This window comes from Pseudonocardia sp. ICBG1142 (assembly GCF_020496255.1).
In the GTDB taxonomy this organism is placed as follows: Bacteria; Actinomycetota; Actinomycetes; order Mycobacteriales; family Pseudonocardiaceae; genus Pseudonocardia.
In genome coordinates this window covers 281,573-393,190 of record NZ_JAHLJC010000030.1, presented here as the reverse complement: position 1 = coordinate 393,190, position 111,618 = coordinate 281,573, and the positions used below count along the sequence as shown (strand labels likewise).

The following is a 111,618-nucleotide window of genomic DNA, read 5'->3' as shown; positions in this document are numbered from 1 at the left end:
CGGACGGCGCCCGCGAGGACCGGGTCGGAGACGTGGTCGGCGGTGACCGGCCGCAGCGGGGCTCCGTCGATCGCGGCGGAGGAGCGGGCGGCGCGCAGGGCGGCCTCGGCGGCCGTCGCGGGCCAGCCGCGCCGGTTGACCGGCTGGTTGTGCACCTCGGTGGCCGCGTCGCGGGCGCGGGCGACCGCCTCGGCGACGCCGGGGAGTGCGGCGAGCGGGGCGAGCGGATCGGCTGCTGCGGGGCGGGCCATGGACGTCATCGTCCCAACCGGTGGGCTACCGCCGGGTAAGTACCCCTGCGGTGTGGACCGCTCGGCGACCGGTCGTGGTGATCCGTCGACCGCCGGACATCCGCCCGCCCGCCGTCGGGGCCCCGCGGACACCCTGTCGCACCCGGGAACGGCCCCCCACCTGCGCGGACGGTCAGGTGTGGCGTCCGTGTCCCGTCGGTACCTGTCCCGACAGACGGTGCACGGGCGAGGACGGTTCACTAGCGTCGGACCGCACACGTGTGCGCACACCGAGTGCGCCCGAGGCCGCCACGTCGGCCCGAAGTGACCCGCCGCGTCGAGGAGGACACCAGGACATGGCCGAGTCCGAGAAGAGTTCCGCGCTCAGCGCGCTCTCCAGCGAGAGCAGGTCGTTCCCGCCGTCGGAGGAGTTCGCGTCGCAGGCGAACGCCACCGCAGACTGGTACGACCGTGCCGATGACGACCGCGAGGGGTTCTGGGCCGAGCAGGCCGACCGTCTGCACTGGACGAAGAAGTGGGACACCGTCCTGGACTGGCAGCCCCCGTTCGCGAAGTGGTTCGTCGGCGGCGAGCTGAACGTCGCCTACAACTGCGCCGACCGGCACGTCGAGGCCGGCAACGGCGACCGCGTCGCCATCCACTGGGAGGGCGAGCCCGGCGACTCCCGCACCATCACCTACGCCGACCTGCAGCGCGAGGTCTCCAAGACCGCGAACGCGCTGACCGAGCTGGGCGTCGGCAAGGGCGACCGCGTCGCCATCCAGCTGCCGATGATCCCCGAGGCCGTGTTCTCGATGCTGGCCTGCGCCCGCCTGGGCGCGCTGCACAGCGTCGTGTTCGGCGGGTTCTCCCCGGGCGCGCTCAAGGCGCGCATCGAGGACGCCGAGGCCAAGGTGCTGATCACCAGCGACGGTCAGTACCGGCGCGGCAAGCCGGCTCCGATGAAGGAGAACACCGACGAGGCCGTCGCGGGCACCTCGATCGAGAAGGTCCTCGTCGTCAAGCGGACCGAGACCGACGTGCCGTGGACCGACGGCCGCGACGTGTGGTGGCACGACGTCGTCGACGGTGCGTCCGACCAGCACACCCCGGAGTCCTTCGACTCCGAGCACCCGCTGTTCATCCTCTACACCTCGGGCACCACCGGGAAGCCGAAGGGCATCCTGCACACCTCCGGCGGCTACCTCACGCAGTCCGCGTACACCCACAACGTGGTGTTCGACCACAAGCCGGGCGAGAGCGTCTACTGGTGCACCGCCGACATCGGCTGGGTCACCGGGCACACCTACATCGTCTACGGGCCGCTCGCGAACGGCGCCACGCAGGTGATCTACGAGGGCACGCCGAACACCCCGCACGAGGGCCGGCACTGGGAGATCGTCGACAAGTACAAGGTCTCGATCTACTACACCGCCCCGACGCTGATCCGCACGTTCATGAAGTGGGGCGAGGACATCCCCGCGAAGTACGACCTGTCCTCGCTCAGGGTGCTCGGCACGGTCGGCGAGCCGATCAACCCCGAGGCCTGGATGTGGTTCCGGGAGAAGATCGGCAAGGAGCGCTGCCCGATCGTCGACACCTGGTGGCAGACCGAGACCGGCTCGCAGATGATCGCCCCGCTGCCGGGCGTCACCGCGACCAAGCCGGGCTCGGCCATGCGTGCGCTGCCGGGCATCTCGGCCACCGTCGTCGACGACACCGGCACCCCCGTCGGCAACGGCGAGGGCGGCTACCTCGTCCTCGACAAGCCCTGGCCCTCGATGCTGCGCGGCATCTGGGGCGACACCGAGCGCTACAAGGAGACCTACTGGTCCCGCTTCGCCGAGCAGGGCTACTACTTCGCCGGCGACGGCGCCAAGTACGACGACGACGGCGCCATCTGGCTGCTCGGCCGCGTCGACGACGTCATGAACATCTCCGGGCACCGCATCTCGACCACGGAGGTGGAGTCGGCGCTGGTCAGCCACCCGACCGTCGCCGAGGCCGCGGTCGTGGGCGCCTCCGACGAGACCACCGGCCAGGGGATCGTCGCGTTCGTGATCCTGCGCGGGAGCGCGTCGAAGGACGAGGCGAAGGGCGAGGCGGCCATCAAGGCGCTCCGCGACCACGTCTCCAAGGAGATCGGCCCGATCGCCAAGCCGCGCCAGATCCTGGTCGTGGAGGAGCTGCCGAAGACCCGCTCCGGAAAGATCATGCGCCGCCTGCTGCGCGACGTCGCCGAGAACCGGGACGTCGGCGACGTCTCGACCCTCGCCGACTCGTCGGTGATGGACCTGATCTCGTCCGGCATGAGCGAGTCGAAGGAGGACTGACCGGGTCCCCGGGCCCCGCGCGTGCCGCGGGGCCCGGGACCGATGGGCGACACTGGGGTGGTGGACGACCCGATCGAGGTGCGGCGCGGCTTCGTCGTGCCCGCCCGCGAGCTGAGCTGGCGGTTCTCCCGCGCCTCGGGGCCCGGGGGGCAGGGCGTCAACACCACCGACTCCCGGGTGGAACTGTCCTTCGACCTCGCGGGCTCGCCGAGCGTCCCCGAGGACCTGCGCGACCGGGCCCTGTCGCGGCTGGCGAACCGGCTCGTCGACGGCGTGCTGACCGTCGTCGCGTCCGAGCACCGCAGCCAGCTCCGCAACCGCGAGGCCGCCCGTGGGCGGCTCGCGACCCTGCTCGGCGAGGCGACCGCGGCGGGCCCGCGTACCCGTCGCCCCACCCGTCCGACTCGCGGGTCGCAGCGCCGCAGGCTCGACGCCAAGAACCGGCGCGGACAGATCAAGAAGCTGCGCGGCCGCCCGGACGAGTGAGGCCCCGTCCCCGGCGTGGCGCAGCCGAGCAGCCCGGCTGACCCCGTGGCACGATGGCGGCTCACCGAACGACGGCCGTCCGGGGGACCCCAGCACCCCGGGCAGGCGAGTGCACCAGCAGGAGGGAAGACGGTGGCCAGCAACAGCCAGTCGGGCAACGCGGAGGTTCCGCCGGTCCTGCCCTCGATCCCGCTCACGAACGAGCCGGGGCCGCGCGACGCGTCCCTCGGCGCCCTCGCGAAGGACGTCACCACCCACCTCTCGACCTTGGTCCGGTCGGAGGTGGAGCTCGCCAAGGCCGAGGTCACGGCCGAGGTGAAGAAGGGCGTGCAGGGCAGCGTCTTCTTCGTGATCGCCGCGGTGATCGGGCTGTTCAGCCTGTTCTACCTGTTCTTCACCCTCGCCGAGTTCCTCTCGATCTGGCTCAACCGCGCCGCGGGCTTCGGGATCACGTTCCTGTTCATGCTGCTCGTGGCCGGCCTGTTCGGCTTCCTCGGCTACCTGCGGGTCCGCAAGATCCGCAAGCCGGAGCGCACCATCGACTCGCTCAAGGACTCCGCGCAGGTGCTCGCCCAGCGCGGCCAGCGCGGTGACCGCGACAACGTCCGCGAGATCGCCGACGGCACCTCCGGGCGGCACGCAGCCGCGGGCTGATCCGGCGTGTCCGCGACGGCCGGCACCCCGCCCGACCCCTCGGTCGTCCGGATCCCCGGTCCGTGGACGCACCGTGCGGTGTCGGCCAACGGCATCCGCATGCACCTCGCGGAGTACGGCCCACCGACCGGCCCGCTGGTCGTGCTGCTGCACGGCTTCCCGGAGTTCTGGTGGACCTGGCGCCACCAGCTCCTCGCCCTCGGCGACGCCGGCTACCGGGCCGTCGCGCCCGACCTCCGCGGCTACGGCGACACCGACAAGCCTCCCCGGGGCTACGACCTGTGGACCCTCGCCGGGGACTGCGCCGGGCTGATCCGGGCGCTCGGGGAGTCGCGCGCCCACGTCGTCGGGCACGACTGGGGCGCCACGATCGGCTGGACGGTCGCCACGCTGCACCCGCGCCTGGTCGTCTCGCTCACCGGGCTCGGGGCGCCGCACCCGATCGTGATGCGGGACGCGCTGCTGCGCGACCCCCTCGGGCAGGGGGCGGCCAGCCGCTACATGGCCGGGTTCCAGCTGCCGCGGCTGCCGGAGCGCTCGCTGCGCGCCGACGGCGGCGCCCGGGTCGGCCGGATCATGCGGGCCTGGGCGGGGCCGGAGTGGGCCGCGACCGCCGACTTCGCCGACGTCGTGGCCCGCAACGCCGAGGCGATGCGGATCTCCACCGTGGCCCACTGCAGCCTCGAGTACTACCGCTGGTCGATGCGCTCCCAGCTGCGCCCCGACGGTCACCGGTTCGCCCGCGAGGTCTCCCGGCCGGTGGGTGTGCCGGTGCTGCAGGTGCACGGGGCCGACGACCCGTGCGTGCTCGACACCACCATGCGCGGCGACGAGCGGTTCGCCGGCGCCGGGCTGACCCACCACACGCTCCCGGCCACCGGTCACTTCCCGCAGCAGGAGCACCCCACACACGTCACCGCCCTGATCGGTGCCCACCTGCAGCGCTGCGACGGTTGATCCGAGACCGGTTCCCCGTCGTCCGACGTGCACGGATACGCTCGGCCACCGTGCGGATCCTGATCGTGGGAAGCGGTGCGCGTGAGCACGCCATCGCCGTGGCTCTGGCGCAGGACCCGGAGGTGTCGGCGCTCGCCGTCGCCCCCGGCAACGCGGGGACGGCCGCGGTGTCCGAGCAGCTCGGGCTCGACGTCACCGACAACGGTGCCGTCGTCGAGCTGGCGCGGACCTGGAAGGCCGACCTCGTGGTCATCGGGCCGGAGGGTCCGCTGGTCAACGGCGCGGCCGACGCGGTCCGGGAGGCCGGGATCCCCTGCTTCGGCCCGAGCGCCGAGGCGGCCCGGATCGAGGGGTCCAAGGCGTTCGCGAAGGCCGTGATGAGCGCGGCGGGGGTGCCGACGGCCTCGTCGGTCGTCGTCGACAACCCGGCGCACCTCGACACCGCGCTGTCGGTGTTCACCCCGCCCTACGTCGTCAAGGACGACGGATTGGCCGCGGGCAAGGGCGTCGTCGTGTCCGACGACATCGAGGTGGCCCGCGCGCACGCCCTCGGGCTGCTCGACGCCGGCCACCCGGCGCTGCTGGAGTCGTTCCTCGACGGGCCCGAGGCGTCGCTGTTCTGCCTCGTCGACGGTGCCACCGTCGTGCCGCTGCTGCCCGCGCAGGACTTCAAGCGCGTCGGCGACGACGACTCCGGCCCCAACACCGGCGGCATGGGCGCCTACTGCCCGCTGCCCTGGGCGGGCGAGGACCTCGCCGAGGAGCTCGTCGCCCGGATCGTCGCGCCGGTCGCCGAGGAGATGGTGCGCCGCGGGACCCCGTTCACCGGGCTGCTCTACGCCGGTCTCGCGCTGACCTCGGAGGGCCCCGCGGTCATCGAGTTCAACTGCCGCTTCGGGGACCCGGAGACCCAGGCCGTGCTGGCGCTGCTGCGCACCCCGCTGTCGCAGCTGCTGTTCGCCACCGCGACCGGCACGCTCGCCGAGCAGCCCGCGATCGAGTGGGCCGAGGGGGCTGCGGTGACCGTCGTCGTCGCCGCCGAGGGGTACCCGGCCACCCCGCGGCTCGGTGACGTCATCACCGGCGCCGAGGGCGACGGTGTGCTGCACGCCGGCACCCGTCGCCGCGACGACGGCGCGGTCGTCTCCTCCGGCGGGCGCGTGCTGTCGGTCGTGGGCACCGGCTCCGACCTCGCCGCCGCCCGGGCCGAGGCCTATGCGCGGCTGGCGCCGGTCCGCCTCGCGGGCTCGCACCACCGCACCGACATCGGTCTCAAGGCCGAGCGGGGCGAGGTCAGCGTTCCGGTTGCGCAGGGTTGATGTTACCGCCGCGTAACGCCCGTATGGCCTAGCGAGATTAGTCCGAATGGGCCCACCTGGGCGTTCGAAGGCCGGTTGTTCGATGATCATGAAGAGCCGGTTAAAACGGACACCAGGGTTTGATCTCCACCGGTGCGGCGGGGAATCGTCCTGTGGCACAGGGGCACAGCCGGTGCCCCTGAACCTCAGGAGGATCATCATGGCCCACGCTCCCCAGCAGGCCCGTCGTCGTCGCGCCCTCGCCCTCGTGGGTGGCGTCGTCGCCGCGCCGCTCGCCGCCCTGGCGTTCACCGGTACCGCGCAGGCGGCCGAGCTGACCCCGGTCGCCGAGTACCTCGACGAGACCGTCGCCGCCACCGACGCGCAGGTCGGCGCGGTCGTCGACGCCCTGGGCTTCGAGGCCGAGTGACACCGGGCGGGCCCTGTGCCCGCCCCGGTTCGTGACTGACCGCGCGCCCGGGAGGGGCTCCCGCCCGGGCGCGCGGTCCGGTCCCCAGGGGGCCGCCGCCTAGGCTCGGCGGCGTGACCCGCCTGACCGTCGCCGCCCGCGCCGCCGTCGCCCCGTTCCATGTCATGGACGTCTGGGCCGCCGCCGCCGAGCGGGCCCGCACCCACGGCGACCTGATCAACCTCTCGGCCGGGCAGCCCTCGACCCCGGCGCCGGAACCGGTCCGCGCGGCCGCCGTCGCCGCCCTGGGGTCCCAGGTGCTCGGCTACACCGTCGCCCCTGGCATCGCCGAGCTGCGCGAGGCCGTCGCCGGGCACTACCGGCGGCCCCGGGACCTGGACGTCGACCCGGGTGACGTCGTCCTCACCACGGGGTCCTCCGGCGGGTTCCTGCTGGCCTTCCTCGCCGCGTTCGACGCGGGCGACCGCGTGGCCATGGCCCGTCCCGGCTACCCCTGCTACCGCAACATCCTCGCCGCGCTGGGCTGCGAGGTCGTCGAGCTGCCGTGCGGTCCGGCCACCCGGTTCCAGCCCACGGTCGAGATGCTCGAGGCGCTCGACGAGCCGGTGAAGGGTCTGATCGTGGCCAGCCCGGCGAACCCCACCGGCACCGTCCTCGACCCCACCGAGCTCGCCGCGCTCGCGTCCTACTGCGAGGACCGCGGCATCCAGCTCGTCAGCGACGAGATCTACCACGGCATCACCTTCCCGGGCAGCCCCGCGACGAGCTGCGCCTGGGAGACCTCCCGCGAGGCCGTGCTGGTCAACTCGTTCTCGAAGTACTTCTCGATGACCGGCTGGCGGCTCGGCTGGCTGGTCTGCCCACCGCGGCTGCGGCGCACCGTCGAGGGCCTCGCCGGCAACTTCACCGTCTGCCCTCCGGCGCTGCCCCAGCACGCCGCGCTCGCCGCGTTCGACGAGGCGAGCTACGCCGAGGCCGACGCCCACGTCGTGCGTTACGGCCGCAACCGCGACCTCCTCCTCGACGGACTGCGCGCACTCGGGATCACCCGGCTCGCCCCCGCCGACGGCGCGTTCTACGTCTACGCCGACATCGCGCACCTGCTGCGCGACGACGAGGACTCGATGGGCCTGACCTACCGGCTGCTCGACGAGACCGGCATCGCCGTCGCACCGGGGCAGGACTTCGACCCGGTCGACGGCGGTGGCTACGTCCGCTTCTCCGGCGCCGGGACGCCGGAGGCCATCACCGAGGCGCTGGAGCGGCTGCGGGCCTGGGTCTGAACGGTTCTCAGAGCACCAGCTCGGGCTTCACCGCCGTCGCCGTCCACACCCGCTTGCGGTACGCCGCGAACGTCGCCAGTGCGAGCGCGCCGACGAACCAGGCCAGCAGCACCGGCACCGCCGTGCCCACGACACCGGCCAGCTCGCCGCCGTACATGAGGTGCCGCAGTGCGTCGACGGCGTAGCCCATCGGCATCACGTGGTGCACCGGGTACAGCGGCGCGGGGATGGTCTGCCACGGGAACGTGCCGCCCGCCGAGACGAGCTGCAGCACCATCAGCACCAGCCCGAGGAACTGCCCGACCGCGCCGAGCAGCGCGTTGAGGGCGTGCACGATCGCGGTGAACGTCATCGAGGTCAGCCACAGCAGGGCCAGCGTCGCGACCGGGTGCACCGGTGTGATCCCCAGCAGCAGCGACGCCACCGCGTACATGCCGGTGACCTGCACGATCCCCAGCAGGCCTGCCGGGATCCAGCCGCCCAGCGCGATCCGAAGCGGGCTCTGCCCGGCCGCGATCGCCCGTCGGGACAGGGGCTGGACCAGCAGGAACAGCACGTAGCCGCCGATCCAGGTGGCCAGCGCCATGAAGAACGGGGCCAGTCCGGCGCCGTAGGTGTCGGCCTGGGAGTAGGCGACGTCGCGGGTGGCGACCGGGTCGCCGATGTTCGCGGCGGTGGCCTCCCGGACCCCCGGCGCCGGGTTCGGGATGTCGCCCAGCCCCGAGGCCAGGCCGTCGTGCAGCTGCGTCGCACCGCCGGCGAGCTCGCCGGTGCCCGCGTCGAGCCGGCGCGCCCCGTCGGCGAGCCGGTCGGTGCCGTCGACGGCGGTGCGCTCCCCGGTGACGAGCTGGTCCGCCCCGGTCCGCAGCGCGGTGGCGCCGGTGGACAGCTGTGTGGCGCCGTCGGCGAGCTTCCGCACGCCGCCGGACAGCTCGCTCGCGCCGTCGCGCAGGGACCCGGCCCCGTCGGCGGCGCTCGCGATGCCCTGGCTGAGCTGCGGCGCGGACGCGGCCAGCTGCTCGGCGCCGTCGGCGACCTGCCCGGCGCCGGACCCGAGCCGGTCGAGCTGCCCGGACACCTGCTGGACGCGGGCGTTGCCGTCGACGAGCGGCTGCTTGGCCGTCGCCAGCGCGGCGAGAGCCTGCTGGACCTGCTCGTCGGTGAAACCGCGTTCGCGCAGCGACGCGGCGATGGTGCCGTCCGCGGCGTCGAGCTGGTCGGCGAGGCGGGCGCTCTCCTGCGCGACCCGGTCCCCGGCCGCGGCCAGCTGCGCGTTGCCGTCGGCGACCTGGCGGGCGCCGTCGGCGAGCCTGCGCGACTGCGCGGGCAGGTCCGCGGTGGCGCTGCGGAGGGTGCCGAGCCCGGTCGCGAGCTCACCCGCGCCCGAGGACAGCCGGTCCGCCCCGGTCGCCGCGGTCCCGGCACCGGAGGCGAGGGTCCCCGCCCCGGTCGCGAGCCGGTCGGCGCCGCCGGAGAGCTGCGTCGCGCCGTCGAGGAGCCGGCGCTGCCCGGACGCGAGCTCGCCCGCCCCGGAGGCCAGCTGGCCCGCCCCGTCGTGGGCGGTCGCCGCGCCGTCGGCGAGCTTCCCGGCGCCGTCCGCGGCCTCCTGGGTCTTGGTGTGGATGGTGGAGAAGCCGGTGAGGAACCGGTCCGCGGCCTGCGTCCCGACCTCCTTGGCGACCGAGTCGCGGACCCGGGTGGTGAGGGTGTCGGCGATCGTGCGGGCCAGGTAGTTGTTGGCGTCGTTCGTGGTGAGCACGAGGATCCCCTGGCGCGGGGTGAACTCACCGGAGGACTGCAGGGCCGCGGTGAAGTCGCGCGGGATCGTCAGGGCGAAGGTGTAGACGTTGTCGCGCACACCGCGGTCGGCCTCGGCGGCGGAGACCCGGTGGAAGTCGAACGAGCCGGACTCGGTCAGCTCCGTCGCGACGTCCTGGCCGACGTTCTGCGCCTTCCCGTCGGCGTCGGTGCCACCCGTGTCCTCGACGACGAGCGCGGCGGGCACCTGGTCCAGGCGGGAGTAGGGGTCGCCGTTGGCGTAGAGGTAGAAGCCCGCGTAGAGCATCGGGATCAGCAGCAGGGCGAGCACGGCCAGGACCGGCAGCCGCCCGGCGGTGATCCGCCTCAGCTCGCTGATCGCCATCCTGACCGCGCTCATGAGGTCCTCTCCGTGGTGTCGTTCCCGCTGGTCTCGTTCCCGCTGGTCCCGCTGTCGGCCGTGGACCTGGTGGCGTCGGGTGGCTCCGGGGCGGGCTCCGCGCCGGGCAGGATCGCCGTGCCGGCGTCCTCGGTGCCGGTGCCGGTGGCTGTGCCCGGTTCGGGGGCCGGCGCGGCCCCGGACGGGCGGCGCAGCAGCCGCCGGGTCCAGCCCTGGGGCAGGTCGTCGGCCCCCTGCGGCGCGACGACGGTCAGCGGCCCCGTCGGGTCCTCGGGCCTGCTGTGCCGCCCGGGCGGCTCCGGGAACGCGCCGGCGTCGCCGCCGCCGAGCCGGACCGCCGGCACCCCCAGCAGCGCCGCAGACCCCTCGATGCAGGTCACGACCACGGTGAACCCGGCACGGGCGTGCTCGGAGGCCACCTGCCACCAGGTCACCGGGGTGCCGCCGTGCCGGTCCGGCGCGGTGAGGACGAGCACCCGCACCCCGGGCCGGGACGCGGCGAGTGCGGTCATCAGCCCGATCCGCACGGGTGCGGGCACGTCCTCGAACCGCGAGCGCACCCAGCTCTCGGCGCCCCGCGCACCCAGCCACTCGGTCACCGCCCGCGGGGTGGTGCCGCGCCCGGCCATCGCCAGCTCCTCGCCGACGACGGTCCGCAGCGGCAGCACCGGCTCCGGCTCGCTGACCCCCGGCGTGTCGACGACGGCGACGGCCCGGCGCAGCCGGCGGGGGTCGTCGTCGCCGTCGAGGGTGACGGTGCCCTGGTCGGGCCGCATCCGCCCGGCGAGCGCCAGCGCGAGCGCGGTGTGCCCGGACCCGGGGGTGCCCGCGACCAGCAGGACCGAGCCGGGGACGGCGCGCAGCGAGGTCGGCGCGAGCAGCACCCCGTGGGCGCCGTCGACGGCGACGCCCTCGGCGACGAGGGCCGCCTCCGGATCGGATGCGGAGGAGGGGGCGGGCGAGGGGGCGGAGCTGGTCATGACGGTCCTGCTGTCCTGGGTACCACGGGCCGCGCGACTCCCGGCGATCGCGGGTCCGCGCAGCTCACCGGCACCGGTCGGGGGTCGGGGCCACCGGCGCGCAGCGGTGCGTACGCACGGGCGCGACGGCGGCGGAAGCCTAGGCCGATGCCTGCTCCGGCGTCCGGCCGTCGCCCAGTGTGGACCCGATCGTGCGGGGCGACTTGACTTCGGACGACAGTGAGTTGACTCTGCGCGACACTGTGACGGCGGCGACGACGGGCGTCCGACGCGCCCCGTCGCCGATGTCGTGGGACGGGCCCCGACCGGACCGGACGGTGCAGCGGGGCGGCGGCCTCAGCTGCCGAGGGCGGTGCGGGGCAGCATCCCGGGACCGCCGGGGGAGCCGGTGCTGGCCGGGCCGACCTCGCCGATCCGGTCCAGTGCCGCCTTGATGTGCTTGTCGCCGACGTCGCGGTGGGTCATCAGCCGCAGCTTGCCCGCGATGGCACCTGCGCGGACCCCGGCCTCGGCGAACGTGGCGATCGTGCCGCGCACGTCGGCCACGTCCACCAGCACGATGTTGGTCTGCGGCTCGCGGACCCGTCAGCCGCGCTCGCGCAGCCCGGCGGCGAGTCGGGTCGCGAGGTCGTGGTCCTCGGCGAGCCGGTCGATCTCCTCCAGCGCGACGAGTCCGGCCGCGGCCAGCACCCCACCCTGCCGGACGCCGCCGCCGAGCATCTTGCGCAGCCGCCGGGCGTGCTCGACGAACTCCGTCGACCCCGCGACGACCGATCCGACCGGCGCGCCCAGCCCTTTGGACAGGCACACCGCGACCGTGTCGGCGCCGACGGTCAGCGCGCCCGGCGGGACCCCGAGCGCGACCGCGGCGTTCCACAACCGGGCGCCGTCGAGGTGCACCGACAGCCGGGCGGCCCGTGCCGCCGCGGCGACGGCGGCGTGCTCCTCCGGAGCGATCACGGTGCCGCCCGCGGAGTTGTGCGTGTTCTCCAGGCACAGCAGCACCGGGCGCAGCGCGGCGTAGGAGCCGTCGTCGACGGCGGCCCGGCGCACCGCCGCGGCGGTGACCTTGCCGGGGCCTGCGTCGTGCGGCAGCGGCCGCGGCATCCCGCCGGCCAGCCAGGCGGCCGTGCCCAGCTCGAAGTCGAGCACGTGGGCGCCCTGCGGGGCGAGGAACGCCTCGCCCCGGCCGAGCCTGCTCATCAGCGCGATCAGGTTGGCCATCGACCCGGTGGGGGTCCACAGCGCGTCGGCGGCGCCGAGCAGGCCGGCGACCCGTTCCTCCAGCTCGCGCATGGTGGGGTCGCCGTCGAGCACGTCGTCGCCGACCTCGGCCTCGGCCATCGCCCGGCGCATCGCCTCGGTCGGCAGCGTGACGGTGTCCGACCGCAGGTCGACGGGCTCACCGGGGGCCGGGGCGGCCGCCGCGCCGCGCGTGCCACCACGCGACGACCAGCGGCTTCTGGGTGACGGGCGCACACCCACAGTGTGTTCCATACCGGTCACGGTGAGAACGGCAGGGTCACGAAACGGTCACGGTCCCCTGTCCCACCTGGGCGTCGAGTCCGGTATCTCACTCGTCCGGATGGGGCCGGTCTTGGCACTATGTGGCGATGGCGGCCCCGAAACAGACCGAGAAGGGTGAACGGCGCCGCGCCCTGCTGGTGGCGGCGGCAGCGGACCTGCTGGCCGAGAGCGGGTTCGACGCGATCCGCCACCGCGCCGTCGCCGAGCGTGCCGGGGTGCCGCTGGCCGCCACCACGTACTACTTCTCCTCGCTGGAGGACCTGGTGTCCGCCGCGCTCGACCGGCTGGCCCGCACCGAGCTCGCGGACGCCCACGACTGCCTCGCCCGGCGTGACGACCCGGCCGAGATCGTGCTCGACCTGCTCCTCGGGCCGCGCTCGCGCACCGACGGCCTCGACGCCGTCCTGTGCCGGTTCGAGCGGCTGATCGGTTCCGGCAGGCGCCCGTTTCTGGCCGGGCTGCTGCGGGCCCAGCGCGTCGAGTTCGACGCCCTGCTCGACGAGGCCCTCACCCGCGCGACCGGCCGTCGCCCGGGGCCGGGGGAGGTCCGCAGGCTGACCGCGCTCGTCGACGGTGTCGTCCTCACCGCGCTGATCGAGGCCGACCCCGACCCGCGTGCGGTCGGCCGGGTCGCCCTGCGCGAGGCGTTGGACGCGCTGCCCCGGACGTGAGCCCCCGGGTGTGAGCCTGTGCTCCCGGCCGTGGCGGGGCCGTGAGCAGCCATTACCATCGCGCCACGTGATTCCCAACGTGCTGGCCGCGCGCTACGCGAGCCCCGAGCTGGTCCGCCTCTGGTCTCCGGAGTACAAGATCCAGCTGGAGCGACGGCTGTGGATCGCGGTGCTGCGCGCCCAGCGCGACCTGGGCATCGAGGTGCCGGCGTCGGTGATCGACGACTACGAGGCCGTCGTCGAGCAGGTCGACCTGGATTCGATCGCCGCCCGTGAGCGCGTCACCCGGCACGACGTGAAGGCCCGCATCGAGGAGTTCAACGCCCTCGCCGGCCACGAGCACGTGCACAAGGGCATGACCAGCCGCGACCTCACCGAGAACGTCGAGCAGCTGCAGATCCGGCTGTCGCTGGAGCTCGTCGCCGACCGGACCGTCGCTGTCCTGGCGCGGCTCGGGCGTCGCGCGTCGGAGTACGCCGAGCTGGTCATGGCCGGGCGCAGCCACAACGTCGCCGCGCAGACCACCACCCTGGGCAAGCGGTTCGCCTCCGCGGCCGACGAGCTGCTCGTCGCGCACGCCCGGCTGGAGGACCTGCGCTCGCGCTACCCGCTGCGCGGGATCAAGGGCCCGATGGGCACCAGCCAGGACATGCTCGACCTCCTCGACGGCGACGCGGCCAAGCTCGACGAGCTGGAGCGGCGCGTCGCCACGCACCTCGGGTTCGCCGAGGCGTTCGCGAGCGTCGGGCAGGTCTACCCGCGCTCGCTCGACCACGACGTCGTCACCGCGCTGGTGCAGCTGGCGGCGGCGCCGTCGTCGCTGGCCACGACGATCCGGCTGATGGCGGGCGCCGAGCTCGCCACCGAGGGCTTCGCCCCCGGCCAGGTCGGCTCGAGTGCCATGCCGCACAAGATGAACGCCCGTTCCGCCGAGCGCATCAACGGCCTCATGGTGATCCTGCGCGGCCTGTCGGTCATGACCGCCGACCTCGCAGGAGCCCAGTGGAACGAGGGCGACGTCTCCTGCTCGGTGGTGCGCCGCGTCGCGCTGCCGGACGCGTTCTTCGCCCTCGACGGCCTCTACGAGACCACCCTGACCGTGCTCGACGAGTTCGGCGCCTACCCGGCCGTGATCGCCCGCGAGCTCGACCGCTACCTGCCGTTCCTCACCACCACCGCGGTGCTCATGGCCGCGGTGCGGGCCGGGGTCGGCCGGGAGACCGCGCACGAGGTCATCAAGGAGCACGCGGTCGCCGTCGCGCTGGCGATGCGCGAGCAGGGCCAGGCCGACAACGACCTGCTCCAGCGCCTCGCCGGCGACGACCGGCTCGGCCTGCCCGTCGGCACGCTGGACCGGCTGCTGGAGGACCCGCTGCGTTTCACCGGTGCCGCGTCCGCGCAGGTCACCACGGTGACGGAGAAGATCGCCGCGATCACCGCGAAGCACCCCGAGGCCGCCGCCTACACCCCCGGAGGGATCCTGTGAGGCTCGTCCACTCCGGCAAGGTCCGCGAGCTCTACCTCGACGAGTCGCGCGACCCGGCCCAGCTGCTGCTCGTCGCCTCGGACCGGCTGTCGATCTACGACGTGGTGCTCCCGACGCCGGTCCCGGACAAGGGCGCGATCCTCACCGCGCTGTCGCTGTACTGGTTCGAGCGCACCGGCGACCTCGTGCCCAACCACGTCATCGGCACCGACGACATCCCCGCCGAGTTCGCCGGGCGCGCCGTCCGCTGCCGTCCGCTGGAGATGCTGCCGGTCGAGTGCATCGCCCGCGGCTACCTCACCGGCCTCGGGCTCAAGGAGTACCAGCGCACCGGGGCCGTCTCCGGCGTCACGCTGCCCACCGGCCTGGTCGAGGGCTCGAAGCTGCCCGAGCCGATCTTCACGCCGACCACCAAGGCGCCGGTCGGCGAGCACGACGAGTTCATGACCTTCGACGACGTCGTGGCTCTGCTCGGCGCCGACACCGCGGCCCGGCTGCGGGACCTGACCCTGGAGGTCTACCGCCGCGGCGCCGAGTCCGCCGCGCAGGGCGGGATCCTCGTCGCCGACACCAAGCTGGAGTTCGGCCGGGACGCCTCCGGCGAGATCGTGCTGGGCGACGAGGTGCTCACCCCGGACTCGTCGCGGTTCTGGCCCGCCGACTCCTACGAGCCCGGTCGCGTGCAGTTCTCCTTCGACAAGCAGTACGTCCGCGACTGGTCCGCCGGTCTGGACTGGGACCGTACTGCTCCCGGCCCCGAGGTCCCCGACGACGTCGTGAAGGTCGTCCACGACCGCTACGCCGAGGTCTACCGCCGGATCACCGGCACCCCCTGGACCTCACCCACCGCCTGACCTGCCGCGTCCACTCCCCTTGTCCGCCGTCCACACCCCTCTCAACGGGTGTGGACGGCGGACAAGGGGTGTGGACGTCGCATGCGATCGGTCCGTCGGCGGGTCAGACGGTGCCGAGGGCGTCCAGGAGGGCGCGGGCGGTCGGGGCGTCGGTGACCAGGCGGTTGAACAGGCCCGCCCTTGCCCCGCCGACGATGCTCGGCACCTTCTCCTCCCCGACGGCGACGGCGATCGTCCGCGGCACCCGGCGCAGCTGGTCGGGGGAGATCCGCACCATCCGGTCGCTGCCCGGGAAGGCGATCGGACGTCCGTCGGCGCGGTAGAAGTTCAGGCAGACGTCGCCGACGCCGGCGCGCAGCCCCTCGTCGTCGAGGGGGACCGAGGTCGAGATCGAGTCGCGGCCCGCGGGGGGTGCGCCGACGCCGACCAGGGCGGCCTGCGCCCGCGACCAGAACCCGGTGACCCGGCGGAACTCCGGGTCGTCGGCGAGCGTGCGGCTCATCGCCGGTGACGGCATGGCCTGGGTGAACAGGAAGTGCGGGCGCCCGTGCCCGCGTTCGGCGACCGACCGGACGATCTCGTTGGTCTGGTGCCACGCCTCGGGCTCGGCGACCCCACCGACGGTCGGCACGATCTCGCAGCCGGCCAGCGTGGGCAGCGCGGTGTGGCTCAGCTCCCACACGGTGCGCCCGGAGGACACGAGCAGGACGTCGCCCGCGCGTAGGCCGGCCTCCCGCAGCGCCTCACCGACCGGTTCGGCGAGCGACCGGCCGAGGTCGCCCGTGACGACCGGGGCCAGCCACACCCGGTCCAGCCCGAGCGCGGCGGCGAGCCGGGGCGCGTCGTCGTCGCCGGTGTGCAGCGAGTCCGGGTCGTGCACGGTGATCTGCACGATCCCGACCCGGCGGGCCTCGGCGAGCAGCCGGGAGACGGTCGGGCGCGACACGGTGAGCCGCTCGGCGATCGCGGCCTGGTTGAGCTCGTCGACGTAGTACAGCCGTGCGGCCCGGTGCATCAGCCCCAGGTCGCGTCGGGAGACGTCGTTCGGCGCCATCGCCATCCTCCACTGCGTCGGACCGGTGTCGGGCCAGCCTACTGCACGTTTGTTCAATCAGGAACGGATGTGCTGACGGATGTTCACGGGAGAACGCATGCTCACCGACAGACGTATGCAGCAGCCCGCATGGCACCAATGGAGGTTTCGCCGTGGCAGAGAACATCCCCACCCGGATGCAGGCGGTGGTCGTGCACGGCCCCGAGGACTACCGCCTCGAGGAGGTGGACGTCCCGAAGCCCGGCCCCGGTGAGCTGCTCATGCAGGTCGAGGCCGTGGGCGTGTGTGCGAGCGACCTGAAGTGCTACCACGGCGCCGCGAAGTTCTGGGGCGACGAGAACCGCCCCGCCTGGGCCCAGACCGGCGTGACCCCGGGCCACGAGTTCGTCGGCCGGATCGTGTCCGGCGACGACGAGGGCCTCGCCCTGCACGGCGTGTCCGTCGGCGACCGCGTCGCCTGCGAGCAGATCGTCCCCTGCGAGCAGTGCCGCTACTGCCTGCGTGGCCAGTACTGGATGTGCGGGCCGCACGACATGTTCGGCTTCCGCAACTTCGACGGCGCCATGGCCCAGTACATGCTGGTCCCGACCCGCGCCAGGGTGCACCGGGTCTCCCCGGACCTGGCGCCGCAGCACGCCGCGTTCGCCGAGCCGCTGTCGTGTGCGCTGCACGCCGTCGAGCGCGCCACGATCTCCTTCGACGACGTGGTGGTCGTCGCCGGGTGCGGCCCGATCGGCCTCGGCCTGATCGCCGGAGCCCGCGCGAAGAACCCCCGCCTGCTGATCGCGCTCGACCTCGACGACGAGAAGCTGGAGCTCGGCCGCCGCACCGGCGCCGACCTCACCATCAACATCTCCCGCGAGGACGCGGTCGCCCGGGTCAAGGAGCTCACCGAGGGCTACGGCGCCGACGTCTACCTGGAGGGTTCCGGCGCCGTGCCGGCCGTCGCGCAGGGGCTGAACCTGCTGCGCAAGCTCGGCACCTACGTCGAGTACTCGGTCTTCGGCTCCGAGGTCACCGTCGACTGGTCGATCATCTCCGACGACAAGGAGCTCGACGTCCGCGGCGCCCACCTCGGCCCGCACTGCTGGCCCGCCGCGATCAAGATGCTGGAGGACGGGAAGCTCCCGATCGACGACATCTGCACCCACCAGGTGCCGCTCGCGGAGTTCCAGAAGGCCCTCGACCTGGTCGGCGACACCTCCGGTGCGTCGGTCAAGGTCTCGATCCTCCCGAACGCGTGAGCGCCGCCGTGTCGACGACGACATCGCGCGAGACCTTCCTCGACCGCATCGGCATCCCGCACTCCCTGCGCTGGGGCTTCCTCGGCGTGCTGGTCTTCATGACCGGCAACGGGACCGAGTCCAACTTCATCTCCCCGCACATCGAGGCGGTGCTCGGCTCGCCCGAGGCCACCGTCGCGACGATCATCACCGGCTACAGCCTGGCCGTGCTGATCGGCAGCTACCTGTCCGGCGCGCTCGCCGACCTGTGGGGGCCGCGCCGGGTCATGACCCTCGGCGTCGTCGTCTGGGTCGTGTTCGAGGTGCTGTTCCTGCTGAGCCTGCAGCTCGGCAGCCTCCCGCTGGTCGCCGCCACCTACTTCCTGCGCGGCTTCGGCTACCCGCTCTTCGCGTTCGCGTTCCTGGTGTGGATCAACGTCGTCACGCCGTACTCGCGCAACGGCGTCGCCGTCGGCTGGTTCTACGTCATGTTCACCGGCGGCCTGCCCACCCTGGGCTCGCTGTTCGCGCTCGGCATGATCCCGGCCTTCGGCGGCGGCACCGGTGGCGAGACCGCCGCGATGGTCGGCTCGACCGCGCTCGTCGTCGCCGGGTTCCTGATCGCCCGCTTCGGTGTGCACGAGCCGCACGCCACGCAGCGGCTCGCGCCGGCGGGGGAGACCACCGGCCAGGTGCTGACCGCCGGGCTGCGGCTGACCGCGACCAACCCGAAGATCCTCATGGGCTTCCTGGTCCGGCTGATCAACACCGCGCCGCAGTACGGCATGTTCATCATCCTGCCGACCGTCATCGCGGTGGACCTCGGCTGGGGCCAGAGCCGCTGGCTGACCATGACCGTGTTCGTCTACGCGACGAACATCCTGGTCAACGCCGTGTTCGGGGCCGTGGGCGACCGGTGGGGCTGGCGCCGCACCGTGCAGTGGTTCGGCGTCTTCGGCTCCGCCGTCGGCCTGCTGCTCTGGTGGTACGTGCCGCACGCCGTCCCGGCCGGATCGACCTGGGGCTTCTGGGTCTCGGTCGCCGCGGGCTGCGTGTTCGGCTGCCTGCTCGCCGGGTTCGTCCCGATGGGCGCGATCATGCCCGCGCTCGCACCCGACCACAAGGGCGCCGCGATGGCCATGTACACGACCGCCGCGGGCGGTGCCGCGTTCCTCGGGTCCGGCGTCGTCGCGCTGATGCTGGGGATCGGGGCCGGGAACGTCGGTGTCGTGTGGGCCTTCGTCGCCCTCTACGCGGCGGCGTTCGTGATGGTCTCGTTCCTCAACGTCCCGCAGGACGCCCCCACGCCGCGCGCCGCCGTCGCGACCCCGGTGAAGGAGACCTCGTGACCAGGATCTACGACGACCCCGCCACGTTCGCCGACGACCAGCTCGACGGCTTCCTCGACCTCTACGCCGACCGTGTCCGAGGGGTGCACGGCGGTGTGGTCGCCCACCGTGGCGACGGCGACCCCCAGGTCGCCGTCGTCATCGGGGGCGGGTCGGGGCACTACCCCGCGTTCTGCGGGACCGTCGGGCCGGGGTTCGCGCACGGCGCCGTCGTCGGCAACATCTTCACCTCGCCGTCGGCCGCGCAGGCGTACTCGGTCGCGAAGGCCGCCGACCAGGGCCGCGGTGTGGTGTTCAGCTTCGGCAACTACGCCGGTGACAACATCAACTTCGGGATCGCGGCCGACCGGCTGCGCGAGGAGGGGATCGACACCCGCATCGTGGTCGTCACCGACGACGTCGCCTCCGCCGACGAGGAGTCACGGCGCCGCGGGATCGCCGGCGACTTCACGGTGTTCAAGGCGCTGGGCGCCGCCGCCGCGCGCGGCGCGGACATCGACGAGGTCGAACGGCTCGGCCGGGCCGCCAACGCCGCCACCCGCAGCCTCGGCGTCGCGTTCACCGGCTGCACGATGCCCGGCGAGGACGAGCCGCTGTTCTCGGTGCCCGCCGGACACCTCGGGCTCGGCCTGGGCATCCACGGCGAGCCCGGCATCCGCGACGTCCCGATGCTGCCCGCCCGCGAGCTGGCGGAACTGCTGGTCGACGACGTGCTGAAGCACGCTCCCCCGGGAGCCCCCGCCCGGGTCGGGACGATCCTGAACGGGCTGGGCACCACGAAGTACGAGGAGCTGTTCCTGCTGTGGCGCCACGTCGCGCCGCGGCTGCGTGCCGCCGGGTACGAGCTCGTCGACCCGGAGGTCGGCGAGCTCGTGACCAGCCTCGACATGGGTGGCTGCTCGCTCACCCTGATGTGGCTCGACGACGAGCTGGAGCCGCTGTGGCGGGCGGACGCCTACACCCCCGCCTACCGCAAGACCGCCGCGCCGCTGGCGGCGCTGCGCGAGCCGACCGCCTACGAGCTCGCCGAGGCCGACGCGGTCCTCACCGCGCCCGCGGCGAGCGCCGCGGGCCGGGAGCTGGCGGGAACCGTCCGCGCCGCGCTGGCGGCGACGGAGTCGACGATCCGCTCCCACGAGCACGAGCTGGGCCGGATCGACGCCGTCGCGGGCGACGGCGACCACGGCCGCGGCATGCTCAAGGGCATCACCGCCGCCACCGCCCGGGTCGCCGAGCTCGGCGACGACGTCGGCGGTGGCTGGGTGCTCCAGCAGGCCGGGCAGGCCTGGGCCGAACGTGCCGGCGGCACCTCCGGGGTGCTGTGGGGCGCCGCGCTCGAGGCGTTCGGGCGCCACCTCGGTGACACCGCCGACGGCTACCCGGCCGCGACCGTCGCCGCCGGGGTCCGCACGTTCGCGACGACCATCGAGCAGCTCGGTGGGGCGCGGGCGGGGGACAAGACCCTGCTCGACGCGCTGCTGCCCTTCGTCGACGAGCTGGAGTGCCGGGTCGGCGACGGCGAGGGCCTGGCCAGCGCGTGGACGGCCGCCGCCGCGACCGCGACCGACGCCGCCGCCGCGACCGCCGACCTGCGGCCACGGATCGGACGGGCCCGCCCGCTGGCCGAGAAGAGCGTGGGCACACCCGACGCCGGGGCGACCAGTCTCGGCCTGATCGTCACGGCCGTCGCCGACGTCCTGACGTCGCAGGAGGAGCAGACATGAGCGAGAAGCTGCGCATCGTGGTGGGCGCCGACGACGCCGGCTACGACTACAAGGAGAAGCTGAAGGCCGACCTGGAGGCCGACGACCGCGTCGCCGAGGTGGTCGACATCGGCGTCGCCGCGGACGGGCACACCGCCTACCCGCACATCGGCGTCGCCGCGGCCCGCCGGATCGCCGAGGGGGAGTCCGACCGTGGCCTGCTCATCTGCGGGACCGGGCTGGGCGTGGCGATCTCGGCGAACAAGGTGCCGGGTGTCCGTGCGGTCACCGCCCACGACCCGTTCTCCGTCGAGCGCTCGGTGAAGTCCAACAACGCGCAGGTCCTCTGCATGGGCCAGCGCGTGGTCGGGATCGAGCTCGCGCGCACGCTCGTCGACGGCTGGCTCGACCACCGGTTCGACCCGGCGAGCGCGTCGGCGGAGAAGGTCGCCGTGCTCGACTCCTACGACCGGCGCGACGGCGAGCGCCTCGCCGAGGCGGAGACCGTCGGGACGGACTGCTGATGTTCGACCTCACCGGGTCGGTCGCCCTCGTCACCGGGGCCGCGTCGGGGATCGGCGCCGAGGTGGTCCGGGCGCTCGCCGGGCAGGGCGCGGTGGTCGCCGCCGCGGACCTGCGCACCGACGGCGTCCCGGACGTCCGCGCGTCGACCCACGTCGTCGACGTCGCGGACCCCGACGCCGCAGTGGCCTGCGTCGACGAGGTCGTCGCCCGGCACGGCCGGGTCGACGTGCTGGTCAACTCGGCCGGGATCGCGCGGCTCGCCCCGGCCCTGGAGCTGGGGATCGACGACTGGCGCCGCACTCTGGACGTGAACCTCACCGGGTCCTGGCTGATGGCCCGCGCCGCGGGCCGGGTCATGGTCGGACAGGGGTACGGGCGGATCGTGAACCTCGCCTCGCAGGCGGCGAGCAGCGGGCTGGAGCAGCACGCGGCCTACTGCGCGTCCAAGGCGGGGATCAACGGGCTCACCCGCACCCTCGCCGTCGAGTGGGGGCCGCACGGGGTGACGGTGAACGCCGTCTCGCCGACGGTCGTGCTCACCGACCTGGGCCGCGCGGCGTGGGACAACCCGGCCGGAGACGCGCACCGCGCCGAGATCCCGGCGCGCCGCTTCGCCGAGCCGTCGGAGGTCGCCGCGGCCGTCGTCTACCTGGCCTCGGCCGAGGCCGCCATGGTCAACGGGGCCGAGCTGCGGGTCGACGGCGGGTTCACGGCCCGCTGAGAACGCCCGCCGATCGTCGTCCGCGCGATCCGGCGGCTCCACACGGGGTTCATCTCGGTCGGGTCGGATGGGGGCCATGAGCACGCTGCTGGTCTCGCTGTCCGGCCTGACCGACTCCGACGACGCCGACCGCGCCCGCGCCGCCGCGTTCGCCGCGGAGCTGGACCGGCGCGGCGTGCCGCTGACCCATCTCGTGCAGCCCAAGGGTCCTGACGGACCGCTGCGCCGCGGCGACGACCTGGTCCGCTGGATCGCCGGCCGCGTCCGCGCCGGGGACGACCTGCTCCTGCACGGCTTCGACCACACGAGCGACCCGGTGGGGGCCTGGCAGAACGGCACCGTCCCGCGGATCGGGCGGCGCACCGAGTTCGGCGCGCTGCCCCGGCACGAGGCGGGCCTGCGGCTGACCGGTGCCCGGCGCATCCTGCTCGCGACCGGGCTGTCCACCGACGGCTTCGCCCCGCCCGGCTGGATCGCCTCCGAGGGCACCCTCGACGCGCTCGCCGACCTCGGCTTCGGCCTGTGCGCCGATGAGACGACCGTCCGCGCGACCGGCGGTCCGGTGCTGCGCTCGCGGGTGCTCACCTTCCGCTCGTCCGAGCCCTGGCGGGGCGAGCGCCGTGCGGGGGAACGCCGTCGCGGACGGGCGCTGGAGCAGCAGGCCGTGCGTACCGCCGAGCGCGGAGGGCTCGTCCGGCTCGCGCTGCGGGCCAAGGACCTGCGCCGCGAGCACCGCGTCGAGGCCGCGCTCGCCGCCGTCGACGCGGCGCGCGGTGCGGGCGCCGTCGGCGCCGTGCACCGCACGCTGTTCCCCGCCGCGGCCCCGGCAGCCTAGGAGCTCCCCGGCGATCGGCCCGGTTGTCCACAGTGTGTGTTCCCCTGTGGACAACCGGTGCCACCTGTGGACAGGTGTCAGGTCCGCCGCTCGCCGAGCACGCAGAACTCGTTGCCCTCGGGGTCGGCGAGCACCGTCCAGGACACCTCGTCGGCCGGGACGCGGTGCTGGCCGACGTCGACCCGGGTCGCGCCCAGCATGAGCAGCCGGGCGACCTCGGAGTCCCGCACGCCGTCCGGTCGCAGATCGATGTGCAGCCGGTTCTTGGTCCGTTTGCCCTCCGCGACCGGCACGAAGATCAGCCCGGGGGTGACACCCGCGGCCGGCTGGATCTCGAACTCCGCTGCCGAGGCGTTCGCCACCGTCCAGTCCAGGGCCTCGGCCCACCAGCGGCCGAGCCGGATCGGGTCCCGGGCGTCGACGACGACCTGCTCCCACTGCAGCGCCATCAGACGGTGATCGCCTTCTCCCGGTCGGGGACCAGGAGCGTGGTGGCGTCGGGACCCAGGTTGTCGAAGAACCGGTAGTGCAGCGCCGGGTTCGCGAGGGTGCCCTCGTGGATCGGGACGACCGTGCGCGGCGCGACCGCCCGCAGGTAGTCGACGGCCTCGGACACCTTCAACCACGGCGCGCCGGTCGGGATCAGCAGCGTCGCCAGCTCCTCGACGCCCGGCGGGACGTAGGCGTCGCCGGGGTGCAGGAGCGCGCCGTCGACGAGGTAGCCGTTGTTCGCTACCAGCGGGATGTCCGGGTGGATCTGCGCATGGTCCCCGGACCCGACGACGGTCACCTCGGCGCCACCGAGGGCCAGCACGTCGCCGGGGGCGGCGGTGCGGGCGTCGATGCCGTCCAGCTGCTCGGCGGTCTGGCCGTCGGTGACCAGGGCGGCGTCGGGGTTGGCGCGCAGCAGTGTGCGCAGCGCGTCGGCGTCGACGTGGTCGAAGTGCTGGTGGGTGACCAGGATCGCGTCCAGGCCGTCGAGGGCCTCGAAGCCGGTGGAGAACGTGCCCGGGTCGAACAGGAGCCTGGCCGACCCGGTGTCGACCAGGACGCAGGCGTGGCCGTAGTGCGTCAGGTGCATGGGACCAGCATGCCCGGTCGGGGGGTGGGTGGCACGTCGCTCCGCTCAGCCGAGCGCTCGCAGCACGGCCCGTTCCTCGGCGTCGGTGAGCCCGGCCCGGCGCTCCCGACCGGCGCCGAGCCCACGGTCCCACGCCAGCGCGGCGCGGGCGGTGTCGGCGAGCGGGCGGGGTGTCAGGCCCGCGGCGAGCGTCGCGGTGACGTCCCGGTCGACCATGCCCCAGAGTTCCTCCGGCAGCCGGAGCGGCAACGACCGCGGACCGGCCCAGCTCCCCACCCCCTGCTCCACCAGCGTCGGTTCCGGGACCCGGACGAGCTCCAGGTCGTCGGCGCCCACGGCGGCGGCGGTCGCGGCGAGCACCCGGTCCAGGGTGGACCGCGGGCCGGTGCCGTCGTGGGTGCCGGTGGTGCCGTCGGCCGCGCAGGCCACGATCCAGGCGGCGAGGTCGTCGACGTCGACGAGCTGCATCGGCTGGGCGGGCACGTCCGGGACGACCACCCGGCCCCCACGGGCGAACCGGTCCGCCCAGTAGCCGTAGCGGTCGTACAGGTCGCCGTGCCCGCACATCAGCCCGCCGCGCACCACGTGCGCCCGGTCGCCCGCCCGTTCCCGCACCGCCTGTTCGCTCGCGACCTTCGCGGCGCCGTAGACGTCCGGGTCCCGGTTCGTGAGGTCCTGGTCGGGCTGGTCGTGCAGCGGTGGGAGGGTCGGCTGCGCCACGGTCCCGCCGCGCAGCGACAGGTCGGCGTAGACGTTGATCGAGGAGACGAAGGTCCAGTGCCCGAACCGGCCGTGCAGCGCGTCGAGGGCGTCGCGGACCCACGGCGCCGACATCGTCGCGACGTCCACGACGGCGTCGAACGTGCGCCCGTGCAGCGCCGCGGCCAGTGCCCCGGGCCGGGACCGGTCGGCGATCACCGCCGCCCGCCGCCCGGTGGCGCCCCGGAGACACCTCGGGACACGCAGGTCACCGCGTGCCCCGCGGCGAGCGCCGCCGCGGCGACCGCGCGGGAGAGGAACACCGTGCCACCCAGGACGAGGATCTGCATGGGCCGATGGTGAGGGCACGCACGTCGAGCCGTCGCCCCTGTTCACCGTAGGCTGACCCCGTGGCCAGAGTGGTGGTGGACGTGATGCCCAAGCCCGAGATCCTCGACGTGCAGGGTCAGGCCGTGACCCGGGCGCTCGCTCGGATCGGTGTGTCCGGGGTGAGCGGGGTGCGGCAGGGCAAGCACTTCGAGCTGGAGGTCTCCGACGGCGTCGACGACGAGACCCTGCACCGGCTCGCCGGTTCGCTGCTGGCGAACCCGGTGATCGAGGACTGGACGGTGACTCGGCTGTGAGCACCCGCGTCGGTGTGATCACCTTCCCGGGGACCCTCGACGACGCCGACGCCGCCCGCGCGGTCCGCCGCGCCGGCGCCGAGGCCGTCCCGCTGTGGCACGGCGACCACGACCTGCAGGGTGTGGACGCCGTCGTCGTGCCGGGTGGGTTCTCCTACGGCGACTACCTGCGCGCCGGGGCGATCGCGAGCCTGGCGCCGATCATGACCGAGGTCGTGGCGGGCGCCGGGCGCGGTCTGCCGGTGCTCGGCATCTGCAACGGCTTCCAGATCCTCTGCGAGGCACACCTGCTCCCGGGCGCGCTCGTCGCGAACGCCGGGCTGCACTTCCTGTGCCGCGACCTCGAGCTGACCGTGGAGAACGCGCAGACCGCGTGGACCGGCGACTACACCGCGGGGGACCGGCTGACGATCCCGCTGAAGTCGCAGGAGGGGCGCTACGTCGCCGACGCCGCGACCCTCGACGAGCTGGAGGGCGAGGGCCGTGTGGTGTTCCGCTACACCGAGCCCGCCCCCAACGGCTCGACACGTGACATCGCCGGCATCACCAACGCGGCGGGCAACGTCGTCGGTCTCATGCCGCACCCGGAGCACGCGACCAGCGGGCTGACCGGCCCGTCCGCCGACGGCCTCGGCCTGTTCACCTCGGTGCTGGCCCGGGCCACCGCCTGACCCGGCGCCCGACCCGGCGTCGACGCACGGCGCGGCCGGTGGTCCCCGCGGACCACCGGCCGTCCCCGTCCCCGACCCCTCCCGGGGCCCGCTGTGGGGAACCCCGCCTGTGGGCCCCGGCACCGTGCCGGGACGTGGACCGGGGCGGTCCGTCTACCCTGGCCCCGTGACGCAGTCCCAGGTGCCGGTCGATTCCGTCAAGCACGCCGAGGCCACTCCGGAGCAGCCGCAGCCCTTCCGGGAGCTGGGGCTCAAGGACGACGAGTACGCCCGCATCCGGGAGATCCTCGGCCGCCGGCCCACCGACGCCGAGCTCGCGATGTACTCGGTGATGTGGAGCGAGCACTGCTCCTACAAGTCCTCCAAGGTCCACCTGCGCTACTTCGGTGAGACCACCACCGAACAGATGCGCTCGACGATGCTCGCCGGGATCGGCGAGAACGCGGGTGTCGTGTCCGTCGGCGACGGCTGGGCGGTCACCTTCAAGGTCGAGTCGCACAACCACCCGTCCTACGTCGAGCCCTACCAGGGCGCGGCGACCGGTGTCGGCGGCATCGTCCGCGACATCATGGCGATGGGCGCGCGCCCGATCGCCGTCGGCGACCCGCTGCGCTTCGGCCCGCTCGACGCCGACGACACCGGCCGGGTGCTGCCCGGCATCGTCGCCGGTGTCGGCGGCTACGGGAACTGCCTCGGTCTGCCGAACGTCGCGGGCGAGGTCGTCTTCGACCCGTCCTACGCCGGGAACCCGCTGGTCAACGCCCTGTGCGTGGGCGCGCTGAAGACCGAGGACCTGCACCTCGCGTTCGCCTCCGGCACCGGCAACAAGATCATCCTGTTCGGGGCGACGACCGGGCTGGACGGCATCGGCGGCGTCTCGGTGCTGGCGTCGGAGACCTTCGACGCCGAGAGCGGCGGCACCGGGCGCAAGAAGCTCCCGAGCGTCCAGGTCGGCGACCCGTTCACCGAGAAGGTCCTCATCGAGTGCTGCCTGGAGCTGTTCGCAGCCGGGCTGGTCGTCGGCATCCAGGACCTCGGCGGTGCCGGGCTGTCGTGTGCGACCTCCGAGCTCGCCTCCGCCGGCGACGGCGGCATGCACGTCGACCTCGACGCCGTCCCGCTGCGCGCCACCGGCATGACCGCCGCCGAGATCCTCTCCTCGGAGTCCCAGGAGCGGATGTGCGCGGTCGTGACCCCGGAGAACGTCGAGGCCTTCCTCGCCGTCTGCCGCAAGTGGGACACCATCGCCACCGTGATCGGCGAGGTCACCGACGGCGACCGCCTGGTGATCACCTCCCAGGGGGAGACCGTCGTCGACGTGCCGCCGCGCACCGTCGCCCACGAGGGCCCGGTCTACACCCGCCCGGTCGCCCGGGACGACGCGAAGCAGGACGCGCTGAACGCGGACTCGCCGGAGGCGCTGCCCCGCCCGGAGACCCCGTCCGAGCTGCGCGCGGAGATCCTGCGGATGGCTGCCGCGCCGAACCTCGCGTCGCGGGCCTGGGTCACCGACCAGTACGACCGCTACGTGCGCGGCAACACCGTCGCCGCGCACGGCGCCGACTCCGGGGTCGTGCAGGTCGACGAGTCCACCGGCCGCGGCATCGCCGTCGCGACCGACTGCAACTCCCGCTTCGTCGCGCTCGACCCGTACGTCGGCGCGCAGCTCGCGCTGGCCGAGGCCTACCGCAACGTCGCGACCTCCGGCGCCGTCCCGCTCGCCGTCACCGACTGCCTGAACTTCGGCTCACCGGAGGACCCGCACGTCATGTGGCAGTTCGAGCAGGCCGTGCGCGGCCTCGCCGACGGCTGCGCGGTGCTGGGCACCCCGGTCACCGGCGGCAACGTGAGCTTCTACAACCAGACCGGGACGACGGCGATCCTGCCGACCCCGGTCGTGGGCGTGCTCGGCGTGATCGACGACGTCACCACCGCGGTCCGGTCCGGGTTCGCCGGCGCCGACGGCGACACGGTCGTCCTGCTCGGCACCACCGCCGCCGAGTTCGGCGGGTCGGAGTGGGCGCACGAGGTGCACGGGCACCTCGGCGGACGGCCGCCCGCCGTGGACCTGGAGCACGAGCGGCGCCTCGCGCAGCTCCTCGCGGCCGCGGCCGCGGACCGGGCGCTGACCGGAAGCCACGACCTGTCCGACGGCGGCCTGGCCCAGGGCCTGGTCGAGGCCGCACTCGCCGGGGGCCGGGGCGCCCGCGTCGACCTGGCCGGGGTGCACGAGGACTCCTTCACCGCGCTGTTCGCCGAGTCCGCCGGACGGGTGCTGGTCACCGTTCCCGCCGACGGGGCCGACGCGTTCCTCGTCCGCGCCGCCGAGGCCGGCGTCCCGGCGCTGCGGCTCGGCAAGACCGGCGGCGACGTCCTCGACCTGGGCGACGCCGTCGGCGCGGTGCCGCTCGACGACCTGCGTACCGCCTGGGAGGGCACCCTCCCCGCGCGGTTCGGCGCCGTCTCGGTCTGATGTCCGACCTCCTCGCGGACTGGGTCGACCGGGACGTCGAGCCGGAGCGGGCGGTGCGCAAGGCCGCGGTCAGGGAGTCACTGGACGAGCTGGCCCGGCGTGCCCCCGGCCGCAGCGTCGAGGTGCGGGTCCCGCCGTTCGGTGCGGTGCAGTGCGTCGAGGGGCCGCGGCACACCCGCGGCACCCCGCCGAACGTCGTCGAGGCCGATCCGCGGACCTGGATCGCGCTCGCCATCGGCCGCCTGAGCTGGGACGACGCCGTCGCCACCGGTCGGGTGTCCGCGTCGGGGTCGCGGGCGGGGGAGATCGCCTCGTTCCTGCCGCTGCGCACGCCGTGACCGGACGGGAGCGGTGTGCGACGCCGACGTGACCCCTGTCCCCGTACCTGGGGATGGGTGATCTCGGGGCGTACAGTCGTGCCCTGGTCCCGGTACGCCGCCAGCCGAGGAGCGCCGCGTTGAGTTCCGTCCGGAACGAGCACGTCAGCCCTGAACGAACCCTCTCCCTCACCCCTGTCGCCCCCTCCGCCCCCGAGCCCGACGAGTCAGGACCCCGCGAGGAGTGCGGTGTGTTCGGCGTCTGGGCGCCCGGCGAGGACGTCGCGAAGATGACCTACTACGGCCTCTACGCGCTGCAGCACCGCGGCCAGGAGGCCGCCGGCATCGCCGTGTCCGACGGCCGTCGCACCGTGGTGTTCAAGGATCTCGGCCTGGTCAGCCAGGTGTTCGACGAGCAGACGCTGTCCTCGCTGCGCGGGCACCTCGCCGTCGGGCACTGCCGCTACTCGACGACCGGCGCGACGACCTGGGAGAACGCCCAGCCGACGTTCCGCACCACCGCCGCGGGCTCGGGCCTCGCGCTGGGCCACAACGGCAACCTGGTCAACACCGCCGAGCTGCGCGACGCCGTCGCGAAGCTGGAGAACCGCAAGCGGTCCGGGCTGCGCGCGACCACCGACTCCGACCTGCTCACCGAGCTGCTCGCCGCGGGCGCGGCGGACCTCGGCGTCTACGAGGCCGCGATGCGGCTGCTGCCGCGGCTGCGCGGCGCGTTCTCGCTGACCTTCGCCGACGAGAACACCCTCTACGCCGCCCGCGACTCCCATGGCGTCCGCCCGCTGGTGCTGGGCCGCCTGGAGCGGGGCTGGGTCGTCGCGTCGGAGACGGCGGCGCTGGACATCGTCGGTGCCTCCTTCGTCCGCGAGGTCGAGCCGGGCGAGCTCATCGCGATCGACTCCGACGGCATCCGCAGCCAGCGCTTCGCCGCCCCGGAGCCGAAGGGCTGCGTGTTCGAGTACGTCTACCTGGCGCGCCCGGACACCACCATCGCCGGCCGCTCGGTCTACGACACCCGGGTCGAGATCGGCCGCCGGCTCGCCGAGGAGCACCCGGTCGAGGCCGACCTGGTCATCCCGGTCCCGGAGTCCGGCACCCCGGCCGCGATCGGCTACGCCCAGGGCTCCGGCATCCCCTACGGCCAGGGCCTGGTGAAGAACGCCTACGTCGGGCGGACCTTCATCCAGCCCAGCCAGACCATCCGCCAGCTCGGCATCCGGCTGAAGCTGAACCCGCTGCGCAACGTCATCCGCGGCAAGCGTCTGGTGGTCGTCGACGACTCGATCGTCCGCGGCAACACCCAGCGCGCGCTGGTGCGGATGCTGCGCGAGGCCGGCGCGCTCGAGGTGCACGTGCGGATCGCCTCGCCGCCGGTGCGCTGGCCCTGCTTCTACGGCATCGACTTCGCCAGCCGGGCCGAGCTCATCGCCAACGGCGCCGACACCGAGGGCGTCCGACGCTCGATCGGCTCGGACAGCCTCGGCTACGTCTCGGTCGACCAGATGGTCGCCGCCTCCGAGCAGCCGCGCTCGCGGCTGTGCTGCGCCTGCTTCGACGGGGAGTACCCGATCCCGCTGCCGGAGGAGGCCCAGCTCGGCAAGCACCTGCTGGAGGACGTCCCGGAGCCGACGGCGTCCGGTGCGGCCTCTGGCGATCCGGGGCCGTTGTCCGTCGGATACGGTGCCGGGGAAGCGCTGACCCGCCCGTAGCGGCACCCGATCACGACCCCGCCCCGACCTGGAGAGACCACGCATGCCCTCGACCGAGCCCGGCCCCGCCAGCTACGCCTCCGCGGGGGTGGACATCGACGCGGGGGAGCAGGCGGTCGAGCGTTTTCGTCCGTTCGCCGAGAAGGCGACCCGGCCCGAGGTGCGCGGCGGCATCGGCGGGTTCGCCGGCCTGTTCGCGGCGAAGTTCGGCAAGTACTCCGAGCCGGTGCTGGCGGCCTCGACCGACGGCGTCGGCACCAAGGTCGCGATCGCGCAGGCGATGGACAAGCACGACACCATCGGTCAGGACCTCGTCGCGATGGTCGTCGACGACCTGGTGGTCTGCGGGGCCGAGCCGCTGTTCCTGCAGGACTACATCGCCATCGGCAAGATCGTCCCCGACAAGGTGGCGACACTCGTCCGCGGCATCGCGGAGGGCTGCCAGACCGCGGGCTGCGCGCTGCTCGGCGGCGAGACCGCCGAGCACCCCGGCCTGATGGAGGAGGGCGCCTACGACCTCTCCGCGACCGGTGTCGGTGTCGTCGACGCCGAGAAGATGCTGCGACCCGAGCGGGTCCGCCCCGGCGACGTGCTGGTCGCGCTCGGCTCCTCCGGGCTGCACTCCAACGGGTACTCCCTGGCCCGCCACGTGCTGCTCGACATCGCCCGGCTGCCGCTGGCCGGTGAGCTGGAGGAGTTCGACCACTCCCTCGGCGAGGAGCTGCTCGTCCCGACCCGGATCTACGCCAAGGACTGCCTGGCGATCACCGCCGAGACCGGCGTGCGGACGTTCTCCCACATCACCGGCGGCGGGCTGGCCCGCAACCTGGAGCGGGTGCTGCCCGACGGTCTCGCCGCCACCGTGGAACGCGGCTCCTGGACGCCGGCCCCGATCTTCAAGCTGATCCAGTCCCGCGGCCGCGTCGAGCGTGCGGAGATGGAGAAGACGTTCAACATGGGCGTCGGGATGGTCGCGGTGCTCCCGCCCGAGGACGTCGACCGCGCCCTGGCCGTCCTCACCGCACGGCACGTGCCTGCCTGGATCCTGGGCGAGGTCGGCCGGATCGGCGACGTCGACGGTGCCGGTTCCGGCGAGCTCGGCGCCCGGGTGCAGCTGCGCGGGGAGCACCCCCGCTTCTGAGCGGCCTGTGCCGCCCGGTTCCGCCGGGGCCGGCAGTCCGGTGCGCTCGGTTCCGGTTCGGTGCCCGGCTCCGCGGCGTGTCCCTCCGCCATCCGGCGCGCTCCTCGTACCGTCGGCGTCGCGGCGTCGCGGCGTCGCGGCGTCGTCCCGGCCGCCGGCCGGGGACGGTCTCCGCGTGGGAATCGCTTACCCGGTAAGCGAATTCGGCGCAGGGGGTGTCGCCGGCGCTCGGTCGGGCGAGTGGCGCGGCTCAACCGGGCGGCGACCCGGCCCGGGTCTCCTCGACCGTGCGCTACGCCGGTCCCGGCGGCGACGCCGCGTCCTGCGCGGTCGGTCGGTTCCCGGCGCGGTGCGACTCGCGCAGCATCGGAGGGTGCAGTGCGGTCGCCGGACCCCGGCGGAACAACCGGGGCGGACGCCCGCGGCCACCGGTGACCAGCGTCGTCGTCGGCACGAGGAAGCCGTCGGTGGAGGTCACCTTGCGCTGGAAGTTGCGCGGGTCGAGAGAGGTCTCCCAGACGGCCTCGTAGACCCGGCGCAGGTCGGTCACCGTGAACTCGTCCGGACAGAACGACACGGCGAGCGTCGTGTACTCGAGCTTCGACTTCGCCCGCTCCACACCGTCGGCGAGGATGCGCTGGTGGTCGAACGCCAGCTGCGGCACGTCGTCGACGGCACACCACGCGGACGCGGTGGCCCCGCCGCCCGGCGTCGGCTCCGGCATGTCCGGAAGGAGCGCGAGGTAGCCGACGGACAGGACCCGGCCGCGGGGATCGCGGTCGGGGGCGGCGTAGCTCGCCAGCTGCTCGAGGTGCCCGCAGACGGCGTTGCCGGTGTCGGTCCCGGTCTCCTCGTCCAACCGCCGACTGGCGGTGTGGACCAGATCCTCCTCCGGGCGCACGAAACCGCCGGGCAGCGCCCAGTGCCCGAGGAACGGGGGCTCGCCCCGTTCGATGAGCAGCACGTGCAGGCGGTCCGACCGTACGGTCAGCACGACCAGGTTGACGGCGACCGCGAACAGGTTGCCGCGCATCTGCTGAACACCTCGGACGTGACGGGACCGATGACCACGCCTCCCACGGGAGACAGGTCGTGATCTTGCCCTATCCGAGCGGCCAGGGGAAACCGGCCGGTGCGACCGGTCCGGCGAGCGGGCTCACCGGGTCGGCACGTGCCGCGGCGCCCGGACCGTCGCAACACGACGGGGGCCGGGCGCCGAAGTGGCCGTCAACGCCGAGGGTCGTCGTCCTCGTCGTTGTACTTGGCGGCGAGGTCGTCGTACTCGCCGTAGTCGTCCTCGCGGCTGTCCGTCGTCGTCACCGCCGTCGCACTACCGATCTCCCGCTGCAAGGCGTCGAGATCCATAGAAGGGGAGCTGTACTTGAGCTCACGGGCCACCTTCGTCTGCTTGGCCTTGGCTCGTCCACGCCCCATGGCAGGTCCCCCTTACAACAGGGAAGGGGCGGCCGGTCATTGCGCACGACCCGGCGGCCCCTCTCGTCTCATCAATGTCGTGGGATCAACCGTACCCTGCTCACCCCGGAACATGCGACGCGGCACCGCCGTCGTCACAGGCGGACCCGGGCGCGGACCGGTGCGGGACACCCGGTTGTTCACCCGGTGGCCGCCCCACGGTGGTCCGGCCCGGCCGCGCGTCACCCCCGGCGCGCGGCGCCGCCCGTCCGTTCCCGGGCCGCACGGCCCGGCGGCGGGGTGTCCGGGTCCGGCTCGTAGGAGTCCGGGTCGATCGTGGCCGGGGAGACCCGGTCGTCGACGCCCGCGGTCAGCTCGGCGTCGACCGGGACCGACCGCTTGAGCAGTGCCAACGCCACCGGGCCCAGCTCGTGGTGCTGGACGACCGTGCCCACCCGGCCGACCGTGCGGCCGTCGCGCACCACCGGGTCGCCGGTGCGGGGCAGGTCCTCGTCGCCCGCGTCGAGCATCAGCAGCACCGTGCGCCGCGGGGGGCGGCCCAGGTTCGCCACCCGGGCGACGGTCTCCTGCCCCCGGTAGCAGCCCTTGGTGAGGTGCACGGCGGAGCCGATCCAGCCGACCTCGTGCGGGATGGTGCGGTCGTCGGTGTCGCGGTGCAGGCGCGGTGCGCGCGACTCCACCCGCAGCGCCTCGAACGCGATCGTCCCGGCGGCCCGCGCCCCGGCGGCGGTGAGGTCCGCCCAGCGGGCGTCCTTCGTGCCGCGGGGGACGACGACGTCCGCCGCGTCCCGGCCCGGCCACGGCATCCGTCGCACGAACCCGCCGTCCGGCAGGGCCGTGACGCCGTTCGGCGCATCGGGCACCGGCAGCCCGGCCGCGGCGAGCACGGCGGGGGTCTCGGGGCCGACGACGGACAGCACGGCCAGCTCGGCGGTGACGTCGCGCGGCTCGACCTTCGACCAGAAGACCATCTTGGACAGGTAGTCGAGCAGGGCGGCGCCCTCACCGGGCTCGGTGTCGAGCCAGACCGTGTCCGCCGACGACGCGACGGCCATGTGGTGCAGCACCCGGCCCTGCGCGTCGAGCACCAGGGCCTCGGTGCCGGTGCCGGGCGGCAGCTCGCTGACGTGCTGGGTGAGCAGCAGGTGCAGCCAGGACAGCCGCTCCTCGCCGGTCACCGCCAGCACCTCGCGGTGCCCGCGGTCGACGACGGCCGCCGAGCGGGCCATCGCCCGCTGCTCGGCCGGCGGGTCGCCGTGGTGCGCGGCGACGGCGTCGTCCGGGTCGGGGGTCGAGCCCTCGGCGTCGGTGGTGTCCGGGGTCTGCTCGGATCCGGGAACGGTCACCGGTCTCCCTCCGCGCCCTCGGGGGGCGCCGTGTCGTCCTGCTGGGGGGCTCCTTCTGTGGAGTCCTCTTCTGTGGAGTCCTCGTCGTCGTGCGCACAGTCGACACACGTGCCGGACAGGGCCACGTGCGTCGCGTCCAGGCGGAAGCCCAGGTCGGCGAGCGTGCGACTCGCCACATCGGAGAGCAGCTCTGTCGGCGCCTCGTCCACCCGGCCGCAGTGGTGGCAGACGAGGTGGACGTGGCGGTGCTGGTGCTCGGAGTAGGTCGGCGCCCCGTGCCCGAGATGGGCGTGCCGGACGACGCCGAGCTCCTCGAGCAGGTCCAGCGTCCGGTACACGGTCGTGATGTTCACCGCCGGTGCCGTCGCCTGGACCCGGGTGCACACCTGCTCGGGTGTCGCGTGCCCCAGCTCCCTGACCGCGTCCAGCACGAGCTGGCGTTGAGGGGTCATCCGGAGCCCACGCCGGTGCAACGTGCCCTTCAGTGTGCTGTCCACACCGCCGATGGTATTCGGTGTGGCCCGGTAGGATCGGGTCACGAGGACGGTGACCGAACATCGTGTCACGGAACCGTCCGTCGCGGGGCCCGCCACGCCGACGGACGACCGGTGCACGCTGCGTGGTTCGCCGCGACCCCGTCGTCGTGACTACCCTGACCGGCGAGGTCGCGCCGGACCGTCGGTCCGCCGACCTCGAACGTGCCCGTCGAGGGCACCCATGTCGACGACCTGAGGAGAGGCGATGACGGCAGACGGGGCGGACCGCCCGGGCGGTTCCCCGCGGTTCGACGTCGTTCTCCGCGGCTACGACCGGCGGCAGGTCGACGAGCACATCGTCGGGATGCAGCGGGTGATGGGCCGGATGCGGGCGGACCTCGAGGCGCTGCGGAGCAGGCCGATCCCGCCGCCCATGCCGGTGCCGCCGCCCGGCGGGTTCGCCGTCGGGCCGGCGGGTGGGCCACCCCGCCCGGTGCCGCGTCCCGGTCCACGCCCCGTCCCGGGGCCGTCGGACTCCGACCGGCACGGCGCCGTCGACAGCTTCTCCGACCGCATGCAGGCGATCCTGCAGAAGGCCGAGGAGGAGGCGGAGGAGATCCGCAACAAGGCCCGTGCCGACGCCGAGCGCGTCGTCGCGGAGGCCCGCAAGCAGGTCGACCGCGCCCGCGCCGACGCCGACCGTGCCCGTGAGCAGGGCGACAAGCTCCGCACGGAGGTCAGCGAGCTGACCCGTCGTCGCGACGAGCTGCGCGCCGAGGTCGGCAAGGACCCGGTCGCGGGGGACAAGGCCCGCCACGAGGTCCGAGCGGTCCCCGGTCCGGCGCAGAAGCCCGGCGGACCGGCCGGCGAGGCGGCGTCGTCCGACGACCGTTCCGCCCAGGGGCGCTCCGACCAGGGCCGCTCCGACCAGGCCAAGACCCGTCCCGACTCCGCGGACCAGCGGTCCGGTCGTCCCGGCCCGCGCCCGGGTGCCCCGGAGCCGCAGCGTCCCGGTTCCCGGTCCGGCGCCGAGGAGCGCCCGGGGGCCGAGCAGCGGCCCGGCCAGCAGGAGCGGCCCGGTCAGAAGGAGCAGGGCCCTGCGCGTCCGCAGAGCTCCCCGAACGGCCGCCCGCAGGCACCCGCGGCCGTTGTCAACGGTGCCGGCGTGAACGGCGCCCGACCGGCGGCCGCTCAGGCGTCGCCGTCGGGCGACGCGGCACCGCGTCCCGGTCCGCGTCCGCAGCCGGGCCCCGGCCCGGGCCGCCAGGACTCCGGGTCCCAGCCCCGGCCGGCCTCGGGTCCGGTCTCGCCCGGCTCCGGTGGGTCGGGCGGTGGTCGTCCGGCCGGCGCGCCGCAGCCCGCCCGGGCCGACGGCGCGGGACAGCGGCCGGGTGGTACCGACGGGGACAAGACCGAGGGGGACAAGAGCTCCGGTCCGCGCCCGGGCCCGCGGCCCGCACCGGGCCCGCGCCCGTCGCCGGCCCCCACCGGGCAGCAGGGTGGTGCCGAGCGTGCCACCGCGGCCCGCCCCGGTGACGAGCCCGAGCCCGCCGAGCTGTTCCGGCCCGCGTCGGGCTCCCGGCCTGCCGAGGCGGAGCCGAAGACGTCGGTGGTGCCGGTCCAGGACCCACGTCCGAAGTCCGGCGGCGACGCCGAGCGCACGGTCGCGGTCGGCGCCGTCCGCCGTTCCGGTGACACCCCAACGGATGGTTCGCAGAAGCCGCCGGCAGGGGACAAGGGCACCGCGGCCGAGGGTGCGAAGGCCGACGTGGAGCCGCCGACGACCGCGAACCCGGCTCCCGGGCGCGGCCCGGCACGACCAGGTCCGGAGGGCGCGCGCAACGGCTCCGGCCAGGCCGGCCACGGTCAGAACGGTCGTAACGGTGCGTCGTCGGGGTCCGAGCCGTCGTCGCAGGGCGGCGGGAAGGGCAACGGCGCGACCCGCAACGGTTCCGGCACGGCCACCGGGGACAAGGGCCGGACGGACGCGGCGCAGCCCTCGACGGGGACGCGCAGCAGCTGAGGTTCCCCGCGCGGGGCCCGGGACCCCAATAAGGTCCGGGCCCATGCAGCTCGGCTCGTTCACGGTCCCGGTCCTGCCCCTTGCGGCGGTGCTGGGCGCGGGCGTGCTCGTGGTACTGGTCCTGTGGGGGGTGTGGCGTGCGCGCCGCACCTCCGCGCCCGTGCCGCTGCCGCTCGAGCCCCCTCGCACGGCCGCGGACCCGCAGCCGTCCTATGCGGACTGGACCGGTGAGGCGGCCGGTGGTCCGGCCGACCCGCCGCCCCCGGCGCGTGTACGGACCGTCGCCGACGTGGTCGCCGAGCGCGGCGCGGACACGGGGCCGCTGCCGCGGGTGCCCGCGTACGCCGGCGCGGCCGTCGCGTCCGGTGCGGCGCGGCATGCCGCTCCCGACGACGACGGGGACGACGGGGGCGACGGCTCGCTGGAGGCACTGTTCGCCCCGGCCGACGAGCTGCCCGACGCGGCCACCCTCGCCCGGGGCCGTGCCCCGGAGGCGACGGCCGCCGTGTCGCTCGCCGCGGTTCCGCCGGCGTCGGGTGCCGGGGTGTCCGGTGCCGGTGCGCCGGGTGCCGGTGCGCCGGGTGCCGGAGCGTCGGGTGCCGCGGAGGAGCCGCTGCCCCGGCCACGACCGACCCCGCGTTCCCGGTCGACCGGTCTGCGACCGGCCCGGCACACCGATACCGCCGCCCTGACCGATGCCGCCGCTGACCGGGGCACCGCTGACCGGGCCGCCGCGGACCAGAACGTGCCGGTCCAGGACGCGGCGGCCCGGAACGTGCCGGACCGGAATGCGGCGGACCGGAACGCCGCGGACCAGGACGCCACGGACCAGGACACGGCGAACCAGGGCGCCGCTGACCAGGACACAGCGGACCAGACCACCACGCACCAGGATGCGGCGGGGACCTCGGGCTCCCCGACGACACCGTCGGCCCCGGAGTGGCCGGTCGCGCGGCTGCGCGTCGTCGACGACCTCACCGACGTCGTCGCGCCCGGCCCGGCCGCCGCGCCCGCCGCGGCCGAGCAGACCCCGGCTGCCGAGGACGACACCGTGCCCCCGACGACAGAACGGACCCCGGTCGACCGGCAGGACACCGCGACCGGTCCGCTGCCGCCCTGGTCGGCCGAGCGCACCGAACCGGCGTCCGAGGACCTCCCCGCGACGTCCGCGATGCCGGCGACGCCCACCCCACCCTCCGTACCGACCCCGCCCACCGGGTTCGGGGCGACGTCCCGACCGACCCCCGAGCCGGTCTCCCGGGCCGTGCAGCAGGCCCTCGCGGCCCGGGCCGTGCAGCGGGCGCGTCTGCGCGGCGCCGACGCGGTCGTCGACCCGCAGCCCGATCTCCCCGGCGGGGAGCAGCAGGAGCTGCCGCTCGCCGTCGTCCCGACCGCGGGGGCCCGCACTCCGGCGGCCGGTGATGCGAAGGACCGGCTGCTCGGCGTGCTCCTCGAGGACCCGGCCCGCGCCGTCGACGCGACCGAACGGCTCGACGACACCCGCGACCGCATCGCCGAGCTCGACGAGGTCCTGCGCCGCCGCCGTGACGACCTGGCCGGCGCCGTCCGGCGCCTGCACGAGTGCGGGCTCGACCCGGCGCAGATCGGCCGGCTCTCCGGGATGGCCGTCGACGAGGTCCGCACCATCCTCGACGGCGAGGACGCCGAGCGCTGAACCTCAGCGCAGCACGGTGAACCGCACGCCCGTCCCCGGCGGGGCCTGGGCGAGCAGCGGCAGGTCGGCGGGGTCGACGACGCCGATCACCGGGTAGCCACCGGTCGTCGGGTGGTCGGCGAGGAACACCACCGGCGGCCCGTCCGGCGGGACCTGCAGCGCGCCGGTCACCATCCCCTCGCTCGGGAGCTCCCGGTCGCTCCACTCCGGCCGCCGCCCCGGGGACGGCCCGTCGAGGCGGACCCCGATCCGGTTCCCGTCCGCCGTCACCGTCCACAGCGGACCGGCGAGGGCGTCGTGCGGGTCGGTGAACCAGTCGTCGCGGGGGCCGGGACGCACCCGCAGCCCGACCACGGCACCCGGCACCGACACCGGGACCGGCCCGGACACCGGCACCCGGCCCGACCACGGGCCGACCGGCAGCTCGTCGCCGTCGGCGACGGGGTCGGGGCCCAGCCCCGACAGCAGATCCGTGCTGCGGCTGCCCAGCGCGACCGGAGTGTCCACCCCACCCGCGACGGCGAGGTAGCACCGCAGCCCGCCGACCGGCGTCCCGACGGCGAGCTCGGCGCCGTCGGGCAGGTGCAGTGCCCGGTGGGACCCGGCAGGCCGGCCGTCGACGAGCACCGGCGCGGGTGCCCCGGTGACGGCGACGGTCCGGCCGCCCCTGGCGCGCACCCGCAGCCCGCCGCCGAGCAGCTCCAGGCCGGCGGCGCCGTCGTCGTTGCCGACCAGGCGGTTCCCCAGCTCGTAGGCCGGCCGGTCCAGCGCACCCGACGGCGGGACCCCCAGGTGCGCATGCCCGGGACGCCCGCGGTCGGTCACCAGCGCCTGCGGTCCGGCCCGCACCACCAGCAGCGCGTTCACCGGGGCTCGAACCGGACGCGGTCGCCGGGGGTGAACAGCGCCGGCGGATCGGCGACGGGGTCGAACAGGACGGCGTCGGTGCGCCCGATCAGCCGCCAGCCGCCGGGCGAGCGACGCGGGTAGACGCAGCTGTAGACGTCGGCGATCCCGACCGAGCCGGCGGGCACCGCGGTCCGCGAGCTCTCCAGCCGCGGCTGCTGCAGCGGCTCGGGGAGGCCCGACAGATAGCCGAAGCCCGGCGCGAAGCCGCAGAAGTCCACCCGGTACTCCGCGCCACTGTGCAGCGCGACCACCTCGTCGACCGACAGGCCCGCGGTCCCGGCGACGAGTGCGAGGTCCGCGCCGTCGTAGGTCACGGCCAGCGTGTGGACCGTGCCGGTGCCCGCCTCGCCGGCGTCGGAGTCCGCGGCCCGTGCCACCTGCACGACCCGCTCGGTGGTGGCCCCGGGCGCCACCTCGACGAGCACGGTCCGGGCGGCCGGGACCAGCTCCCGCACCTCGGGCAGCCCGGCGTCCCGCACGGCGGCGACGACGGCCGCCACCCCGGCGGCGTCGTCGACCTCCAGCAGCACCGCGTGTCCGCCGCAGGGGCGGACCCGGACCGCGACCAACTAGCCGACCACCCGGTGCAGGACGGCCGAGATGTGCGGCTGCATCGGCTGCCCGACCATCGCGCGCTCGTCGACGTAGGCGAGGTCGCCCTGGTTGACCAGGCCGTAGAGCCGCTTCGCCGCGGTGACCTCCTTGGCCGAGGGCGTCCGGGCGACGGCGTCGGTCTCGATCTGCCAGGACCGCATGTCGCCCCGGGGGCCGTAGTAGACCTCGACGATGCCGGTGTTGTGCGCGATCAGCACCTCGATCGAGCCGTCCTCCTGGGGACGCCAGAACCCGGTCTCGCGGGCGGCCTGGCGGATGATGCCGCCGTCGTCGTCGAGCAGCCAGGAGCGTGCCTCGTAGGACAGGAACGGGCGGCCGTCGTGCGCCCAGGTGATCTGCTGGCCGAAGTGGAACGGGCCCTCGATCGTCGGGTAGACGACCTCGCCGGTGCCCCGCCAGGTCCCGACGAGCGGGAGCAGGCCGAGGCAGGCCTCGTGCAGGTCGGGGCCCTGCCGCAGGTTGGCGGTGTCGTCGTCGGCGGGCAGGTCGGGCCACTGCGGCCGGTTGCGCTGCGGGGAGTCCGGGGCCGCGTTCTCCGGTCCGGTGATGGTGGTCTGCAGCTCCTCGTCGGCGGCTGCGGCGGGCTCGGGGTCGGTCACGGGATCTGCTCCTCGGTGTGGTGGTCGTCGGGGTCCCGTTCGGGATCGGGACCCGGCCCGGGCGCGGCGGCGGGCTCGACGACGAACAGGCGACGGAGCAACCAGCCGGCCCAGGCGGCGGTTCCCGCGGACAGGGCGATCAACAGCCCGGTGGAGAACCAGTGCACGACCGGCGACTCTACCGCCGCCCCGGGCCGGGCACCGAGTGCCGTGCCGACGCCCCTGTCCACGCACGAACGGGTCCCTCGTACGAAAGGTTCGTACGAGGGACCCGTTCGTGGGGTCGGGGGCGGCGCCCCGCGGACCGGTCAGGCGACGGCGATCTCCGCGCTGTGCAGGCCCGGCCCGTCGGCGACGAGCTCGGACTGGCCGTTGCCCGAGCGCGACAGCGCCCGGACGGTCCAGGTGCCCGGGGCAGCGAAGAACCGGAAGTCACCCGAGGCCGAGGACACGACCTCCGCGGTGAACTCCCCGGTGCCGTCCAGCAGCCGGACGAAGGCCCCGGCCACCGGGTCGCCACCGGCGATGACGCGGCCGGCGAGCACGGTCTCCTTGGAGAGGTCCGTGTTCGGGGGCAGGGTCAGGTTCTGGTCAGGTGCGGCACACATGTCACTTCGCTCCCAGCTCGATCGGCACGCCGATCAGCGAGCCGTACTCGGTCCAGCTGCCGTCGTAGTTCTTGACGTCGGAGTGGCCCAGGAGCTCGTGCAGCACGACCCAGGTGTGGCTGGAGCGCTCGCCGATGCGGCAGTAGGCGATGGTCGCCTTGCCCTCGTCGAAGCCGGCCTCCTTGTAGAGGGAGGCGAGCTCCTCGTTCGACTTGAACGTGCCGTCCTCGTTGGCCGCCTTCGACCACGGGATGTTGATCGCGCTCGGCACGTGGCCCGGACGCTGGCTCTGCTCCTGCGGGAGGTGGGCCGGGGCCAGGATCTTGCCGGAGAACTCGTCGGGCGACCGGACGTCGACCAGGTTCTTGGTGTCGATCGCGTCGACGACCTCGTCGCGGAACGCGCGGATCGAGGTGTCGGCCTCCTTCGCGGTGTAGGAGGTCGCGGGGCGGTCCTTGACGTCGGTGGTCAGGGTCCGGCCGTCGAGCTCCCACTTCTTGCGGCCGCCGTCGAGCAGCACGACCTTCTCGTGGCCGTAGAGCTTGAACTCCCAGTACGCGTACGCGGCGAACCAGTTGTTGTTGCCGCCGTAGAGCACGACCAGGTCGTCGTTGGCGACGCCCTTGGCCGAGAGCAGCTGCTCGAACTGCTCCTTGGTGGGGATGTCACGACGGACCGCGTCCTGCAGCTCGTCGGTCCAGTTGACCTTGACCGCACCGGGGATGTGGCCCCCGTCGTAGGCGGTGGTGTCCTCGTCGACCTCGAGGAACACCACCCCGTCGGTCTCCAGGTTCTGCTCCGCCCAGTCGGCGGTGACGAGGACGTCCTCGCGGCTCATGTTCGTTTCTCTCCCGAGTCGTGTCGAGGGTGGGTCAGGAACGCGCGGCGGCGGTGCCACCGCGCAGGCGGGCGAGGAGCCCGTACATCTCGCAGCCGAGGCAGAAGCCGAAGGCCGCGTTGAGGAAGGCCGCCACGAGCGCCGACGCCGTGGCGGCGACACCCAGCACGGTCAGTCCGGACAGGTAGCCGACCGCCGCGACGGCGGTGAACACCAGCCCGACGGTCTGCGAGAAGCGGACCGGGGCGGCGTCCTCGCGCTCGGCGGGCGGACCCAGCCGGGGCGCGACGAGGTGCCGGTAGACCACGCCGTACGGCGCGAACCGCATGCCGGCGAACGACGCGACGGCGAACACGACGGCCTGTGCGGTGACGAGCACGCCGCTGCCGGACAGCAGCACCAACGCCAGCACGACGGTGGTGATCGCGGCGGAGAAGCGGACCCCGCGCGGGTCGAGCCGGGGCTCGGAGTGCGCGGATCCGTGGTCCGTGGCGGACATGGGACTCCAGTAACCGGGGTGGGAACCTCGGCGTCGCGGGACGCCGGGCTCAGGACACGCGGGTCAGGAGTCCAGACACAGGCAGCCGGCGAGGCGGCACAGATCAACCGTGCGGCGTCGGGTCAGCGGCCAGTTCACGTCACCGAGCCTAGCTCACGTTCGGCGCGGAGCCCAGCGGTCGGCGCCGACCGGACATCACACACACGTTCTCAGCCGGTGGGAAGGGCGGCGACGAGCTCGTCGACGCGCGGGACACCGGAGACCCGCAGGATCTCCGCGCCGCGGGCGTCGAAGACGACCGTCGTCGGGGTCCGCAGCACGCCCAGTGCCCGGGCGACGTCGACGCGCTCGGCCACGTCGACCTCCACGTGCGCCAGACCCGGGTCCGCCGCGGCCAGGTCACCGAGCACGCGCGCGGTCTGCCGGCACGGCGCGCAGACCGGCGAGGACAGCTGCAGCAGCAGGGCCCGGCGCCCGTCCGGACCGGTTTCGGCCAGGTCCCAGCCCGGCCCGGCGCCGTCGGTCGCGCCGCGGTCGTCACCGGTGGGCCGGAGCCGCCCGGACCGGTTGCGCAGCACCAGCCCCGCGAGCGTCGCCACCACCAGGACGACGACCAGCACCACTGCACCCGTGACGTCCACCGACGCCTCCTCTCGGCCCGCTCAGCCCGCGGAGCGGGACGTACCCGGTCCGGCGCCCACACTCAGGTCGCGCATCGAACCGGCGACCTGCAGCACGTTGTACTCCGGAACGCTCGCCGACGTCGCGGTGACGCCCAGCGGCAGCGGACCCGGGTCGATGTCCACGGCGAGCGCGCGCAGCATCGAGGTGCGCACTGCGTCCGGCGCCGGCTCGTCCGAGCCGTCGAGCCGGACGTCGCGCGGGACGACCCGCATGGTGCCGTGGTCGACGACGAGCGAGGCCAGCACGGCCACCCGCGCGTCGGCCCCGTCCACCGGCATCTCCGCGACGAACCGTGCGGCGTTGCGCGGGTCGAGCCCGCGCAGCGTCGGGTCGCCGCCGGCCAGGATCACCGAGTCGATCGCGTTCGCGTCGACGGCCTCGACCGACAGCCGCGTCACCCCGGCGGCGGGCCCCCCGGCGTCGACGACCATCCGGCGGACGTCGTTCGGGCTGATCTGGACGATCCCCTCGGCCGCCGCCGCACGGAACCGGGCCGGCCCGGGACCGGCGAGATCGGAGAGGTCTCCGCGCAGGCCGTACAGCTGCACCTGGAGCTCGGGGGTGCGCAGCGGCCCGACCGGGACCCGCTGCAGCGTCATCTCGACGTGGTCGTAGCGGCCGGTCGCGGCCTGGGCCAGCACCGAGAAGCCGTGCACCTGCACACGGGGGTCCTCGGGGAGGTCGAGCCGGTCCCGCAACGCGCGCGAGATGCCCGACTCGACGGCCGCGCCGGTGGCGAGATCACCCACGACGAGCACGGCGGCCACCGCCAGGACGGCGACGAGCACGCGACGGACGGGGCGTCCCACGACCGGGCCTCCACAGGATCGGAATACGTCCTGACCAGGGTAGAGAGCCCCGCTGCCGGCCCGATGGGCGGCCCCGGGACCCCGGATCGGACCCGATCGGTGGTGAGAACGATCCAGATCGCGGCGTGAAACCCGTCGCTCTGCGGCTGACCGTGGGGTGACGTCCCGGTATCGTCTGCGTATCGCGAGAAGGGGGGAGTCCATGGAACTGCTCCTGCTGACCACGGCTCCGGATGCGGCAGCCGTACTGCCCGCCCTGTCGTTGCTGCCGCACAACGTGCGGACCGCGGCGCCCGAGGTGGCAGCACTGCTCGACGCCGGTCCGCACGACGCCGTCCTGGTGGACGCCCGCTCGGACCTGGTCGCCGCGCGCAGCCTGTGCCGGCTGCTGGGCAGCGCCGGGACCGACGCGCCGGTGATCGCCGTGCTGAACGAGGGCGGTCTGGTCGCCGTGTCCGGCGAGTGGGTGGTCGACGAGATCCTGCTCCCCGACACCGGCCCGGCGGAGGTGGACGCGCGGCTGAGGCTGCTGCGGTCGCGCCCCGGCGCCGAGTCCGCGTCCGGAGGTGGCGCGCTCGTCCTCGGTGAGCTCGTCATCGACGAGGCGACGTACTCGGCGCGGCTCAAGGGCCGGCTGCTGGAACTCACCTACAAGGAGTTCGAGCTGCTCAAGTACCTCGCGCAGCACGCGGGCCGGGTGTTCACCCGGGCCCAGCTGCTGCAGGAGGTCTGGGGCTACGACTTCTTCGGCGGCACCCGCACCGTCGACGTCCACGTCCGGCGGCTGCGCGCCAAGCTCGGCGGCGAGCACGAGCAGATGATCGGCACCGTGCGCAACGTCGGCTACAAGTTCGTCCGGCCGTCGCGCGGCGGGCTGTCGGCGCCGCCCGACCAGGACGACGCGGACCCCGAACCCGTCCCGGACCGTCGGCCGCTGCCCGGCGCCCGGCCCGCGGCCGGCCCGGGACGTGGAGCGTGGGCACCGCGGTGACCTAGGGTCGGCGCTCGTGGACCCGCAGCAGCACACCCGTCTCGACGCCGCCACCGTCTCCGCGGTGCAGGATCTGCTGAGGGCGGCGAACGCTGTCGACGGCGCCGAACCGCTCTCCGAGCAGTACCTGATGCACCTGCGCCCGGACACCCCCGCCGACGGCGTGACGCACCTCGTCGTCGCCGGTGACGACGGCGCGGTGGCCGGCTACGCCCAGGTCGACGGCACCTACGCCGAGCTGGTGGTGCACCCCGACGCGCGACGGCGGGGGATCGGTGGCGCGCTCGTCACCGCGGTGGAGAAGGTCACCGCCGACCCGCACGTGTGGGCGCACGGCGACCTCGACGCCGCGAAGGAGCTCGCCGCGGGCCGCGGCTACCGCCGGGACCGCGTGCTGTGGCAGATGCGCCGCACCACCGAGGCGGGCCCGCTGCCCGCCCTGACCGTCCCCGACGGCGTCACGATCCGCGCCTTCGAGCCCGGCCGCGACGACGACGAGTTCCTCCGCGTCAACAACGCGGCCTTCGACTGGCACCCCGAGCAGGGCGGCTGGACCGGCGCCGAGCTCGCCGCCCGGGAGGCCGAGGACTGGTTCGACCCGGCCGGTTTCCTGCTCGCGGTCGACGACGGCGGCACCCTGCTCGGCTACCACTGGACCAAGGTCCACCCGGCGACCGGCGACGAGCGCGCGATGGGCGAGGTCTACGTCCTCGGCGTGGACCCGGCCAGCCACGGACGCGGGCTCGGGAAGGTCCTGACCCTCGCCGGGCTGCACCACCTGCACGACCGCGGGCTGGACACCGTGCTGCTCTACGTCGAGGCCGACAACGCCCCGGCCGTGCGCGTCTACGAGCGCCTCGGGTTCGCCGTGCACGCCGCGGACGTCAACTACGCCCGGTGAGACCCTGTCACCGTTCGACGACCGGTGACCATGTTCCGTCGAACGTGTGATGCAGGTCCACCCGGTCGCCGACCCTGTTCATCCCACGTTCATCTTCCGTGGGGGTGGCGTCCAACGGCGGCTCCTAGCGTCTGCGGCCGAGTGGTCACCCCAGACCGCCGTCCCGCAACCGGCTCGTTGCCGACTCGGAGGAAACTGCAGTGAAGACCAAGCGGCGTGCGCCCCGGGCGCGCCTGGCTGCCGTCGGTATCGCCACGTCCTGTGCGTTGTTCGTCGCCGGCTGCGGTGCGGCGAACGAGGGCGGCGGCTCGGAGCCCCAGGGCTCCGGCGTCACCGGCCAGATCGCCGGTGCGGGCGCGAGCTCCCAGCAGGCGGCCATGCAGGCCTGGATCGCCGGCTTCGGCGGCGCGAACCCGGGCGCCACCGTCAACTACCAGCCGGTCGGCTCGGGCGGTGGCCGTACCCAGTTCATCCAGGGCGGTGTCCAGTTCGCCGGTACCGACGCCTACCTCAAGGACGACGAGCTGACCAAGGCGCGTGAGCGCTGCGGCGGGTCGGTCATCGAGGTGCCGAGCTACGTCTCGCCGATCGCCGTCGTCTTCAAGCTGAACGGCGTCAACGACCTGACCCTGTCCCCGGCCACCATCGCCGGTCTCTTCAAGGGCCAGATCACCACCTGGAACGACCCGAAGATCGCCGCGGACAACCCGGGCGTCCAGCTCCCGGCCACCCGCGTCACCCCGGTGCACCGCTCCGACGAGTCGGGCACCACCCAGAACTTCACCGACTTCCTGAACAAGGCCGCCCCGGCGGTGTGGACCGACAAGGCCGCGCAGACCTGGCCGGTCCAGGGTGGCGAGGCCGCTCAGGGCACCTCCGGTGTCGTGACCGCCGTCGGCGGCGGCGACGGCACCATCGGCTACGCCGACGCCAGCCAGGCCAAGGACCTCGGCAAGGTCAAGGTCAAGCTGGGCGACCAGGCGGTCGAGCCGACCGCCGAGGCCGCCGCCAAGATCCTCGAGGAGTCCACCCGGGTCGAGGGCCAGGGCGACACCTCGTTCGCCTTCGACCTCAACCGGACCGCCACCGGCGGTGCCTACCCGGTCGTGCTGGTGTCCTACCTGCTGGCCTGCCCGCAGTACCCGGACGCCGCCCAGGCCGACACCACCAAGGCGTTCCTGAACTACGTGGTCAGCCCGGAGGGGCAGCAGACCGCCGCCCAGAACGCCGGCTCGGCGCCGCTGTCGGACACCCTCCGCGGCCAGATCACGCCGGTCATCGACCAGATCAAGGCCCAGGGCTGAGCGTCTGAGTCGGATGTCATCTAGCCAGGAACCCCGGACGGTCGTCATCATGGTGACCGCCCGGGGTTCCCGGCCGCTCGAGTCCCCTGCCCAGCGCGTTCCGCACCCCCAGGGATCACAGTGACCACCACGGAAAACTCGCCCGCGCCCGCTCCCGCGAAGCCGGTGACCCAGCTCGGGGACCGGATCTTCGCCGGGTCGGCCAAGGGTGCAGGCATCCTCATCCTCGTCGTCCTCGCGGGCGTCGCGGCCTTCCTCGTCAGCGAGGCGTTCCCTGCCGTCGTGGCCCCTGCGTCCGAGGTGCACGGAGGACTCGCCCTCTACATCGCGCCGCTCATCTTCGGCACGCTGGTCAGCGCGGTCATCGCGTTGATCGTGGCGACGCCGCTGGCGATCGCGGTCGCCCTGTTCATCAGCCACTACGCCCCGCGCCGGCTCGCACAGACGCTCAGCTACGTCGTCGACCTGCTGGCCGCGGTGCCGTCCATCGTGTACGGCCTGTGGGGCATGGCGACCCTGGCCCCGGCGACCGTCGGGCTGATGGTGTGGCTGAACACCTACCTCGGCTGGCTGCCGTTCTTCGCCGGTCCGCCGTCGGCCACCGGCCGCACGATGCTGGTCGTCGGCCTCGTCCTCGCGGTGATGATCCTGCCGATCATCACCGCCGTCGCCCGTGAGGTCTTCCTCCAGGCGCCGAAGCTGCACGAGGAGGCCGCGCTCGCCCTGGGGGCCACCCGCTGGGAGATGATCCGGCTCGCGGTGCTGCCGTTCGGCCGCTCCGGGATCGTCTCGGGCGCGATGCTCGGCCTCGGCCGCGCGCTCGGCGAGACCATGGCGGTGGCGATCATCCTGTCGGTCTCCGGCGGGATCACGTTCAACCTGATCGGCTCCGGCAACCCGTCGACGATCGCCGCGAACATCGCGCTGCAGTTCCCCGAGGCGTCCGGCATCGACGTCAACGTCCTCATCGCGTCCGGTCTGGTGCTCTTCCTGATCACCCTGCTGGTCAACATGATCGCTCGCTACATCGTCGAGCGCCGCCGCGAGTTCTCGGGAGCGAACTGAGATGTCCACCGGGACCGAACGAATCCGCACCGACACCGAGGCGACCGTGACCGGAAGCACGCTGCAGGCCCCGGCCACGACGACGGCTCTGCCGCGTCGCAAGGGCTCCCTCCCGAAGTGGTCGCCGTGGGCCCTGGTCGCCGGATCGGCCGTGGTGGCGGCCGGTGCGACCGCGCTGGCGGGCGGCTTCGGCATCGGGCTGTGGGTCTTCCTGACCGTGGTCGTGTACCTGGTCGCCACCTACGTGGTGTCCCGCGCGGTGGAGGGCGCCCGCAAGGCCGCCGACCGGTTGGTGACAGCGATCGTCACGGGTGCGTTCCTGCTCGCGATGATCCCGCTGGTGTCGGTGCTGTGGACCGTCGTCTCGAACGGCTGGGCACGGTTCGACCCGACGTTCTTCAACAGCTCGATGCGCGGCGTCGTCGGGGTCGGCGGCGGTGCACTGCACGCCATCCAGGGCACGCTCATCATCACGGCGCTCGCCGCGATCATGTCCATCCCGGTGGGTGTGCTCACCGCGATCTACCTGGTCGAGTACGGCAACCGGTCACGCCTGGCGCGGGCGATCACGTTCTTCGTCGACGTCATGACGGGCATCCCGTCGATCGTCGCCGGTCTGTTCGCGTTCGCATTGTTCGCGCTGTTCGTCGGCCCGGCGGTGCGGTTCGGCTTCGCCGGCGCGGTCGCCCTGACCGTCCTCATGATCCCGATCGTGGTGCGCTCCACCGAGGAGATGCTCAAGATCGTCCCGAACGAGCTGCGCGAGGCCGCGTACGCGCTCGGTGTGCCGAAGTGGCGGACGATCCTCAAGGTCGTCATTCCCACGACGGCCGGCGGTATCGCGACCGGCGTCATGCTCGCCGTCGCCCGCGTCATCGGTGAGACCGCCCCGCTGCTGGTCACCACGGGTCTCGCGCTCGGCGTCAACCTGAACCCGTTCTCGGGGCCGATGGCCACGCTGCCGGTGTTCTCGTACTACTCCTACGCCGTTCCCGGCATCCCGCGTGAGGCGTTCCTCGACCGGGCCTGGACCGCTGCGCTGGTCCTGATGCTCGTCGTCATGGTGCTGAACATCGTCGCCCGCATCATCTCCCGCATTTTCGCCCCGAAGACCCGATAAGGAATCCGCGACATGGGCAAGAGTGTCGAAGCCAAGGACCTGAACATCTACTACGGGTCGTTCCTCGCCGTCGAGGGCGTCAACATGAGCATCAAGCCGAAGACGGTCACCGCGCTGATCGGTCCGTCCGGCTGCGGCAAGTCGACCTTCCTGCGGTCGACCAACCGGATGCACGAGAACATCCCCGGCGCCCGCGTCGAGGGCAAGCTCGAGCTCGACGGCCAGGACCTCTACGGGGCGAACGTCGACCCGGTCGGCGTCCGCCGCCAGATCGGCATGGTCTTCCAGCGGCCCAACCCGTTCCCGACGATGTCGATCTACGACAACGTCATCGCGGGGATGAAGCTGAACAACAAGCGGGCGTCGAAGGCCGAGTTCGACGACACCGTCGAGCGGTCGCTGCGCGGCGCGAACCTCTGGAACGAGGTCAAGGACCGGCTCGAGAAGCCGGGTTCGGGCCTCTCCGGTGGTCAGCAGCAGCGGCTCTGCATCGCCCGCGCGATCGCGGTGCGGCCCGACGTGCTGCTGATGGACGAGCCCTGCTCGGCGCTGGACCCGATCTCCACGCTCGCGATCGAGGACCTGATCAACGAGCTGAAGAACGACTACTCGATCGTCATCGTGACCCACAACATGCAGCAGGCGGCGCGGGTCAGCGACTTCACCGGCTTCTTCAACATCGAGGGCACCGGCAAGCCCGGCAAGCTGGTCGAGCTCGACGAGACCAAGACGATCTTCTCCCAGCCGAAGCAGAAGGCGACCGAGGACTACGTGTCCGGCCGCTTCGGCTGATCCTCGCAGCACGTCCGCACGGCGCCAACGCCCTCGGCCCCTCTCGGGGGGCCGGGGGCGTTCGTCGTCGCGGGCCGGGTCAGAGGACCGGGAGCTCGTCCACGGTGCCGCCGGTGACGGCGTAGACGACGTGGTCGGCCAGGTGCACGCAGTGGTCGGCGTAGCGCTCGTGGAAGCGGGCCAGCAGCGCGGCGTGGACGGCGGCCGGCACGCCCGCCGTCCAGTCCGGGCCGAACATCAGCTCGAAGACCTGGCGGTGCAGCGCGTCGACGACGTCGTCGTCCTCGCGCAGCTCGGCGGCGAGGACGACGTTGTGGGTGCGGAGCACCTCGACGGCCTTGTCGCCCATGGCCGCGACCCGGGCGCCGTAGTCGGCGAACAGCGGGTGGGCCTGCTCGGCGAGCACCACGTGGTCCCCGCTCCGGACGACGGTGGCGGCGATGTGCCGGGCCAGGTCGCCCATCCGCTCCAGCTGCTGGGCGCACCGCAGAGCGGTGATCACCGCTCGCAGTGGAGCGGCCATCGGCTGGTGGATGTTCATGGTCTCGACGGCGAGGAGCTCGATCGCGTCGCGGTAACCGTCGATGACGGGATCGCGGGAGACGACCTGCTCGGCGAGCCGGGTCCGGTCGGACAGCAACGCTTCGGACGCGTCGCGGAACGCCGCTGCGACGAGCGGACCCATCTCGTCGAGCATGGACCGGAGCTGCGCGAGGTTGTCGTCGAGCGTCTCCCTGCGCATGGCGACGACCTTAGATCGGAGTTCGCGTCGGCTTCGGCCCGGGACCGGTGAACGCTCGGTGAACGGCGGGGTCAGGCGGCGCGGGCACGCAGGCCGACCCGCAGGCCGACACGGAAGCGCTCGGTGGAGCCGAGGACGGTCGACTGGACCCCGGTCACCTCGAACCACTCGAGGGCGTGTCCGGCGCGGCTCATGGCGTCCCGGATCGCAGCCTCGACGCTCTCGTCCGAGGTCCCGACGACCTCGGTGACGACGCAGCTCGCGTGTTCCATGCAGCAGACGTGCCCCCGGCGTCTCACCGTCAAACCCGATCGGTCGACCGTTCGCCGAGTGGGGTGTATCGACTGCCCCGAACGGGCCAACGATGCTCTCAGACGGCGAGCGGACCGGGCATCTGACCGGTGACGACGTACACGATCCGGCGAGCGACGGCGACGGCGTGGTCGGCGTACCGCTCGTAGAACCGCGCGAGGAGCGCGACGTCGACCGCGGCGGACACCCCGTGGGTCCAGTTGCGGTCCATCAGCACGGTGAACATGTGCTGGTGGATGTCGTCGACGGCGTCGTCGTCGGCCTCGAGCTCGTTCGCCGCGTCGAGGTCACGGGTGCGGATGACCCGACCGGCCTTCTCCGCGAGCTCGACGCCGACCCGGCCCATCTCGGCGAAGTAGGACTTCACCTCGTCGGGCAGCACGGACTGCGGGTGCCTGCGACGGGCGGCCTGGGCGACGTGCAGGGCGAGGTCATCCATGCGCTCGATGTCACCGGCACCGTGGATCGCGGCGACGACGACCCGCAGGTCGGTCGCGACCGGCGCCTGCAGCGCGAGCAGGCCGAAGGCCCGGTGCTCTGCGGCGGCACGGACGTCGTCGATCTTGACGTCCTCGGAGATGACCTGCTCGGCGAGCTGGAGGTCGGCCTCGAGCAGTGCGGTCGTGGCGCGCGCCATGGCACGTGCGACGTCGTCGCACATGTCTGCCAGGCCGGAGGCCAGCTCGTCCAGCTGCTCCTGATAGGTGTCGCGCATGTCCCGAGCCTAGGCCCCCGAGCGGCGACGTTCAGCCGCGGCGGGTGAACCCGCCGTGAACGCTGGACGACATACCCCGTTCGGGGGATACGGGCGGTTCAGTCGCAGTCGGCGTCGTCGGAGGGGACGGCCTGCACCGGAGCCGCGTCGCCGGCACCGACGACGAGCTCCAGCACCCGGCTCGCGGTCGGGTCCGGGACGGGGCGGGCACCCGGCAGCGCCTCCACGAGGGTGCCCGCGGCGTCGGTGTTGTCGGGGGAGTAGCGGACCTGCGCGCCCGGTGCCGCCGTTCCGGGGGTGACGCTGCCGATCTCGTAGCCGCGGTCGCGCAGGTCCGCGGCGATCCGGTCGACGGCACCGGGGCGGCCGGTCGCGTCGACCAGGTTCACGACGGTGCCCGGCCCCGGAGCACCCGCGGAGCGGGAGGCCGGCGCTGTCGCGCTCTCGGGCAGCGGTCCGTGCTCGCGCAGCGCGGAGAACAGCGCGCGTGCCTCGGAGCGGCGCAGCTCCAGCTGGCCCCGGGTGTTCGGGGCGTCGCTGACCGGGACGGACAGGAACAGCGGGGCTTCCCCGTCGCCCGCGGCACCCGACCGGGCGAGTCCGCGGGCGAGGGTGAGGATCTCGCCGGCGTCGACCCCGTCCGCCGACAGCGCCGACGACACCCCCGCCGCGGAGCGGCCCGGCGCACCGGGGGTCAGCAGCGAGGTGGTCGAGAGCGCATCGCCCAGCGCCGCGGCGAGCACGCGTTGCTGGCGCCGGACCCGGTTGGCCGGGGAGCTGTCCGCGGTACCCGCGGCGGAGGCGAAGCGGACCGCGGTGGCCCCGTCGAGCTCCACGGTGCCCGAGCCCTCCACGACCGGGCCGAGCACCGGGTCCACGACCGGGCGCTCGGTGCAGACCTCGATCCCGCCGACGGCGTCGACGAGCTCCGGGGTCCCGGCCAGGTCGAGTGCGACGAAACCGCTCACCGGCATGCCGGTGAGCTGCTGGACGACGCCGACACTGCAGGCCGGGCCGCCGACGTCGTAGGCGGTGGCGAAGGCGGTCCGGGACTCCGCGGGCACGGTGCCGCCGTAGGTGCCGGTCGCGGCGTCGAAGCGCCGGCACGGCGGCCGGGAGACCTCCAGCGTCGCGGGGATCGACAGGGTGACGGCCGGGCCGCCGCCCGCGGGCCGGTGGACCAGCACCGCCGTGTCGGTGCGCGCGGACTCCGCGGTGCTCGCGCGGTCGGCCTGCAGACCCAGCACCAGGACGTTCTGGTCATCGGCCTGGGTGTCGGCATCGAGGATCGCGTCGGTGTCCGGGGCGAGGGCGACGACGTCGCGGACACCGGCGTGGACCTCGCTGCGCCCGGCGAACCCGAAGGCGGTGGTGACCAGGACGAGCACCGCGGCCGCCGCCGCGCCGATCCGCAGCGCACGGGCGCGGGGGTCGAGCCGGGCCGGTGGCGGGGTGCCTACCGGTTCCGGCTCCGCGGAGCCGGGGACGGCCTCGTCCGGCGCGGCCTCCTCCGCCGTGGAGGTGTCCGCGACGGGCGGGTCGTCCCGGTAGCGACGACGGCGGCGGCGCGGCACCAGCGCGTCGACGACCTCGGTGACGCGCGAGTCCGCGGCGCCGCGGCGTGCGGGGCGCGACGGCGCCGCGCCCGCCCCGGCCCGTCCGGCCTCCGCGGTGGCGGCGACCCCGGTGCTCCCGGTGGCCCCTCCGCTCCTGGAGCCAGGGCGCGCTGCGGCGGCCGGGGTCGCTCGGGTTCCCGGACCGGTTCCGGTGGCCGGGGTGGCGGGACGCGCGGTCTCCGGCGCCTCCGCGGGGGTGCGGGCGGGCCGGGCGCCGGCGCCACCGGGAGCGATGGGCGACGGCGGGCGCGGGGTGCCGCCCGGGGGTGGCGCCGGGGTGGGGCGCGACGGGGCGGGCGCGGCACCGTCACGCGGACGTGGACGCTGCGGCGCGGGCGGTTCACCGGGACGGCGCGGTACGGGCCCGCCGCGCACGCGTCGCACGCCGGTCGGGGCGACCGACCCCGGCGGGGCGTCGGCCGGTCGCGGCTGCGGCTGCGACGGGTGTGCGCCGGTTGCTGGGCGCGGCTGTGGGTTCGATGGGTGTGCGCCGGTCGCCGGGCGCGGCTGTGGCCCGGACGGATGCGGCCCGGAGCCGGGGCGCGGCTGGGCCCCGGAGGGCTGGGCTGAGGACGGCTGGGCCCCGGACGGGTGCGCACCGGGGCGCCGCTGCGGGCCCGACGGGTGCGCGCCGGGTGGCGGGACGGGTGGTCCGGGAGGGCCCTGCGGTGCGGGGGGCGCGGGCGGGCCCGCGTCGTCCGGGCGCCGACGCGTACGCCGGGACCGGCGCACCTCGTCGTCGCCGTCCTGCACCGGGCCTCCTCGTCGCGACCGCCGGAGCGGACGCGCGTGACGGGGCGCGGGGTGGGGGACGCGCCCTTCCGGATCGTGCGGCCGCGGGGACCGCACGGCCGATCTTATTCGGCTCGGACCGACGCGGGTGGCGCGGGGCGCGACGCGCCCTGCTCCGGTTGGGGGATCGACCTGCGTCCGGCTGCCGCCCCGGCCAAGGTCACCCGGCCGTCGGCGTCGCGGTGGGCGACGGCGTTCCGTCCCGCCTGCTTGGCCGTGTAGAGGAGCACGTCGGCCTCGGTGACGAGGGCCTCGACGTCGTCGTCGCCCGGACGGGACCGGGCGACGCCGATGCTGATCGTCATCCGCAGGTCCGGGTGCAGGTCGGTCCAGTCGTGCGCGGCGACGCGCTCGCGGGCGGTCTCGCAGGCCGCGACGCCCTCCTCGGCGGTCAGCCCGGGCAGCACCAGCGCGAACTCCTCGCCGCCGTAGCGGGCGCAGAACGCGCCGGGTGGCAGGGCCCGGCCCAGCTCCAGCACCATCCGCTGCAGGACCCGGTCCCCGAACGGGTGCCCGTGGGTGTCGTTGACCAGTTTGAAGTGGTCGATGTCGGCGAGCGCCAGGCAGACGGGCAGGTCGGTGCCCGCGGCGAGCAGGTCGATCAGCCGCTCGTCGAGGTAACGGCGGTTGTACGACGCCGTCAGGCTGTCGCGGCGGCTCTGCTCCCGGGCCTCGGCGTGCTCGCGGCGGAGCCGGTCGAGCTCGTCGGCCGGGCTCGGCGCGCTGAGGCCGTGCAGGAGCCGGACGGCCTCGCGCAGGTGCAGGTAGGCCTGCTCGTAGCGGTGGTGCTCGGCGAGCCGCTCGGCGGCCGCGGTGTGCAGGGCCGCGCGGGCCGCGGGTGAGGCGGGGGCGAGGTCGTCGTCGTCCGGGGCCTCGGGCCCCTGGGCGGGCGGCGTCGTGCCGACGCGGCGGGCGGACCGCACGAGCCTGCGCACCGTCCATGCGGTGTCGGTCATGATCCACCTCCCCGTCGTCGTGCCGTTCCGGCGCCACTGGGACTGTTCATCGGTGACACCCCTGCGACGCTTGAGGCGTACGGGGTCGTCGGCACCCGTTCGGCGCCGTGGTTCCCCCGGGTCGGGGTAACGCGTTTCGCCCCGGGGTCGCCGCGATCAACCTCCGGAGTGCTCCACGTCCGCCCCGAAGGGGATCGACGGGTCGTCCGGGTCGTCGAGCCAGTGCTCGGGCAGCACGACGCGACCGGGTGAGCCCTGACGCCCCCGCGGCCCGTCGGCCTCGGCCGGGAACGGCTCGTCCGGGTCCAGCCCGGACAGCAGCTCGTCGAGGTGGTCGATCGACTCCACCATGCCGAGGCTGCGCCGCAGCTCCGGGTCGACCGGGAAGCCCTTGAGGTACCACGCGATGTGCTTGCGGACGTCGCGGATGCCCTTGTGGTCGCCCATGTGCTCGCACAGCAGGACGGCGTGCCGGCGCAGCGTCGCCGCGACCTGGCCGAGGTTCGGCGGCGCCGGCAGCTCGCGGCCGGCGAACGCGGCCTCCAGGTCCCCGAACAGCCACGGCCGCCCCAGGCAGCCCCGGCCGACCACGACGCCGTCGCAGCCGGTCCGGGCGACCATGTCCAGCGCGTCCTGCGCGGAGAAGATGTCGCCGTTTCCCAGCACCGGAACGTGCGCAGGGACGGCGTCGCGCAGCCGGGCGATCTCGTCCCAGTCCGCGGTGCCCGAGTAGCGCTGCGCGGCGGTGCGCGCGTGCAGCGCGACGGCGACCGCGCCCTCGTCCACGGCGATCCGCGCGGCCTCGAGGTGGGTCTGGTGCTCGTCGTCGATGCCGATCCGCATCTTGACGGTGACCGGTCGGTCGCCGGCGCCGGTGACCGCGGCCCGCACGATCCGCCGGAACAGCTCCCGCTTGAACGGCAGTGCCGCCCCGCCGCCCTTCCGGGTGACCTTGGGGACCGGGCAGCCGAAGTTCATGTCGATGTGGTCGGCGAGGTCGCGCTCGACGATCATCTCCGCGGCACGCTGCATCGACGCCGGGTCGACGCCGTAGAGCTGCATCGAGCGGGGGTGCTCGTCCGCGTCGAAGGCGATCATGCGGAACGTCAGCGGATTCTTCTCGACCAGCCCGCGAGCGGTGATCATCTCGCAGACGTAGTAGCCGGCGCCCTGCTCGCGGCACAGGCGACGGAACCCGGGGTTGGTGATGCCGGCCATCGGCGCGAGCACCACAGGGGTGTCGACCTCGAACGGGCCGATGCGCAACGGCGGCAGCACGCGGTCACGGCGGGCGGGGGTGTCCGTCCGCGCGTCGCGGACGCTGTCCAACACGGTCACGCCCACCAGTGTCCCAGGCGCGCGGGACGGCGCCGACCTCGGCGTCGCTCAGAAGTCGACGGTGACGCAGGCGGGGCGTCCGCCCGCGGTGCCCGCATGCCCGGCGTGGGAGGCGGTCGGCTTCTCGTGCAGGACGACGGACTCCGCCCGCCGGTCGTCCGGGAAGACCCACGGGACGGTGGCGGTCGACTCGCCCGCGCCGTTCGCGTCGGTGGTGACGTCGAGCCAGATCTCGTTCATCGGGTTGGCGTAGGACGGGTCGACGCTCGGTGTCACCGGGTCCTCGGAGAACTGGAAGTGCGGGCCCGCGTCGGCACCGGAGGCCGCGGTGCAGGGCTGCGTGTGCGCGTGGGCGCCGTAGGTCCGGTTCGGCAGCAGCCCGGTCACCCGGAGGGTGGCGACGGTGGCACCGTCCTGCTCGGTGTGGGTGACCGCGACGGTCGAACCGACCGGGACGAGCGCCGGGTCGTAGGTGAACGCCGGCCCCTCGCCGCCCCGGGCGAAGCTCGCGGACACCTGGGTCTCCGCGGCCGGTGACTGCCCGCCGCAGGCGGTGAGCAGGAACGCGGTCATGAGCAGGAGCACGGGACGCTTCATGATCGTCAGTGTCGGAGATGTGCGGTTTCGGGGCGCGTCGTCGTGGGCCGGTACGCCCGGACGGGTGTCGTGGTCGGGAAGGGGCCTCACGGGTCGCTCGACGGCCGTCGACCGTTCGTCCTCACGATCCTGTGCGACATGGGGTGTGGAGCGCGGGCGGCGATGCTCACGGACTGTAGGATTTCCTCAGGTTCCGCCGGGCGAGCACGGGGCGCGGGGGAGGGCCGGGGCCTCTAGCTCAATCGGCAGAGCAGCGGACTTTTAATCCGCGGGTTCGGGGTTCGATCCCCCGGGGGCCCACACAATCCGCAGGTCAGAGCGATGCGTCCGGCTCGTCGTCAAGATCAGAGTACGGTTTTGGGACAGTTTTCGTGTCCTCGGCGAACATGTCCTCTAGGACGTCGGCGGTCTGACGGTCGGTGAGCCGCCGCCCGAGATAGCGGTCCTGGGTCATGCTGATCTTCGCGTGACCGAGCTGGTCACTGATCTTTCGCGCGGACACGTCGGCGTCGTCGAGGAAGCTCGCCACCGTCTTCCGAAGAGTGTGGCTGACCAGCCCGTCCAGCTCGGCATCGTCGCGGACCTGGCGCCAGACACGGCGGACGTTGGCCGGGTCCCGCCAACCACCCAGGGAGTCCGGGAACACGGCCTCCACCCCCGGGCCGATCGCCAGCCGCCGGCGTTTGAGCATCGTGATGGCCCACGACGGCAGCGGAACCATGCGCTCGCCCTTGCGTCCGGACTTGGTCGAGGGCAGCCGGAGCAGGCCGCCGCCGGTACGACGCACCAGGCGCCAGCGGATGTCGACGGTCCGTTCGTCGAGGTCGACCTCCGACCAGCCAACGGCCAGGGCCTCGCCGATCCGGACGCCGGTCGCGAGCATCATCCGGGTCAGGTCGGGCAGGTCCCAGTCACGGGCCTTCTTGCTCTGGGCCACGGCGTCGAGCCAGGCACTGCGTTCGGCCGCGGTCAGCGAGCGCGGAGGCCGGCGGGGCTCGGAGTCGATCCGGGCGACCTCCCGGACCGGGTTGTAGGCGATCGCTCCGTGCCGGGCAGCCAGCTTCATGACACCGGAGATCACGACCTTGGCCGTGCGTGCCCGCGCCGCCGAGCGCTTCTTGATGACGGCTAGGGCACGGTCGACGACGGGAGTGGTGATCTCCCGGACGCGCATCTCGCCGAGCGCGGGTTCGACGTGGCGGCGGTAGACCGAGGCGTAGATGTCGAGCGTGCCGGGGCTGCGACGGCCGGCGTCCACGGCCTCCCGGACCTCGGTGAGCCACAGCTCGGCGACCTTGGTGAACCGGCTGTCCGGCACCACCTCGGACTCCTTCACCGGGGCCTGCCGGTCGACCATTGCCGAACGCAGAGACCGGATGGCGGCGGACTTGCTCCGGCCCCGGCGCTTGACCTGCCGGGTCCTGCCGTCGAAGTCGCGGTAGTGGGTCCGGGCGATCCAGCTGTCACCGTCCTGCCATGCGGTGATCTTCCCGTAGCTGCCCAGCGGCAGCGGCGGCCGAGGCATCACGCCACCCCGTCGTCGAGGCCGTCGAGCCACGCGGCGACGTCGGTCGGCCGGTAGCGCAGGTGCTTGCCCACCCGGCGGCACGGCGGCCCGTAGCCGGTCTGGCGCCACGAGTAGAGCGTCTGCACCGGCACCCGCAGGTACTCCGAGACGTCCTGCACCGTCCACAGCGGCGCGATGAGCTGCATGTCGTCCATGTCGGGTCTCCTGTCAGGCCGCGTGATCACGAGTTGCCGAACGGTCGGGCGGGGCATCGCTGGTCGCCAGGACGGCGGCGTCGTAGTCCGCGCGCCATCGGGAGCGTTGGTTGATCGCATGGAGCAGCAGCACCGTGCGGGGTGGCACGTCGGAGTCCCCGGGCTTGGTCGTCTCCCAGGTGAACGGGCCGTCGTCGACGGCATAGGCGGGCTGCACCCCGGCCCGGTCGAGCAGTTGCCGAACGAACGCCGTCCGCTCCGCGCGGTGGTCCGAGAGCGACTTGTTGGACCACTTGCGGGAGACCAGTACCCGGCGCCCGGCGATCCCGAGGTGCTCGGCCTTGTGCGCTTTGCCCTTGCAATGCCCTGGTGTCGTTCCGGAGCGGGCGTCCTTGGGTTCGATTCCGTAGAGCAGCCAGATCGGGCAGCGCGGCGAGCACGGCGTGACGGCCAGCTCGGCGGCCAGGCGGCGGGCGTGCTCGCGCTGGCGGGACGTGGCGGTGTCGTCGAGGCCGGCGGCCTGCCCGACGGACTTAGTGAGGTACTTGGTCAGGTAGCCGATGTGCCGTCCGGCCTCCTCCGTCCCGCCGAGGATGCCCTTGACGTGGACCTGCGGCCCGAACACCACCGTGTGTGCCGGGGAGGTCAGCGTGTCCGGGTCGGTGGCCTCGTCCCAGGTCGGCAGCGGCGCCCGGGTGTCGGGGTCGACGAACGCCTTGTGGTGGTTGTCCCAGCGCGGGAGCCGGTCCCCGGAGTAGAGGAGTTCGTCGTGGGCCGGCCACCACACCTGGTGGTAGGTCGCAGCCGTGATCGCACGCAGCTCGGAGCGGGGGATGGTGCCGCGGATGGCGGCGTGGAAGTGCGGTGCCCCGCGTTTCTGTGGTTCGACGGTGCCGAAGTACTGCACGTCCCAGCCCACGCAGCGGCGGGTGTTCTGCCAGAACCGGTCGAGCAGCTTCGGGAAGTGAATCGCGTCGCGGGCGGCCCGGCGGTAGTCGTAGCTGTCCGGGTCGAGCGCGGCCCCGTGCTTGTCCACCCGCCCATACGTGTCCAGCGTGAGCGTGAGGAACGTGGAGGGCCGATACTTGCCGCCGAACACCCGTCCGAGGGTGCGGTCTTCCACCGGGCGGCGGGGCAGGTTCGGTGCGTCCTGGCGACGGCGGGTCGTCCGGCGCACGGTCTGCGGTGTCGGGTCGAGCGGGGCGAGACGGCCACGGACCCCGAGCGCGCGCAGCTCCTGGTCCACTTCGGCGACGGTTTCGCGGATCTCCTCGCACTCCTCCTCGTCGCCCTTGGCGCGGGCGTCGGTGTAGGCGGCGTGCAGGTCCGCCCGGACCGTCATCAGTTCCTTCTGCGCCGCGGTCGGGTCGGCGGGCTTGGCGATGGGTTCGTCCTCGAGGTGCCAGCCCTCCCGGCACTGGACCATGCGCAGTCGTCGGGCCTTCTCCGCGCACGGGCGGCACTGGTCCTCCCGCGTCGACCCGCACGGCACGGGCACGACGTCGACCCGCCCGCTGCTCTGGTCGATCCGCCGCATCGCCAGCGGGCGGACACAGACACCGTGGTCCTCGGCGAGCTGCGTGGCGACCTCGTTCGACAGGGCGAGCATGGCCTTCTGGGCGCGGGTGAGCTTGTCCTGGTCGGTCGGGTCGGGGGCAGTATCGGTGGTGTTCATGCGGCACCTCCGGCGGGCAGGACGGGTGTGCCAGGGCGGAAGGGCAGCACCGACACGGGACGACGGGCCGGGTCGGGCGAAGGAGCGGTGACGAACCGCTCCAGGGCCTTGATCGCGTCATCGGGGACCCACGCGGCGCGCACGCGCAGGGGCTCGCGGACGCCCTCGCCGAACAGGTAGCCGACGCCGGGTTCGGATTCGCCGATGCGGTTCGCCCACGCACCCCGGTCATAGGCGTGGTCGCCCAGCACCATCCCGACATGGGACTTGGAGGCCACACGCAGGCAGATGCGGCGCGGGAACAGCTCCCGCACCGGGACGGTGTCCTTCGACGGCTCCTGCACGTAGCCGCGCACGGTGAACCCCAGCGCCCGGCCCTGCGTGGTCAGCAGCGCGATCCGTTCGGTGATGGCTTCGCGGGTCTTGCGGTCGCCGACGTAGCGCAGCAGGGCGCCGATCTCGTCGAACTCCACGATCTCCAACGGGGTGTCCCGGGTGATCGGCACGAGGCGGGTGGTTCCGGCGTGCTCGCGCTTGCGGGCTTCCATCTGCTCGACCAGGTCGTCGAGCAGCGCCAGAGCATCCTTCGAGGTGACGGCGTAGCGGTGGAACACATCCCGGCCGTAGGCCAGCTCCATGCCCTTCGGATCGATCCCGTTCACCCGCACCAGGCCGTCCCGGATCGCCGGGGCGATCGACAGCAGCGGCGTCCACATCAGCGAGCCCTTCCCCGCCCCTGTGGCGCCGCCGATAAGGGTGTGGCTGCCGCGGATGGACTGCCGCCACGGCGTCCCGTACTCGGTCGCCCCGGACAGCACGCGGTCCAGGTCGACCGCGTCGCCGGGAAGGTCGGCCATGGCGTCGAGGTCGGGTGCGGTGACGACGGTCTGGAGGAGGTTGCGGCGCTGGTAGTCGATCGACACCACGTTCGGGCCGAGTTCGCGGACCTGGCAGCGGTTCACCCCACGAGCCACCGCGAGGGCGCGGGCGGCGGTGTCGAAGTCCTCCGGCGTCTGCCCGGGGACCAGGCGGACCTTGACCTCGTCCCAGGACGGTCCGGAGCGGACCGAGAGGATGCGGGGGAGCTGATCGCGGCGCGGGCGCTCCCGGGGCGCGGTCGCGGTGCGGCGCAGCGGGTTGACCTGGATGACCGTCGCACCCACCCGGTCGGGCACGGTGAGCCCGCAGGACCGCAGCCAGCGGGGCATCCGGGGTGCGTAGACGAGCCAGCGCTGCCACCACGAGCGCAGGTGACGGCCGGCCCAGTGGTCGAAGGAGGGCAGCGACGCGATTCGCCACACCCCGAGCCCAGCAGCGAGAACGGCGAGGGCGAGCAGCAGAGAGAGCCAGCCCCACCACCAGCACCACAGGGACACGACGGTCACGGTCGTGGTGGTGCGCCAGTGCCGGGCCGCCCACACGATCGCGAGGACAAGGGCCTTGGCGGCGAACCACAGCGCGATGAACACGAGGGCGGCGGTCGCGAGGGCTTCCAGGACTCGGGCCAGGTAGTGGCCGAGCTTGTAGAGCAGATACACGGCGACCGCGAGCAGGGCGCCGCCGACGGTGAGGATCTGGTTAACCGAGAGCGGCATGTCAGCCGACGGGGCAGCAGCGGTGATCACGTGCGGCCTCCCTTGCGACGGGCCGGGCGGACGGTGGACAGCGGGACCAGGGCGAGTTGGCCGAGGTGATCGGCGCAGCGACGTCGTCGCGGGTCGGGCCGCTCGTGGAGCGGGGTGCGGCACACCTCGCAGCGAGGCGGGCGCGGGGCGGGCGTGTTGCTCACGCGACATCACCGCCGACGGTCGAGACGGAGAGGGTCAGTCCGGCGCGGTGCAGAACTCGGCGCTCGCCCGGGGTGGTGCCGCCGGTGATGCCGTAGCGGCGTGCCGGGTCCTCGGTGGCCAGGGCGTCGGCCAGGCAGGCGGCGCGGACCGGGCAGCCCCGGCAGACCCGGCGGGGTGTCTCGACCGAGGCGGCACGGTCGTCGACGGGGAAGAACAGCTCGGTGTCCAGCCCAGCGCACGCGGCGTCCTCGCGCCAGCGGGTGTCGGTCGTCGTGGCGGTGGGGTCGGTGATCGGGACCAGCCGCAGCACCGGGCGGCTGATCGGCCGGGTGGTCATCGGGTCACCGCCGAGGTGCCCGGGAGTCCGGAGGCGGTGGGTTCGGTGAGGCCGAGGTCGGCCCAGTTGGACATGGCTCCGGCGACGTCGGAGGTGGGGCGGCGGTCGGCGTGGGCCTGCCAGTCGTCGGCGGTGTCGTTCCAGTAGCGGGCCTGGCGCTCGTTGTCGAGGACGGCGGTGACGACAGCCTCGACGTAGATGGCGGGGACGCCGTTGGTGGCGGTGTCGCGTTCCAGGACGGTCCACCAGCGGGCGCGGCGGGTGTGGAGCTCAGCGAGCCGACGGGCACGGGCGGCGTGGGCGAGCAGGTCGCCGGTCGGGGGTCGTGCGGTGTCGCGGATCGCGCGGCTGGTGCGGTGGAGGCCGGCCTCGACGAGACGGGCCACCGGGATGACGGTCGCGGTGTTGTCCGAGGCGGGGGCCGCAGGTGCGGGATGGGCGTTCATCTAGGGTCGGTGTCCTTCCGAACTCAGATGCCTGGCTAGGGCGTGAGGTGAGGGAGATCCGGAGGGGGAGCCCGTTGCAGCGGGCCCCCCTCCACCTGCACGAGCGCAGGTCAGGCGGCGTCCTGGCTCTTGCCCGGGACGGGGCGCTGGTGGCCGGGGGCGCGCATCCCGGCAGCGCGGAAGCTGTACGCCACCCGCGGCCGGCCACCGGACTCCTGCACGTACGGCGTCACGGTGAGTCCGTCGAACTCCACCGGGCGGAACGGCAACCCCGCGGCCGCCTCGGGCGGGACCGGCTGGTGCGGCGCCGCGATCTTCACCGTCACCGTCTTGTCCGTCCGCCGGGCCGCCGGATCGGCGTCCAGGACCGACACCGACCACACCGGGAGACCGGACTCCTTGTCGAGCTGCTGCACCGGGCGCCCCGGGCTGGACTTGTCGAAGTCGCGCACCGGCTCGACCTCCGAGACGACGAACGCGCCGTGCGGGAACACGTCGCCCATCGCGACCGGAAACTTGTTGGTGATTGCCATGACTGGCCTCCTGGTTGTGTGATCAGCCTTACTGGCTTGAGCCAGTACAGCAGGCTTGAGCCAGTGGGTCAAGTGACTGGCTCAGGCCAGTTCGCTATCGTGAAGACATGACGTCTTCGGCACGGGCGCCGCGAGGCGCCAACAGCGACTACCGAGCCATCGCGCACGAGCTGCGCGAGGCGATCACCTCGGGCGAGTACCAGCCCGGCGACAAGCTCCCCTCAGAGCGCGCACTGGCCGAGCAGCACGGAGCCGCGCGTAACACCGCCCGCGAGGCAATCGCCGCACTGCGCCGCGAGGGCCTGGTCAGCGCCGAGCATGGACGCGGAGTGTTCGTTCGCAGCAAGCCGCGCTGGATGCGGTTTGGCCGGCGTCGCTACAGCGCAGCGATGCGCTCCACCAATGAACTCGGCCCGTTCGGCGCCGAGGCCGTCGCGCAGGGGCGGACACCGCACGTTGACTCGCGGATCACACGGGTCGAGGCGCCCGCCGAGGTCGCCGAACGGCTCGGGATCGAGCCCGGGACCTCTGTTGTACAGCGGGAGAACTGGTACTTCGCCGACGACGAGCCGTTGCAGATCGGCGTCACTTACGCAGCATGGAGTCTGGTCGAGGGAAACCCGCTGGGAGACTCGGCCGACTTGGGCCCGCAGGGCATCTACGGCCAGTTCGCAGCCCTCGGCCACGTGATCGCCCACGTGCGGGAGGAGATCTCGGCGCGGATGCCGACCCGCGAGGAGGCCCAGCGCATGACGATCCCCGACGGGGTCCCGGTGATCGAGCTGTGGCACACCGGCATCGACGCCGACCGGGAACCGTTCGAGGTCACCCGCTTCGTGATGCGCGCCGACTACTCGGCTTTGGACTACGACATGCCGGTGGAGGACCAGTGAGCTGCACCGTCCGACCCCGTCGAAGCGAGGATCTATCAGTCCTAGCTGAGGTCTTGGTGCGAGTCCATGCGGCCGATGGCTACCCCGTCGAGGGAGTGGCGAATCCGGGCGAGTGGTTGGACCAACCCCGCACACTGGGTAGCTGGGTTGCACTTGTAGGCGACTCCCCAGTTGGGCAGGTAATTCTTAAGGCTGCTGAGAAGACAGATGACGCCGCTGCGGCTTGGGCGATACATACCGGAGGGGAAATCACACGCTTGGCGCTTGTGGTCCGACTGTTTGTCGATCCAGATCACCGTAAAGTGGGAGCAGGGCGCAAGTTGCTCGCGGCGGCCTTAGATCGCGCACACATTCTCCACCGAGCCGTGGCGTTAGACGTTATGGAGAAGGATCGAGATGCTATTCGTCTGTATCGCAGGATGGGCGGTGTGCAGCTTTCCCGGATAGTGCACCAGCATAGCGAGGGTCAGGCTGAGGGTGGGCTGGTATTCGGGTTCGGATCTCTTACCTGAGAAGTCCCCGGAGGATCTCTAGGGCATCGCCAGTGGTGAAGTTGACGACGTAGCTAATCACTCCCCCCGCAATGACGCCAACAACAACGCCAATCCATTGTTGCCGAGCGCTCCAGCGTTTTTCCTGGCGTGTAAGCGCAAGGTAGCGAGCTACCGCTTTGGGGTCGCCATCAAGCTCGGACGTCAGAGCTTCGTTCTCTGATCTTTGAGTATTGAGGGAGGCTTATTCAGGCTCCGTCAGGTAAGTGTGTAGAAGATGAGTCCGATGACTGCCGAGATTGTCGTTTTAAATGTGGCGTAGGGCCGCCGGTAGTCTGTGTGGAGAACTTTCCACGTTTTGATATGGGCGATGACTCGTTCGATGGTGGCGCGTGTGTGGTTGAGGCTCTTGTTGAATGTTTTTTGCCAGTCGAGAAGTTCCCGGCCGGGTGGTTTTTTGAACGGGGTGAGCATGCCGCGCCCGATGTATCCTTTATCGCCGATCGGGGGGTATGTGGCGAGGTGGTCGAGGGCGCCGGATTGGTCGAGGCAATATAGGTCGTGTCGGGAGCCTGGGGTCGGGTCGGAGATCCACGACAGCTGCCCTTCCAGGGTGGCTGCGACCTGGACGACGACGCCGGTGGTGCGATGCTTGCCCGACCACAGACCCGGCACCGCGGCCCATGACCAGCAGGGAAGCAAGGTTCCATCGATGATGTACTGCCGATCGGCACGAAGCTCCTCTGCCGTCGGAACGACACTCCGCAGCGCCTGTGCCAGCAACGGTGTCACCCCCGTGATCGCTCGACTAACCGTCGACTGCGACACCCCATAGGTTTCCGCCAACTCCCACTGCACACGATTCCCGCGCAGATACGCCAACGTGATCACCACCGACCAGAACAACCCCAGAACCGGCGGCCAAGACAAACGTGCCTCCGTCGCGTCCCGCTGATCCTGCTCATACACTATAGCGACAAGATCCTGAATTTCATCACGCCGGAAACCAGTGGTATAGTACATACTGCGGCAGCCCGTTCATCTCGGATTGATTCGGCAAACCAATATTCGCGATGGACGGGCTGTCGCCCAACCCGACACGCCGGGCTAGATCGTTATTTCACGGGGCCTGAATAAGCCTCAGGGCCTCGAACTTCCTCGCCACTTCGCGTTCAATTAACTCAATTTCGGACGTCGCGTCCTCAAGAGATTTCCTGGCAACTTCGGCGCCTTTGAAGACTCCGTCGAGTCGAGACTTCAATAATCCAAGTCGCACGCGAGTGGTGATGGGGCGCTTGTTGACAAATTGCTCGATGAGAAATCCAAGCGGTAACGTGACAAGAGCTACCGAAGCCGTAATTCGCACGTTGGGCGGTGCCGCTTCACTGGGCGCAGGCGGGTTAGAGATACATATCAGCATAAGAATGAAGGCGGCGCATCCTCCGACTGACTTCGATGCCCACGCGAGGCCCAGTGCAAATCGAGCGAGTGCTTCCGTGAGTCTCTCGCCGTGTTCGCGCATCCGAACGGTCCTGAGCTCTCGGAAACCGCCGCGGTGCCACGCAACCCTGCAAAGATACAGTCCAATTGCTGCAAGCGCGGCAAAACAAGCGCCGACTAGTCGCTCACCAAGAGTTTGAGATTCCCCCACTACCACGGTAAGACTTGAGAACCCGACGAGCGCTATGAGCGTTCCAGACACCGCCACGACGAGGTAGGGCGGAGGAGGTGGGGCTTCTAGCGGGGCTCGCTCGTTCCAGTGCGAAGGGCCAGCATCCTGCCTGGCGTCTTCTTTTTCCTCATCGCCGCTACGCATCTAGTTCTGCCGCCACTTTCTGCAGATCGATAAAGATGAGCGGCATAGCTCTACTGCAGCCGAGACCCATAAAGAGATCTGGACAACTCTCTAAATTCAGGAAAGTCAACGGTAGAGATTCCTGTCTGCGGTCGATTATGCGGCAACTGCCATTGAATGAGTCCACCTTAGTTGGTCTAGTACCGCGCCGCCGCGTAGGCAGATCGGATGCGCTTAAGCACTAAGAGGACTGTAAGAAAGAAGTGCAGGAAGATCCCCATCACTCCAGATCCCACTACTGGCGGATACGGGTCTGCAGTGCCGAGGATTCCTGCCAGCAAGATTAGTGTCGCCGTAAGAACCAGACTGACTAAGATCGTATATGCCAGATTAGCTTCGAGCTGATCTATGAGTTGCCCGAGGCCGATGTCCTTGCGTAAAGAGGGTGAGTCGGCAACCCGAATTCGCAAAGTGAAAACCTGCACCAAGAGGCCAAACAAGAGTGCGGTGAAGATTGCCATTCCGCCAATAGCTGCCTCAACGCCTTGCATCTTATAGCGTAGCAAAAAGCATACAAGTCCGACGATAATGGGCACGCCATAGAAGAAGAGGAAGTCGAACGGACGATACTCCCTAGTCCGCGCATCTCGTAGAGTGTTGAAGTGGTCAGATACAACCGCCACGGCTGACCATTTAGCTGACATTGCGGCGTGCCGGCATTCTCACTGCGAGCTGCTCAGTTGTCCAGTCTCCAGAGTTCCACGACTCACCGAGAATGACGCCAGGCAGCTCTCGTGCGAAGTCGTCCGAGATCTGCTTCTCCATCTCGGTGTAGATGGAGGCTTATTCAGGCCCCGTGAAATAACGATCTAGCCCGGCGTGTCGGGTTGGGCGACAGCCCGTCCATCGCGAATATTGGTTTGCCGAATCAATCCGAGATGAACGGGCTGCCGCAGTATGTACTATACCACTGGTTTCCGGCGTGATGAAATTCAGGATCTTGTCGCTATAGTGTATGAGCAGGATCAGCGGGACGCGACGGAGGCACGTTTGTCTTGGCCGCCGGTTCTGGGGTTGTTCTGGTCGGTGGTGATCACGTTGGCGTATCTGCGCGGGAATCGTGTGCAGTGGGAGTTGGCGGAAACCTATGGGGTGTCGCAGTCGACGGTTAGTCGAGCGATCACGGGGGTGACACCGTTGCTGGCACAGGCGCTGCGGAGTGTCGTTCCGACGGCAGAGGAGCTTCGTGCCGATCGGCAGTACATCATCGATGGAACCTTGCTGCCCTGCTGGTCATGGGCCGCGGTGCCGGGTCTGTGGTCGGGCAAGCATCGCACCACCACCGGCGTCGTCGTCCAGGTCGCAGCCACCCTGGAAGGGCAGCTGTCGTGGATCTCCGACCCGACCCCAGGCTCCCGACACGACCTATATTGCCTCGACCAATCCGGCGCCCTCGACCACCTCGCCACATACCCCCCGATCGGCGATAAAGGATACATCGGGCGCGGCATGCTCACCCCGTTCAAAAAACCACCCGGCCGGGAACTTCTCGACTGGCAAAAAACATTCAACAAGAGCCTCAACCACACACGCGCCACCATCGAACGAGTCATCGCCCATATCAAAACGTGGAAAGTTCTCCACACAGACTACCGGCGGCCCTACGCCACATTTAAAACGACAATCTCGGCAGTCATCGGACTCATCTTCTACACACTTACCTGACGGAGCCTGAATAAGCCTCATGACATCGTCGTCCGGTCGTTGAGCTGACTGGTCGGCTACGATGTAGAGCAAGTTCGCCGGATCCTCGTTGTGGCCAAGAAGGAGCTGGCGCTTCTGCTCTCCATCGTCTAGGTCGATTCGAATGTCATCCTCGTCGCGGGCAGGGATTCCGACGAGGTCGTAGGGCGAGATAGTGTCCCCAAGGACGCCATCCTTAATAGACTTTGCAAATCGACCTAGGCCGCGCTTCGGCTTGACGCTGCAAGCAACTTTGCCGACCGAGGTGTAGTTCGTGTTATCAGCCGGATCGGGGCTGCGGCCGTAGCGATTGATCGTCAGTCGCTTCATGTCTGCTCTCTCGACGTACTCACGCCAGGCCTCCAGGCTGAGCTGCGCCTCGAATCCAAGCAGAAGATTCTGCGAGTTGAATCGATCACGGAAGGCGTTCCTCGATAGCTCTCTAATTGCAGTCGCGGCCCCTCGCCCGCCGTACCGCTCGGTGAGAAGGAACCCAACCTCGCCTCGCTCGGGGACGACGAACATGTTCCGTGTTGGAGTTACCGGAGATTCGTCCGCAGAGAATTCATGAGGCTTATTCAGGCCCCGTGAAATAACGATCTAGCCCGGCGTGTCGGGTTGGGCGACAGCCCGTCCATCGCGAATATTGGTTTGCCGAATCAATCCGAGATGAACGGGCTGCCGCAGTATGTACTATACCACTGGTTTCCGGCGTGATGAAATTCAGGATCTTGTCGCTATAGTGTATGAGCAGGATCAGCGGGACGCGACGGAGGCACGTTTGTCTTGGCCGCCGGTTCTGGGGTTGTTCTGGTCGGTGGTGATCACGTTGGCGTATCTGCGCGGGAATCGTGTGCAGTGGGAGTTGGCGGAAACCTATGGGGTGTCGCAGTCGACGGTTAGTCGAGCGATCGCGGGGGTGACACCGTTGCTGGCACAGGCGCTGCGGAGTGTCGTTCCGACGGCAGAGGAGCTTCGTGCCGATCGGCAGTACATCATCGATGGAACCTTGCTGCCCTGCTGGTCATGGGCCGCGGTGCCGGGTCTGTGGTCGGGCAAGCATCGCACCACCGGCGTCGTCGTCCAGGTCGCAGCCACCCTGGAAGGGCAGCTGTCGTGGATCTCCGACCCGACCCCAGGCTCCCGACACGACCTATATTGCCTCGACCAATCCGGCGCCCTCGACCACCTCGCCACATACCCCCCGATCGGCGATAAAGGATACATCGGGCGCGGCATGCTCACCCCGTTCAAAAAACCACCCGGCCGGGAACTTCTCGACTGGCAAAAAACATTCAACAAGAGCCTCAACCACACACGCGCCACCATCGAACGAGTCATCGCCCATATCAAAACGTGGAAAGTTCTCCACACAGACTACCGGCGGCCCTACGCCACATTTAAAACGACAATCTCGGCAGTCATCGGACTCATCTTCTACACACTTACCTGACGGAGCCTGAATAAGCCTCCATGCGTCGTCTCGCCGCTGTCAACGTTTACAATCTCACCTTCGGTGCCGAAACGACCTGCCTTTGTTGTGAAACGGATTGTTCGGCCGCGCGGCTCAACGTTCTCTACTATCAGGACGCGCTCTCGGTTCTCGTCGCTGACGTGCATCGCGACCACATCGTTTAGCATTCCATGCAGTAATGCCAACAAATCGTATCCGGAGCCGTGAATATTTGCAAGCTGTGTGCGCTCATTTCGAGTGCGAAATTCGTGAACGTACATAATTGCTGCAGTGAACGCGCTCTTTGCCACGCGGTGTCCTTCGTGCCGGTCGACGGGTCACTCAAGCAGCCGGTTGACGTAGCGGCGCTGTTACGTCGTCCCTCATGTCGAGGTGACGAAGCTCCTGGCTCTGCCGAATCTGCCTCTTGAGTATCAAGGCGCCGCCTCCGGCGGCGCGGGGCCGGCCACGCCGGCCCCGGCGCTCGCTCACTACACCTCCGGCCCGTTCGCAGCGCCGGGGCCGCTACCCGGCCCCGCTGCAGATGGCGGCGGAGATCCGAGGGTGCATAGGTCAGGAGTCGCACTCTGAGCTGTACGCTCGGCGGGCATCCTCGTACTGCGAGTGCGCCTCGAAGTAGGCGCTCTCGTCCCCATCCGCGTAGGCCTTCGCCAAGGGGTCGACGGTCTCGGCGAGCCGGTCCGCAGCCGCGTTGTACGACTCGGAGGAGAAATAGGCCGACTCGCCTGCGCGGGTGCGGAGTGATTCCTTGAGGTCGCTCAGCGCGTCGGAGATCTGGCCGTCGGGGTCGGTCGCTCCAGCCCCATGCCTCAGCTGGAGTCGGAGGAGCTGGTCCGTTGCCGCCAGGCCCTCCGAGCACGGTCGCTGTCCCGGTGGAGACTGTTGTGAGGCGCTGCTGCACGCACCCACCGTCGCGATGGCGACCACGGTCAGGAGCGCGGATGCAAGTCGTGTGCCGATCATGGCGGGACGGGTGTCCTCTCGGTAGGGCGTACCCGTTCTTCGTCGATCAGCAGGTGGTGTTATCCGCCAGCCGTTCTAGTACCAACATCTGATGAGCGCTTGGTTCCACGAGCGGCCGCTGGCGCCCGCAAACGAGAGGATCCTGGGCTCCGCCCAGACCCGACACCGCTCGGAGATCAGGGGGAGTGCGCAGGGCCGGTGATCTCCCCACGGCGCGCCGAGACGGCAGCCAGACCGGGGAGTGGGGTGCAAGGCTGGACCCCGTGCCCTGCGCCCCACTCCCCGGCCTGGCAGGGGTGAACCCGCGCCGCGAGGAGATCACCAGCAGACCGGGCGTGTGGGGGAGAAGCCCCCGCGTGGGACGCTTTTGGGACACGAAACGACGCGACAAGGGCCGGAACCGACCCTGAATGACCAGCAGTCCGCGGGTGGGAATCCCCAGGTCACGCCCGGTTTCGAAGCCCAGCCGTCACGACGGTTCCAAGATCCGCGGGTTCGGGGTTCGATCCCCCGGGGGCCCACACAATCCGCAGGTCTCGGAGTCGCCCGAGCTGGTCACTGATCTTCCTGACAGTGACGTGCGAGTCGTCAAGGCGCCGCCTTCGGCAGCGCGGGGCCGGCCACGCCGGTCCCGCCGTCCGACCCTCTACCTCCGGCCCCGGGCGTGGCCGTCGGTGCCGGTTACCCGGCCGCGAGCCGCTGCGGCTGCCCTTACGCGAGGCTGCGAGCAGGGCGCCGGGCTCGGACGAAGAGGAAGACGGGGGCCGTTTCGAAGTGTCGTTCTCAGTCCCTCGGGCAGTGGAGCATCAGCAACCGGCTGTGGCTCCTCGACAGCGTCGACGATGTAGCCCGCGTCCAGAAGCGGCCCGAAGATCGCTGAAACCGGGCGCCGGTACAGCGTGGCGGTGACCTCCTGGCCGTCTAGGTCCCACGTCTCGTGGACTTGCTCGGTCCGGTGGTAGTCGGCCTTGTCGCACAGCGCCCAGCCGTTGATCGGGTGGTGAACAGAGAAAAGCAGTGCGCCACCGGGAGCCAGGCAGCGGCTGAGTTCGGCCAGTAACGGACGCCAGTCGGGAAGGTAGTCCCGCGTTCCGCAGTTGATGGGCACATGAGCGGGGTCCGCGGGGAGTAAGGCCTGGTCAGCGTGCTGCGCCTGCGTGAGAGTGCTCGAAAACGTGGGCACACGTTTTGGCGGGTTGAGGCTTGTGTGAGCTGCCCGGAGTGTGATCGGCTGCGGTCATGTATCTGCGGACGACCGAGCGGCGGAACAAGGACGGCTCGGTCGTGCGCTACCTGGCCCTGGCCCACAACCAACGCGTCGGTGCCACCACGAAGGCGAACGTGCTGCTCAACCTCGGCCGGGAGGACCGCCTGGACCCCGACGGGCTGCGCCGGCTGGTCCGCTCGATCAACCGCTACCTGGGCGAACCCGGCACCGACGCCGGCACGGACGCCGCTGAGTCCGCGGGCGCCGGTACCGCGGCCGAGGGGCTGCGGTTGATCGCCTCCCGCCCGGCCGGGGCGGCGTGGTTGCTGAACGGGCTGTGGAAGGCCCTGGACGTCGAGGCCGCCCTGCGCAAGGTGCTGGGTGGGCGCCGGTTCACCACCGATGTCGAGCGGGTGCTGTTCGCGCTGGTGGCGAACCGGGCGATCGACCCGTCCTCGAAGCTGGCCGCGGCCGAGTGGGTCGGCCACGACGTGGCGATCCCCGGCCTGGACGCGCTCAGCGAGGATCAGGCGTATCGGGCGATGGACCTGCTGATCGAGGCCGACACCGACGCGAAGGTGCAGGAGGCGGTGTTCTTCGCGGTCGCGGACCTGCTCAACCTCGAGGTCGACCTGCTGTTCTTCGACACGACCAGCACCTACTTCGAGCGCGACACCGAGGACCCCGACCCCGCCGAGGGCACCGACAGCAGCACCGACAGCAGCGTCGACGGATCAGACGCAGTGGCAAGCCCAGGCGGCCCGGGCGGGTTCCGGCGCTACGGGCACTCCAAGGACCACCGCCGGGACCTGCCGCAGATCGTCATCGGGCTGGCCGTCACCCGGGAAGGCATCCCGGTCCGGTGCTGGTGCTGGCCCGGCAACACCAACGACCAGGCGATCCTGCCGCAGGTCAAGGACGACCTACGGGGGTGGCGACTGGGCCGCGTGGTCACCGTGGTCGACCGCGGGTTCTCCTCCCGGGACAACCTGGCCTACCTTCAGCGCGCGGGCGGGCACTACATCGCCGGCGAACGGATGCGCGACGGCAGCCCGCACGCCGCCCAGGCACTGTCCCGCCAGGGCCGCTACCAGCAGGTTCGGGACAACCTGCGCGTCAAGGAAGTCCGGATCGACTCCACCCCCGGCGTCCGGTGGATCATCTGCCACAACCCCGACGAGGCCGAACGCGACCAGGCCGCCCGCGAAGCCGCGATCGCCAGGATCTCCGCCGAGCTCGACCGCATCGCGTCCGCCCGCACCCGAGCCCGCGAGGCCGCCCGCACCCGCCGCGCCGCCACCACAACCAGCAAGGCCGCGTGGCGGCACGCCGCCCGGGCCGCCGAACGTGAGGAGGCCGCGCACGTCAAGGCCGAATGCGCGCTGCGTGAACACCCGGCCCTGGGCCGGTGGCTGCGCCAGACACCGTCCGGGCGGCTGCAACTGGACCGGACCAAGATCGCCGCCGAAGCGAAGCTGGACGGGAAGTACCTGCTGTCCACCTCCGACCCGGACCTCTCGGCCGAGGACGTCGCCCTGGGCTACAAGAACCTGCTGGAGGCCGAGCGCGGGTTCCGCGACTTGAAATCCACCATCGAGCTGCGGCCGGTGTTCCACCGCCTCGAACTCCGCATCCGCGCCCACGTCCTGCTCTGCTGGCTGGCGCTGCTGCTGATCCGGGTCGCCGAACGCCGCACCGGCCGCACCTGGCGCACCATCTCCCGCGAGCTGGGCCGGCTGCACACGATCACCCTCACCGGCCCGGCCGGCACCGTCGTGCAGACCACCGAGCTCACCACCACCCAGGCCGGCATTCTTCGGGCCTGCGGGGTCACCCCACCACCCCGGATCACCACCCTCGACCCCGCCTAACCAGCCCAAACAGCGCCAACAGGCACCGCGGCGGGCATGGACACACGCCCACCCCGCTCCCACACCAGCGGTCCTGCAGGTCAACCCCCGAATTCAGCCCTCACATCTGCCCACGAACTGCGGAATCCGGGGTAGTGGAGCACGAGCGAAGCGATCACGAGGTCGATTGAGCCAGTCCCTACGCTGTCCAACGGCTCTTCGAGGTCCGCCACGGAGACGGTGGCCTGCCCGCTCGTTCGCTGCCGCGCCAGCTCGACAAGGCGTGGCTCTCGGTCCAGGGCAGTCACGGCGGCGCCGCGCTCAACGAGCTGTGTGGTTAGGGCGCCGGCGGCGCATCCGAGTTCGAGTACCCGCTGCCCGGTCAAGTCCCCAGCGAGCCTCAGCATCGCCGGACGCTCGTAGTACGCGTTCGGGCCACTCCGATCGGAATGCTGCGCATAGATGTGAGCGTGGTCCTTGTATAGGGAGGCTTATTCAGGCCCCGTGAAATAACGATCTAGCCCGGCGTGTCGGGTTGGGCGACAGCCCGTCCATCGCGAATATTGGTTTGCCGAATCAATCCGAGATGAACGGGCTGCCGCAGTATGTACTATACCACTGGTTTCCGGCGTGATGAAATTCAGGATCTTGTCGCTATAGTGTATGAGCAGGATCAGCGGGACGCGACGGAGGCACGTTTGTCTTGGCCGCCGGTTCTGGGGTTGTTCTGGTCGGTGGTGATCACGTTGGCGTATCTGCGCGGGAATCGTGTGCAGTGGGAGTTGGCGGAAACCTATGGGGTGTCGCAGTCGACGGTTAGTCGAGCGATCACGGGGGTGACACCGTTGCTGGCACAGGCGCTGCGGAGTGTCGTTCCGACGGCAGAGGAGCTTCGTGCCGATCGGCAGTACATCATCGATGGAACCTTGCTGCCCTGCTGGTCATGGGCCGCGGTGCCGGGTCTGTGGTCGGGCAAGCATCGCACCACCGGCGTCGTCGTCCAGGTCGCAGCCACCCTGGAAGGGCAGCTGTCGTGGATCTCCGACCCGACCCCAGGCTCCCGACACGACCTATATTGCCTCGACCAATCCGGCGCCCTCGACCACCTCGCCACATACCCCCCGATCGGCGATAAAGGATACATCGAGGCTTATTCAGGCCCTGTGAAATAACGATCTAGCCCGGCGTGTCGGGTTGGGCGACAGCCCGTCCATCGCGAATATTGGTTTGCCGAATCAATCCGAGATGAACGGGCTGCCGCAGTATGTACTATACCACTGGTTTCCGGCGTGATGAAATTCAGGATCTTGTCGCTATAGTGTATGAGCAGGATCAGCGGGACGCGACGGAGGCACGTTTGTCTTGGCCGCCGGTTCTGGGGTTGTTCTGGTCGGTGGTGATCACGTTGGCGTATCTGCGCGGGAATCGTGTGCAGTGGGAGTTGGCGGAAACCTATGGGGTGTCGCAGTCGACGGTTAGTCGAGCGATCACGGGGGTGACACCGTTGCTGGCACAGGCGCTGCGGAGTGTCGTTCCGACGGCAGAGGAGCTTCGTGCCGATCGGCAGTACATCATCGATGGAACCTTGCTGCCCTGCTGGTCATGGGCCGCGGTGCCGGGTCTGTGGTCGGGCAAGCATCGCACCACCGGCGTCGTCGTCCAGGTCGCAGCCACCCTGGAAGGGCAGCTGTCGTGGATCTCCGACCCGACCCCAGGCTCCCGACACGACCTATATTGCCTCGACCAATCCGGCGCCCTCGACCACCTCGCCACATACCCCCCGATCGGCGATAAAGGATACATCGGGCGCGGCATGCTCACCCCGTTCAAAAAACCACCCGGCCGGGAACTTCTCGACTGGCAAAAAACATTCAACAAGAGCCTCAACCACACACGCGCCACCATCGAACGAGTCATCGCCCATATCAAAACGTGGAAAGTTCTCCACACAGACTACCGGCGGCCCTACGCCACATTTAAAACGACAATCTCGGCAGTCATCGGACTCATCTTCTACACACTTACCTGACGGAGCCTGAATAAGCCTCAGGGCATGGCTGACCATGGCTCGGACCCTACGAGCAGTTGCGCACCACAAGCTGAGCAATGCGACCCCCGATGACGTCGTGCTGTCTCCCCTCGGCCGAGATCGTGCACGTCTCCACGGCGGCCGCAAGGGCGCCTACGGTGTCGCTTCGCGATGGCGCAAGCCGCCACCCTTGCCCCACCGCTTCGACGAGCAATCCTGCGGCTAGGACGAGGAGGCAGGGGAGAGTGGGCCCGAGCGCGAGACAGCCCCAACCACTGCGCCGGTCTCAATATGGGGGTAGACGCATCCTCATTTCCTCTCCCGATGATGCGCCGAGCCAGGAGCGGGAAACTCTCAGCCAGCAATCTCCCGTGCCGATATCACTGGGTGTCAAGGCGCCGCGGAGCCGGCCACGCCGGCCCTGCCGGCTCGCTCCCTACACCTCCGGCCCGTTCGCGGCCGCTCGGGGCCGGCCCGCTAGCCCCGAGCCACGGAGAAGGTGCCCTGATCTCAGGGGCTGATGGCCCGCATGTCGCACGCCATACTCGCCGGGTGTACGCACGCCTACATCACATGCAGCTGGCCATGCCCCGCGGTCGTGAGGACGACGCGCGGCACTTCTTCGCAGATGTCCTCGGTATGACGGAGATCCCTAAGCCGTCGGTGCTCGCAGCCCGCGGCGGTGCCTGGTTTCGGGGCGGAGGTGTCGAGCTTCATCTCGGCGTCGAGGATGACTTCCGCCCTGCCCGCAAGGGGCACCCGGGCATCCAGGTTGAGGATCTCGACGAAGTAGTCCGCAGGCTTGCGGCGGCTGGCCAGGAGACAACCTGGGACGCGGACTTTCCAGGATTCCGACGGGATCTACGCGGCCGACCCGTTCGGGAACCGGCTGGAGTTCCTAGAGCCTGATGAGAACTGATACCGGGCTCCGCCCAGACCCGGCACCGCTTCGGAGATCAGGTAAGTGCAGCAGGGGTGGTGATCTCCTCACGGCGCGCCGAGATGGCTGTCGGTCCGAGGGGTGAAGCGCAAGGCGGGACTGAATACCTTGCACCCCACCCCTCGGCCCGGCAGGGACGAGCCCGCGCCGTGAGGAGATCACCACCAGAACCCGGCCGTGCGGGAGCATAGAGCGACCGTCACGGACTATGCACGGACGCAGACCACGGGACCGGGGCTCCATCGCAGGCCAGAGCGGATATGGCAGTTCTCTGTAGATCCGTCGCCTCCGGCGGCCGGGCTCCGCCCGAACTCGACACCGCTCGGAGATCAGGGAAGTGCGGCAGGGCTGGTGACCACCTCATGGCGCGCCGAGACGGCAGCCAGACCGAAGGGTGGGGCGCAAGGCTGGAACCCGTACTTTGCCCCCCACCCCTCCTCATCCCACCCCTCGGCCCGGCAGGGGTGAACCCGCGCCGCGAGGACATCACCAGCAGGCCGTGCGCGTGGAGGAAAGCCCCCGCGTGGGACGCTTCTGGGACACGAAATGACCTGACAAGGGCCGGAGCCGACCCTGAACGACCACCAGGCCGGGGGTTGGAATCCCCAGTTCATAGAGGCTTATTCAGGGCCGCCTGGCGGGCTACCTCGCTGCGGTCCCGACCTGGAGAAACACCGCACTTCATGATCGCCCTGAATAAGCCTCATAGAGGCTTATTCAGGCTCCGTCAGGTAAGTGTGTAGAAGATGAGTCCGATGACTGCCGAGATTGTCGTTTTAAATGTGGCGTAGGGCCGCCGGTAGTCTGTGTGGAGAACTTTCCACGTTTTGATATGGGCGATGACTCGTTCGATGGTGGCGCGTGTGTGGTTGAGGCTCTTGTTGAATGTTTTTTGCCAGTCGAGAAGTTCCCGGCCGGGTGGTTTTTTGAACGGGGTGAGCATGCCGCGCCCGATGTATCCTTTATCGCCGATCGGGGGGTATGTGGCGAGGTGGTCGAGGGCGCCGGATTGGTCGAGGCAATATAGGTCGTGTCGGGAGCCTGGGGTCGGGTCGGAGATCCACGACAGCTGCCCTTCCAGGGTGGCTGCGACCTGGACGACGACGCCGGTGGTGGTGCGATGCTTGCCCGACCACAGACCCGGCACCGCGGCCCATGACCAGCAGGGCAGCAAGGTTCCATCGATGATGTACTGCCGATCGGCACGAAGCTCCTCTGCCGTCGGAACGACACTCCGCAGCGCCTGTGCCAGCAACGGTGTCACCCCCGCGATCGCTCGACTAACCGTCGACTGCGACACCCCATAGGTTTCCGCCAACTCCCACTGCACACGATTCCCGCGCAGATACGCCAACGTGATCACCACCGACCAGAACAACCCCAGAACCGGCGGCCAAGACAAACGTGCCTCCGTCGCGTCCCGCTGATCCTGCTCATACACTATAGCGACAAGATCCTGAATTTCATCACGCCGGAAACCAGTGGTATAGTACATACTGCGGCAGCCCGTTCATCTCGGATTGATTCGGCAAACCAATATTCGCGATGGACGGGCTGTCGCCCAACCCGACACGCCGGGCTAGATCGTTATATCACGGGGCCTGAATAAGCCTCATAGCGTCGCCGATCTGTGCCGATCAAGATCGAGGGATTCTTGGGTCACTTTTCGTGCTCGGGTGCTGTCGGTGGGGTCGATGCTGCGGCCGATGTGGCGATGCAGAACGGATGTCCGGCGGGGTCGATGAGGACTCGGAACCGGGTGGCGTCGGGCTGGACGGTCGCGGGGACGGCGCCCAACGCGGAGAGCTGCTGCTCGGCGTGATCGAGATCGTCGACTGTGATGTCCAGGTGCGCGTTGAGGGTCTCGCAGTCAGGCCATTGGCTGGGGCGGTGGTGGGAGACGCGCTGGAAGTCCAGGCGTGTTGTGCCGTCGCAGATGAGCACGACGAAGTCCTCGTTGGATGCGCGGAGCTGTCCGCCGAGGACATGTCGGTAGAACTCGGCCAGTTCGTGCGGATCGGGGCAGTCGAGAGTGACGGCGACCAGCCGGCCCAGAACGTGAGACATCAGCTCTCCTGCTCGCTCTTCGGGTTGCCGAACAATCCTTCCAAGACCCCTGCCGGCCGCCGACCCGTTGAGCGACGTCCGAGGTAGCAGTCCTGGGTCATGCCGATCTTCGAGTGCCCGAGCTGATGACTGATCTTTCAGACAGTGACGTCAGAGCCGTCGAGGTAGCTCGCGACCGTCTTGCGCGGGGTGTGGCTCACGAGCCCGTCCAGCTGCATCAAGGGCTTGTCGGCCCGTCTTACTCGGAGCCGGAGTCGTCGGACAGGGTGATTGTGGAGCTGTGTGGGCTCTCATTGGGATCTCTGCCTGCCAGCCGCACGAGCCCGAGGCCGTCCTGATCGACACGCACGTAGAGAACGTACGGCCGCTGTGCGCCGTCGCCGTCAGCCCAGCTGATCACCGCATGAACGTCGTCAGCGCCCCGGACCTCGTACTCGTCCGACGTCGTGCCCTCGTGGAAGTAGACGCGGTAGGTGGGCGAGTCGCACTCCCACCGCTGATCGCGCGGATCGACTCCCAGGATCTCCATCGGCGCAGCCTGCCCGCAGTGGGAACGCGCGGCAACAAGAGCGCCGACCCGGGCGACCCGGGCGACGCGGGGCCCTGGCCACGTCGGCCTCCCGAGGGCTGATGCGTCGCTGGTTCTCAGGACGTCTTCGACGCGTGCGCTGCGACGGCAGCGAGGACCTGCCCGACTGCGTTCGGACGTTCTCGCCACGGTTGGTGTCCAGCGTTGGCGATCTCATGGAACCCGGCGTTCGGGAGGATCGAGGCGAGCGTTCGGGGTCCGTCGGCTGGTCTCGGGTCGCCCTCGCCATGGATGATCCACACGGGGCACGTGACGGCGCTCCAGCGGCCGATCTCGTCGTCGATGGTCCAGGTTTTGGTCTCTGTGTTGAAGGCTCGGTTGCACGCGAGGTTGAGCGGAAGTGGTGTATTCGCGTCAGCGGCAGCCCATTGTCGGGCCCTTTTGGGGTCGACGAAGTCGGGCAGCCAAGAAAGGGTGCGCCATTCGACCTCCTCGTCCCACGTGCGGGTCTTCGCCGCCAGCTCGTTCAATCGCGCCCGCTCGGCGGTGGTGAGCCTCTGCTCCTGCTGAGCTTTGTAGGCCGCTCGGTGGGTCGACCACCCGATCCCGAGCCCGCTGCAGTAGACGAGGCCGGCCACCCTGTGGCCGTGGGTCGCCGCGTACTCGATGCCGAGGGTGGCGCCGAAGGAGTGGCCGAAGATGTACCAGCGCTCGTAGCCGAAGTGCTCGCGAAGCTCGTCGAGGTCTGCCACATAGCGAGCGATGCTGTAGTCCTCGTCCGGCGAGGATCGACCGCAGCCCCGCTGGTCGTACCGGACTGTTCGGAACGACGCGGCGGCCAGGTCGGCGACAGGCCCCAGGTAGTCCCACATGCCGGCGCCGCCGTGCAGAAGGACCAAACCGGGTAGCCCGTCCTCGGGCTGGCCCTGCGCGTCTACCCACAGCATCGCGCCGTCGCGCAAGGGCAGCATGTGGCCGTCGGACCCGTCAGGCACGGTGTCACTGTACGAAGACCTGTGGGCTGCGGCGCTCATGCTGCCGGAGTGGCGCCGTATCGATCGTGCTCACGTCCGCGCGAGCCCAGCCAGCATCGGGTCGTAGGTGCAGCTCATGTGCGGCGCCACCACCAGGACAGCGACGGATCGACGGTGGGGTCGTTCAGAGTCTTGTCCGAGAACCGGGCGTCGAGTCGGGCGATCTCGCGACGGAGCGATGCGCGATGACGCCGAGGCAGGGCGTGCAGAGCGTGTTCGAGGGCGTCCCGTGAGAACGGGCCGATGAACTGGACCCAGTCGTTGTTCTCTCGCTGGAGTGTGGAACGTGGTCGGAGGGCGACGCGGCGCCATGAGAGAAGATCGGTGCGGACTCTTCCGGAGGAGAGCTGTGGCCGGTCGAGTCGGTCGAGCGCACGGCTGGTCGAGAGCGGAACGCCGCGGATCGCGGTCGGGCGTGGCTGACGCTGGTTGCGGGCCCGTACCTGGGCGGGGCGCCTACGCGGCATGGACCTTTCGGATCGAAGCCATGCAACCAGCTTGCCAGGACGCGGTTCTCATCGTGTCCTCCGGGTCGGCCGAATGCCGTCAGGCTTTCTCGTGGGATGGGGCGATCTACTCGTGGTCCGACGCGTCTCCCAGGTCGACCTCGATGCCTCCGACGGCCAGGTAGAAGGGTGCGGGAACCGGAGGCCGCCGACACCGCAGGAGCTGGCGGAGTATCAACCGCGGCCACCGAGGTGCGGCGCGTGTCCCGGTGACATGAACCGTTGCCCGGGTGCTGGTGGGATCGGCGAAGGACAGCGCAGGTCCGTACGTGCCCCGCGCCATCCATTCCGGGGTTCCCGCCGCGTCGGTGTCGAGCAGTCGCTGCGGGCTGGACCAGTCCCGTCGGTCGGCACTCGGCCGTGACGCGGTGATCCACCACAGCCCCTGCGCGGGCAAACCCGGTGTGGCGTGGAGGTCGGAGCCACGGGCGAGGATCATGGCCCAGCCATCACCGTAGGGGGCGATGGCGTTGTCGAAGAAGCCCTCCGACGAGTCTGCGAACGTCACCGGCGGCGACCAGTCGTGGACGCCGTCAACGCTCTCCGTGCAGCGCAACTCGTAGTCGGGGAGCTCGCCGGGGCCGATCTCGTGAGGATTGGCCTGATACCACATCCGGTACCGGCCTTCGGTGTAGATGACGAATGGTTCGAGCACACTGGACCGGGGCGGCCTGCCCTCCAGGACCGGCATCGGGTGTCGCTGCCAACGGCCGTCTCGGTACTCGAGGAAGCCGATCGCGTACCGGCTTCGCGGACCGTAATGCCGTAGGGAAGCCCGGCCGGTGTAATACAGGCGCGCCCCGTTGCCGCCGGACGGAGGCACATAGCTGGGTGTGTGCATCCCCGCTGCGTCCCAGCTGCCGCGTGGTGGGTCCGGAGCCAGAGCGGCTGCACGTCCACGAGGGTCGGCGTCGATGCGCCACGGCCCACGGGGTGAGCCCCCGGGCGGGGCCGTGGCGCGGTAGAGGCGGTTGCGAAAGCCGGTCGAGAAGCCGCCCAAGAACATCGTCCAACGGCCGTCGATGCAGTGGACATCCGGGTCGCCGACGCCGAGAAGGCCCCGCGGCATGGGCCCGGTCACCATGTCCCACAGAACGTGCGCGGCCGGCGCGCCTTGCGCTCGCCACTGATCGGTGTGCGACGGATCCATGGAGATCGACCTCCTGCTCGGGGCCGCGCAAGAACGCGGTGACTCCCCTGCGGATCAGGTAGGTCGGTGATTCGGAACATACCAGTCATATGCCGGCCGTCCAACCGTCCACGGTGCCGCAGGAGGACCTCTCACCTCTGGTCGTCCACGACGACCTCCAGTAGCCCGCCGAGGCGCGCCACGCCTGCGTGGATGCTGTCCACGTCGGCTCCGCCGAGGTCACGGACCGCCCTGCACGGCGTGAACCGAACCGCGGTGCCCGTGGTGCCGTCTCCGGCAACGTCGACCAAGCCGCCGACAGGCAGTCCGTCGCGATACGTCTGCGACCATGCGCCGTCGTGCCGACGGTTCACGTGATCCAGCCTGGTGCTCAACGCTGCCACGACCGAGATGCCTCGGCGCGCGTGACCGTCACCGAGCAGCGGTGGGGTCTCCGCGTCGAAGAACCGGAGGTCACGCGTAGCCATGATCGGCTTACGGATGACGGCTCCTGTCGGGCTGCGGCGAGTGTCGGTGCCCCGTCCGTCGTCGACGATCAGGATGGACCCGTCCGGCGCCAGCTCGATGAGGCACCGGCCGCGACGGTTGCGTGCCTCGGCCTCGTCAGCCGCGTAGGCCACGACCTCCAACACGAGGTGCAGGGCACCCGTCGGTGCATAGCGCTCCGGCTGCTCCCGGACCTCACGCAGGTGGCCGACATCGAGATCACGACTCCAGTCGTGCGTCGTGTTGACCCAGGGACGGTCCGGCCGCGACACCGCTCGGCACTGACTAGTGCGTAGCCGGCGCCGGCAGGTCCAGGACGCGGGAGTTGCGTAGCCGCCAGACGAGATAAGCCAGCCCGAGGCGGGTTCGTCCCATGCCGTCGTCGAGCGGGTTGTAGCCGAGGTCGGCGGTCAGGCCGTCGATCCTGGCCTGCAGCGTGCTGTGGTGGCCCCCGGCCAGCCGCGCGGCTTGGCGCACCGAACCCGCTCGGACGAGGGCGTCCAGTGTGGTCGGACCCCAGGGGTGGCGCATCACCAGGTCGACGGACTCGACATCGGGCTGGTCGCTGTCGTGGGGCAGATCGGCGAGGAGGCCGATGAGGCCGCCGAAGTCGTCGGCCAGCACGGTGGGTGTCGCCGGAGGGGCGCACAGCCGCAGAGCGACGACTGCGGCTCGGAAGGACCGGTGCAGGCCGTCGATCTCGTCAGCCGTTCCGATGCCGGACGGTGTCGCGTCCACGACTGTCCGATCGCAGGCGACGACGCTGGCGTGGATCGGGCCGTACGAGGTCGCGATGACGTCTTCCGGGCCGGGCGGGTGGCTGCCCCAGACCGCGAAGAGGGGCGCCGCGACGGTCCGGTACCGCACCCCGGGCAGGAGACCGATGCGGGCGGCGGCCACACGGCGTTCCTCGGTGGGGACCGCGCGATCCAGTACCAGGCTCAGGTCACGGCGACCGTCGGCGTCGCTCCGCCCTCGCCCGTGCCGCATCCGCACCGCCAGGGACAGACGTTCCAGGATGATCGCGTCGTTGGCGTGCGGTGCACCGTCGCGTTCGAGCCACACCGTGATCCCCGGAGCCACCTCGGACAGGGTCCGCGGCGGCGGGGCGTCCAGCGGCTGTGGTGCGGCCTCTCCGCGCGGTGTGATGCGGACCGAGCGGGGCGGTGTGTCCTGGCCGTACCCGGCGGTGCAGCCGGCGAGCGAAGCGGCCGCGCTGAGCAGGCCGCGTGTGTTCACGTTGCCGATGACCAGCTCGTCGAAACAGGCGATCACCCGTAGGCCGAGGCTCGCCTGGGGATCGAGCGCAGAGAGCCGGCCGAGCAGTTCCTGCACGTGACCTCCCGACGGGTGACGGTCGGACTGTAGTGGTGGCGGTCACTCTAGTCAGTCGGCGAGTATCTTCTCGACCCACGCGTCCCGGGTCCGGATCATGCCGCGCCCGACGCCGGTGTGCGGGGCGAAGATGTCGAAGGCGTGGAATCCCCGGACCAGACGTGCAGCTCCGCGTCCCCGCCGGCGCTCCAGATCCGGTTCGCGTAGTCGATCGCCTCGTCCCGGAAGATCTCGGCCGCGCCGACGTCGATGAACGCCGGGGGCAGCCGGGAGAGGTCGTCCGCGCGCGCGGGGGCGGCGTACGGGCTGACGTCCGGGCCTCCCCGCGCGTCGCCGAGCAGGGCCGTCCATCCGGTCTCGTTGCTGATGCGGTCCCACACGCCCACCCCGTCGAACTGGGTGGTCGAGCCGGTGCGGCCGCGGTCGTCGAGCATCGGATAGTCGAGGACCTGCCCACACAGGGCGGGGCCGCCACGATCGCGGGCGGCGAGCGCCATGCCGGCGACGAGGCCTCCGCCGGAACTCGCCCCGGCGAGCATCAACCGGTCCGGCCGGATGCCGAGCCGACCGGCCATGCCCGCCGTCCACTCCAGCGCTGCGTAGCAGTCCTCGCGGGGGAACGGGTCGGGGAACTCCGGGGCCAACCGGTACTCGACGGCGACGAGCACCGCCCCCAGCCGGTCCACCCAGTCCAGGACCAGGTCCGCCCCGCTGAAGCGGTCGCCGAACATCAGGCCCCCCGAGTGCACGAACACGACGCCCGGACGAGGCCCGGAAGCGCCGTCGGGGGTCAACACCGAGACCTCGACGGGGTCGCCGCGATGGCCGGCGATCGTGTGCTCGCTCCGGGTGATCGGCCGGCCGGCGAGTGTCCGGTCGATGGGCGGGGAGGCGTAGGAGCGCCGCATGAAGCCGATCAGCTCGGGCGTGATCGTCGGAGGGAACACCCCGCCGACGACGGCCAGCCCGGCCTTGAGCTCAGGGTCGAAATCCGGACGAGCAACCGCGGCCATCCTGGTCCTCCCGACGCACCCGGACACGACCGCGGCGGCGGCCGCCGACCATGCCGGCGGCCGCCGCAGCGGTGGTCACAGGGACGAGTACAGCGCTGCCTCGAAGTCGTTGTACATCTTCCAGGCCTGGTGCTCGGTGATGAACGGCAGCGAGTTGGTGTAGATCGAGGCGCACACCCCGGTCGTGCGGTCGATGAAGAAGTGGGTGTTGAACAGGCCGGCCCACGCGCCGGTCCCGGCACGCCGGGCGCCCGGCACGTCCTGGGTGTTGATCAGGAGTCCGTACCCCCAGGTCCAGCCCGGGCCGAGGTGCAGGGTGTCGGTGATGGGTGCGTCCGCCGAGCGGATCTCGGTCGGCATCGGTGCACCGTCGAGCTGGTCGGAGAACGCCGCGTCGACCGTCTCCTGCGAGAGGATGCGGACTCCGTCGAGCTCGCCGCCGCGTAGCAGGGCCCGCTCGAAGCGGATGTAGTCGCGCGGGGTGGAGTGCAGGCCGTGTCCGCCCGCCCACCACTGCGGGTCGTCGGGCAGGACGTTGCCGGCCGAGACCCACGTGCCGTCCTCGCCCTGGACGTGGACCGGGGACTTGTTCGCCTTCCGGGCCTCGTCGAGAGCGAACATGGTGTCGTCCATGCCCAGCGGGCCGGTGACGTTCTCCTTGATCACGACGTCGAGGGTGGTGCCGGCGACGGCCTCGACGACGCGGCCGAGCCAGTCGGTGTTGATGCCGTACTCGAAGCGGGTGCCCGGGTCGGCCACCATCGGCGCGTCGAACGCGGCCATGTCACCGGGCACCACGTTCGGGGTGCCGGTGACCTCCTCGTACTTCTTCAGGTCGGCGTTCCAGAACCAGTAGCCCAGGCCCGAGGTGTGGGTGATGAGGTGCTTGACGGTGGCCTTCGTCCGCGGGGCGCGGAGGAGGGGCGTGTCACCGTCGAAGCCGTCGAGGACCTGGACCCGGGCGAAGTCGGGGACGTAGTCCTCCACCGGCGCGGACAGGTCCAGGCCGCCGCGCTCGACCTGCTGCAGGGCTGCGACCGTGGCGACCATCTTCGTCATCGACATGATCCGGAAATGGGTACCGGTCGTGACCGGCTGCGGCCCGCCGTCGGTGTGGCGGACGCCGGCCGCGCCCTCGTAGAACACCCCGTCGGCATCGGCGGCGATGGCCGCGACGTGCGGCACCGCCCCGGCGGCGACCGCGTCCTGCAGGATCTTGTCGATCCCTGATCCGTCGATCGTCCTGGACATCGGACCTCCTGTGTCGTCGACGGCGCGCGGAGGCCCTCGCGGCATCACTGGCGCGCATCATTCGAACAGGCACCAGGATGGCGTGGATCACACCCGGGGATAACCGCCGCCGCAACGCAACGCGATTCTCCCGACCCGCCATCTGGCGGGTGGCGAACGCCGGGTCCGAGCCCCGCGGTCGGTCAGGCGTCCGAGGCGCTCCGGGCCCCCGTCTCCGCCGGCTCCCCGGCGCGGACACCGTCGTAGACCTCCCGGTCGATCTCCCCGTCGGGGTGCGCGACGAGCATCGCCACCAGGGTGTCGGCGTTGACGTTGAGGAAGGTCCGCAGGATCCCGGTGAACCAGTCGACGGCGATGAGCAGCCCGACGGCCGCGAGGGGCAGTCCGAGGGTGGTCCCGAGGAACAGGGCCACGACGGGGAACCCGCCCGGCACGGTGATCGTGCCCATGTTGAGCAGGATCGCGAGGACCATCCCGAACGCGATCTGCCCGGCCGAGAGGTCGACGCCGCCGGCCTGGGCGAGGAACAGCACGACGATCGTGTAGTTGAGGACGGCGCCGTAGGAACCCATGGTCAGCCCCACCGACAGCGTGAAGTTGGCGACCCGGGGGCTGACACCGATCTTCTCGATCGTGGTGCGCAGGACGGTGGGATAGGTGACGGCCGAGCTCGTCGTCGTGACCGCGACGGCGGTCTGCTCGGCGAGCTTGCGCGGCAGGCGGGCGGGGTTGAGCCGGGTGCGCCCGGCGACGATCGCCACGAACAGTGCGGTGAGCAGGACGACGCCCAGCAGGGTGGTGCCGAGGTAGGCCAGGGCCGACCCGACCACGGCGAAGCCGATTCGGCCGGACAGGTCGGCGAGCAGTGCGAACACCCCGATCGGCGCGACGTACATGACCAGCCGGATCAAGGTGAGCAGGACCTGCTGGAACTGCCCCACGACGTCGAGGACGAGTGTGTTCCCCGTCGCGGTGACGTGCCGGTGGAGGGCGACGCCGAACAGCAGCGAGAACAGGATGATCGGCACCATCGCCGCCTCGGCCATCGACTCGACGACGTTGGTGGTGAAGAAGCCGAGGACCGTGTCCTGCCAGCTCTCCGGGGCCGCCGCGGCCGGCAGCGCGGCGTCCGGTGCGGCCGTCGCGACCATCCCGGCACCCGGGCGGAACAGCAGCCCGAGCACCACCGCGACCACCGCGGCCACGACCGACAGGCCGATCATCCAGGCGAAGGTCCGCAGCGCGAGCCGGCCGGTGCCGGATCCGGTCATGGACCCGCAGGCCGCGATCACCGAGGTCATGACCAGCGGCACGATCGCCATCTGGACGAGCCGGATGAAGGCGTCGCCGACGACCTTCAGGTTGCCGGCCCACTCGCCGGTCACCAGGCCGAACGCGATCCCGGCGACCGCGGCGAGCGCGATCAGGACGGCGGGATGCTTCATCGCGGCGAGTCTCATGAGGTCCTCACGTCGAGGGTGGCCGGGCCGCGGCGGCGGTCCCGGGTGTCGGTGGCGAGCAGGGCACGACCGGCGCGCTCGGTGACGATCTCCAGCGACGCGCCCATGTGCTGGTGCAGCAGGTGGCGGGCGGTGTCGAGCCGTCCGGCGAGGACCGCCTCACCGATGGCGACGTGCTCGGACACGGCCGCCTCGACGCGACCGGGGAGCACGTAGTCGTTCATCCGCACCCGCCGGATCCGGCGGTGCACGTCGGTCAGCACCGCGACGAGCTCGGGGTTGCCCGACGCCGCGAGCAGCGTGCTGTGGAACCGTTCGTCCTCCAGCACGAAGCCCGGACCCGCCTCGGGCGGCTCCTCGAGCATCCGGTGCCAGCGGGCCAGCTCCGCGCGGAGCGCCCCGGCGTCGTGCACGGTGCCCGGGTTCTCCCGGCACCGGTCGATCCCGCGCAGTTCGACCGCGATGCGGACCTCCCAGAGGTCGCGCACCCCCGCCAGGTCGGGGACGACGACCGAGTAGCCGTAGTCCTCCTCGCGCTGCAGGAGGCCGTCGGCGACGAGCCGGCCGAGGGCCTCGCGCACCGGGGTGCGCGAGATGCCGAACCGCGCTGCGAGCTTCGGCTCGGTGAGGCGGGTCCCCGCGCCGATGGTGCCGTTGACGACGTCGTCCCGCAGGGCGGCGTAGACGCGCTCGCGCAGCGGTGGCGGGCCCGCGTGCTCGACGGCGCTCGACATCGACGATTCTCCCCACCTGTTGTGTCCAGGGCTGGATACAGCAGGTGGAGACGGTAGGAGCGGCACGTTGCGTCGGCGTCTCGCGCCGGTGTCGTCGTGTTTCGTGCGGGTGTGCTCCCTTCTATTCTGGTGCTAGAATATCGGCCGTGGAACTGACCATCGGCGAGCTCGTCGTCCTCGGGGCACTGGCCGAGCGCCCTCGCCACGGCTACGACATCGAGCAGGTCATCGAGGAGCGTGGCGTCCGCCGCTGGACCGACATCGGCTTCTCCTCGATCTACTACCTGCTCGACAAGCTGACCGCCCGCGGCCTGGCCGAGGCCGACGACGACCGCCCCTCCCCGAAGGCCCGCCGCGTCGTCCGCATCACCGACCGGGGGCGCCGCACCGCGGCCGCCGACGTCCGGGAGCTGCTCTCCGACGCCGGGGTCCCCGCCCGCTCCTTCCTCGCCGGCCTCGCCCACTCGACCCTGCTGCCCGCGCACGAGGTCGAGGAGGCGCTCCGGGCCCGGCTCGCCGGGCTCGACACGCGGATCGGCGCGGTCGTCGCGGCCCGGACCGCACAGGAGCCACTCCCGTCGGAGGCGCGCGACGTCTTCTCGTTCTCCCTGTCCCAGCTGCATGCGGAGAGGTCGTGGCTCGCCGAGCGGGTCCAGGTGTCCGATGACTGATGCGTCCACCGGCGTCCCCTCCACGGGAGGCCTCCACTGCGAGACGACGGCGCTCGGCGCGCTCCTCGGGCACGCCGGCGTCCACCTCGACGAACCGATGCTGTTCGGGCTCGGTTCCGGGCTGTCGTACGTCTACTGGGACTCCAAGCGGCAGTCGGCGCCGTTCCTGGGTGGCCGGGTCAAGCCGTTCGAGCTGACCCGCACCCTCGCCCGCCGCCTCGATCTCGACCTGCGCGTGCAGGAGACCTCGTCCGCCCGCCGGGCGTGGGACCAGGTCCGCACCCTCGTCGACGACGGCGTTCCCGTCGGACTGCAGCTCGACAGCCACGACCTGGACTACTTCGGCTCCCGGGTCCACTTCGCGGGCCACGTCGTTGCTCTGCTCGGCTACGACGCGGACACCGCGTACCTCCTCGACACCGCGCAGCAGGGCGGCCGGGTCAGCACGAGCCTGGACAGCCTGGCCCGGGCGCGCGCCGCACGGGGGCCGATGTCGGCGCCGCACCGGTCGTTCACGTTCGGCCGGGTCCGGGAGCCGGTCGACCCCGGCCCCGCGATCGTGCCTGCGATCGTCGAGTGCGCCGAGGCGTTCCTGCACCCGCCGATCGCCAACATCGGGCACCGCGGCATCCGGACGACGGCGAAGCGCGCCGGGTCCTGGTTCGACCGCGTCGAGGACCCGCACCGGGACCTGCCGCAGATGGCGATGCTCATGGAACGGGCCGGCACCGGCGGGGCGCTGTTCCGCAACCTCTACCGCGACTTCCTCACCGCCTGCCTGCCGCTGCTCGACGACGCCGGCCCGGGTGAGCGCGTCGCGTCGGTCGAACGGGGCCGGGACCTGTACGCCGAGGCGGCGACGCTGTGGACCCGCGTCGCCGGACTCGTCGAGCGGGCCGGGCTGGACGAGGACCCGGCCGCCCTGACCGAGGCCGCCGGGCTGCTGCTGCGGATCGCGGACCTGGAGACCGCGGCGATGACCATCCTCCGGTCGCTCTGAGCCGGGCCGGAGGTCAGCCGGTGGGCCGGTGCTCCTCCCGCGGCGTCATCGGGCGGTGCCCCGGGGCTTCGCCATGTGGACCAGCGCGTAGGTCCCCGCGTCGGTCCGGTGGGTCTCCCGGAACCCGAGCCGGTCGTAGAGCCGCAGGTTCGTGACGCTGTGCTCGCCGGTGAACAGCTCGATCACCGACACGCCGTCGTCGAGCTGCTCCTCCGCGTGGCGGAGCAGGCCCGACCCCAGGCCCTCGCCCTGCCGGTCCGGAGCGACCACCAGCCGGCTCACGTCGGCGGTGCTCCCCGACCGGGTGATCCGTACGGCGGCGACCAGCCGGCCGTCGTCGCGGATACCCCAGGCGGTCACCGACCCGTCGGCCAGCTGTTCGCGGATCTCCGCCAGGTGCTCGGTGAGCGGCGGCAGGTCGATGTCCTCGTGCGCCCGGGCCTCCGGCACGTAGGCCGCACGCTGCAGGGTCAGGACCTCGCCGGCGTCGGCGGGCCGGAGGCGGAGGGTCCGTGCACGCGTGCGGTGGCTGCGGAGCTCCTGCGGCCGGGGTGCGTCGAGCAGCGCGTTCAGCTCGTGGAGCACCTCGGCCGGGTCGGCCCGGTCGTTGCCGAGGACGTCGTGGGCGGCACCGAGACCAGCGTCGTCCACGAGCCCCTTCTCGCCCAGGACCCACGCACCCCGCCCGGCCATGACGGCGTGCGCCGCCTGAGCGGTGGCGCGCGACATCATGCCGAGTGCGAGGGTCCGGTCGCCCCGCCGGACGTGCTGCTCGGCGATCGCCAGTGAGAACGCGGCGTTCCAGCGCCAGCGTTCCTGCGCCGCCTCGCGCAGGTCCGCGGGGTAGGCGATGGTCGGCAGCTGACCGGCGAGCACCTGGTTCACGGCGATCTCGCCGAGCGGGGTGTACGTGGGCAGCCCGGCGAGATGACCCTCGACCTGGTCGATCTCGAACCGGCCGTGGTCGGCGTCGGCGCGCCAGGCGTCGACGACGTCGAGGTCGCGCAGCAGCACGTCCACCGGTTCGCCCTCGACGGTCAGCCACGCCCCGCCGTTGACGATGCGTCCCCACTCGCCCGGCGGCGCGACGTGCCCGGCGAAGCCGAGGCGCCCGAGCGCCCGGGCGTCGAACCCGCCGCGGTAGTAGACGCCGAGGTCCCAGTCGCTGTCCGGGCGGTGGGTGCCCCGGGCCCGGCTGCCGCCCAGCGACACGGCGAGCACCCCGGGCAACGCGACGAGCCGCGGCAGGAGGACGTCCAGGACGGTCATGGGGCGATCGTCGACGGCGCCGCTCCCGGTGTCGACCGTGATCCGGGCCGCCGCCCGTCGCGGACGCCGGCCCGCGGTGGGCGAACCCGGTCGACACCGCTGCGATCCTGTCCCGGTGAGCAGCTCCCCGACCGTCCGCACGGCCACCCCCGCCGACCACCCCGAGCTGGTCCGCATCTGGCGGCGGGCGGTCGAGGCCACGCACACCTTCCTCACCCCGGACGACGTCGACGAGATCGAGACCGAGGTCCGCACGGCCGCCCCGCCCGCACTGTCGGTCCTGGTCGCGCAGCGCGCCGACGGCACCCCGGTCGGCTGGATCGGCACCGACGGCCACCGGGTCGAGGCGCTGTTCGTCGATCCGTCCGCGCACGGTCGGGGCGTCGGCTCCGCGCTCCTGGCCGCGGCCACCGTCGGCACGGCGCGGGTGGAGCTCGACGTGAACGAGCAGAACCCGGGCGCGGTCGGGTTCTACGAGCGCCTGGGGTTCGTCCGGACCGGGCGCTCCGAGCGCGACGGTCGGGGCCGGCCGTTCCCGCTGCTGCACCTGCGCCGGGACCGGCTCCCCGAGCCGTCCGACCCGGCTCCTTCCACGACCGCCCTGCTGCTCGGTTACGTCGACTTCTACCGTGACCGCGTCCTCGACAAGTACGCCGCGCTGCCCGAGCCCGAGCGCACGGCCAGCAGGCTCCCGTCGGGCTGGTCTCCCTCGGAGCTGCTGCACCACCTCCGCTGCATGGAGCGCCGCTGGCTGGAGTGGGGCTTCGTCGACGCCGACCTCCCGGACCCCTGGGCCGACCACGTCGACGGGCTGTGGGCGCTGCCGTCCGGGGACGGCGCGGACGACGTCGCCGCCGCGCTCGCCGCGCAGGGCCGGCGTACCCGCGAGATCGCGGAGTCGGTGGGGCCCGGTGCCGCGGGGGTGCCGAGCGGGCGCTGGGCCGGCGCACCGCCCGCGACGATCGAGCGGACGCTGCTGCACGTCGTCCAGGAGTACGCCCGCCACCTCGGCCACCTGGACGTCGTCGTCGAGCTCGCCACCGGATCCACCGGCGAGTAGCCGCCTCAGGGCGCGACGCGGTGCAGGTCCCAGCCGTCGAGCGCGACGCCGGGGCGGCGCCAGGCGTGGCGGACGGCGGCGGTGTGGGCGAACACCGGTCCGGGCAGGTCGTCCGGGTCGGCCCAGGCCCAGGCGTCGATCGCGTGCGGCTCGGTCACCCGCAGCTCCGCCCCGGCGGGTGCGGGCACGTGCACCGCGAAGGTCACCCCCGCGCCGTCGAGCCGGACGCACACCGCGAACAACGTCCCCGTCGCCGCGACGACGCCGGTCTCCTCCGCCAGCTCGCGCAGCGCCGCGGCGACGACCGGCTCCCCGCCCTCCAGATGGCCGCCCGGGAACGACCAGCTCGGCGTCTCCCCGGCGGTGACCCGGTGCCCGACGGCGACCGCGCCGTCGGCGCGCTCCAGGACGACGCCGACACCGGACAGCGGACGCGGAAGGCTCACCACCGCAGTCTGCCGGGGCGCATCCTGGGGTGGTGGACCCCACCACCCTCGCCGCCGCCCGCGCCCGTGCCCAGGAGTGGGTCGGCTCGCTGCGCCACGAGCTCGACGACCTCGCCGACCAGCAGGCCCTGACCAGCCACGACGACGAGCACGACCCCGAGGGCGTGACGATCGCGGTGCAGCGCGCCCAGCTCCAGGGGCTGCTCGCCGCCGCGGAGCAGGAGCGCGACGACCTCGACCGGGCGGCGGAGCGCCTGGCCGCGGGCGGCTACGGGCGCTGCGTGGTCTGTGGCGGACCGATCGCGCCGGAACGGCTGGAGGCGCTGCCTGCCGCGACGACCTGCATCAGCTGCGCGTCGGACCCGCGCCGGCGTCGTCGCCGGTAGCGGGCGCGGGCGGCCGGGGCGGTGTCGGTGTCGGTGTCGGTGTCGGCAGGACCGTCACCGTCGGAGTGGGGGCGGCCGTGCCGGCGGGCGGGGCGATCGGCTCCGGCTCGTCGTCGAGGGTCACCCCGCACCCGGTGACGAGCAGCAGCCCCAGCGCCGCGGTGCACAGCCGGGTCCTCACGTGTCCACCCCTGGCAACTCGACGACGACCCGGGTCCCGCCGCCGGGGCGTTCCTCCACCCACACCCGGCCGTCGTGGCGGCGCACGTGCGCGGCGACCAGGGACAGCCCGAGACCGGTGCCGCCGCCGTCGCCGCGGCTGCCGGCCAGGGTCCCACGGGCGAACCGTTCGAACACCGCCCGCCGCTGCTCGGGCGGGATGCCGGGGCCCGCGTCGTCGACCTCGATCCGGGCGAACCGGCCCCGGCGCGCGACGCCGATCCGCAGCGCGCCGCCGCCGTGTGCGTCGGCGTTGTCCAGCAGGTTGCCCAGGATCTGGTCGAGACGACGGCGGTCGACCCGCACGGTCACCGGCTCCGTGGCGTCGACCTCGGGGACGTGCTCCCCGCCGCGGACCGCGACGAGCCCCCGGACCAACGCGCCGAGCTCGCCGTCCTCCCGCTGCAGGGTGTCGCTGCGGGAGATCTCCAGCAGGTCCAGGACCATCCGGCGGAAGCGCTGGATCTCGCCGTCGAGCAGCTCGACGGCCTCCCGCGCGGTCGGCGCGAGCTCGGCGCGCCGCCGGGTCAGCACCGCGGCCGCGTTCACCAGCGTCGTCAGCGGTGACCGCAGCTCGTGCGCGACGTCCGCGGCGAACCGGGCGTCGCGCGACACCCGCTGCTCCAGGTCGTCGGCGGTCCGGTTGAACGTCGCGACGAGCGGGGCGAGCTCGGCGTCGGTGCTCGACGGCAGCCGTGCGGTCAGGTCGCCGCCGGCGATCCGCTCCGCGGCCCGGGTCACCGCGGTGAGCGGCAGCAGCGCACGCCGCCCGGCCCACTGGCCCAGCGCGAGCCCCAGCAGGGCACTCACCGCGACCCCGGCGAACAGCACGACGCTGAGGAACTTCAGGTTGGCGTCGAGCCGCTGCATCGGGAAGACCTCGACGAACACGTCGCCGCCGGACATCGGCGCCGCGACGACGACGCTCGGCATCCCCGCCACCATCACCCGCTGTCGTGCCCCGGTCCCGTTCCCGGCCATCGCCAGCAGCCCCGCCGGAAGCGCCTCGGGATCGACCTCACGGCCGCTGGTCGTCCACGTCCCGTCGCGGCGCAGCGCGACCGTGGTGCCCGGGGTGCCCGCGAGGCCGGTCAGCAGGTCGTCGAGACCGCCGACGTGCGTGTCATCGACCAACGCCCGGTCGACGAGCTGGAGGTTCACCGCGAGCTGGCGGGTGGCGCTCTCCACCCGCTGCTCCACCAGGTAGTACGATGCGAGGTTCCAGGTGACCGCCGCGAACAACCCGGTCACCACCATCGACACCCCGGCGAACGCGACGCCGACCCGGTGACGCAGCGGAAGCCGGCCCAGTGGCAGTCGGTCCAGCGGCAGTCGGTCCAGCGGCAGTCGGTCCAGCGGCAGTCGGTCCAGCACGGACCGCATCCTGCCGCGCCCGCTCACCCGCCGCGGCCCGACACCGGGACGACGCCCGGCAGCGCGGCGTCCGGTCCGGCGTCGCCGATCTTGTACCCGGCGCCGCGCACGGTCAGTACGAGGACCGGCCGGTCCGGGTCGAGCTCGACCTTGCGCCGCAGTCGTCGCACGTGGACGTCCAGCAGCCGGGTGTCGCCGTGGTACTCGTAGCCCCACACTCGCGACAGCAGCTCGTCGCGGGTCACGATCCGCCCGCCCGCCGCGGCGAGCTCGGCGAACAGCCGGAACTCGGTGCGGGTCAGGTGCACCGGGACGCCGTCCCGGAGCACCGTGCCCTCGTCCGGGCGCAACTCCACGTCCCCGACGGTGATCCGGCGTGGTGCCGCCGGTGCCGGACGCCGGCGACGCAGCAGCGCCCGGATGCGGGCGGCCAGCTCCCCGGCCACCAGCGGCTTGGTCACGTAGTCGTCGGCGCCCGCCTCCAGCCCGGCGATGACGTCGGCGCAGTCCGAGCGCGCGGTCACCATGATGATCGGCAGGTCACCGGTCTCCCGCAGCCGCCGGCAGACCGTGAGGCCGTCGATGCCGGGCAACATCAGGTCCAGCAGCACCACGTCGACGTCCGGCCGGGCACTGACCAGGGCCTGCTCGCCGGTGTGCACCGCCTCGACGTCGACGCCCTCGTCGCCCAGGGCGAGACCGAGGGCACGCCCGATCCGGACGTCGTCGTCGACCAGCAGCACCCGGGTCCGGCCGTGTTCGCTCATGATGACGGCGATTCCACCGGATCCGGGCCGGTCCCGTCGACTCCGGCGCCGGGCCGGAGACGATCGTCAGGCGATCGCAAGCCGGACGGGTGCGTGACGGCGGCGCCGCAGCGCCAGCAGGTCTGCGGCGGACCGCCGTCGCCGGTGGGGGAGGGCATCGCCCCGCAGTCCGTGCAGAGCCGGTCCAGCCAGCACACCGGGTCGCCGACCTCGGCCTCGTGGCCGTGGTCGGGGTGTCGTCCGGTGACCGGGGTTCCGGCGGACGGTGTGTCGGACACACCGCCATCGGACCACGGGGGTCACGCCCCGTCCAGGTATCAGGCCGCGGCGGCTCCGCGGCGGGGCGGGCGCACCACGGGGCGGCCGCGCAGCAGCGTTGCGCAACCGATCATCGCGACGGCGACGACCACCAGGGCCGCACCCACGACGTCCGGGGCGACGGCGGCGCTCAGCAGCGCGACGACGCCGCCGGCAGCGAGCACCACCCGCGACGCGACACGCGAGCGCGCGCAGACCAGTCCGGCCAGCCCGGTGACCAGGTGCAGAACGTTCTGCAGCACCGACACCGGCAGCAGCCCGGCGAGCACCGCGGTGCCGCCACCGGGCAGCACAGCGAGTTCGCCCGAGGTCACCCCCGGGACGAATCCCAGGGCTCCGACCAGCAGGAACGCCACGGCGAACGCCGCCGCGACCGGCTGTACCGGGGTGAAGGGCCGGGAGAACCCGCCCGTCGTGCGCATCATCGACCCGACCTCCTCGGTCCGTCGTCCTCCGGCGCGCCGCTGCGCCCTGTCCGACGGCGGTTGCCCGGCCGGACCCGCTCCCAACCCCGGGAGCGACGCACCTCACGTGGCGGCGCGGGCCACCAGGACGGAGTTGACGACGTCGGTGCGCGGGTGCACCTCGAGGAGCACGTCGAGTGCGGGCAGGTCGGCCGGGACGATCTCGGGGTAGAGCAGCGTCCGCAGCCCCGCGGCGGACCGGACGAGCAGGGTCGCGCCCGGACCGGTCGCCGTGACCAGCCGGGCGGTGATCGCTGCCTTGGCGGCGGCGTCGGCACCGACCAGCGCCCCGACGAGCACGAGGTCGGCCCGGCCCAGCTCGTCGGCGAGGGCGGGGGACAGCCGCGGGTCGTCGAGGTCGGCGACCAGACTGCGGACCCGCCCGTCGGTCCCGAGGGCGGCGGCGACCGCGTCCCCCGCGGCGGCGGCAGCCCGGTCCCGGTCGACGTGCAGCACCTGCGCGTCGTGCTCGGTGGCCAGCACCAGACCGGTCAGGGGCAGCGGCCCCGACCCGAGCACGACGACGCGGCGCGGCGCCGGCAGGCCGACGGCGGTCAGCGCGGCGAGCTCCAGCCGGACGAGGTCGTGATAGTTGCCCAGGTAGGGGAACCGTTCCAGCTCGGCCCGGGCGTCGGGGGCGGCGGCGATCCGGTCCGCCCAGTGGCTCTCCATGTGGCCCTCGCCGGTCGCGGCGAGGGTCCGCAGGGCGTCCGAGTGCGGGGCGACCCGCGCCAGGACGCCCTCGGTACAGCCCGCGGGCGGAAAACAACAGAGCCCGACGAGCTCGCCGAACGCGTCGTCGGTGTCCTGGGCGGGCCGCAGGTCGGTGCGCTCCAGCCGTCGTCGCAGGGCCACGAGGCGGGACGCGACATCGGCGACGGAGCCGTCGTCGCGCGGACGGCGGGGTGCGGGGAAACCGGGCGCGGTCGTCCGACTGCTCTGCGTGGTCACGATGATCCACCGTAAGCCAATGACAATCATGTCGGGCTCGTTCGTCCGGGTGGCAGAAAACCTGAGCGATCGCTCTACAATGTGGCCGGTAACGGACAGACGGGGAGGAGCCCGGCGATGTGGGGATGGCTCGCGCTCGCGATCGGCGCCGAGGTCACCGGAACGGTGGCGCTGCGGTTCTCGCAGGGTTTCAGCAGGCTGGTGCCGTCGATGATCACGGTGGTCGGCTACGGGCTGGCGTTCTGGTCGCTGTCCCAGGCGCTCGGCCGCGGGATGTCGCTCGGGGTCGCCTACGGCACCTGGGCCGCGGCGGGGGTGGCGCTCGTCGCCCTGATCGGGGTGTTCTTCCTCGGTGAGTCGCTGACCTGGGTCCAGCTCGGCGGGATCGGGCTGGTGATCGCCGGGGTGCTCGCCCTGGAGCTGGGTGGTGCGACCTCGCATGCCTGATCCGGCGGGACCGGACACCCCCGGGGGCGACGGCCGCCGCCGTCGGGGGGACCGGCGCCGTCGCGAGCTGGTCGAGGCCACGCTGCGGCTGGTCGGCGCGGGTGGGGTCGCCGCGGTCAGCCAGCGGGCGGTCGCGGCGGAGGCGGGGGTGCCGCCCAGTGCGGTCTTCTACTACCACCCCAGCGTCGACGCGCTGCTGGTCGCGACCCTCACCGCGGTGAACGACCGCTGGATCGCCCGGCTCGACGCGGTCACGACCCCCGACGACCTCGTCGCGCTCGTCGAGGACTGCGCCCGTCAGGAGCGGGTCACCGCGATCGCCGAGTACGAGCTGTTCCTGCTGGCCGCGCGGCGCCCGGACCTGCGCGGAGAGCTGGACCGCTGGGACGCCGCGCTCGACGCGGCCGCCGCCCGGCTCCTCCCCGACGACGCCGACCGGCGCGCCCTGCTGGCCGCCGCGGTCAACGGGCTGACCCTCGGCGGGGCGCTCGGCTCGCCGGTCGACGCCGGTCTGCTGGCCCGGCTCTGCGCGGCCGGAACCGCCTGAGTCCCCCGCGCCGGGATACCGTGGTGGCATGAGCGCCGAGCGCCTCTCGGAGTCCGTGGAGAACTACCTGAAGACCATCTTCCTGCTCTCGGAGCGGTGGGAGGGGTCGGTCGGGGTCTCCGCGCTGGCCGAGCGGCTGCAGGTCTCGTCGCCGTCGGCGTCGGGGATGGTGCGCAAGCTCGTCGACGCCGGGCTGGTCGACCACGCCCGCTACGCCGGGATCACCCTCACCCCGGCCGGGCGGGCCTCCGCGCTCGCCGTGGTGCGCAGGCACCGGCTGCTGGAGATGTTCCTGGTCACCGAGCTGGACCTGGCGTGGGACGAGGTGCACGAGGAGGCGGAGGCGCTCGAGCACGCGGTCTCCGACCGGTTGCTCGACCGGATCGACAGCCGGCTCGGGCATCCCCGGTTCGACCCGCACGGCGATCCCATCCCGGCGAGCGACGGCACGATGCCGGTGGTCCACGCCCGCCGGCTGCCGGACCTGCGCTACGGCGAGGGCGGCACCCTGGTCCGCGTCGACGACACCGACCCCGAGGTGCTCCGCTTCCTCGACGCGCACGACGTGCGCCTCGGCGACCGGGTCGACCTGTTGACCCGCAAGCCCTTCGAGGGGCCGTTCGTGGTGCGGCTGCGCCGTGACCGCGAACAGACCCGTCCCGCACCGGCCGAGGTCGAGCACGAGTGGGGCCCGACGCTGGCGATGGCCCTGTGGGTGGGCGCCGTCGAGGGGGCCGGCTCGGGCTGAGCACGACGGAGGCCCGGCCCCGCACGACGGCGGGACCGGGCCTCGGGATCGAGCGGCGGGAAGGTCAGCGCGCGGCGTCGGCCGCGCCCGCCTCACCGTTGCTGCCCTGCGTGTTCAGCGAACCGTCGGCGTTCTCCAGGTGCGCCCGGACGAACCACTGGTACTGCTCCAGCTCGCCCGCCTGGGCGATGAGCATGTCCTCGGTCACCGGGTCGAGAGCGCCGACCTTCTCGATCTGGGTCCGGTGGTCGGAGATGACCCCGGTGTAGACGACGTCGAGCGCGCCGAGGTGGGCGATCGCCTGGTCGCGGCCGATCGAGTAGTCGTCCCAGGTGCGGTCCCTGACCAGAGCGCCGGGGGTGCCGTTCGGCGAGCCGCCGAGGGTCGCGATGCGCTCGGCGACGTCGTCGACGAACCCGCGGACCGCGTCCACCTGCGGGTCGAGCATCTCGTGCACCGCGATGAAGTTCGGGCCGATCACGTTCCAGTGCACGTGCTTGAGCGTGAGCTGGAGGTCGTTGAGGGCGTGCAGACGGTGCTGCAGGATGTCGACGACCTGCTCGGCGTCGCCGCGCTCGAGGCCGGGGACGGTGTAACGGATCGTGGCCATGGTCTGTGCAGTCCTTCCGTAACGGGTGCGTTGCTCAGGACGCCGCAGTGCGGGGGTCGTCGTCCTCGACGGGCTGGGCGGCGAGATGGACGCCGTCGCCGTCGGGGGTCTCGTCGACCGGGGTGTCGCTCTGCTCGGTCGGGACCGCGTTCTCGTCGTGCTGGTCCTTCTCCGGCGTCGTCATGACAGGCGGGTACCCGGTCGGCGGGATTTCATGTCCGCCGTCGCCACGCCGGCCGAGCGGCTCAGGTGTCGAGCTTCTGCTCCCGCGCCGACCCGCCGGCGCCGGTGAGGTGCTCCAGGGTGCTGGTGACGCGCAGCAGCCGCTCCAGCGCGCCGGAGCGGTTGTCCAGGTGCAGCACGACCCCTGCGGCGTGGGTCCGCCTGCGGACCATCAGCAGCGACGACAGGCCGTAGGAGTCGCAGTACTCGATCCCGGCGCAGTCGATCCGCAGCTCGCGGATACCGGGCCGCTCGTCCAGCAGGGCGGCGACGGCGTCGGCCAGGGCGTCGGAGGTGGCGTAGTCGAGGTCACCGTCCGGCGCGACCGTCACGAGGTCGGGCGCGGGGCTGGTCCAGGTGAGGGACAGCTCTCGCGGGGCGCTCATGCGGGCCTTCCGGTTCGGTGCAGGGTCGCGGCGTCGGGATCTGTGTCGGTGCCGGAGCCCTCGGTGACGGCGACGGTCGGGACGGGGGAGCCCGGGCCGCGGGTGAGCGCCGCGGACGCGGCCGCGTGCCGCAGCAGCGCCGCCGCCCGGGTGAAGTCGCGCAGCTCGTCGCCGAGCAGATCCAGGACCGGGCGCAGGACGGCCACCGGGACCGACCGGGCCTCGAGTACGTCGGCGGTCCAGCCGAGGAACTGCTCGAACAGCTCGGCGTCGCCGGTGTAGAGGGCGACGGCGAGGAAGTCGACCACGTGCCGGACGTCCTCGGCGGTGTGTCGGCGCTGGTCGTCGTCGTAGTCGGCCATCGCCGGGACACGCTCGGGCAGGCGGTCCAGCACCGCCGCGACCAGCCGCGGCGCACCACGGGTGACCAGCGTGTACTCCTGGTCGGACAGGTGCGGCAGGTCGTCGAGCGGCTGGGCGTGCGGGTGCGCCGGGGCGGGCAGCCCGTCGGCGAGGGTCCGTGCGGCGGCCCGTGCGTCCGGGGCCCAGGCGTCGGCGCCGAGCAGCCGGGCGTAGCGGCCGTCCGGCCCGAACGCCCCGCCACCGACGATCACCGGGACGCCCGCGGCCTGGCAGGCCGTGATGGTGGCGTGCGCGGTCGGCAGCCGGGTCGCGATCGACGACGACAGCGCCACCGCGTCCGGGCCGGTCCGGTGCAGGTGGGTGACCAGGTGCGCCGCGGGGACCTGCGCACCCAGGTAGTCGACACTGAACCCGCGCAGCCGCAGCACCTCGGCCAGCAGCCGGGCGGGCAGCGCGTGCCACTCGCCGTCGACGCAGGCGACGGTGATCCGGCCCAGGTCGCCGCGGCGACGCCCGCTGGACAGCGCCAGGGTGCTGATCACACGCTCGTTGATCGCGGTCGCGGCGTGCTCCTGGGCGACGGAGATGCGGTTGGCCGCCCACTCGCGCCCCACCCGCCGCTGTACTGCGCCGATCACCTCGAGCAGCACCGTCTCGGCCTCCAGGCCGTCGCGCAGCGCGTCCACGACGACGTCGACCGCGGTGTATTCGTCGCTGCGCAGCACCGCGTCCCACAGCAGGTCGGTGTAGCGCCCGGCCGTCATGCGGTGTACCTGCCCCGGCTCGAACCACCCACCGCGGTGAGGTGTCGGCCGCGCGGCGCGGTGACCGCGAGGAGGGCCATGTCGTCGTGGGCGTTGCGCCCCACCCACTCGGTGGCGAGCATCTGCACCCGCTCGACGACGGCCTCGGCCGGCATCCCGGCGCACTCGGCCGCCGCGCGACGCAGGCGCTCCTCGCCGAACTGCTCGCGGCCCAGCGGGCCGCCCTGGGCCTCGGTGATGCCGTCGGTGTACAGCAGACAGGTCTCGCCGGGCCCGAGCCGGGTCTCCCACGTCGACGCGTGGACCTCGGGCAGCGCCCCGATCAGCGTGCCGAGCGTCGCCGCGTCCTCGACGCGGCCGTCGGCGCGGATGATCATCGGTGGCGGGTGGCCCGCGCAGGTCAGGCGCAGCCGGACGTCCGCCCCGGCGCGCGCCACCGACGCCAGCACCAGCGTCACGAAACGGGCGTGGTCGTCGGACAGCAGCGCGTTGTTGAGCAGGCGCAGCAGCCGCAGGTGGTCGTCGGCCATCGGCAGCAGCGCGTGCACCGCGCTGCGGATCTTGCCGGTGAGCACGGCGGCCTCCAGGCCCTTGCCGCACACGTCCCCCAGCACGGCGAGGGTCTCCTCGGACCCGTCCACGCCGGAGTGCACGTCGTAGAAGTCCCCGCCGACCCGCTCGGAGTCCTGCGCCGGCCGGTAGCCACCGGCGAACTCGACGCCGCAGACGTGCTGCAGCGACGGCGGCAGCAGGTCGCGCATGAGGACCTCGGTGATCGAGGCCTGCTGGGCGAACATGCGGGCCGCCGACATCGCGAGTCCCGACCGGGCTGCGAACTCGCGGGCGGTCGCCTCCTCGCCCTCGCTGAACGGCCCGGTGTCGGCGCGGCGCAGGAGCACGATGGCGCCGGCCGGGATGCCGTGCCCCGGCAGCGGGGTGACGACGATCGAGCCGACGTCACCGAACCCCTCCGGTGTCACCCAGGCGGGAGCGACGGCGGGGTCGATCCAGCGCGAGGGGACCGGCGGGTAGCCCTGCAGTGCCTCGGCCAGGCCGGGGACCTCGTCCGGGTCGACGTGCAGCATCCGGTGCAGCAGCGGGCCGCCGCTGACGGCGTCGACGACCTCGAACTGCCCGCGGGTGCCCGGGGTCATCACGAGCGCCCCGTCGGCCAGCCGGCTCACGGCGAGCTGGGCGGTGACCTCCATGCAGCGACGGAGGTTCAGCGAGCCCAGCAGCGCGGCCGAGGCCTCGGACAGGACCGCGGCGCGGGCCTGCTCCAGGTGCAGCTCGTCGCGGATCGACCGGACGTCGGTGACGTCGAACAGCCACCAGGTGACCGAGCCGTCCTCGTGCCGGACGGGCTGGGCCTCCAGCGCGCGGCCGTCGACGACGTCGGAGAACGCCCGGGGGATGCTCTGGTCACAGCCGCCCGCGGTCGCCAGCCACGGGGCGACCCGGGACACCGGGTCCCCGACCCGGACCCGGGGCAGCAGCGGGCGTGCGGCGTCGTTGGCCTGCAGCACGGTCCCGTCGGTCCCGACGGTGAGTGCGGCACAGGGGGCGTTGGTCCAGCGCCGATCGACCACGGCCGGCGCGTCCGGAAGTACGGTCGCGTCGCCGGTCGTCGGCTCCAGTTCGGTCACATCAACTCCTGGCCCGGTGCGGGCCGCTTGTCGGCGCCCGGGGAGACCCGGGACGCGGAACTGCCCCACCGTACCGCGCATCGGACCCGTGTCCCTCCGTGGCGCGCAGCGTCGCGGATCAGACCGGGCCGGGGAGCGTGGCCGGTCCGGGGCCCTCGCCGCGCAGCGGCCGCGCCGACCGCGGGTCCAACGGGTCGACGGTGCCCGCGTCGCGCAGCGTCCCGTCGCCGGGTCGGCGCAGTGAGCGGACCCCGGCGTCGGCGAGGGTCACCAGCGGCACCGCGAGCAGCGCTCCGGGGACCCCGCCGACGATCAGACCGGCGCTGATCGGCAGCACCACCGCGAGCGGGTGCAGCCGCACCGACCGGCCCAGCAGCAACGGCTGCAGGATGTAGCCCTCGACGTTCTGCACGATCAGGAGCAGACCGATCACGAGTAGCGCGTCCACCCAACCGCCGGAGGCGAGCGCGACCAGCACCGCCACGATCCCGGTCACGACCGCGCCGACGGTCGGGACGAACGCGCCGAAGAAGATCAGCGTCGCCAGCGGGACGACCAGCGGTACGCCGATCAGCCACAGGCCGACCGCGGCGGTCACCGCGTCGACCGCCGCGACGACGACCGTCGCCCGGGTGTAGCCGACCAGCGACGCGAACGCCCGCCGGCCCGCGACGTCGGCCCGGCGGCGCACGTGCTGCGGCACCGCACCGAGGACGAACCGCCAGATCCGCGCTCCGTCGTGGATCAGGAAGATCAGCACGAACAGCATGAGCAGGGTCTCGGCGGCCAGCTCGCCCGCGGTGCCCAGGGCGCCGATCACGTTGTTCGCCAGCGCGGCCTGGTTGCGTTGCAGCGTGTCGAGCACCGACTGGAACACGGCCGCGAGCTGGGTGTCGTCGAGCCGGAACGGCGGGCCGGCCAGCCGGTCCCGCAGCGCGACGACGGTCTCCCCGATGCTCGCCGACAGGCTCGGCAGCCCGTCGAGGAACGCCGCGACCGCCCACCACAGCACCCCGACCGCCACCGCCAGCCCGCCCGCGACGACGACGCCCGTCGCGACGCCGCGGGGCACCAGCGGCACCCGGTTCACGACCCGGGCCACCGGCGCGAGCAGCGCGGTCAGGATCAGCGCGAGCACCACCGGTACGACGAGCACCGCGAGCTGCGCGATCAGCCACAGCACGACGGCGACGGCGGTCGCGACGAGCAGACCGCGCCAGGCCAGGCTCGACGCGGTGACCAGACCCCGGGGGATCCGCGGTTCCTCGGTCACCGCGGCCTCCTGGATCGGGTGTCGTCGGGCTGGCGGTTGCGTGACGTCACGACGGTAGTCCGCCGCCGCCGCCGTCCGGGCCCGTCACGGGCAGGGTGAGGACGAAGGTGGCGCCGTCGTCGTCGGGCGGGCAGGTGAGCTCGCCGCCGTGCGCGCGGGCGAGGCCGCGGGCGATCGCCAGGCCGAGCCCGGCGCCCCCGCTGTCCCGGTCGCGGGCGTCCTGCAGCCGGACGAGCCGGTCGAAGACGCGCTCGCGGTCGCCGTCGGCGATCGGGGTGCCGGTGTTGCGCACCGAGACCGAGACGGTCCCGGCCGCCAGGTCGGCCCGGGTGACGACGTCGATCCGTCCGCCGGCGGGGGTGTGCCTGCGGGCGTTGTCGAGCAGGTTGGCGAGGATGCGCGACACCGCCTGCGGGTCGGCGCGCACCGTGGCGGGCTCCCCGCGGCCGTCGACGGTCAGGCCGGGCGCGAGCACCGCGGCCCGTTCGGTCTCGGCGCGGGCGATCCCGGCGACGTCGACCTCCCGGGGCGCCACCGCGGTGCCGCCGTCGATGCGGGCGAGGTCGAGCATGTCGGTGACGAGCCGCCCGGCCCGGCGCGTCTCGCCGAGCAGCAGTTCCAGGCGTCGGGCCCGCCGTGCGGGGTCGGCGTCGAGCCCGGACCGCTCCAGCGTCTCGGCGACGGCGGTGATCCCGGACAGCGGCGTCCGCAGCTCGTGCGCGGCGTCGGCGAGGAACACCCGGGTCCGCTCGGCCTCCTCCCGGTAGCGCCGCTCGGCGTCGGTGAGGGCGTCGAGCATGCCGTCCATCGCCGCGGCCGCGGTGCCGAGGTCGGTGTGCGGGCGGTCGGGCCGCAGGCGTGCGTCGCGTTCGCCGGCGGTGATCCGCCCGGCGAGCGCGGTCATCCGGTCCAGGGGACGCAGCGCGGTCCGCACGACGAACGACACCGCCCCGAGGGCGACGAGCAGGGTCAGCAGCACCGACCCGGCCAGCACCGCGCGCAGGCCGTTGCGGACCTGGGTGACGTCGGCGGCGTCGGCGACGAGCTCGACCTCCGCCCCGTCGGTGGCGTCGAGGGTCACGGTGCGGCTGCCGATGTCCGGCGGGACGGGTGGGCGCCCGCCCGGGACCGGGGCGGCCGGCACGACGGCGGGGTCGTCGGTGTGCTCGTCCCCGGCGTGGTCGGTGGTGTCGCCCCCGGTGTCGTCGCCCCCGGTGCGGTCCCCACCGGGGCCGCGGTCCCGGCGCCCGCCGGGCGGCGGGGTGCCGGGTGGGCTCAGACCGGGGTCGCCCATGACCTTCCCGTCGGCGGTGGTCACCTTGATCCGGATCTGCTGCCCGGAGAGGCTGGTGACCAGCTCCTCCGGGGTGGCGCCCGCGGCGATCAGCTGCTGGGCCTGCACCACCCGGCCCCGCAGTTCGGAGTCCAGATCGGACTCCAGACGGGCCCCGAGCAGCACGTCGACGAGCACCACCACCAGGACCAGCAGCACCGCCACCACCCCGAGCACCGCGGCCGTGACCCGGCGGCGCAGCGACGGCGTCGCGGTGCGGGCCCGTGGTGTGGTGCGGGCCGGCGCGGCGGCGGAGCTCATGCCGGTCCGCGCAGCGAGTAGCCGAGGCCCCGCACGGTGTGCAGCAGCCGGGGGCCGTGGGCCTCCAGCTTGCGACGCAGCGCCGACACGTGGACCTCGACGAGGTTGGGGTCGTAGGCGTCGTAGCCCCAGACCGAGCGCAGGATCTGCGCCTTGGAGACGGTGCGTCCGCGCTGCTCGGCGAGGTAAGTGAGGAGCCGCAGCTCGGTTGCGGACAGCTCCAGCACCGTCCCCCCGCGGGCGGCGACGGCGGCGTCCGGGTCGAGGACGAGGTCGCCCACCTGCACCGCGGACGGCAGCCTGCCCCGGCGACGCAGCACCGCCGCGACCCGGGCGACGAGCTCGTCGAGCGCGAACGGCTTGAGGACGTAGTCGTCGGCGCCGGAGTCGAGCCCGCGGAGCCGGTCGGTCAGCGCTTCGCGCGCGGTGAGCATGACGATCCCGGCGTCCCCGTACCCGCGCACGACGTCGATCAGCTCGAACCCGTCGCGCCCGCCGGGCAGCATCACGTCCAGGACGACGAGGTCCGGCCGGAACGCGGCGAGCCGCTCCTCGAACGCGACGCCGTCGACGACGCCCTCGGCCACGTGCCCGGCGTCGGCCAGCGCGTCCACGACGGACTCGCGGATGGCGTCGGAGTCCTCGAGCACCAGGACCCGGGTCGTGGGGCCACGGCTGTCGTCGTCCTGGCGTGTGCTCACCGGACAAGGGTGCGCCGTGAGGCTGAGGGGGAGCTGAAGGACCCGCCGGATTCAGGTCCGTCTCAGGAGGCTTATTCAGGCCCCGTGATATAACGATCTAGCCCGGCGTGTCGGGTTGGGCGACAGCCCGTCCATCGCGAATATTGGTTTGCCGAATCAATCCGAGATGAACGGGCTGCCGCAGTATGTACTATACCACTGGTTTCCGGCGTGATGAAATTCAGGATCTTGTCGCTATAGTGTATGAGCAGGATCAGCGGGACGCGACGGAGGCACGTTTGTCTTGGCCGCCGGTTCTGGGGTTGTTCTGGTCGGTGGTGATCACGTTGGCGTATCTGCGCGGGAATCGTGTGCAGTGGGGGTTGGCGGAAACCTATGGGGTGTCGCAGTCGACGGTTAGTCGAGCGATCACGGGGGTGACACCGTTGCTGGCACAGGCGCTGCGGAGTGTCGTTCCGACGACAGAGGAGCTTCGTGCCGATCGGCAGTACATCATCGATGGAACCTTGCTGCCCTGCTGGTCATGGGCCGCGGTGCCGGGTCTGTGGTCGGGCAAGCATCGCACCACCGGCGTCGTCGTCCAGGTCGCAGCCACCCTGGAAGGGCAGCTGTCGTGGATCTCCGACCCGACCCCAGGCTCCCGACACGACCTATATTGCCTCGACCAATCCGGCGCCCTCGACCACCTCGCCACATACCCCCCGATCGGCGATAAAGGATACATCGGGCGCGGCATGCTCACCCCGTTCAAAAAACCACCCGGCCGGGAACTTCTCGACTGGCAAAAAACATTCAACAAGAGCCTCAACCACACACGCGCCACCATCGAACGAGTCATCGCCCATATCAAAACGTGGAAAGTTCTCCACACAGACTACCGGCGGCCCTACGCCACATTTAAAACGACAATCTCGGCAGTCATCGGACTCATCTTCTACACACTTACCTGACGGAGCCTGAATAAGCCTCCAGGTGCCGCGGGCACTGTCGAGCCGGACACCGAGACGACGAGCCACCCGGCCCGCGGCACGGAGAGGAAGAGATGACCCTGCTCGACGTGATCGTCCTGATCATCGTGCTGGCCGCCGCGATCGGCGGGTTCCGCCGCCTCGGCGGCGTGGCCCGCGCCGGGCGCCTGCTCGGCCTCGTGGTCGGCGCCGGCCTCGGCGCCGCCTGGGGCTCGAACCTGGCCCGCTACGGGGACACCCCCGACTCGGCCTGGCTGTGGGGCCTGGCCGGGGTGATCGCAGGCCTGCTGCTGGGCTCGCTGGTCGGCGGGTTCCTCGGCGGACTGGTCAGCCGGGTTCTCGCCCGCGGCAAGCTGTCCTTCCTGGACCGCATCGTCGGCGCCGTCACCGGCGCCGTGACCGCCCTCCTGGTGATCTGGCTGGTCTCGTGGGTGGTCCCCGCGGTCGTGAGCGCCGAGGCACTCGCCCCGGTGACGACGGTCGTGCAGTCCCAGGGCGGCAGCCGGGTCGTCGACTCGGTGTCCGAGCTGCTGCCCGCGACGACGTCCGCTGCCCGCGACGACGTCCGCTGCCCGCGACGTCGTCGACGCCGCGCGGCCTCCCGCCGGCTGATCCCACCCGACTCCCAGCGGTCCGTCGTCCGGCGGTCCGCACCCGCCGCTGCCCTGATCCGGGCCCGGCACGCTCCGAGGAGAACCATGAACGACGAGAACCGCACCCCCGGCAACGACGACCGCCCCACCGACCGGCAGCCCCCGGTCCCCGCCGACGAGACCCCCACCACCCGGACCCCGACCCCGCACGTCGGCGACGACGCGCACGGGGAGGAGCCGGTGGCCGCCGCCTCCGACGCGGGTGACCCTCCGCGACGACGCCGGTTCGCCGCGCTGCGACGCCGTTCCGCGCTGCCCGTGGTCGCGGCCGGCGTGATCGGCCTGGTCGTCGGGGCCACCGCGAGCGGACTGATCGTCGGGACCGCGTTCGCCGGTCCGGGCGACCGCCCCGCCCGGACGGCCGTCGCCGCCGACGACCGTGGCCCTGGTGGCCCTGGTGGCCCTGGTGGCCCTGGTGGCCCTGGTGGCCCTGGTGGCCCTGGTGGCCCCGGTGGCCCCGGTGGTCCCCGTGGGGAGGGCGGCGGTCCGGGCCGCGGCCCCGACGGTGCCGGCCCGGGCGGTCCCGGCGGCCCCGGCGCCTGCGGTCCGGCCGGTGGACCGGGTCGTGACGGCGGAGCACCGCCCGCGCCGCAGGTCGGTGCTCCGGTACCGCCGGTCCCGGCAGCGCCGGGTGCCACGGCCCCGGGCCAGGGCCGCGCCCCTGCCCCCGCGGCACCCGCTGCTCCGGGCGCGTCCGCTGTTCCCTCGGCACCCGGGGCGCCTGCTGTTCCCGCGGCACCTGCCGCCCCGTGACCCCGGACGCGCGGTGGCGCCGACCGGTGTCACCCGCAGGGGAGGGGAAAGGGAGTGCTCCTCGTCGGATCGCGTCGCGCATTCGCCCCCGACGCGCTGCAGGATCCGACGAGGAGCACTCGACGGACCAACGCGCCGGAACGGGCACGGATACCCCCCTGATGCGGTGAAGACGCCGGGCCGGAGACCACCATCGGTCGTCCTCGCAGGTCAGACGGGTCGTCACGCTGTCGTCGTGACGACAAATCCATGAGCCGTGCGCGCCACCGCGCATCGATCGCGCCGAACCGAGAGACCGGTGCCGCCCACTGTGAGCTCTCGCGACACGGGGCAGGCCCGCGACGGTCGGGCCCGGGAGCCCGGCCCGCAGCCGCCGGGATCGCCCCCGGGACCACCGCCCGTCGGAGGCCACATCGACCCGTTCCGCAGGACGTCGGCCGACGGTTGCCCACGGGACCGCTGGGGACGGTTCCCCCTCGAGGGGGACGACGATCGCCGACGGTGGGCAGGACCGGAACCCGCCCTCGTCTCCCGCGAGGGGGCCTACGGGCCGGTGCGGGGTCGGGCCGCCGGTCGACGGCCGACCGGACACGGCGACGCCGGACAAGAACGCGTCGGCAGACTGCGACGGTGACCTGACTGCGCAGGTCACGGGCCGATTCACGACCTGAACGGATGGTGGCCCGACTACCGAGAAGACCACGTCGACAACCCATCGCGAAGAGACCGTGGTCGGCGTCACACAGATCGGTGATCGTCGGTATCGCCAGGTGAGTGGGTATCGGTAACCCGGAGTTCGCCCTCGTGCCCCGCGACGACCTGCGACGACGCCTGATGTTCGCCCCGTGGACCCCCCGGTTTGACGACCCCGGACACCGTGCCGTAACTTTCTTCCTGTCAGCGAGTGAGCCGGACAGAACGGGCCCTGAGTGGTTCGGTCAACAGGCCCCGCGGACGACTGACCCCCTGGTGGTTCGCCGAGTTTCTCGGTGTGGTTGTCTTGGTGGGTCGAGGCGATCCGTCTTCAGGATCCCGCTCTCTGTTGGAGGGTGTGGGTGATTGCGGTGCGGGTGTCTTTTGAGAACTCAACAGTGTGTCGAGCTATTTGAATCGGTTTGGCGTTTTGTGCCAAATTGTTTGTTTGGTTGCAGCATTCGGCCTCCGTCGGGTGTTGTGGCTAGTGTTTGTTTGTCAGGGTTTTGTTGGAGAGTTTGATCCTGGCTCAGGACGAACGCTGGCGGCGTGCTTAACACATGCAAGTCGAGCGGTAAGGCCCTTTCGGGGGTACACGAGCGGCGAACGGGTGAGTAACACGTGGGTGACCTGCCCTCCACTCTGGGATAAGCCTGGGAAACTGGGTCTAATACCGGATAGGACCACTGGCTGCATGGTTGGTGGTGGAAAGTTTTTTCGGTGGGGGATGGGCCCGCGGCCTATCAGCTTGTTGGTGGGGTGATGGCCTACCAAGGCGGTGACGGGTAGCCGGCCTGAGAGGGCGACCGGCCACACTGGGACTGAGACACGGCCCAGACTCCTACGGGAGGCAGCAGTGGGGAATATTGCGCAATGGGCGGAAGCCTGACGCAGCGACGCCGCGTGGGGGATGACGGCCTTCGGGTTGTAAACCTCTTTCGTCAGGGACGAAGAGTGATTGACGGTACCTGGAGAAGAAGCACCGGCCAACTACGTGCCAGCAGCCGCGGTAAAACGTAGGGTGCGAGCGTTGTCCGGAATTATTGGGCGTAAAGAGCTCGTAGGCGGTGTGTCGCGTCGGCCGTGAAAACTTGGGGCTTAACTCTGAGCGTGCGGTCGATACGGGCATCACTTGAGTTCGGCAGGGGAGACTGGAATTCCTGGTGTAGCGGTGAAATGCGCAGATATCAGGAGGAACACCGGTGGCGAAGGCGGGTCTCTGGGCCGATACTGACGCTGAGGAGCGAAAGCGTGGGGAGCGAACAGGATTAGATACCCTGGTAGTCCACGCCGTAAACGTTGGGCGCTAGGTGTGGGGACCATTCCACGGTTTCTGTGCCGCAGCTAACGCATTAAGCGCCCCGCCTGGGGAGTACGGCCGCAAGGCTAAAACTCAAAGGAATTGACGGGGGCCCGCACAAGCGGCGGAGCATGTGGATTAATTCGATGCAACGCGAAGAACCTTACCTGGGTTTGACATGCACCAGACATCCCTAGAGATAGGGCTTCCCTTGTGGTTGGTGTGCAGGTGGTGCATGGCTGTCGTCAGCTCGTGTCGTGAGATGTTGGGTTAAGTCCCGCAACGAGCGCAACCCTTGTTCCATGT

At 72.0% G+C, this 111,618-nt stretch carries 113 protein-coding genes, 1 tRNA gene, 1 rRNA gene and 1 pseudogene (2 of these 116 only partly in view); 48 read left to right on the top strand and 68 right to left on the bottom strand.

The window, feature by feature from the left end:
* Nucleotides 1-251, bottom strand: the start of a protein-coding gene (locus KPL59_RS15955) for an oxidoreductase (RefSeq protein WP_226353729.1). 502 nt of this gene lie to the left of the window's left edge; the window shows 251 of its 753 coding nt (coding positions 1-251); its start codon is at nt 249-251; its stop codon lies off the left edge, out of view.
* Between the two features lie 335 nt (nt 252-586).
* Here KPL59_RS15955 and acs point away from each other — a divergent pair, with 335 nt between their 5' ends.
* From acs to KPL59_RS15920, 7 genes are all read left to right on the top strand, one after another.
* Entirely contained in the window at nt 587-2,563 is a 1,977-nt protein-coding gene (acs, locus tag KPL59_RS15950) for an acetate--CoA ligase (protein ID WP_020627147.1), read from the top strand.
* Nucleotides 2,564-2,605: 42 nt separating this feature from the next.
* Nucleotides 2,606-3,049 (top strand): alternative ribosome rescue aminoacyl-tRNA hydrolase ArfB, encoded by a 444-nt coding sequence (gene arfB / locus KPL59_RS15945; RefSeq protein ID WP_086002413.1) that lies wholly within the window; start codon nt 2,606-2,608, stop codon nt 3,047-3,049.
* 132 nt (nt 3,050-3,181) lie between these two features.
* Complete coding sequence (locus KPL59_RS15940; protein ID WP_020627149.1) at nt 3,182-3,703, top strand: phage holin family protein; 522 nt, start codon at nt 3,182-3,184, stop codon at nt 3,701-3,703.
* A gap of 6 nt (nt 3,704-3,709) precedes the next feature.
* Nucleotides 3,710-4,660: an alpha/beta fold hydrolase gene (locus KPL59_RS15935; RefSeq protein ID WP_226361262.1), complete on the top strand. Its 951-nt coding sequence runs from the start codon at nt 3,710-3,712 to the stop codon at nt 4,658-4,660.
* Between the two features lie 50 nt (nt 4,661-4,710).
* Complete coding sequence (gene purD / locus KPL59_RS15930; RefSeq protein ID WP_226361261.1) at nt 4,711-5,979, top strand: phosphoribosylamine--glycine ligase; 1,269 nt, start codon at nt 4,711-4,713, stop codon at nt 5,977-5,979.
* Between the two features lie 199 nt (nt 5,980-6,178).
* Entirely contained in the window at nt 6,179-6,388 is a 210-nt protein-coding gene (locus KPL59_RS15925) for a hypothetical protein (protein WP_075550151.1), read from the top strand.
* A gap of 164 nt (nt 6,389-6,552) precedes the next feature.
* The gene (locus KPL59_RS15920) at nt 6,553-7,671 is read left to right on the top strand and encodes a pyridoxal phosphate-dependent aminotransferase (RefSeq protein WP_226362090.1); all 1,119 of its coding nucleotides are present in this window, start codon (nt 6,553-6,555) and stop codon (nt 7,669-7,671) included.
* 7 nt (nt 7,672-7,678) lie between these two features.
* Here the strand turns inward: KPL59_RS15920 and KPL59_RS15915 are convergent, their stop codons facing one another.
* From KPL59_RS15915 to KPL59_RS15905, 3 genes and pseudogenes are all read right to left on the bottom strand, one after another.
* The gene (locus tag KPL59_RS15915; RefSeq protein WP_226361260.1) at nt 7,679-9,829 is read right to left on the bottom strand and encodes a YhgE/Pip domain-containing protein; all 2,151 of its coding nucleotides are present in this window, start codon (nt 9,827-9,829) and stop codon (nt 7,679-7,681) included.
* Nucleotides 9,826-10,809, bottom strand: a complete 984-nt coding sequence (locus tag KPL59_RS15910) for an ATP-binding cassette domain-containing protein (protein ID WP_226361259.1) — start codon at nt 10,807-10,809, stop codon at nt 9,826-9,828. The genes KPL59_RS15915 and KPL59_RS15910 overlap by 4 nt, the downstream gene beginning before the upstream one ends.
* A gap of 336 nt (nt 10,810-11,145) precedes the next feature.
* A pseudogene (locus KPL59_RS15905) lies at nt 11,146-12,306 on the bottom strand (GntG family PLP-dependent aldolase).
* A gap of 116 nt (nt 12,307-12,422) precedes the next feature.
* Between KPL59_RS15905 and KPL59_RS15900 the strand changes: the two are divergent.
* The 3 genes from KPL59_RS15900 to KPL59_RS15890 all read left to right on the top strand — a co-directional run bounded on the left by KPL59_RS15900 (nt 12,423) and on the right by KPL59_RS15890 (nt 15,347).
* On the top strand, nt 12,423-13,007 hold the full coding sequence (locus tag KPL59_RS15900) for a TetR/AcrR family transcriptional regulator (RefSeq protein ID WP_020623689.1): 585 nt from the start codon (nt 12,423-12,425) through the stop codon (nt 13,005-13,007).
* Between the two features lie 67 nt (nt 13,008-13,074).
* Nucleotides 13,075-14,493, top strand: a complete 1,419-nt coding sequence (purB, locus tag KPL59_RS15895; RefSeq protein ID WP_226361258.1) for an adenylosuccinate lyase — start codon at nt 13,075-13,077, stop codon at nt 14,491-14,493.
* Nucleotides 14,490-15,347 (top strand): phosphoribosylaminoimidazolesuccinocarboxamide synthase, encoded by an 858-nt coding sequence (locus KPL59_RS15890; protein WP_060713577.1) that lies wholly within the window; start codon nt 14,490-14,492, stop codon nt 15,345-15,347. Before purB ends, KPL59_RS15890 begins: the two co-directional genes overlap by 4 nt.
* Nucleotides 15,348-15,450: 103 nt before the next feature.
* Here the strand turns inward: KPL59_RS15890 and KPL59_RS15885 are convergent, their stop codons facing one another.
* On the bottom strand, nt 15,451-16,401 hold the full coding sequence (locus KPL59_RS15885; protein WP_226361257.1) for a sugar-binding transcriptional regulator: 951 nt from the start codon (nt 16,399-16,401) through the stop codon (nt 15,451-15,453).
* A 152-nt stretch (nt 16,402-16,553) separates the two neighbouring features.
* Between KPL59_RS15885 and KPL59_RS15880 the strand changes: the two genes are divergently transcribed.
* From KPL59_RS15880 to KPL59_RS15855, 6 genes are all read left to right on the top strand, one after another.
* Nucleotides 16,554-17,645 (top strand): alcohol dehydrogenase catalytic domain-containing protein, encoded by a 1,092-nt coding sequence (locus KPL59_RS15880; protein ID WP_020623693.1) that lies wholly within the window; start codon nt 16,554-16,556, stop codon nt 17,643-17,645.
* Nucleotides 17,642-18,973 (top strand): RbtT/DalT/CsbX family MFS transporter, encoded by a 1,332-nt coding sequence (locus tag KPL59_RS15875; RefSeq protein WP_226361256.1) that lies wholly within the window; start codon nt 17,642-17,644, stop codon nt 18,971-18,973. Before KPL59_RS15880 ends, KPL59_RS15875 begins: the two co-directional genes overlap by 4 nt.
* Nucleotides 18,970-20,697, top strand: coding sequence for a dihydroxyacetone kinase family protein (locus KPL59_RS15870; protein WP_226361255.1), 1,728 nt, complete (start codon nt 18,970-18,972; stop codon nt 20,695-20,697). Before KPL59_RS15875 ends, KPL59_RS15870 begins: the two co-directional genes overlap by 4 nt.
* The gene (locus KPL59_RS15865) at nt 20,694-21,200 is read left to right on the top strand and encodes a ribose-5-phosphate isomerase (protein WP_226361254.1); all 507 of its coding nucleotides are present in this window, start codon (nt 20,694-20,696) and stop codon (nt 21,198-21,200) included. The genes KPL59_RS15870 and KPL59_RS15865 overlap by 4 nt, the downstream gene beginning before the upstream one ends.
* Nucleotides 21,200-21,922, top strand: coding sequence for a GolD/DthD family dehydrogenase (locus KPL59_RS15860; RefSeq protein WP_226361253.1), 723 nt, complete (start codon nt 21,200-21,202; stop codon nt 21,920-21,922). The genes KPL59_RS15865 and KPL59_RS15860 overlap by 1 nt, the downstream gene beginning before the upstream one ends.
* Before the next feature lie 76 nt (nt 21,923-21,998).
* Nucleotides 21,999-22,757, top strand: coding sequence for a DUF2334 domain-containing protein (locus KPL59_RS15855; RefSeq protein WP_226361252.1), 759 nt, complete (start codon nt 21,999-22,001; stop codon nt 22,755-22,757).
* A gap of 77 nt (nt 22,758-22,834) precedes the next feature.
* Here the strand turns inward: KPL59_RS15855 and KPL59_RS15850 are convergent, their stop codons facing one another.
* The 4 genes from KPL59_RS15850 to KPL59_RS36950 are packed head-to-tail and all read right to left on the bottom strand — an operon-like array spanning nt 22,835 to nt 24,887.
* Complete coding sequence (locus KPL59_RS15850; RefSeq protein ID WP_020623699.1) at nt 22,835-23,206, bottom strand: VOC family protein; 372 nt, start codon at nt 23,204-23,206, stop codon at nt 22,835-22,837.
* A complete protein-coding gene (locus KPL59_RS15845; RefSeq protein WP_226361251.1) occupies nt 23,206-23,838 on the bottom strand; it encodes an MBL fold metallo-hydrolase in 633 nt (210 codons plus the stop codon). The genes KPL59_RS15850 and KPL59_RS15845 overlap by 1 nt, the downstream gene beginning before the upstream one ends.
* A 45-nt stretch (nt 23,839-23,883) precedes the next feature.
* A complete protein-coding gene (locus KPL59_RS15840; RefSeq protein WP_308187896.1) occupies nt 23,884-24,756 on the bottom strand; it encodes an epimerase in 873 nt (290 codons plus the stop codon).
* Complete coding sequence (locus tag KPL59_RS36950) at nt 24,753-24,887, bottom strand: hypothetical protein (protein ID WP_308187895.1); 135 nt, start codon at nt 24,885-24,887, stop codon at nt 24,753-24,755. The genes KPL59_RS15840 and KPL59_RS36950 overlap by 4 nt, the downstream gene beginning before the upstream one ends.
* A 60-nt stretch (nt 24,888-24,947) precedes the next feature.
* Here KPL59_RS36950 and purS point away from each other — a divergent pair, with 60 nt between their 5' ends.
* The 6 genes from purS (at nt 24,948) to purM (ending at nt 31,510) form a co-directional block, all read left to right on the top strand.
* On the top strand, nt 24,948-25,181 hold the full coding sequence (gene purS, locus KPL59_RS15835) for a phosphoribosylformylglycinamidine synthase subunit PurS (protein ID WP_043278022.1): 234 nt from the start codon (nt 24,948-24,950) through the stop codon (nt 25,179-25,181).
* The gene (purQ, locus tag KPL59_RS15830; protein WP_226361250.1) at nt 25,178-25,852 is read left to right on the top strand and encodes a phosphoribosylformylglycinamidine synthase subunit PurQ; all 675 of its coding nucleotides are present in this window, start codon (nt 25,178-25,180) and stop codon (nt 25,850-25,852) included. The genes purS and purQ overlap by 4 nt, the downstream gene beginning before the upstream one ends.
* A 166-nt stretch (nt 25,853-26,018) precedes the next feature.
* On the top strand, nt 26,019-28,325 hold the full coding sequence (gene purL / locus KPL59_RS15825; RefSeq protein ID WP_226361249.1) for a phosphoribosylformylglycinamidine synthase subunit PurL: 2,307 nt from the start codon (nt 26,019-26,021) through the stop codon (nt 28,323-28,325).
* The gene (locus KPL59_RS15820; protein ID WP_075308762.1) at nt 28,325-28,663 is read left to right on the top strand and encodes a sterol carrier family protein; all 339 of its coding nucleotides are present in this window, start codon (nt 28,325-28,327) and stop codon (nt 28,661-28,663) included. Before purL ends, KPL59_RS15820 begins: the two co-directional genes overlap by 1 nt.
* Nucleotides 28,664-28,782: 119 nt before the next feature.
* Entirely contained in the window at nt 28,783-30,369 is a 1,587-nt protein-coding gene (gene purF, locus KPL59_RS15815; RefSeq protein ID WP_043281080.1) for an amidophosphoribosyltransferase, read from the top strand.
* Between the two features lie 43 nt (nt 30,370-30,412).
* Nucleotides 30,413-31,510, top strand: coding sequence for a phosphoribosylformylglycinamidine cyclo-ligase (gene purM, locus KPL59_RS15810; protein ID WP_020626716.1), 1,098 nt, complete (start codon nt 30,413-30,415; stop codon nt 31,508-31,510).
* A 292-nt stretch (nt 31,511-31,802) separates the two neighbouring features.
* Here the strand turns inward: purM and KPL59_RS15805 are convergent, their stop codons facing one another.
* The 4 genes from KPL59_RS15805 to KPL59_RS15790 all read right to left on the bottom strand — a co-directional run bounded on the left by KPL59_RS15805 (nt 31,803) and on the right by KPL59_RS15790 (nt 34,742).
* A complete protein-coding gene (locus KPL59_RS15805) occupies nt 31,803-32,543 on the bottom strand; it encodes an NUDIX domain-containing protein (protein ID WP_020626717.1) in 741 nt (246 codons plus the stop codon).
* A gap of 194 nt (nt 32,544-32,737) precedes the next feature.
* Complete coding sequence (locus tag KPL59_RS15800; protein WP_043281081.1) at nt 32,738-32,944, bottom strand: DUF3073 domain-containing protein; 207 nt, start codon at nt 32,942-32,944, stop codon at nt 32,738-32,740.
* A 221-nt stretch (nt 32,945-33,165) separates the two neighbouring features.
* Nucleotides 33,166-34,290, bottom strand: a complete 1,125-nt coding sequence (locus KPL59_RS15795) for a folate-binding protein YgfZ (protein WP_226361248.1) — start codon at nt 34,288-34,290, stop codon at nt 33,166-33,168.
* A complete protein-coding gene (locus KPL59_RS15790) occupies nt 34,287-34,742 on the bottom strand; it encodes a Fur family transcriptional regulator (RefSeq protein WP_226362089.1) in 456 nt (151 codons plus the stop codon). Before KPL59_RS15790 ends, KPL59_RS15795 begins: the two co-directional genes overlap by 4 nt.
* 289 nt (nt 34,743-35,031) lie before the next feature.
* Between KPL59_RS15790 and KPL59_RS15785 the strand changes: the two genes are divergently transcribed.
* Nucleotides 35,032-36,789 (top strand): ATP synthase F0 subunit B, encoded by a 1,758-nt coding sequence (locus KPL59_RS15785; RefSeq protein ID WP_226361247.1) that lies wholly within the window; start codon nt 35,032-35,034, stop codon nt 36,787-36,789.
* A gap of 43 nt (nt 36,790-36,832) precedes the next feature.
* Nucleotides 36,833-38,464: a hypothetical protein gene (locus KPL59_RS15780; protein ID WP_226361246.1), complete on the top strand. Its 1,632-nt coding sequence runs from the start codon at nt 36,833-36,835 to the stop codon at nt 38,462-38,464.
* Between the two features lie 3 nt (nt 38,465-38,467).
* Here KPL59_RS15780 and KPL59_RS15775 read toward each other — a convergent pair whose 3' ends face one another.
* From KPL59_RS15775 to KPL59_RS15735, 10 genes are all read right to left on the bottom strand, one after another.
* Complete coding sequence (locus tag KPL59_RS15775; RefSeq protein ID WP_226361245.1) at nt 38,468-39,331, bottom strand: biotin-dependent carboxyltransferase family protein; 864 nt, start codon at nt 39,329-39,331, stop codon at nt 38,468-38,470.
* Nucleotides 39,328-39,897 carry an allophanate hydrolase subunit 1 gene (locus KPL59_RS15770; protein WP_374111655.1) on the bottom strand — a complete coding sequence of 190 codons (570 nt, stop codon included), beginning with the start codon at nt 39,895-39,897 and terminating at the stop codon, nt 39,328-39,330. Before KPL59_RS15770 ends, KPL59_RS15775 begins: the two co-directional genes overlap by 4 nt.
* A gap of 45 nt (nt 39,898-39,942) precedes the next feature.
* The gene (locus KPL59_RS15765; protein WP_374111631.1) at nt 39,943-40,587 is read right to left on the bottom strand and encodes an FABP family protein; all 645 of its coding nucleotides are present in this window, start codon (nt 40,585-40,587) and stop codon (nt 39,943-39,945) included.
* Nucleotides 40,584-40,817, bottom strand: a complete 234-nt coding sequence (locus tag KPL59_RS15760) for a hypothetical protein (RefSeq protein ID WP_226361243.1) — start codon at nt 40,815-40,817, stop codon at nt 40,584-40,586. The genes KPL59_RS15765 and KPL59_RS15760 overlap by 4 nt, the downstream gene beginning before the upstream one ends.
* A 78-nt stretch (nt 40,818-40,895) precedes the next feature.
* Entirely contained in the window at nt 40,896-41,195 is a 300-nt protein-coding gene (locus KPL59_RS15755; RefSeq protein ID WP_020626035.1) for a DUF1416 domain-containing protein, read from the bottom strand.
* Between the two features lies 1 nt (nt 41,196).
* Nucleotides 41,197-42,033 (bottom strand): sulfurtransferase, encoded by an 837-nt coding sequence (locus KPL59_RS15750; RefSeq protein ID WP_060713557.1) that lies wholly within the window; start codon nt 42,031-42,033, stop codon nt 41,197-41,199.
* A 34-nt stretch (nt 42,034-42,067) separates the two neighbouring features.
* Nucleotides 42,068-42,532: a DUF4395 domain-containing protein gene (locus KPL59_RS15745; protein ID WP_226361242.1), complete on the bottom strand. Its 465-nt coding sequence runs from the start codon at nt 42,530-42,532 to the stop codon at nt 42,068-42,070.
* A gap of 63 nt (nt 42,533-42,595) precedes the next feature.
* Nucleotides 42,596-42,670: a putative leader peptide gene (locus tag KPL59_RS37720; protein WP_350662235.1), complete on the bottom strand. Its 75-nt coding sequence runs from the start codon at nt 42,668-42,670 to the stop codon at nt 42,596-42,598.
* 71 nt (nt 42,671-42,741) lie between these two features.
* Nucleotides 42,742-43,173: a thioredoxin family protein gene (locus KPL59_RS15740; protein WP_226361241.1), complete on the bottom strand. Its 432-nt coding sequence runs from the start codon at nt 43,171-43,173 to the stop codon at nt 42,742-42,744.
* A gap of 21 nt (nt 43,174-43,194) precedes the next feature.
* Nucleotides 43,195-44,025: a DUF2993 domain-containing protein gene (locus tag KPL59_RS15735; protein ID WP_226361240.1), complete on the bottom strand. Its 831-nt coding sequence runs from the start codon at nt 44,023-44,025 to the stop codon at nt 43,195-43,197.
* A gap of 202 nt (nt 44,026-44,227) precedes the next feature.
* On the opposite strand from KPL59_RS15735, the gene KPL59_RS15730 reads away from it, so the two are divergent.
* The 6 genes from KPL59_RS15730 (at nt 44,228) to pstB (ending at nt 50,198) form a co-directional block, all read left to right on the top strand.
* Complete coding sequence (locus KPL59_RS15730; RefSeq protein WP_149663231.1) at nt 44,228-45,016, top strand: response regulator transcription factor; 789 nt, start codon at nt 44,228-44,230, stop codon at nt 45,014-45,016.
* 16 nt (nt 45,017-45,032) lie between these two features.
* Complete coding sequence (gene mshD, locus KPL59_RS15725; protein WP_226361239.1) at nt 45,033-45,917, top strand: mycothiol synthase; 885 nt, start codon at nt 45,033-45,035, stop codon at nt 45,915-45,917.
* 200 nt (nt 45,918-46,117) lie between these two features.
* On the top strand, nt 46,118-47,221 hold the full coding sequence (gene pstS, locus KPL59_RS15720) for a phosphate ABC transporter substrate-binding protein PstS (RefSeq protein ID WP_226361238.1): 1,104 nt from the start codon (nt 46,118-46,120) through the stop codon (nt 47,219-47,221).
* Between the two features lie 120 nt (nt 47,222-47,341).
* The gene (pstC, locus tag KPL59_RS15715; RefSeq protein WP_043280504.1) at nt 47,342-48,286 is read left to right on the top strand and encodes a phosphate ABC transporter permease subunit PstC; all 945 of its coding nucleotides are present in this window, start codon (nt 47,342-47,344) and stop codon (nt 48,284-48,286) included.
* 1 nt (nt 48,287) lies between these two features.
* Nucleotides 48,288-49,406, top strand: coding sequence for a phosphate ABC transporter permease PstA (pstA, locus tag KPL59_RS15710; RefSeq protein ID WP_226361237.1), 1,119 nt, complete (start codon nt 48,288-48,290; stop codon nt 49,404-49,406).
* Between the two features lie 12 nt (nt 49,407-49,418).
* Entirely contained in the window at nt 49,419-50,198 is a 780-nt protein-coding gene (pstB, locus tag KPL59_RS15705; RefSeq protein ID WP_226361236.1) for a phosphate ABC transporter ATP-binding protein PstB, read from the top strand.
* A 79-nt stretch (nt 50,199-50,277) separates the two neighbouring features.
* Here the strand turns inward: pstB and KPL59_RS15700 are convergent, their stop codons facing one another.
* The 7 genes from KPL59_RS15700 to KPL59_RS15670 form a co-directional block, all read right to left on the bottom strand.
* Nucleotides 50,278-50,940 carry a PhoU domain-containing protein gene (locus KPL59_RS15700; protein WP_020626046.1) on the bottom strand — a complete coding sequence of 221 codons (663 nt, stop codon included), beginning with the start codon at nt 50,938-50,940 and terminating at the stop codon, nt 50,278-50,280.
* A gap of 71 nt (nt 50,941-51,011) precedes the next feature.
* The gene (locus tag KPL59_RS15695; protein WP_020626047.1) at nt 51,012-51,212 is read right to left on the bottom strand and encodes a dodecin domain-containing protein; all 201 of its coding nucleotides are present in this window, start codon (nt 51,210-51,212) and stop codon (nt 51,012-51,014) included.
* Nucleotides 51,213-51,310: 98 nt separating this feature from the next.
* Nucleotides 51,311-51,967, bottom strand: coding sequence for a phosphate signaling complex protein PhoU (phoU, locus tag KPL59_RS15690; RefSeq protein ID WP_226361235.1), 657 nt, complete (start codon nt 51,965-51,967; stop codon nt 51,311-51,313).
* A gap of 98 nt (nt 51,968-52,065) precedes the next feature.
* Nucleotides 52,066-53,967, bottom strand: coding sequence for an LCP family protein (locus KPL59_RS36945; RefSeq protein WP_308187894.1), 1,902 nt, complete (start codon nt 53,965-53,967; stop codon nt 52,066-52,068).
* 473 nt (nt 53,968-54,440) lie between these two features.
* Nucleotides 54,441-55,331, bottom strand: coding sequence for a GGDEF domain-containing protein (locus tag KPL59_RS15680; RefSeq protein ID WP_226350934.1), 891 nt, complete (start codon nt 55,329-55,331; stop codon nt 54,441-54,443).
* A gap of 156 nt (nt 55,332-55,487) precedes the next feature.
* The gene (gene dusB, locus KPL59_RS15675) at nt 55,488-56,609 is read right to left on the bottom strand and encodes a tRNA dihydrouridine synthase DusB (RefSeq protein ID WP_308187935.1); all 1,122 of its coding nucleotides are present in this window, start codon (nt 56,607-56,609) and stop codon (nt 55,488-55,490) included.
* Between the two features lie 108 nt (nt 56,610-56,717).
* Entirely contained in the window at nt 56,718-57,266 is a 549-nt protein-coding gene (locus KPL59_RS15670; RefSeq protein ID WP_226361233.1) for a superoxide dismutase family protein, read from the bottom strand.
* A gap of 227 nt (nt 57,267-57,493) precedes the next feature.
* Here KPL59_RS15670 and KPL59_RS15665 point away from each other — a divergent pair.
* Nucleotides 57,494-57,566 (top strand) — tRNA-Lys (locus KPL59_RS15665).
* A gap of 13 nt (nt 57,567-57,579) precedes the next feature.
* Here the strand turns inward: KPL59_RS15665 and KPL59_RS15660 are convergent.
* From KPL59_RS15660 to KPL59_RS15625, 8 genes are all read right to left on the bottom strand, one after another.
* Nucleotides 57,580-58,791, bottom strand: a complete 1,212-nt coding sequence (locus KPL59_RS15660) for a site-specific integrase (protein ID WP_226361232.1) — start codon at nt 58,789-58,791, stop codon at nt 57,580-57,582.
* A complete protein-coding gene (locus KPL59_RS15655) occupies nt 58,791-58,988 on the bottom strand; it encodes a helix-turn-helix domain-containing protein (protein WP_158092192.1) in 198 nt (65 codons plus the stop codon). Before KPL59_RS15655 ends, KPL59_RS15660 begins: the two co-directional genes overlap by 1 nt.
* Before the next feature lie 13 nt (nt 58,989-59,001).
* On the bottom strand, nt 59,002-60,663 hold the full coding sequence (locus KPL59_RS15650; protein ID WP_226361231.1) for a replication initiator: 1,662 nt from the start codon (nt 60,661-60,663) through the stop codon (nt 59,002-59,004).
* Complete coding sequence (locus tag KPL59_RS15645; RefSeq protein ID WP_226362086.1) at nt 60,660-62,258, bottom strand: FtsK/SpoIIIE domain-containing protein; 1,599 nt, start codon at nt 62,256-62,258, stop codon at nt 60,660-60,662. The genes KPL59_RS15650 and KPL59_RS15645 overlap by 4 nt, the downstream gene beginning before the upstream one ends.
* Before the next feature lie 26 nt (nt 62,259-62,284).
* Nucleotides 62,285-62,452, bottom strand: a complete 168-nt coding sequence (locus tag KPL59_RS15640) for a hypothetical protein (protein ID WP_226361230.1) — start codon at nt 62,450-62,452, stop codon at nt 62,285-62,287.
* Nucleotides 62,449-62,790: a WhiB family transcriptional regulator gene (locus KPL59_RS15635; protein ID WP_226361229.1), complete on the bottom strand. Its 342-nt coding sequence runs from the start codon at nt 62,788-62,790 to the stop codon at nt 62,449-62,451. Before KPL59_RS15635 ends, KPL59_RS15640 begins: the two co-directional genes overlap by 4 nt.
* Nucleotides 62,787-63,236, bottom strand: a complete 450-nt coding sequence (locus tag KPL59_RS15630; RefSeq protein WP_226361228.1) for a hypothetical protein — start codon at nt 63,234-63,236, stop codon at nt 62,787-62,789. Before KPL59_RS15630 ends, KPL59_RS15635 begins: the two co-directional genes overlap by 4 nt.
* Nucleotides 63,237-63,346: 110 nt before the next feature.
* Entirely contained in the window at nt 63,347-63,769 is a 423-nt protein-coding gene (locus tag KPL59_RS15625; RefSeq protein WP_226361227.1) for a plasmid replication, integration and excision activator, read from the bottom strand.
* A gap of 107 nt (nt 63,770-63,876) precedes the next feature.
* On the opposite strand from KPL59_RS15625, the gene KPL59_RS15620 reads away from it, so the two are divergent.
* Nucleotides 63,877-64,662, top strand: a complete 786-nt coding sequence (locus KPL59_RS15620; RefSeq protein ID WP_226361226.1) for a GntR family transcriptional regulator — start codon at nt 63,877-63,879, stop codon at nt 64,660-64,662.
* The gene (locus KPL59_RS37715) at nt 64,554-65,174 is read left to right on the top strand and encodes a GNAT family N-acetyltransferase (protein WP_226361225.1); all 621 of its coding nucleotides are present in this window, start codon (nt 64,554-64,556) and stop codon (nt 65,172-65,174) included. The genes KPL59_RS15620 and KPL59_RS37715 overlap by 109 nt, the downstream gene beginning before the upstream one ends.
* A 237-nt stretch (nt 65,175-65,411) precedes the next feature.
* Here the strand turns inward: KPL59_RS37715 and KPL59_RS15610 are convergent, their stop codons facing one another.
* Together KPL59_RS15610 and KPL59_RS15605 are read right to left on the bottom strand one after the other, a co-directional pair.
* Complete coding sequence (locus tag KPL59_RS15610; protein WP_226359944.1) at nt 65,412-66,176, bottom strand: transposase; 765 nt, start codon at nt 66,174-66,176, stop codon at nt 65,412-65,414.
* Nucleotides 66,177-66,273: 97 nt separating this feature from the next.
* Entirely contained in the window at nt 66,274-66,969 is a 696-nt protein-coding gene (locus tag KPL59_RS15605; protein WP_226361224.1) for a hypothetical protein, read from the bottom strand.
* A 936-nt stretch (nt 66,970-67,905) separates the two neighbouring features.
* Here KPL59_RS15605 and KPL59_RS15600 point away from each other — a divergent pair.
* Together KPL59_RS15600 and KPL59_RS15595 are read left to right on the top strand one after the other, a co-directional pair.
* Nucleotides 67,906-68,673 carry a transposase gene (locus KPL59_RS15600; RefSeq protein ID WP_226361223.1) on the top strand — a complete coding sequence of 256 codons (768 nt, stop codon included), beginning with the start codon at nt 67,906-67,908 and terminating at the stop codon, nt 68,671-68,673.
* Between the two features lie 706 nt (nt 68,674-69,379).
* On the top strand, nt 69,380-70,144 hold the full coding sequence (locus tag KPL59_RS15595; protein ID WP_226361222.1) for a transposase: 765 nt from the start codon (nt 69,380-69,382) through the stop codon (nt 70,142-70,144).
* Between the two features lie 573 nt (nt 70,145-70,717).
* Here KPL59_RS15595 and KPL59_RS15590 read toward each other — a convergent pair.
* Nucleotides 70,718-71,128 (bottom strand): hypothetical protein, encoded by a 411-nt coding sequence (locus KPL59_RS15590; RefSeq protein ID WP_226361221.1) that lies wholly within the window; start codon nt 71,126-71,128, stop codon nt 70,718-70,720.
* 1,239 nt (nt 71,129-72,367) lie between these two features.
* Here KPL59_RS15590 and KPL59_RS15585 point away from each other — a divergent pair.
* Nucleotides 72,368-74,206 carry an IS1634 family transposase gene (locus KPL59_RS15585; RefSeq protein WP_226359530.1) on the top strand — a complete coding sequence of 613 codons (1,839 nt, stop codon included), beginning with the start codon at nt 72,368-72,370 and terminating at the stop codon, nt 74,204-74,206.
* 80 nt (nt 74,207-74,286) lie between these two features.
* Here KPL59_RS15585 and KPL59_RS15580 read toward each other — a convergent pair whose 3' ends face one another.
* Entirely contained in the window at nt 74,287-74,592 is a 306-nt protein-coding gene (locus tag KPL59_RS15580; RefSeq protein ID WP_226361220.1) for a methyltransferase domain-containing protein, read from the bottom strand.
* A gap of 198 nt (nt 74,593-74,790) precedes the next feature.
* On the opposite strand from KPL59_RS15580, the gene KPL59_RS15575 reads away from it, so the two are divergent.
* Both KPL59_RS15575 and KPL59_RS15570 read left to right on the top strand, forming a co-directional pair.
* Nucleotides 74,791-75,357: a transposase family protein gene (locus KPL59_RS15575; RefSeq protein WP_226361219.1), complete on the top strand. Its 567-nt coding sequence runs from the start codon at nt 74,791-74,793 to the stop codon at nt 75,355-75,357.
* A 92-nt stretch (nt 75,358-75,449) separates the two neighbouring features.
* Nucleotides 75,450-76,214: a transposase gene (locus KPL59_RS15570; protein WP_226359944.1), complete on the top strand. Its 765-nt coding sequence runs from the start codon at nt 75,450-75,452 to the stop codon at nt 76,212-76,214.
* A 1,667-nt stretch (nt 76,215-77,881) separates the two neighbouring features.
* Here KPL59_RS15570 and KPL59_RS15565 read toward each other — a convergent pair.
* From KPL59_RS15565 to KPL59_RS15515, 11 genes are all read right to left on the bottom strand, one after another.
* Nucleotides 77,882-78,649 carry a transposase gene (locus KPL59_RS15565; protein WP_226361218.1) on the bottom strand — a complete coding sequence of 256 codons (768 nt, stop codon included), beginning with the start codon at nt 78,647-78,649 and terminating at the stop codon, nt 77,882-77,884.
* 164 nt (nt 78,650-78,813) lie between these two features.
* Entirely contained in the window at nt 78,814-79,221 is a 408-nt protein-coding gene (locus KPL59_RS15560) for a VOC family protein (protein WP_226361217.1), read from the bottom strand.
* 238 nt (nt 79,222-79,459) lie between these two features.
* Entirely contained in the window at nt 79,460-79,750 is a 291-nt protein-coding gene (locus tag KPL59_RS15555; protein ID WP_226361216.1) for a hypothetical protein, read from the bottom strand.
* A gap of 116 nt (nt 79,751-79,866) precedes the next feature.
* A complete protein-coding gene (locus KPL59_RS15550; protein WP_226361215.1) occupies nt 79,867-80,745 on the bottom strand; it encodes an alpha/beta fold hydrolase in 879 nt (292 codons plus the stop codon).
* Nucleotides 80,746-81,357: 612 nt separating this feature from the next.
* The gene (locus tag KPL59_RS15545) at nt 81,358-82,440 is read right to left on the bottom strand and encodes a hypothetical protein (RefSeq protein WP_226361214.1); all 1,083 of its coding nucleotides are present in this window, start codon (nt 82,438-82,440) and stop codon (nt 81,358-81,360) included.
* Between the two features lie 131 nt (nt 82,441-82,571).
* Nucleotides 82,572-83,198, bottom strand: coding sequence for an ATP-binding protein (locus KPL59_RS15540; RefSeq protein WP_226359077.1), 627 nt, complete (start codon nt 83,196-83,198; stop codon nt 82,572-82,574).
* A 13-nt stretch (nt 83,199-83,211) separates the two neighbouring features.
* Nucleotides 83,212-84,261, bottom strand: a complete 1,050-nt coding sequence (locus KPL59_RS15535; protein ID WP_226361213.1) for a PucR family transcriptional regulator — start codon at nt 84,259-84,261, stop codon at nt 83,212-83,214.
* A gap of 95 nt (nt 84,262-84,356) precedes the next feature.
* A complete protein-coding gene (locus tag KPL59_RS15530; RefSeq protein WP_226359075.1) occupies nt 84,357-85,274 on the bottom strand; it encodes an alpha/beta hydrolase in 918 nt (305 codons plus the stop codon).
* Between the two features lie 75 nt (nt 85,275-85,349).
* Nucleotides 85,350-86,525 (bottom strand): serine hydrolase, encoded by a 1,176-nt coding sequence (locus KPL59_RS15525; protein WP_226359074.1) that lies wholly within the window; start codon nt 86,523-86,525, stop codon nt 85,350-85,352.
* A gap of 182 nt (nt 86,526-86,707) precedes the next feature.
* The gene (locus tag KPL59_RS15520; protein ID WP_226361212.1) at nt 86,708-87,985 is read right to left on the bottom strand and encodes a dicarboxylate/amino acid:cation symporter; all 1,278 of its coding nucleotides are present in this window, start codon (nt 87,983-87,985) and stop codon (nt 86,708-86,710) included.
* A complete protein-coding gene (locus tag KPL59_RS15515) occupies nt 87,982-88,719 on the bottom strand; it encodes a GntR family transcriptional regulator (RefSeq protein WP_226359073.1) in 738 nt (245 codons plus the stop codon). The genes KPL59_RS15520 and KPL59_RS15515 overlap by 4 nt, the downstream gene beginning before the upstream one ends.
* 146 nt (nt 88,720-88,865) lie before the next feature.
* On the opposite strand from KPL59_RS15515, the gene KPL59_RS15510 reads away from it, so the two are divergent.
* Complete coding sequence (locus KPL59_RS15510) at nt 88,866-89,390, top strand: PadR family transcriptional regulator (protein WP_226359072.1); 525 nt, start codon at nt 88,866-88,868, stop codon at nt 89,388-89,390.
* Nucleotides 89,383-90,390, top strand: coding sequence for a BtrH N-terminal domain-containing protein (locus KPL59_RS15505; protein ID WP_226359071.1), 1,008 nt, complete (start codon nt 89,383-89,385; stop codon nt 90,388-90,390). Before KPL59_RS15510 ends, KPL59_RS15505 begins: the two co-directional genes overlap by 8 nt.
* Nucleotides 90,391-90,435: 45 nt before the next feature.
* Here KPL59_RS15505 and KPL59_RS36940 read toward each other — a convergent pair whose 3' ends face one another.
* A complete protein-coding gene (locus KPL59_RS36940) occupies nt 90,436-91,659 on the bottom strand; it encodes a GNAT family N-acetyltransferase (RefSeq protein ID WP_308187892.1) in 1,224 nt (407 codons plus the stop codon).
* Between the two features lie 115 nt (nt 91,660-91,774).
* Between KPL59_RS36940 and KPL59_RS15490 the strand changes: the two genes are divergently transcribed.
* On the top strand, nt 91,775-92,719 hold the full coding sequence (locus KPL59_RS15490) for an acetyltransferase (RefSeq protein ID WP_226361211.1): 945 nt from the start codon (nt 91,775-91,777) through the stop codon (nt 92,717-92,719).
* Nucleotides 92,720-92,724: 5 nt separating this feature from the next.
* On the opposite strand, the gene KPL59_RS15485 is transcribed toward KPL59_RS15490, so the two are convergent.
* Nucleotides 92,725-93,165, bottom strand: a complete 441-nt coding sequence (locus KPL59_RS15485) for an NUDIX domain-containing protein (RefSeq protein WP_226359069.1) — start codon at nt 93,163-93,165, stop codon at nt 92,725-92,727.
* A 32-nt stretch (nt 93,166-93,197) separates the two neighbouring features.
* Here KPL59_RS15485 and KPL59_RS15480 point away from each other — a divergent pair, with 32 nt between their 5' ends.
* Nucleotides 93,198-93,551 (top strand): TraR/DksA C4-type zinc finger protein, encoded by a 354-nt coding sequence (locus KPL59_RS15480; protein ID WP_020621482.1) that lies wholly within the window; start codon nt 93,198-93,200, stop codon nt 93,549-93,551.
* Here KPL59_RS15480 and KPL59_RS15475 read toward each other — a convergent pair.
* The 5 genes from KPL59_RS15475 to KPL59_RS15455 form a co-directional block, all read right to left on the bottom strand.
* Nucleotides 93,511-93,732 carry a hypothetical protein gene (locus tag KPL59_RS15475; protein WP_226361210.1) on the bottom strand — a complete coding sequence of 74 codons (222 nt, stop codon included), beginning with the start codon at nt 93,730-93,732 and terminating at the stop codon, nt 93,511-93,513. The two genes, KPL59_RS15480 and KPL59_RS15475, sit on opposite strands and share 41 nt — an antisense overlap.
* Nucleotides 93,729-95,144 (bottom strand): HAMP domain-containing sensor histidine kinase, encoded by a 1,416-nt coding sequence (locus KPL59_RS15470; protein ID WP_226361209.1) that lies wholly within the window; start codon nt 95,142-95,144, stop codon nt 93,729-93,731. Before KPL59_RS15470 ends, KPL59_RS15475 begins: the two co-directional genes overlap by 4 nt.
* A 23-nt stretch (nt 95,145-95,167) precedes the next feature.
* Nucleotides 95,168-95,911 carry a response regulator transcription factor gene (locus KPL59_RS15465; RefSeq protein ID WP_226361208.1) on the bottom strand — a complete coding sequence of 248 codons (744 nt, stop codon included), beginning with the start codon at nt 95,909-95,911 and terminating at the stop codon, nt 95,168-95,170.
* A gap of 317 nt (nt 95,912-96,228) precedes the next feature.
* Complete coding sequence (locus KPL59_RS15460) at nt 96,229-96,654, bottom strand: DUF4383 domain-containing protein (protein ID WP_020621478.1); 426 nt, start codon at nt 96,652-96,654, stop codon at nt 96,229-96,231.
* A 102-nt stretch (nt 96,655-96,756) separates the two neighbouring features.
* The gene (locus KPL59_RS15455; RefSeq protein WP_226359065.1) at nt 96,757-97,644 is read right to left on the bottom strand and encodes a nicotianamine synthase family protein; all 888 of its coding nucleotides are present in this window, start codon (nt 97,642-97,644) and stop codon (nt 96,757-96,759) included.
* A gap of 117 nt (nt 97,645-97,761) precedes the next feature.
* On the opposite strand from KPL59_RS15455, the gene KPL59_RS15450 reads away from it, so the two are divergent.
* The 3 genes from KPL59_RS15450 to KPL59_RS15440 are packed head-to-tail and all read left to right on the top strand — an operon-like array spanning nt 97,762 to nt 99,386.
* Entirely contained in the window at nt 97,762-98,091 is a 330-nt protein-coding gene (locus KPL59_RS15450; RefSeq protein ID WP_020621476.1) for a multidrug efflux SMR transporter, read from the top strand.
* The gene (locus KPL59_RS15445; protein ID WP_075308730.1) at nt 98,084-98,638 is read left to right on the top strand and encodes a TetR/AcrR family transcriptional regulator; all 555 of its coding nucleotides are present in this window, start codon (nt 98,084-98,086) and stop codon (nt 98,636-98,638) included. Before KPL59_RS15450 ends, KPL59_RS15445 begins: the two co-directional genes overlap by 8 nt.
* A gap of 28 nt (nt 98,639-98,666) precedes the next feature.
* Nucleotides 98,667-99,386, top strand: coding sequence for a metal-dependent transcriptional regulator (locus KPL59_RS15440; protein WP_020621474.1), 720 nt, complete (start codon nt 98,667-98,669; stop codon nt 99,384-99,386).
* Nucleotides 99,387-99,450: 64 nt separating this feature from the next.
* Here the strand turns inward: KPL59_RS15440 and KPL59_RS15435 are convergent, their stop codons facing one another.
* The 8 genes from KPL59_RS15435 to KPL59_RS15400 all read right to left on the bottom strand — a co-directional run bounded on the left by KPL59_RS15435 (nt 99,451) and on the right by KPL59_RS15400 (nt 106,945).
* Nucleotides 99,451-99,996, bottom strand: a complete 546-nt coding sequence (locus KPL59_RS15435) for a Dps family protein (protein WP_020621473.1) — start codon at nt 99,994-99,996, stop codon at nt 99,451-99,453.
* Between the two features lie 34 nt (nt 99,997-100,030).
* Nucleotides 100,031-100,180: a hypothetical protein gene (locus tag KPL59_RS15430; protein ID WP_226359063.1), complete on the bottom strand. Its 150-nt coding sequence runs from the start codon at nt 100,178-100,180 to the stop codon at nt 100,031-100,033.
* Between the two features lie 61 nt (nt 100,181-100,241).
* Nucleotides 100,242-100,604, bottom strand: coding sequence for an STAS domain-containing protein (locus tag KPL59_RS15425; RefSeq protein WP_226359062.1), 363 nt, complete (start codon nt 100,602-100,604; stop codon nt 100,242-100,244).
* Nucleotides 100,601-101,731: a B12-binding domain-containing protein gene (locus tag KPL59_RS15420; protein ID WP_226359061.1), complete on the bottom strand. Its 1,131-nt coding sequence runs from the start codon at nt 101,729-101,731 to the stop codon at nt 100,601-100,603. The genes KPL59_RS15425 and KPL59_RS15420 overlap by 4 nt, the downstream gene beginning before the upstream one ends.
* On the bottom strand, nt 101,728-103,377 hold the full coding sequence (locus tag KPL59_RS15415; RefSeq protein WP_226361207.1) for a PP2C family protein-serine/threonine phosphatase: 1,650 nt from the start codon (nt 103,375-103,377) through the stop codon (nt 101,728-101,730). The genes KPL59_RS15420 and KPL59_RS15415 overlap by 4 nt, the downstream gene beginning before the upstream one ends.
* Nucleotides 103,378-103,495: 118 nt before the next feature.
* Nucleotides 103,496-104,650 carry an AI-2E family transporter gene (locus KPL59_RS15410; RefSeq protein ID WP_226361206.1) on the bottom strand — a complete coding sequence of 385 codons (1,155 nt, stop codon included), beginning with the start codon at nt 104,648-104,650 and terminating at the stop codon, nt 103,496-103,498.
* Between the two features lie 46 nt (nt 104,651-104,696).
* Nucleotides 104,697-106,244, bottom strand: coding sequence for a cell wall metabolism sensor histidine kinase WalK (locus KPL59_RS15405; protein WP_226361205.1), 1,548 nt, complete (start codon nt 106,242-106,244; stop codon nt 104,697-104,699).
* Nucleotides 106,241-106,945 carry a response regulator transcription factor gene (locus KPL59_RS15400; protein ID WP_226361204.1) on the bottom strand — a complete coding sequence of 235 codons (705 nt, stop codon included), beginning with the start codon at nt 106,943-106,945 and terminating at the stop codon, nt 106,241-106,243. Before KPL59_RS15400 ends, KPL59_RS15405 begins: the two co-directional genes overlap by 4 nt.
* Before the next feature lie 185 nt (nt 106,946-107,130).
* Here KPL59_RS15400 and KPL59_RS15395 point away from each other — a divergent pair, with 185 nt between their 5' ends.
* From KPL59_RS15395 to KPL59_RS15385, 3 genes are all read left to right on the top strand, one after another.
* The gene (locus tag KPL59_RS15395) at nt 107,131-107,895 is read left to right on the top strand and encodes a transposase (RefSeq protein ID WP_226361203.1); all 765 of its coding nucleotides are present in this window, start codon (nt 107,131-107,133) and stop codon (nt 107,893-107,895) included.
* 92 nt (nt 107,896-107,987) lie between these two features.
* Nucleotides 107,988-109,319, top strand: a complete 1,332-nt coding sequence (locus KPL59_RS15390; protein WP_226361202.1) for a CvpA family protein — start codon at nt 107,988-107,990, stop codon at nt 109,317-109,319.
* Nucleotides 109,320-110,518: 1,199 nt separating this feature from the next.
* Nucleotides 110,519-111,618, top strand: a 16S ribosomal RNA gene (locus tag KPL59_RS15385); it runs 420 nt beyond the window's last position.

Excerpts from the sequence above, each read along its gene's own strand:
- acs (WP_020627147.1), top strand. The coding sequence starts at position 587 with ATGGCCGAGTCCGAGAAGAGTTCCGCGCTCAGCGCGCTCTCCAGCGAG.
- arfB (WP_086002413.1), top strand. The coding sequence starts at position 2,606 with ATGGGCGACACTGGGGTGGTGGACGACCCGATCGAGGTGCGGCGCGGC.
- KPL59_RS15925 (WP_075550151.1), top strand. The coding sequence starts at position 6,179 with ATGGCCCACGCTCCCCAGCAGGCCCGTCGTCGTCGCGCCCTCGCCCTC.
- KPL59_RS15920 (WP_226362090.1), top strand. The coding sequence starts at position 6,553 with ATGGACGTCTGGGCCGCCGCCGCCGAGCGGGCCCGCACCCACGGCGAC.
- KPL59_RS15915 (WP_226361260.1), bottom strand. The coding sequence starts at position 9,829 with ATGAGCGCGGTCAGGATGGCGATCAGCGAGCTGAGGCGGATCACCGCC.
- KPL59_RS15910 (WP_226361259.1), bottom strand. The coding sequence starts at position 10,809 with ATGACCAGCTCCGCCCCCTCGCCCGCCCCCTCCTCCGCATCCGATCCG.
- KPL59_RS15900 (WP_020623689.1), top strand. The coding sequence starts at position 12,423 with ATGGCGGCCCCGAAACAGACCGAGAAGGGTGAACGGCGCCGCGCCCTG.
- KPL59_RS15885 (WP_226361257.1), bottom strand. The coding sequence starts at position 16,401 with ATGGCGCCGAACGACGTCTCCCGACGCGACCTGGGGCTGATGCACCGG.
- KPL59_RS15865 (WP_226361254.1), top strand. The coding sequence starts at position 20,694 with ATGAGCGAGAAGCTGCGCATCGTGGTGGGCGCCGACGACGCCGGCTAC.
- KPL59_RS15860 (WP_226361253.1), top strand. The coding sequence starts at position 21,200 with ATGTTCGACCTCACCGGGTCGGTCGCCCTCGTCACCGGGGCCGCGTCG.
- KPL59_RS15855 (WP_226361252.1), top strand. The coding sequence starts at position 21,999 with ATGAGCACGCTGCTGGTCTCGCTGTCCGGCCTGACCGACTCCGACGAC.
- KPL59_RS15850 (WP_020623699.1), bottom strand. The coding sequence starts at position 23,206 with ATGGCGCTGCAGTGGGAGCAGGTCGTCGTCGACGCCCGGGACCCGATC.
- KPL59_RS15845 (WP_226361251.1), bottom strand. The coding sequence starts at position 23,838 with ATGCACCTGACGCACTACGGCCACGCCTGCGTCCTGGTCGACACCGGG.
- KPL59_RS36950 (WP_308187895.1), bottom strand. The coding sequence starts at position 24,887 with ATGCAGATCCTCGTCCTGGGTGGCACGGTGTTCCTCTCCCGCGCGGTC.
- KPL59_RS15820 (WP_075308762.1), top strand. The coding sequence starts at position 28,325 with ATGTCCGACCTCCTCGCGGACTGGGTCGACCGGGACGTCGAGCCGGAG.
- purM (WP_020626716.1), top strand. The coding sequence starts at position 30,413 with ATGCCCTCGACCGAGCCCGGCCCCGCCAGCTACGCCTCCGCGGGGGTG.
- KPL59_RS15805 (WP_020626717.1), bottom strand. The coding sequence starts at position 32,543 with ATGCGCGGCAACCTGTTCGCGGTCGCCGTCAACCTGGTCGTGCTGACC.
- KPL59_RS15800 (WP_043281081.1), bottom strand. The coding sequence starts at position 32,944 with ATGGGGCGTGGACGAGCCAAGGCCAAGCAGACGAAGGTGGCCCGTGAG.
- KPL59_RS15790 (WP_226362089.1), bottom strand. The coding sequence starts at position 34,742 with ATGACCCCTCAACGCCAGCTCGTGCTGGACGCGGTCAGGGAGCTGGGG.
- KPL59_RS15785 (WP_226361247.1), top strand. The coding sequence starts at position 35,032 with ATGACGGCAGACGGGGCGGACCGCCCGGGCGGTTCCCCGCGGTTCGAC.
- KPL59_RS15780 (WP_226361246.1), top strand. The coding sequence starts at position 36,833 with ATGCAGCTCGGCTCGTTCACGGTCCCGGTCCTGCCCCTTGCGGCGGTG.
- KPL59_RS15755 (WP_020626035.1), bottom strand. The coding sequence starts at position 41,195 with ATGTGTGCCGCACCTGACCAGAACCTGACCCTGCCCCCGAACACGGAC.
- KPL59_RS15750 (WP_060713557.1), bottom strand. The coding sequence starts at position 42,033 with ATGAGCCGCGAGGACGTCCTCGTCACCGCCGACTGGGCGGAGCAGAAC.
- KPL59_RS15745 (WP_226361242.1), bottom strand. The coding sequence starts at position 42,532 with ATGTCCGCCACGGACCACGGATCCGCGCACTCCGAGCCCCGGCTCGAC.
- KPL59_RS15730 (WP_149663231.1), top strand. The coding sequence starts at position 44,228 with ATGGAACTGCTCCTGCTGACCACGGCTCCGGATGCGGCAGCCGTACTG.
- pstA (WP_226361237.1), top strand. The coding sequence starts at position 48,288 with ATGTCCACCGGGACCGAACGAATCCGCACCGACACCGAGGCGACCGTG.
- pstB (WP_226361236.1), top strand. The coding sequence starts at position 49,419 with ATGGGCAAGAGTGTCGAAGCCAAGGACCTGAACATCTACTACGGGTCG.
- KPL59_RS15700 (WP_020626046.1), bottom strand. The coding sequence starts at position 50,940 with ATGCGCAGGGAGACGCTCGACGACAACCTCGCGCAGCTCCGGTCCATG.
- KPL59_RS15695 (WP_020626047.1), bottom strand. The coding sequence starts at position 51,212 with ATGGAACACGCGAGCTGCGTCGTCACCGAGGTCGTCGGGACCTCGGAC.
- phoU (WP_226361235.1), bottom strand. The coding sequence starts at position 51,967 with ATGCGCGACACCTATCAGGAGCAGCTGGACGAGCTGGCCTCCGGCCTG.
- KPL59_RS15680 (WP_226350934.1), bottom strand. The coding sequence starts at position 55,331 with ATGACCGACACCGCATGGACGGTGCGCAGGCTCGTGCGGTCCGCCCGC.
- KPL59_RS15670 (WP_226361233.1), bottom strand. The coding sequence starts at position 57,266 with ATGAAGCGTCCCGTGCTCCTGCTCATGACCGCGTTCCTGCTCACCGCC.
- KPL59_RS15660 (WP_226361232.1), bottom strand. The coding sequence starts at position 58,791 with ATGCCTCGGCCGCCGCTGCCGCTGGGCAGCTACGGGAAGATCACCGCA.
- KPL59_RS15655 (WP_158092192.1), bottom strand. The coding sequence starts at position 58,988 with ATGGACGACATGCAGCTCATCGCGCCGCTGTGGACGGTGCAGGACGTC.
- KPL59_RS15650 (WP_226361231.1), bottom strand. The coding sequence starts at position 60,663 with ATGAACACCACCGATACTGCCCCCGACCCGACCGACCAGGACAAGCTC.
- KPL59_RS15645 (WP_226362086.1), bottom strand. The coding sequence starts at position 62,258 with ATGCCGCTCTCGGTTAACCAGATCCTCACCGTCGGCGGCGCCCTGCTC.
- KPL59_RS15635 (WP_226361229.1), bottom strand. The coding sequence starts at position 62,790 with ATGACCACCCGGCCGATCAGCCGCCCGGTGCTGCGGCTGGTCCCGATC.
- KPL59_RS15630 (WP_226361228.1), bottom strand. The coding sequence starts at position 63,236 with ATGAACGCCCATCCCGCACCTGCGGCCCCCGCCTCGGACAACACCGCG.
- KPL59_RS15625 (WP_226361227.1), bottom strand. The coding sequence starts at position 63,769 with ATGGCAATCACCAACAAGTTTCCGGTCGCGATGGGCGACGTGTTCCCG.
- KPL59_RS15620 (WP_226361226.1), top strand. The coding sequence starts at position 63,877 with ATGACGTCTTCGGCACGGGCGCCGCGAGGCGCCAACAGCGACTACCGA.
- KPL59_RS15610 (WP_226359944.1), bottom strand. The coding sequence starts at position 66,176 with ATGTACTATACCACTGGTTTCCGGCGTGATGAAATTCAGGATCTTGTC.
- KPL59_RS15605 (WP_226361224.1), bottom strand. The coding sequence starts at position 66,969 with ATGCGTAGCGGCGATGAGGAAAAAGAAGACGCCAGGCAGGATGCTGGC.
- KPL59_RS15600 (WP_226361223.1), top strand. The coding sequence starts at position 67,906 with ATGTACTATACCACTGGTTTCCGGCGTGATGAAATTCAGGATCTTGTC.
- KPL59_RS15595 (WP_226361222.1), top strand. The coding sequence starts at position 69,380 with ATGTACTATACCACTGGTTTCCGGCGTGATGAAATTCAGGATCTTGTC.
- KPL59_RS15590 (WP_226361221.1), bottom strand. The coding sequence starts at position 71,128 with ATGATCGGCACACGACTTGCATCCGCGCTCCTGACCGTGGTCGCCATC.
- KPL59_RS15585 (WP_226359530.1), top strand. The coding sequence starts at position 72,368 with ATGTATCTGCGGACGACCGAGCGGCGGAACAAGGACGGCTCGGTCGTG.
- KPL59_RS15580 (WP_226361220.1), bottom strand. The coding sequence starts at position 74,592 with ATGCTGAGGCTCGCTGGGGACTTGACCGGGCAGCGGGTACTCGAACTC.
- KPL59_RS15575 (WP_226361219.1), top strand. The coding sequence starts at position 74,791 with ATGTACTATACCACTGGTTTCCGGCGTGATGAAATTCAGGATCTTGTC.
- KPL59_RS15570 (WP_226359944.1), top strand. The coding sequence starts at position 75,450 with ATGTACTATACCACTGGTTTCCGGCGTGATGAAATTCAGGATCTTGTC.
- KPL59_RS15565 (WP_226361218.1), bottom strand. The coding sequence starts at position 78,649 with ATGTACTATACCACTGGTTTCCGGCGTGATGAAATTCAGGATCTTGTC.
- KPL59_RS15560 (WP_226361217.1), bottom strand. The coding sequence starts at position 79,221 with ATGTCTCACGTTCTGGGCCGGCTGGTCGCCGTCACTCTCGACTGCCCC.
- KPL59_RS15555 (WP_226361216.1), bottom strand. The coding sequence starts at position 79,750 with ATGGAGATCCTGGGAGTCGATCCGCGCGATCAGCGGTGGGAGTGCGAC.
- KPL59_RS15545 (WP_226361214.1), bottom strand. The coding sequence starts at position 82,440 with ATGGATCCGTCGCACACCGATCAGTGGCGAGCGCAAGGCGCGCCGGCC.
- KPL59_RS15530 (WP_226359075.1), bottom strand. The coding sequence starts at position 85,274 with ATGGCCGCGGTTGCTCGTCCGGATTTCGACCCTGAGCTCAAGGCCGGG.
- KPL59_RS15525 (WP_226359074.1), bottom strand. The coding sequence starts at position 86,525 with ATGTCCAGGACGATCGACGGATCAGGGATCGACAAGATCCTGCAGGAC.
- KPL59_RS15520 (WP_226361212.1), bottom strand. The coding sequence starts at position 87,985 with ATGAGACTCGCCGCGATGAAGCATCCCGCCGTCCTGATCGCGCTCGCC.
- KPL59_RS15515 (WP_226359073.1), bottom strand. The coding sequence starts at position 88,719 with ATGTCGAGCGCCGTCGAGCACGCGGGCCCGCCACCGCTGCGCGAGCGC.
- KPL59_RS15505 (WP_226359071.1), top strand. The coding sequence starts at position 89,383 with ATGACTGATGCGTCCACCGGCGTCCCCTCCACGGGAGGCCTCCACTGC.
- KPL59_RS36940 (WP_308187892.1), bottom strand. The coding sequence starts at position 91,659 with ATGACCGTCCTGGACGTCCTCCTGCCGCGGCTCGTCGCGTTGCCCGGG.
- KPL59_RS15465 (WP_226361208.1), bottom strand. The coding sequence starts at position 95,911 with ATGAGCGAACACGGCCGGACCCGGGTGCTGCTGGTCGACGACGACGTC.
- KPL59_RS15460 (WP_020621478.1), bottom strand. The coding sequence starts at position 96,654 with ATGATGCGCACGACGGGCGGGTTCTCCCGGCCCTTCACCCCGGTACAG.
- KPL59_RS15450 (WP_020621476.1), top strand. The coding sequence starts at position 97,762 with ATGTGGGGATGGCTCGCGCTCGCGATCGGCGCCGAGGTCACCGGAACG.
- KPL59_RS15445 (WP_075308730.1), top strand. The coding sequence starts at position 98,084 with ATGCCTGATCCGGCGGGACCGGACACCCCCGGGGGCGACGGCCGCCGC.
- KPL59_RS15440 (WP_020621474.1), top strand. The coding sequence starts at position 98,667 with ATGAGCGCCGAGCGCCTCTCGGAGTCCGTGGAGAACTACCTGAAGACC.
- KPL59_RS15435 (WP_020621473.1), bottom strand. The coding sequence starts at position 99,996 with ATGGCCACGATCCGTTACACCGTCCCCGGCCTCGAGCGCGGCGACGCC.
- KPL59_RS15430 (WP_226359063.1), bottom strand. The coding sequence starts at position 100,180 with ATGACGACGCCGGAGAAGGACCAGCACGACGAGAACGCGGTCCCGACC.
- KPL59_RS15425 (WP_226359062.1), bottom strand. The coding sequence starts at position 100,604 with ATGAGCGCCCCGCGAGAGCTGTCCCTCACCTGGACCAGCCCCGCGCCC.
- KPL59_RS15420 (WP_226359061.1), bottom strand. The coding sequence starts at position 101,731 with ATGACGGCCGGGCGCTACACCGACCTGCTGTGGGACGCGGTGCTGCGC.
- KPL59_RS15405 (WP_226361205.1), bottom strand. The coding sequence starts at position 106,244 with ATGAGCTCCGCCGCCGCGCCGGCCCGCACCACACCACGGGCCCGCACC.
- KPL59_RS15395 (WP_226361203.1), top strand. The coding sequence starts at position 107,131 with ATGTACTATACCACTGGTTTCCGGCGTGATGAAATTCAGGATCTTGTC.
- KPL59_RS15390 (WP_226361202.1), top strand. The coding sequence starts at position 107,988 with ATGACCCTGCTCGACGTGATCGTCCTGATCATCGTGCTGGCCGCCGCG.